The organism is Haliea sp. E1-2-M8, from assembly GCF_030649675.1.
GTDB lineage: Bacteria > Pseudomonadota > Gammaproteobacteria > Pseudomonadales > Halieaceae > Haliea.
In genome coordinates this window covers 1-115,343 of the sequence record NZ_JAUTDR010000012.1, presented here as the reverse complement: position 1 = coordinate 115,343, position 115,343 = coordinate 1, and the positions used below count along the sequence as shown (strand labels likewise).

Below are 115,343 nucleotides of genomic sequence, written 5' to 3'. Positions count from 1 at the left end.
CGAGTGCTGACAAAATGGACCTGACCCCTTTTAAAGTGGACCTGACCCTTTATTTTTCGCGGCGCAGCACTCCGACGCTAAGCCCCTCGATGGCAAAGGCCTGCTCGCGCAGATCCACGCGGATCGGTTCGTAGTCCGCGTTTTCCGGCAACAACTCGACAATGTGCTTGCTATTGCCGCGCCGGAACCGCTTGACCGTGACTTCGTCTTCGATCCGCGCCACCACGATGTCATTGTTGCGCGCCACTTCGGTGCGGTGCACGGCCAGCAGATCGCCGTCAAGAATGCCGACATCCTGCATGCTGTCGCCGTGGACCCGGAGGAAGTAGTCCGCCGCGGGCTTGAAAAAATCCGCGGGCAGGGCGCAGTAGTCCTCGATGTGTTCAGCCGCCAGCAGCGGACTGCCGGCGGCGACCCGGCCGATAATGGGAATACCGGGGTTGTCCGGCAGGCGGATGCCGCGGGAGGCACCGGCGATGATTTCGATGGCACCCTTGCGGGCCAGGGCCTTCAGGTGCTCTTCCGCGGCATTCGCGGACTTGAACCCCAGCTGGTTGGCGATATCCGCCCGGGTCGGGGGATAGCCGGTCTGGTCGATGTGCTGGCGGATGATATCCAGTACCTGTTGTTGCCGCTGCGTAAGTTTTTCCATAACCAGCCCATCTGTGTATTTATACAGTGACTGGGATTATATACAGTAAAACGCTGCGACCACAAGAGAGCGCGGGGGCATGTCACCCGCGGTAACATGCCATCAATAGTCCTCCACCCCGTACATGGCTTCCGGCTCAATCATGCTGAGGGGACTGTTCCAGTCCTCGGGGTGAAACGGCAGGTCGGGGTCGATGCCGTCATCGTCGACGAATTCGAAGGGCGAGCGCCAGTCCTCGGGCGCCGCCGCTCGTTCCAGCGGCATCATCCGCCACACATCCAGGTCGTACTCGGCCACCTCGCCATCCTGGTACTGGGTTTCGATGGTCAGGCTGGCCTCGTCCCAGGCGACGACTTCAAACAGGGTGTTCGTCTCCAGGTCCTTGTACCATCCGCCAACCACGGGGCTCAACATTTTCATTTCCCCTCTCCCCTCGTTAGATTTAGCTTTCAACATACCATCCCAGCCAAGGCTGTCCATTATGTGATAACGGTCTAAAAAACCCTCTGGAAATAGCAGTTTATTGGCGGTAGATTTTTTCCGCGCCAGATCAGTTGCTTGCGCCATTCTTGCAAAACTGACCTGATGTCTGCCCGACGCTGTTATACTTGAACCGCAACGCTCGGCCGTTTCCCAAATAATAAAATTGTCTAAATACACCTGTTCTGGAGTCGCAGCAATGAGCAGCATCGGTATCATCGGTGGCACCGGCCTCGAGCAACTGCAGGGTCTGGACCTGATCCGCGAGCACAGCGCCGACACGGCATTCGGCGCCCCGTCGCGCCCGGTGCAGGAAGGGCGGCTCGGCGGCCAGACTCTGTTCTTCCTACATCGCCACGGCAGTCCCCGGGCGATTCCGCCGCATCGAATCAACTATCGCGCCAATATCAGTGCCCTGCATGCCCTGGGCGTGCGCCGGCTGGTCGCGATCAACGCGGTGGGGGGCATCAGCCCGGACATGCAGCCGGGGCGCCTGGTGATCCCGGACCAGCTGGTCGACTACACCTGGGGCCGGGAGCACACCTTCGACGACGGCGGCAGCGGCAGCCTGCTGCACATCGATTTCACCGAGCCCTACGACCGCCCTTTGCGGCTGGCGCTGGTGGAGGCGGCGGAAGCGGCGGGCATTGCCCATGAACCCTTTGGCATCCATGGCGTGACCCAGGGCCCGCGGCTGGAGACTGCCGCCGAGGTGCGGCGCCTGGCGGGAGACGGTTGCGACGTGGTGGGGATGACCGGCATGCCCGAGGCCGCCCTGGCCCGGGAACTGGGCATGGCCTATGCCTGTGTCTGCATGGTGGTAAACCCGGCCGCCGGTCTCGGCGACCTGCCCCTGACGCTGGACATGATGCGTCGGATCCTGGAGCGTGAGGCGGGGGTGGTCAGAACCCTGCTGGAGACTCTGCTGGTGGCTCTGGCCGCTCCAGCAGCGGCAGAATAGCCGCGTCGTAGTCCGCTGCCTGCAGTGCTTCCGCGTCCAGCGGTGTCAGTTTGATCACCAGCCCCAGCAGGGGATGATCGATATAGTGCACCTCGTTGGAGCGCATGCGTCGCTGTTGCTGTAGCGGCACCGCGTGGCGCCAGGGGTAGGCGGGCGCCGTGTCCTCAGCCAATTCTTCCGCCTGGTCCCAGGCCGGGTCATAGACCGCGCCAAAGTCCAGCACCTCCTCCAGCTCGGGCGTCAGCAGTGGCGCTGCCACCAGTTCCAGCGACGCCGGCCCCAGCGGGGGCGCCGGCATGCGCCAGCTGCCCGGCAGGTAGCTGCCGTCGGTGTTCAGCCAGAGATCGGTCTCCAGATGCAGGAAGCGCGACAGGTACAGGGTGATGGTGCCCTGCAGGGGCGGAAAGCTGGCGCTGTCACCCGAGCGGTCCAGCACCAGGGGCAGTGCGTCGCGCTGATTGGCCACCGGCTGCCACCAGACTTCGTGGAACAGAACACGGTAGGGGCCGTTGCGCTCCATGTAGGCGGCTTTGCCGCGGAACTCGCGGGCGCTGGCGGGCAACTGCACGAACGGCGTCGGCAGGCGCGGGGGCGCTTCTGCCAGGGACTCGGTTGCTGTCTCTTGCTCGATGCCTGCGCCACCCTCGGCCGCAGCGGAAGGTTGCGTGGGGTCGACCGCGGCCGGCGCAGGCATGGGCGCGGACTCTGCCGTGCTGGCATCCGTCGTCGGCGGCGAAGCCGCGGGCTGCCACTGCGGCTGCAGGTGAATGCGTTGCAGCCCGCGCGGATCCACCTCGCTGTAGGCGGCGCGCTCGGTGCGGTCCAGGTTGGCCTGCAGGCGCTGTGGATCGAGCAGGAAGCGCAGCCGCTCGGGGTAGGCCAGTGCCGGCAGCGGGTCCCAGCGCTCTGCGCCCCTGGCGTCGGGGTCGGTGTGGGCGACCACGAGCAGCTCCACCTGAAACCAGCGCTGCTCCTCCTGGGCGTGCAGCGGCAGCAGGGGCAGGGCGGCGAGCAGGGCCGTGAGCAGGGAGCGGGCGGGGATTCGGATCATCAGGCGGCATCTTCCGTGGCGTCGGCGGCAAAAGTGTCCAGCAACTGGTCGGCAAACTGCTGGCGCTGTTCCGGTTCTTCCAGGCTGCGCTTGAAGCGCAGGCGCATGGACCCCGCCAGCTGATAGCCCTTGGGATCGGCTTGCACCAGCTTGACCAGGCTCAGCGGGTTGACCCGCGTGGATTCCCGGAAATCGATGTTACCACCGCCGGGGCCAACCTCAATGCCGGCGATACCCAGGGCGTCCGCGCGAATTCGCAGGCGCGCCACCTGCACCAGGTTTTTAACCTGCTGCGGCAGCAACCCGAAGCGGTCGATCATTTCCACCTGGATGGCACGCAGTGCCTGTTCGTCCGCCGCCGCGCCGATGCGCTTGTAGAGGATCAGGCGGGTGTTGATGTCCGGCAGGTAGTCTTCCGGAATCAGCGCCGGCTGGTGCAGGTTGACCTCGGTGCCGCTGTCCAGAGGCGTATCGCTGTCTGGAATCTCGCCCCGGCGCAGGGCCGCCACGGCCCGCTCCAGCATGCGCATGTACAGGGCGAAGCCCACGCTCTGGATCTGCCCGCTCTGCTCATCCCCCAGCAATTCCCCGGCACCGCGGATTTCCAGGTCGTGGGTGGCGAGCAGGTAGCCGGCACCGAGGTCCCCGGCGGCCTCGATCGCTTCCAGGCGCTTTTCTGCATCCGGCGTGATCACCGAGCGGGGCGGGCACAGCAGGTAGGCGTAGGCCTGGTGGTGGGAGCGCCCGACCCGGCCCCGCAGCTGGTGCAGCTGGGCCAGGCCAAACTTGTCCGCGCGCTCGATGATGATGGTATTGGCGTTGGGAATATCGATGCCGGTCTCGATGATGGTGGTGCACAGCAGGATGTGGTGGCGCTGGTGATAGAACGAGGACATCACCTGTTCCAGCTGGGTTTCGCGCATCTGGCCGTGGGCCACGGCAATCGACAGGTCCGGCAGCAGTTCGCGCAACTTGCGCGCGGTCTCCTCGATGGTGCGCACCTCGTTGTGCAGGTAGTACACCTGGCCACCGCGCAGGGTTTCCCGCAGCACCGCCTCGCGAATCAGGGCGATGTTGTGTTCACGCACAAAGGTCTTGATCGACAGCCGCCGCGCCGGCGGGGTGGCGATTACCGAAAGGTCGCGCATTCCCCCCAGGGCCATGTTCAGGGTGCGGGGGATGGGCGTGGCGGTCAGAGTGAGGATGTCCACCTCCGCGCGCAGGGCCTTGATCGCCTCTTTCTGCTTGACCCCGAAGCGGTGCTCTTCGTCGATAATCAGCAGGCCCAGGTCCTTGAACCGAAAGTCCTTCGACAACAGCTTGTGGGTGCCCACCAGGATGTCGATCTCGCCGCTGGCGACCCGGGCGGTGACCGCCTCCATCTCCTTGCCGGACTTGAACCGGGACACCACCTCCACCGTCAGCGGCCAGTCGGCAAAGCGGTCGGCGAAGGAATTGTGATGCTGGCGCGCCAGCAGGGTGGTGGGCACCAGTACCGCCACCTGCTTGCCATTGCGCGCGGCAATGAAGGCCGCGCGCATCGCCACCTCGGTCTTGCCGAACCCCACATCGCCGCAGATCAGGCGGTCCATGACCCGGGGGCTGGTCATGTCGGTAATCACCGCCTCGATGGCGGCGGCCTGGTCGGCGGTCTCCTCGAAGGGGAAGCTGGCGGCGAACTGTTCATACTCCATGGCCGGCAGCTCGAAGCAGTAACCCTGGCGGGCCTCGCGCCGGGCGTAGACCTCGAGTAGCTGGGCGGCGACGTCGCTGGCCTTTTCCGTCGCCTTGCGCCGGGCCTTCTCCCACTGGTCGGAGCCGAGCTTGTGCAGCGGCGCCAGCTCCGGGTCACTGCCGGCGTAGCGGCTGACCAGGTGCAGGGAGGCTACCGGCACATAGAGCTTGCTGCCCTGGGCATATTCCAGCGCCAGGAATTCGTTGTCGGCTCCGTCCACCTGCAGGGTCTGCAGGCCCAGGTAGCGGCCCACGCCGTGCTCCAGGTGCACCACCGGCACACCTTCGCGCAATTCATTGATGTCGCGGAACACATTCTGGGCGCTGGTCTCGTCGGCCTTGCTGCGGCGCCGGCGCTGGGCAACCCGGTTGCCGAACAGCTGTGACTCGCAGACCAGGGCCGGCGCGTCGGGGCCGAAATACATGCCGCGGTCAATCGGCGCGGTGGTGATGGCGAAGTCCAGGCCGGAGGCGAGAAAATCGGCCCAGTTGGCCACTTCCGGCGGCGCCAGCTGGTGCGCGGCCAGGGTCTCCAGCAGCACCTCCCGCCGCCCGGCGGACTCGGCGCAGAGCAGCACCGAGCCGTGGTGGCGGTCGAGGAACTGCTGCAGGCGGTCGGCGGGGGTGTGCCTGGACCCCTCCGGCGCCAGGTCCGGCAGGGTCTGGGAGGGGCTGGCCACGTGTACCGGGGCCTCCGGGTTGCGGCGCAGCTCCAGTACCGGGCAGGCGCCCAGCAATTGGTACAGCTCCTCCACCGGGGTAAAGCAGCGCGCCGGGGGCAACAGCGGGCGGCGCGGATCGACGCCGTATTCGCTGTAGCGGTGGCTGGCGTCTTCCCAGAAGCGCTGGGCGGCCTGGTAGTGATCGCCGATGGCAATCACCGGCGTGCCCTGGGGCAGGTAGTCGAAGAGGGTGGCGCAGTGCTCGAAAAACAGGGGCAGGTAGTATTCGCAGCCGCCCGGAGAGCGGCCGGCGCTGACCTCGTGGTAAACCGGGCAGGCATCGTGGTCGACGATATCGAAGGCCTCGTACCAGTTCATGCGGAACTGGTTGATGGCGGCAGGGTTAAGCGGGTATTCCCGGGCCGGCAGCAGGTTGATGGCCGACACTTTTTCGATGGTGCGCTGGGTTTCCGGGCTGAAGGTGCGCAGGCTGTCGACCTCGTCGTCCAGCAGGTCGACCCGGAACGGCAGCTCGCTGCCCATGGGGAAGATGTCCAGCAGGGAGCCGCGCAGGGCGAACTCGCCGTGCTCGTAGACGGTGTCGACGTTGTGGTAGCCGTTGCGTTCAAGGTTGCGACGGAAACTCTCCCGGTCGAGAGTCTGGCCCGGCTCCAGCACCAGGCTGGAGCCGGCGATGTAGGAGGAGGGCGCGAGCCGGTGCATCAGCGTGGGTACCGGCACAATGAGGATCCCCGCCGCCAGGCTGGGCAGCCGGTAGAGGGTCTGCAAGCGCTCGGAAACGATGTCCTGGTGGGGCGAGAAATGGTCGTAGGGCAGGGTCTCCCAGTCCGGGAAGGCGAGGATGTCGATGTCGGCGCCGAGGAAAAAGGGCAGCTCCCGCTCCAGCGCCAGGGCGGAGCTGGTATCCGCGGTCACCACCAGCAGCAACTCCCCGGGCCGCGCCAGTTCGGCGATACAGCGGGCTTCGGCGCAGCCGTGGAACGGACCCATCGCGGTGCGACTGCCCGGTTTGGCGGGCCAGGGGGTGCTTGCAAGCAGGGGTTTGAACATGGATGACCGCAGGTTGGCGAAAACAGGGCGCCTATTGTAAAGCCCGGGGTGAAAAGTGCCACAGTGCCTTGCCCTCGGCAGGCCGGAACGGGATAATACGCGCCCGTTGGAACCCCGGATTACCCCACAGACAGGTGGCAGACGAGTGAACGAACGCAAGCGAGAGCGCCCCGACGACTATTTCAGGGATTGGAAGGAGCGCGAAGCGCTGGCGGAGGGCATGATTCCGCTGGTAGGCGAACTCTCCCGGCGCAAGAACGTCAAGTGCTACATCTACGGCAAACCGCTGGTCAACCAGGCGGTGACCCAGATCATGAAGGACCACCGCTACGTGCGCCAGGTGGAGGAGAACGAACTGTCCGAGTTCGAAACCTTCCCGGTGATCAAGGCGCTGTCGGAACTGAACCTCGGCCCCGCCCATATAGATATCGGCCGCCTCGCTGTCGAGTACTACGACAAGGGCGATGGCGTCGGCATGAGCGTCGAGGAATACGTCCGTCAGCAGGTGGCGGACCTGATCGGCGCCAACACCAGGCCCGTGGCCGGCCCGGTGGATGTGGTTCTCTACGGCTTCGGGCGGATCGGTCGCCTCATGGCCAGGATCCTGATCGACAAGACCGACGGTGGCGACTCCCTGCGCCTGCGCGCCGTCGTGGTGCGCAAGGGCAAGGCCCCGGACGACCTGGTCAAGCGCGCCAGCCTGCTGCGCCGGGATTCCGTGCACGGGGCCTTCGACGGCACCATCCGGGTCGACGAGGAGCGCCAGTCTTTTGTCGCCAACGGCAATGAAGTCAAGGTGATCTACGCCGACTCCCCGGACAGCATCGACTACACTGCCTACGGCATCAACAACGCTATCGTCATCGACAATACCGGGGCCTGGCGCGATGAAGCCGGCCTCTCACAGCACCTGAAGTCCAAAGGGGTGAGCAAGGTCATCCTCACGGCGCCGGGCAAGGGCGAAATGAAAAACGTGGTGGCCGGCATCAACCACGGGGTGATCGAGGACAGCGACCAGATCGTGTCCGCCGCCTCCTGCACCACCAACGCCATTGTGCCGCCGCTGAAAGCCATGGATGACAGGTTCGGTATCATCAGCGGTCACGTGGAAACCGTGCATGCCTACACCAATGACCAGAACCTGACGGATAACTACCACCACGCCGACCGCCGCGGCCGCAGCGCACCCCTGAACATGGTGATCACCGAGACCGGCGCGGCGAAGGCAGTGGCGAAGGTCCTGCCGCAGCTGGAAGGCAAGCTGACCGGCAACGCGATTCGGGTGCCGATACCCAACGTGTCCATGGCGATTCTCAACCTGACCCTGGGGCAGGCCACCACCAAGGACGAGGTGAACGAGTACATGCGCCATATTGCGCTGCACTCCGAAATGCGCAAGCAGATTGACTACTCCAACTCGCCCGAGGTGGTCTCCAGCGATTTCGTGGGCTCTCGCCACGCCTGCATCTTTGATGCCCAGGCCACCATCGTCAACGGCACCCAGGCAGTTCTGTACCTGTGGTACGACAATGAGTTTGGCTACAGCTGCCAGGTTTTCCGGATTCTCGAGCAGATGGCGGGGATCAACTACGCACGCTATCCCAAGAAGTCGAAGTAACAGGGGGACGCTGTAAAAATTGTTCAAAATCAATTGGCTGTTGCCCTGCGCTGTGGCCTTTAGGCGGTGGATCCGGCTATAATGCCGCGCCGCTCTCCGACACGGCCACGGCCGTCACAATCTTACTTTTGAACCTGTAGGCAGATCGTATGATCAAGATCAAGCGGGGCATGGACATCCCCATCCAGGGCGCTCCCAGGCAAGCCATTGAAGACGCCACCGCGGCTCGCGCCGTGGCGTTGCTGGGGCCCGACTACGTGGGCATGAAGCCGACCATGGAAGTCGCCGAGGGTGACCGGGTCAAGGCTGGCCAACTGCTCTTCACCGACAAGAAAACCGAGGGTGTCCGCTACACTGCCCCCGCGGGCGGCGTGGTCGCGGCCATCAACCGCGGTGCCCGCCGCGCCCTGCAGTCCGTGGTGATTGAAGTCGAGGGCGACGCCTCGGAGAGCTTTCCCTCCTGGAGCCTGGAGGAGGCCCGGGCACTGGAGTCCCAGGCAATCCGCGACCACCTCAATCTCACCGGCGAGTGGACCGCGCTGCGCACGCGCCCCTTCAGCCGGGTGCCGGCACTGGATGCCGAGGCTGCGGCCATCTTTATTACTGCGATGGATACCCATCCGCTGGCGCCGGAGCCCACGGTCATCATTGCCGAGGAGCCCGAAGCCTTCGCCCTGGGCCAGGATCTGCTGGCGCGCCTGACCGCCGGCAAGGTCTACCTCTGTGCCGCCCCGGGCGCCGATCTCCCGCGCGGGCAGGCGGCCAATATCGAACTGGCCGAGTTTGCCGGGCCCCACCCCGCGGGCCTGGCCGGCACCCACATCCACTTTATCCTCGGTGGCGTCAGCGCCAGCAAGGTGGCGTGGACCATCGGCTACCAGGACGTCATCGCCTTTGGGCGCCTGTTCCTGGACGGCCAGATCCATGCCACGCGGGTGATCTCCCTGGCCGGGCCGCAGGTCGAGAATCCGCGCCTGCTGCGCACCCGCCTGGGCGCGGATCTGCAGGCGCTCTGCGCAGGCGAGTTGAAAGAAGGTGAAAACCGGGTGATTTCCGGTTCCGTCCTCGGCGGCCGCCGGGTGCAGGCGCCGACCGCCTATCTGGGCCGCTACCACAACCAGGTCACCGCCCTGCTGGAGGGGCGCGATCGCGCCTTTCTGGGCTGGCTCTCCCCGGGCACCGAAAAGCACTCCAGCCTCGGCGTCTACCTGAGCAGCCTGTTTGGCCTCAAGCCGCTGGCGATGACGACTACCACCAACGGCAGCCCGCGCGCCATGGTGCCGGTGGGAACCTACGAGACCGTGGTGCCGCAGGACTACCTGCCCACCCATCTGCTGCGGGCGCTGATCGTTGGCGACTCTGAAACCGCAGAAGCCCTGGGCTGCCTCGACCTGGACGAGGAAGACCTGGCGCTGTGCACCTATGTCTGTCCCGGCAAGTACGAGTACGGTCCCATTTTGCGGGACAACCTGACACGCATTGAGAAGGAGGGTTAGACCGTGGGACTGCGCAAGATCCTGGACGGTGTCGAACACCATTTCGAAGAGGGCGGCCGCTACAAGAAGTGGTACCCGCTGTACGAGGCGGTGGACACCATTTTTTACTCGCCCGCGTCGGTAACCCGCAGCACCGCGCACGTGCGCGACGGTATCGACCTCAAGCGCATCATGATCACGGTGTGGTTTGCGGCCTTCCCGGCGATGTTCTACGGCATGTACAACCTGGGCTTCCAGGCCAACGACATCCTCGCTGCCACTGGCGGCCAGGTCGAGGGCTGGCGCGGCAGCCTGATTGGCGCCCTCGGTGGCTACGACCCGACCAGCCTGTGGGACTGCTTCTTCTTCGGCGCCCTCTACTTCCTGCCCATCTACTTCGTCACCTTCGTGGTGGGCGGCTTCTGGGAAGTGCTGTTCGCGATGAAGCGCGGCCACGAGGTCAACGAGGGCTTCTTCGTCACCTCGATCCTGTTTGCCCTGATCTGCCCCCCGGACGTGCCCCTGTGGCAGGTGGCGCTGGGCATCAGCTTCGGCGTGGTCATCGGCAAGGAAGTGTTCGGCGGCACCGGCAAGAACTTCCTCAACCCGGCCCTGACCGGCCGTGCGTTCCTCTACTTTGCCTACCCGGCGCAGATGTCCGGTGACGCGGTGTGGACCGCGGTGGATGGCTATACCGGCGCCACCCCGCTGTCCGTAGTCGCCTCCGACGGCATGGCGGTCCTGGAGCAGCAGATCAGCTGGATGCAGGCCTTTACCGGCTCCATTCCCGGCTCCATTGGCGAGACCTCCACCCTGGCGATCCTGCTCGGCGGCGCGGTGCTGCTGGTGACCCGCATCGCCTCCTGGCGCATCGTGGCGGGTGTGTTCCTGGGCATGGCGGCGCTGTCGACCCTGTTCAACATTATCGGCTCCGAAACCAACCCGATGTTCAACATGCCGTTCTACTGGCATCTGGTGCTGGGCGGTTTTGCCTTCGGCATGATGTTCATGGCCACCGACCCGGTCTCCGCGGCCTACACCAATGCCGGCAAGTTTGCCTATGGCATTCTGATCGGCCTGATGTGCGTGTTGATCCGCGTGGCCAACCCGGCTTTCCCCGAGGGCATCATGCTGGCGATTCTGTTTGCGAACCTGTTCGCCCCGCTTATGGACCACTTCGTGATCCAGTCCAACATCAAACGGAGGCTTGCCCGTGTCCAAGAATGACAGTATCGGCAAAACCCTGCTGGTCGCCTTCGCCCTCTGCATTGTCTGCTCCGTGGTGGTATCCACCGCGGCGGTAATGTTGAAGCCGGCCCAGGAAGCCAACAAGACCCTGGATCGCAAGCGCAATATTCTCGCCGCGGCGGGGATGCTGGAGGAGGGCGCGTCCATCGAGGCGCAGTTCGCCCAGATCCAGACCCGTGTGGTGGACCTGCGCAGCGGCCGCTTCACCGATGCGGTCGACCCGGCCAGCTACGAACCGGTGAAGGCGGCCAAGGACCCGTCCCGCTCCATGAACCTGAGCCAGCAGGAAGATATCGCCGGTATCGGCCGGCGCGAGGACTACGCCCTCGTGTACCTGGTGGAGTCTGCGAGTGGGGACTGGGACAAGGTTATCCTGCCGGTGCGCGGATACGGGCTGTGGTCCACCCTGTACGGCTTTATCGCCCTGGAGTCGGACGCCAACACCGTGGCCGGGCTGGGTTTCTATGAGCACGGCGAGACCCCGGGACTCGGCGGCGAAGTGGACAACCCGCGCTGGAAGTCCCAGTGGCCCGGCAAGCAGGTCTACCGCGACGGCGAAGTCGAGATCGCTCTGGCCAAGGGTAGCGTCAATGCCGACAGCCCCGATTCGCGCTGGCGTGTGGACGGCCTCTCCGGGGCCACCCTGACCTCGCGCGGCGTAACCCAACTGGTGCAGTTCTGGCTCGGCGAACAGGGCTACGAGCCGTTTCTCAACAACCTGAAAGCCGGGGAGGCCTGACATGATGACCATGAAAGAAACGCTAGTGACCCCGATCTTCAGGGACAATCCGATTGCCCTGCAGATCCTCGGTATCTGTTCCGCCCTGGCGGTCACCTCATCTCTGCAGGTGACCATGGTCATGTGCATTGCCCTGACCTCGGTGGTGGCTTTCTCCAGCCTGTTCATTTCCGCGATCCGGAGCCAGATCCCCAGCAGTATCCGCATCATCGTGCAGATGACCATCATCGCCTCGCTGGTGATCGTGGTGGATCAGGTGTTGAAGGCAGTGGCCTATGACATCAGCAAGCAGTTGTCTGTCTTCGTCGGCCTGATCATCACCAACTGCATCGTGATGGGTCGCGCCGAGGCCTACGCCATGAAGAACCCGCCGCTACCCAGCTTTGTCGACGGCCTCGGCAACGGGCTCGGCTACAGCGTGGTACTGCTGGCGGTGGCGTTTTTCCGTGAGCTGTTCGGCTCCGGCAAGCTGTTCGGCATCGAAATACTGCCGCTGGTGACCGAGGGCGGCTGGTACAACCCCAACGGCCTGTTGCTGCTGCCCCCCAGCGCCTTCTTCCTGATCGGCGCGTTTATCTGGATCCTGCGCAGCGTTGACAAGAAACAGGTCGAGGAACCGGACTTCCGCATTGCCAAGCACACGACAGCCGAGGAGGGCGCGTGATGGAACAGTACCTGAGCCTTTTCATTCGCGCGGTGTTTATCGAGAACATGGCGCTGGCCTTCTTCCTGGGCATGTGTACCTTCCTGGCGATCTCCAAGAAAGTGGAGGCGGCAATCGGCCTCGGCATCGCGGTCATCGTGGTCCTGACCATCACCGTGCCAGTGAACAACCTGATCTACAACTACCTGCTGGCGGACGGCGCCCTGGCCTGGGCCGGGTTGCCGGATGTGGACCTGAGCTTCCTCGGGCTGCTGTCCTACATCGGCGTAATCGCAGCGATTGTCCAGATTATGGAGATGTTTCTCGACAAGTATGTCCCGGTTCTCTACAACGCGCTGGGGGTGTTCCTGCCCCTGATCACGGTAAACTGCGCCATTCTCGGCGGCGTCCTGTTCATGGTGGAACGCGACTACACCTTCGGTGAAAGCGTTGTGTTTGGTTCCGGCGCAGGTGTCGGCTGGGCGCTGGCGATCGTGGCCCTGGCGGGTATTCGTGAAAAACTCAAGTACAGTGATGTGCCCGACGGATTGCAGGGGCTGGGCATAACCTTTATCACTGTGGGCCTGATGTCGCTGGGCTTTATGTCCTTCGGCGGTATGAACCTTTAGGCGGAACTGTTGTTATGAATCTGACCATTGTACTTGGCGTCACCATGTTCACCGCGATCGTGCTCGCCCTGGTGGCCGTTATCCTCAGTGCGCGCTCGCGCCTGGTCAGCAGCGGCGAGGTGTCGATCGAGATCAACGGCGAAAAAACCCTCCATGTGTCGGCCGGCGGCAAGTTGCTGCAGACCCTGTCCGATAATGGCCTGTTCCTGCCCTCCGCCTGCGGCGGCGGCGGCACCTGTGCCCAGTGCAAGTGCATTATCAACGAGGGCGGCGGCGCCATGCTGCCCACCGAAGAGAATCACTTTACCCGCCGCGATGCCAAGGAGGGCTGGCGCCTGAGCTGCCAGGCCGCGGTCAAGCAGGACATGAAGATCGAAGTCCCGGAAGAAGTGTTCGGGGTCAAGCAGTGGGAGTGCACGGTTGACAGCAACCCCAACGTCGCCACCTTCATCAAGGAGCTGACCCTGCGCCTGCCGGAAGGCGAGAACGTGGACTTCCGCGCCGGTGGCTATGTACAGCTGGAGTGCCCGCCACACCATGTCAAGTTCAAGGACTTCGACATCGACGAGGAATACCGGGCCGACTGGGAGCGTTTCGGCTTCTTCAAGCTGGAGTCGGTGGTCAAGGAGACCACCATTCGCGCCTACTCCATGGCCAACTACCCGGAAGAGCGCGGTGTGGTCAAGTTCAATATCCGCATCGCCACGCCGCCTCCGGGCAGCGAGGGGATTCCGCCCGGCATCATGTCCTCCTGGGTGTTCAATTTGAAGCCCGGTGACAAGGTCAAGGTATACGGTCCCTTCGGCGAATTCTTCGCCAAGGACACCGATGCGGAGATGATCTTTATCGGCGGCGGTGCCGGCATGGCGCCGATGCGTTCGCATCTCTTTGACCAGCTCAAGCGCCTCAACAGCAAGCGCAAGATCACGTTCTGGTACGGCGCGCGTTCGCTGAAGGAAATGTTCTACGTTGAGGACTACGACAGCCTCGCGGCGGAGAACGACAACTTCGAGTGGCACGTGGCCCTGTCGGACCCCCAGCCCGAAGACAACTGGGACGGCTTGACCGGCTTTATCCATACCGTGTTGTTCGAGCAGTACCTGAAGGACCACCCGGCACCGGAGGACTGCGAGTACTACATGTGCGGCCCGCCAATGATGAACGCCGCGGTGATCCGCATGCTCACCGATCTGGGCGTGGAGCCGGAAAACATCCTGCTGGACGACTTCGGCGGCTGATGGCGGCCCTGTCCCCCAGCCAAAGCCACTCTTCGGGGTGGCTTTTTTGTAGGGCGGCCCTCGCGGTACTGGCGCTGGCCGGATTGCTGCTGGGGGGCTGCCAGCGCCAGCCCCTGCCGGTGGAGCTGTCCGGGGCAACGATGGGCACCACCTGGCATGTGACCTACCTGCCGGTGGCGGGCGGGCTCGAACCCGCCGAAGTGCAGGCCGAGCTGGAAGACCTGCTGGTTGCGGTCAACGACAGCATGTCGACCTGGCAGCCGGATTCCGAAATCAGCCGCTTCAACCGTTCCGCGCCGGGTGATTGGGTCCCCGTGTCCGCGCCTTTTGCCGAGGTCGTGGCGGCGGCGCTGGCGCTTGGTGATCTGTCCGGGGGTGCCTACGACGTCACCGTCGGCCCGCTGGTGGAACTGTGGGGTTTCGGCCCGGCGCGGCCGCGCATGGACCTGCCCAGCGCCGCCGCCATCCGCGAGCGCCGGGAGCAGGTCGGGCAGCAGTTTCTTGAACTGGACGCTGCCCGGGGCCGCCTGCGGCGCCTGCGGGAGGTGGAGCTGGATCTCTCATCCATTGCCAAGGGCTACGCGGTGGATGTTCTGGCGGAAGCACTGGCGGCGCAACAAATTGCCGATTTTCTGGTCGAAGTAGGTGGCGAGATGCGCGTGGCCGGCCTGAGCCCGAGGGGCGATGCCTGGCGGGTGGCGATTGAGCGCCCGCAACCCGGTGCGCGCTCGGTAGCCCTGGGCATCGCCCTGACCGATGCGGCGGTGGCCACCTCCGGCGACTACCGCAACTATTTCGAGGTCGACGGCCGCCGCTACTCGCACAGCATCGACCCGCGCACCGGCCGGCCGGTGCAGCACGACCTGGTGTCGGTCACGGTAATCGCGGCCGACTGCATGCGCGCCGACGCCTGGGCCACGGCACTGACCGTGCTCGGTGCCGAAGAAGCCCTGGCGCTGGCCGAGGCCCAGGGGCTGGCGGTATATTTGCTGCGTCGCGACGGTGAGCGTATCGTGCCCGTATATTCAAGCGCCTTCGAGCCCTGGCTGGAAGCGTCGAACCAGACTCACTAGCGGCCGTTTGCCGCCGCAAGGAAAACAGCTATGACCACATTCATTCTCACCGCCGTATTCATCGGCATCTTCATGGCCATCATGGCCGTTGGGGTCATGCTGGGTCGCGGCCCGATCAAGGGCTCCTGTGGCGGCATGGGTGCCCTGGGTTTCGACACCGCCTGTGACATCTGCGGTGGTAACCCGACGCTTTGCGAGGAAGAAAACCGCGACGGCAAGCGTGTCCCTGCCGACACCGACCAGTTCTACTCCGCCGACCGCTAGTATCCGGCGCGGCAGGTTTCGCCTGGCAATCATCCCCTGAACGCGCGCTATGTACTGTTTGTCGGCTTGCGCTATAGCTTCAGCCGCAAACGCAACCGCTTTGCCAGCGTCATCGCCCTGGTATCCATGCTGGGCATGGTATTGGGTGTTGCCAGCCTGATTACGGTGCTCGCCATCATGAACGGTTTTGCCGGGGAACTGCGCGGGCGCATCCTCTCGCTGGTGCCCCACGGCTACGTGGAGCCTGCGGACAACGGACATCTGGCTGACTGGCAGGCGCTGGCAAGCACCCTTGAAGCCCGGCCCCAGATCCTCGCCCTGGCCCCATACATCAGCGACAAGGTCATTCTTGCCGGCCCCGCGCAACTGCGCGGGGCGGTCCTCACCGCGATCGATCCGGCGCTGGAGGCAGGCGTATCCGGAGTAGGGGCGGCCATGATCCACGGCAGCCTGGCGGATCTGGAGGCCGAGCCCTTCAGCGTGGTGCTGGGGATCAGCCTGGCCCGGGTGCTGGGGGTGGGGCCGGGCGACAGCGTCGAGGTCACCATTCCCCGCCTCACGGTCACCCCCCTGGGCACTTTTCCGCGCAGCAAGCGCCTGCGGGTCGCCGGCCTGTTCCAGATCAACGCCCAGCCCGACGGTTACCAGGCCTACGTGTCGCTGCGGACCGGCCAGCGCCTGTTTGCTGCCGGCAGCGGCGTCGATGGTCTGCAGGTGCGCACCGCGGACTTGATGACTGCCCCGCGCCAGTTGGCGGAGCTGGCGCCGGCCCTGCCACCGGAGCTGGTGGTGCGCGACTGGAGCCAGACCCAGGGCAGCCTGTTCCGGGCGGTGAAAATGGAAAAGATCATGGTCGGCCTGCTGCTGCTGAGCGTGGTCGCGGTCGCCGCCTTCAACATAGTCTCCTCCCTGGTCATGTCAGTGGCGGAAAAGCGCGGCGATATCGCCGTGCTGCGGACCATGGGCGCCCGCGCCGGCGGCATCATGGGCATCTTTGTCGCCCACGGGCTGGGCCTGGCCGCCGCCGGTATCGGCAGCGGGACCCTGCTGGGCGTGTTGCTGGCGAGCAATATCGCCGCGGTGACCGCCCGCCTGGAGAGCTGGCTGGGGGTGAAGCTGTTCGACCCCGCGGTGTACTTCATCAGCGAACTGCCGGCAGAGCTGCTGTGGCAGGATGTTCTCTGGGTGATCGCCGCCGCCCTGGTGCTGAGCCTCGCCGCGACCCTGTATCCGGCCTGGCGCGCCGCCCGTATCGCTCCCGCTGAGGTCTTGCGTTATGAATGATTCCGCCGTGCTCCGCGCCGACAGCCTGGGCCGGGTGTACCGCGACGGCAATCGCGAAGTCCAGGTGCTGGACGGCTTGCAACTGGTCCTGCAGGCAGGGGAAAAGGTGGCCATCGTCGGCGCTTCCGGCTCCGGCAAGTCCACCTTGCTCAACCTGCTCGGCGGCCTCGACGAGCCCAGCTCCGGGCGGGTGCTGATGCGCGGGCAGGATCTCGCCGACCTGGGCGAAAGTGCCCTGTGTCGCTGGCGCAACCGCCACCTGGGCTTTGTCTACCAGTTCCATCACCTGTTGCCCGAGTTCGATGCCCGGGAAAACGTGGCCATGCCCCTGCTGATCGGCGGCGCCCGCCGGCGCGAGGCCTGGCAGCAAGCGGAGGCCATGCTCGCCGGCGTCGGCATGGGCCACCGCCTGCAGCATCGCCCCGGTGAGCTGTCCGGCGGCGAGCGCCAGCGGGTCGCCATCGCCAGGGCCCTGGTGACCGCCCCGGACTGCGTGCTGATGGACGAGCCCACCGGCAATCTGGACCCGGAGTCGGCGGCGCAGGTGCTGGCCCTGATCGACTCCCTCAGCGCCGGCAGCACCGCTTTTGTGGTGGTCACCCACGACCCGGTCATCGCCGGGCGCATGGACCGCACCCTGGAACTGTTGCAGGGCACCCTGGTGGAGCGCGCCCGTGAGCCGGCTTGAGCTGCTGCGAATAGCGCTGCGCTACAGCTTTGCCTTCGGCCGCGGCTACCTGTCCACCTTTCTGTCCTCACTCTCTACCCTTGGGCTGGTGTTGGCGATCGGCCTGCTGATTGCAGTGCTCTCGGTGATGAACGGCTTCGACAAGGAAATGCGCGAGCGGATCCTGGCGCTGGTGCCCCATATTACCGTCTACGGTCAGCAGCCGTTACAGGACTGGGCAACACTCTCGGCGAATCTGCAGTTGCATCCGGAGATTGTCTCGGCGGTGCCGTTTGTCGAGTTTGACGCCCTGTTCCTGCGCGGCAGCGCGATCGAGACCGCTATCGGCATGGGCCTGGAGCCGGGCGCCGGACAGGGCCTGCTGGCCGCGCTGCCGGCGCCCCTACAGGCGCAGTTTGCCGCCGGGGAAGACGGACTGCTACTGGGCAGCGGGCTGGCGGAGCGGCTGGGGGCCCGGGTCGGCGACACCCTCACCCTGATTGTGCCAAAGGTCGGTGGCGGCGGCCCGGCGGCCACCCGCTTTGCCAGCGTCACCCTGGCCGGTGTGCTGGCCACCGGCACCGAGCTGGATGAGTCGGCGGCGGTAGTACACCTGGCGCGGGCGGCGGAACTGGCGGGGCTGGATGGCGGCGTCAGTGGCCTGCAGTTGCAGACCCGGGACCTGTTCGAGGTCAACCGCCTCGGCTGGGAGCTGCTGGGCGAGCTGCCCACGGGTTACTACACCACTAACTGGATGCTGACCCACGGCAATCTGTACGCCGCGATCCAGCTCTCACGCGATCTGGTCAGCATCCTGCTGTTCTCGATCATCGCGGTCGCCGCCTTCAATGTGGTGTCATCGCTGGTGCTGGTGGTCTTCGACAAGCAGGGGGATATCGCAATCCTGCGCACGCTGGGGGCATCGGGTGGCGATATCACCTGGATCTTCATTTTGCAGGGCGCCATGATCGGCGTGGTGGGAGTGGTACTGGGTGCCCTCTGCGGCGTGCTGCTGAGCCTCGGCATTCCGCCCCTGGTGGCGGGCCTGGAACAGCTGCTGGGGCTGCATTTCCTCAGCACCGATGTCTACCCGGTGTCCTTCCTGCCGGTGGATATCCTGCTTGCGGATATTGCTCTGGTCAGCGCCGTCGCCTTCGCCATGTGCGTGCTCGCGGCGCTCTATCCTGCGCGGCGCGCAGCGCGCCTCGCGCCGGCCCTTATTCTTCACCAGGAGCGGGTGTAGCGTCCGTTTGCTGCACTCGGCGGCGCAACAGGCCGTGCCGGGCGCGGTGCTGTTTACGCCGCCGCCACTGCCGGGACACGTGCCAGCGCCAGAACAGGTTCACCGCGGTGTAGCCCAGCGAACCGAACAGCAAGCCGCAGAGCAGGCTGCCCAGCAGTAGCGGTTGCCACAGCATGCCGATGCGGGCGCTGATCCAGGCTACGGTCATCTCGAACTCCGCCACCTGCACCGGCACGTCGATCAGCAGGGCGCCAACCCGGTAGGACAGGTAGAAAATCGCCGGCATGGTCACCGGGTTGGTAATCCACACCAGGGCCACGGACAGGGGCAGGTTGCAGCGCAGCAGCACCGCGAGGATGGCCGCCGCCAACATTTGCCCGGGAATCGGCAGGAAGGCGACAAAAATGCCGACAAAGAATGCCATCGACGCCGAATAGCGATTGATATGCCATAGATTGGTCTGATAGATCCAGTCGCCCAGAACGTGCAGGGCTTCGATCTTGCGGATCCTGGTCGGCGTCGGCAGCCATTGTTTCAGGGTTTTTCTGGGCATGAAAACTCTGGTCGGAATGGACGTGTAAAGGATTTCTGCACTGTGCTTGACTGTAGCGGACGTCGGGCCGGGCGCCTGGCGATCGGCCGCAGGGTGCCATTATGCCGACAAAGACAGCGCAGGACTATCCATGAGACCCGCGCTCGGCGGTTTCGTTGCCAGCGTGATAGCGGTCGGCCAGGCCCCGTTTCTGCCGCCACTGTGGGTGGGCACACTGCTCTGCCTGGCGGGTGTGCTGATGCTGCTGTGGTTGCGCGGCCACTGGCGCACCCTGGCAGCCTGCGTGATCGGGGCGGGGCTGGCGGTGAGTTACGGTCAGACCCTGCTCGAACGGCGCCTGCCCGATGTCTGCGAACGGGTAGCGATGCAGGTGACCGGCACCGTCGCCAGCCTGCCCCGGCTCACCCTGTTGCCGGACGGGCGCCGCCGGCAGCGCTTTGAATTCGAGAGCGACCCGCTGCCCCTTGCCCACTGCCGCGGCCCGCGCAGGCTGCTGTTGAGTGCGCCCGGCGAGCCCGCGCTGGCGCCGGGGGAGCGCTGGCAGTTTGCGGTGCTGCTGCGTCGGCCCTGGGGCCTCGCCAATCCCGGGTCTTTCAACATGCAGGCCTGGTTCGCGCAGACGGGCATTGATGCGGTGGGCAGTGTGCGCAGTCGAGTTCCGGCCCTGCGTTTGGCGGAGGCGGGGGCCAGTGCATCGCACCAGCGCTACCGGCAATGGCTGAGCGGGCAAATCCTGGCGGCGCTGGGGGAGGGCGCCCCCAGCGCTATCCTGCGGGCCGTCGTGGTAGCCGATCGCAGCGGCCTGGACCATGCGCTGTGGACCCTGTTTCGCCAGTACGGGATCAGCCACCTGCTGGTGATCTCCGGGTTGCACGTGGGCATGGTAGCCGCCTGCGGTTTTTTGCTCGGGGGCCTGCTGGCCCGGGTTCTGACCCTGGCGGGTGTGCATCGCGGCAGCGCACTCGGCGGCCCCCTGTGCGCGCTGCTACTGGCGACTGTCTATACCGCCCTGGCCGGTTTCAGCCTCGCCACCACGAGGGCCTGGCTGATGCTGCTCTGCTTCCTGCTGGCGGTCCTCTGCGGCCGGCCGGGGCTGTCCTGGAACAACCTCCTGCTGGCGGCCGCGGTGCTATTGGCAGTGAATCCCCTGACCGCGCTGGGGGCGGGCTTCTGGCTGTCCTTCGGCTCCGTCGCCTGCCTGCTCTGGCTTGCCCTGTGGCGGCCCCGGGCGGGCGCTGCCGGGCGTTGGCTGGGCACACACGGCTATATGTGCCTGGCCATGTTGCCGCTGTCTGGCTGGTGGTTCGGGGGTGCCAGCCAGGTGGCGGCCCTGGCCAACGCCGCCCTGGTGCCGTTGATGGCGCTGGCCGTCGTGCCATTGGCCTTGCTCGGCGTCGTACTGGCCACTTTCAGCAGCAGCCTTGCCGGCAGCATCTGGATGCTGGCCGCCTGGCCGCTGCAGCAATTGCTGCCCCTGGGTCAGGCCTGGGCGCAGAACCACCCCGGGTGGCTTTATGCCACGCTGACCCCGACACTCCCGGCCGTGGCCCTGGCCCTTGTCGCCCTGGCGCTGGCGGTGGTGCCCCTGCGCGGTTTGCTGAAACTGCTGCTGTTGCCGCCCCTGCTGTTGCCCCTGCTGCTGCCGCTGCACGGTCATCGCACAGCCCATGCCGATGCGCTGCAGGTGATTGCACTCGATGTGGGGCAGGGCACCGCAGTACTCGTCTATGATCGCAGTCACGCCCTGCTGTATGACACTGGCGGCGGCATGCCCGGCGGGCCCGACCTGGCGGACTCGGTGATCCTGCCCCTGCTGCGCAGCCGCGGCATCAGTCGCCTAGATACCCTGGTTGTCAGCCACGGCGACCACGATCACAGCGCCGGCCTGGACACCCTGCGCAGACGGCTGCCCCTCGGAGCGCTGCTGGTGGGCGCGGATATGGCGGCAGCGCCGGGAGTGACCGCATGCCGCGCCGGGCTCGCCTGGCGCTGGCCCGGGGGCATCCGCTTCCAGGTTCTGGCACCGGCAGCCGGAGAGTCCGTATCCAGCAACAACGGTTCCTGTGTCCTGCGCCTGGAGGCACACGGCCAGCGCTTGCTGCTGCCCGGTGACATCGGCGCCGATCGCGAGCGGGAGCTGGTGCGCTACTGGCGTGAGAGCCTGGCCAGCGACTGGGCGCTGGCGCCACACCACGGCAGCAACACCTCGTCCTCCAGTGCCTGGCTGAAACAGGTGGATCCGGCAATGGTGCTGTACACCCACGGCCGCGCCAACCACTACGGGCATCCCGCGACAGCGGTCAGGCAACGCCATGCACAGCAGGGCATCGCCACCTACAGCACCGCGCTGGAGGGGGCGTTGGAGTGGACCCTGCGGCCGGGGCGGGCACCGCAACTGATGGCCCAGCGCAGCCGCTTCCCACGCTACTGGGAACAGTAGATGCCCTGTGCGTATAATGCCCCCCTCTACACGACTACGGACTTTGCTTGTGCTGGAACTGGTAACTGCGGGCGGCTGGCTGATGGTGCTGATCGTACTCTGCTCGATTGTGGCCCTGGCCATCTGTATCGAGCGGCTGTATACGCTCAACCCGAGGAAAATCTCGCCACCGCATCTGTTGGCCACGGTCTGGAAGCAGCTCAAGGCGGGGGAACTCGACGGCAACCGCTTGCGCAACCTGCGCCAGTCCTCGCCGCTGGGGAAAATCCTGGCCGCCGGGCTGGTCAATGCCAGCCACGGCCGCGAGGTCATGAAGGAGAGCATCCAGGACGCCGCCAGCCACGTGGTGCACGAACTGGAACGCTATCTCAATACGCTGGGCACCATCGCCGCGATCGCGCCTTTGCTGGGTCTGTTGGGTACCGTGGTCGGCATGATCAAGGTCTTTGCCCAGATCATGGCCCAGGGCACCGGCAATGCCAGCGCCCTCGCCGGGGGTATTTCCGAGGCCCTGATCACCACGGCCGCGGGCCTGGCGGTCGCCATCCCGGCACTGGTCATGCACCGTTATTTCAGCGGTCGCATTGACGCCATCGTGGTCGGGCTGGAGCAGGAAACCATCAAGCTGATGGACGCCCTGCACAATGAAGAACGCCGGGACGAGCAGAGTTGAAGTTCCGCCGCCAGCGCCAGGGCGAGGTTGGCGTCAACCTGACCCCGCTGATCGATGTGGTGTTCCTGCTGCTGATCTTCTTCATGGTGTCGACGACCTTCACCCGTGAGACCCAGCTCACCCTGGACCTGCCCGAGGCCAGCGGTGCGGCCCGGGACGCACCGGAACAGCAGGTGGAAGTACTGGTGGATGAGCAGGGCCACTACCGGGTCAACGGCCAGCCACTGGTCGACAACCGCGTGCGCACGATCCAGTCGGCGATCTACAAGGTCTCCGCCGGCGACACCACTCTGCCACTGGTTATCGCGGCAGACGCCCAGGCCAGCCACCAGGATGTGGTCCGGGCCATGGACGCGGCCGGGCAGATGGGCTTTGTGCACCTGAGCATCAGCACCCGGCAACCGGCCGAGGCTGCACCCGGTGACTGAGGCGCGCGCCCGCGACAGCGACTGGCATCTGTACCGGCGTCTACTGCGCTATGTAATCCCCTACTGGTACCTGTTTGCCCTGAGCATCGGCGGCTATGTGCTGTACTCGCTGGGCAATGTACTGCTGGCGGATCTGATGCAGTTCCTGCTGGACTCCCTCAACGGGGCCGGGCAGGCGGCCGAAAACGGCCTGGTGGCCGGCGCCGCCTACGCCCTGCTGGACCCCGGCGACATGACACCACTGGAGTTCGCCCGTATCGGCGTACCGGTGGCGATGGTGCTGCTCGCGTTTACCCGCTCCATGGGCTATTTCGCCGGCAACTACTTCATGAACCATGTGGCCCGCAACCTGGTGCACGAGCTGCGTCGGGATCTGTTCAACAAGATGTTGCTGGCACCCAGCAGTTACTATGACCACCACAGCCAGGGTGTGCTCATTTCCAAGATCACCTTCAATGTGGAGCAGGTGACCGGCGCTGCCACCAAGGCACTCAGGGTCGTGGTGGGGGAGGGCCTGACCGTCATCGGCCTGCTGAGCTACCTGTTCTACCTGAACTGGCGCCTGAGCCTGATCTTCATGCTGGTAGCGCCCTGTATCGCGCTGGTGGTGTCGGTGGTGGGCAAGCATTTCCGGCGCTACAGCCGGCGCATCCAGGACTCCATGGGCGACGTTACCCAGGTGTCCAACGAGAGCATTGGCGGCTACAAGGAAGTGCGCCTGTTCGGGGGCCAGCAGCAGCAGGGTGACCGTTTCGAACTCGCCAGCGCCTACAACCGCAACCAGAGCCTGAAACTGGCCCTGGTCGATGCCCTGAGCACCCCGGTAATCCAGACCATGCTCGCAGTAGCCCTGGGCGCCATGGTGTGGTTTGCCTTGAGCCCCGACATCCTCAGCGGCTTCAGTGCCGGCTCTCTGGTCGCGTTCCTGACCGCGGCGGGGCTGCTGGGCAAGCCCATCCGCCAGGTCAGCAGCGTCCAGAGCGTGATCCAGCGCGGCCTGGCGGCGGCAGAAGATATCTTTGCCCAGCTCGACCTGGAAAACGAACCCGACACCGGCACCCACACGGTGCAGCGGGCGCGTGGTGATATTGCCTTCGAGCAGCTCAGCTTCGTCTACCCCGGCACCGACCTGGAGGTGCTGCAGGATATCAGCTTCAGCATCAAGGCCGGCGAGGCCGTCGCCCTGGTGGGGCGCTCGGGCAGCGGCAAGAGCACCCTGATCCAGTTGCTGGCACGTTTCTACCCGGTGCAGCGGGGCCGCATCACCCTGGACGGGGTGCCGATCGCCGACTACCGGCTGGGCAACCTGCGGCGCCAGCTGGCGATGGTGTCCCAGGACGTCACCCTGTTCAACGACACCGTGTTCAACAATATCGCCTACGGCGACCTTGCCGGCGCCAGCCGCGAGGCGGTCACTGCCGCCTGCGAATCCGCGCACGCGATGGAATTCATCGACAAGCTGCCGGCCGGGCTGGATACGGAACTCGGTGACGATGGTTCCGGCCTGAGTGGCGGCCAGCGCCAGCGCCTCGCCATTGCGCGGGCAATTCTCAAGGATGCCCCGGTGCTGATCCTCGACGAGGCCACCTCGTCGCTGGACAATGAATCCGAGCACCGTATCCAGCGTGCGCTGGAGACCATCATGCAGAATCGCACTTCCATTGTGATTGCCCACCGCTTGTCCACCGTGGAACGCGCCGACCGCATTGTAGTCATGGATGAGGGGCGGATCATTGCCAGCGGCAGCCACACCGAGTTGCTGGCAGAGGACGGGCTTTACGCCCAGCTTTACCGCCAGGAATTCAGTGACTGACCGGAGCACCGAGCCGGCACTGGTCCGGGCCTGGTATGCGGGGGCCGCCTGGCTGTGGCTGCTGCGGCCCCTGGAACTGCTCTACCGGCTGCTGATCGCGCTGCGCCGGTGGTCCTTCCGCACTGGCATCCGCGCCGTGTATCGGGCGCCGGTGCCGATCGTGGTAGTGGGTAACATTACCGTCGGCGGCACCGGCAAGACCCCGGTAGTCATTGCCCTGGTCGAGGCGCTGCAGGCAAGGGGTCTGCACCCGGGAGTCGTCAGCCGCGGCTACGGCGCCGGGGCCGGCGCCGTCTTTCCGCATCGTGTCGGCGCCGACAGCGGCGCGGCCGACTGCGGCGACGAACCGCTGTTGATTTACCAGCGCACCGGCGCACCCTGTGTGGTCGCGCCCGACCGGCCCGCCGCGGTGCGGGCCCTGCTGGCGCAGGAGCCGGTCGACCTGGTGCTCTGCGATGACGGCCTGCAGCACTATGCCCTGGCCCGGGATTTCGAGATTGCGCTGCTGGATGCCCAGCGCATGCTGGGCAACGGTTTCTGCCTGCCCGCCGGACCGCTGCGGGAGCCGGCGGGGCGTTTGCGCGAGGTGGACTGGGTGCTCTACCGCAGCGGCAGCGCAGCGGACAGTGCCGCAACCTATGCCAGCGACGGCCTGCAGCCGCTGCTGCCCAACGGAGACGGGGCCCCACCGGTACCCGGCGACGCTGTGCACGCGGTTGCCGGTATCGGCCAGCCGGCGCAGTTCTTCGCCAGCCTCGAGGCCATGGGGTACCGGGTTACGGGCCACAGTTTTGCCGACCACCACCTGTTCGTTCCCGGCGACCTGGCCGGTTTCGGCGACCGGCCGGTTATCATGACCGAGAAAGACGCGGTAAAATGCAGCGCATTCGCAGGCCGGAACGGCGCGGGGACAAACCTGTGGTATCTCAAGATCAGCGCCCGCTTGCCTGCGGCCCTGTTGGATCGCGTAGCCGCTCTGGCCCAGCCCGGCCCCTGACCCCGGAATTTGTATGCCATTCTCTGTCGTTATTCCCGCCCGCTATGCCTCCACCCGTCTGCCGGGCAAGCCCCTGCTTGAGGTCGGCGGCCGGAGCATGATCGAGCGGGTCTGGCGACGGGCCCGGCAGAGTGGCGCCGAGCGGGTGCTGGTCGCCACCGACGATGCGCGCATTCGGGATGCGGCAGAACAATTCGGCGCCGAGGTCTGCATGACCGACCCCGCGCACCCGTCCGGCACCGACCGCTTGCAGGAAGTGGCCCGGACACTGGAGCTTGCGGACGACGCGATCCTGGTTAATGTGCAGGGCGATGAGCCCCTGATTCCCGCACTGGTAATCAACCAGGTGGCAACCAACCTGGCGGCCAACCCCGACTGCGGCGTGGCGACCCTGTGCGTGCCCATCCGCGACAGCCGCGAGTTGCACAATCCCAATGCGGTCAAGGTGGTGTTCGATGCGCGGGGCAGGGCCCTGTATTTCAGCCGGGCCGCCATACCCTGGCCCCGGGACAGCTTCGCCGCAGACCCCGAGGCAATGCCCGCGGGTGACCACTGGTACCGCCATATCGGCATCTATGCCTACCGGGTCAGCTTCCTGCATCGCCATGTGAGCTGGGCTCCGGCACCGCTGGAACGGCTGGAGCAGCTCGAGCAATTGCGCGCGCTGTACCACGGTGTCGCGATCCACGTAGCGCCCGCCGCCGTGCCGGTGCCCGCGGGGGTCGACACCGCCGCTGATCTGGCGGCGGTCAATGCCCTGTTGGTGGAGATGCCCCATGAATGATGGCCTCACCAGGGTCCTGTTTGTCTGCCTCGGCAATATTTGCCGCTCACCCACCGCGGACGCCGTGTTCCGCCAGCGGGTGCAGGAGCGGGGCCTGGCCGCGCGCATCCGGGTGGATTCCTGCGGCACTGCCGAGTGGCATGTGGGCAAGCCGCCGGACCCGCGCAGTGTGGCGGCGGCGCGGGAGCGCGGTTACGATCTCAGCCCGCTGCGGGCGCGGCAACTGTGTTGGGAGGATTATTTCGAATTCGACTATCTGCTGGCGATGGATGCAAGCAACCTCGACGTCCTGCGCCGGGAGGCGCCGCTGGATTATGCGGGGCACATCGGGTTGTTGCTGGACTTTGCGCCGGAGGCCCCGGAGCGGGAAGTTCCGGACCCGTACTATGGTGACGGCGGCGGTTTCGTCCGGGTGCTGGAACTGGTGGAGGCTGCCAGCGAGGGGTTGCTGGCGGAGATCGCGCACCGTGACCGGAGTTGAAACCGCAATCCAGCCGCGCAATACCCTGCGGCTGAAGGCCACCGCCAGCGCCCTGCGCTGTGTCACCAGCGTGGCCGAACTGGAACAGGCCCTGCTCTGGGCCCGCAGCCGCAAGCTCAGCGTGCTGCCACTGGGCGAGGGCAGCAACGTGGTACTGCTGCCGCGCATTGATGCCCTGGTCCTGCAGATCCAGCTAACGGGCCGCGAGCTGCTGCAACAGGATGGGGCAGAGGTGCTGTTGCGGGTGGCGGCGGGGGAAAACTGGCACGCGCTGGTTGCCTGGACCCTGGCCCAGGGCTATTGCGGGCTGGAAAACCTGGCCCTGATTCCCGGCACCGTGGGCGCGGCGCCGGTGCAGAACATCGGCGCCTATGGCCGCGAACTGGCCCCCTTTGTCGCCGCCGTCCACGCCCTGCGCTGCGCCGATGCCAGCCCGCTCCTGCTGACCCGGGCGGACTGCCGCTTTGCTTACCGCGACAGTGTGTTCAAGCGGGAACTGCGCGACCAGGTGGTGATCACCCATGTGGACCTGCGGCTGCCGCTGAATGCAGCTACGGAATCCGCTTATCCGGGCCTGCGCGAGGCCCTTGCGCAACGGGGCGAGACAGATTCCCCGACGCCGCAGGCGGTGTTCGACGCGGTGGTGGCCCTGCGCAGAGCGAAGCTGCCGGACCCGGCACGGGAGCCCAATGTCGGCAGCTTTTTCAAGAACCCGGTGCTGCCCCGGACACAGGCCGAGGCGCTGTGCTGCGAATACCCTGAACTGCCGCTCTATCCCGCCGGGCCCGCGCACCGCAAACTCCCGGCCGCCTGGCTGATCGAACGCGCAGGGTGGAAGGGCAGCCGCCGCGGCGCGGTCGGCGTGCACCCGGGCCACGCCCTGGTGCTGGTCAACTACGGCGCCGATAGCGGTAGCGAAGTGCTGCGCCTGGCCACCGAGATCCAGGCTTCCGTGCAGGCCCGGTTCGGCGTGGCGCTGGAGCTGGAGCCGCGGGTCTACGGAGAACCGGCGTGAACGACTTCGACTTTGAGAGTTTTCTCAAGCAGCTTACCACCCGCCCGGGCGTGTACCAGATGTACGACGCCGAGGGCACACTGCTCTATGTCGGCAAGGCCCGCAACCTGCGCGTCCGGGTCAGCAGCTACTTCCGTGCCAGCGGGCTGACCACCAAGACCATGGCCCTGGTGGCCAGAATCGCCGACATTCAGGTCACCGTCACCTCCACCGAAGTGGACGCGCTGCTGCTGGAACACAACCTGATCAAGAGCCACCGGCCGCCCTACAATATCCTGCTGCGGGACGACAAATCCTTTCCCTATATTTTCCTGTCCACCGAGGACGAGTTTCCGCGCCTGAGCCTGCACCGGGGCACAAAGCGGCGCAAGGGAACCTACTTCGGCCCCTATCCCAGCGCGTCGGCGGTGCGCGAGTCCCTGCATTTTCTGCAGAAAGTGTTCCGCGTGCGCCAGTGCGAGGACAGTTTTTTCCGCAACCGCTCCCGGCCCTGCCTGCAGCACCAGATTGACCGCTGCACCGGGCCCTGCGTCGGGCTGGTGTCAGCTGAAGAGTATGCGGAGCAGGTGCAGCACACCGCCCTGTTCCTGGGCGGCAAGTCCCAGGAGTTGATGGTGCGACTGGCGGACGATATGGAGCAGGCCGCGGCCTCCCTGGAGTTTGAGCGGGCGGCGGTGTATCGCGACCAGCTGAGCCAGCTCCAGCACGTCCAGGCCAGCCAGGGGATCGAAGGTACCAGCGGCGAGCTGGATATCCTGGCGGCCACGGTCGAGGGCGGCCGCGCCTGCGTCCAGGTGCTGTTTGTGCGCAACGCCCAGGTGCTGGGCAGCAAGACCTATTACCCACCCCTGAAGCTGGACGAGAGCAGCGCCGAGGTGCTGGCGGCCTTCCTGCCCCAGTTTTACCTGGCTGCGCTGCGGCCCATTCCGGGGGAAATCATCGTCAACGAATTGCCCGAGGGCAGCGACAGCCTGGCCCAGGCCCTGACCGCTCAGGCCGGACGCAAGGTTGCCATTCGCGCCCGGGTGCGGGATGCCCGGGCGCGCTGGCTGCAGTTGGCACAGCAGACCGCGGAAACCAACCTGCGCTCGCATTTGGCGGGGCGGCAGTCCACCCTGGAACGCCTGCAGGCGCTGCAGGCCGTGCTCGGCTTGCCGCAACTCCCCGAGCGCATGGAGTGCTTTGACATCAGCCACAGTTCCGGCGAAGCCACCGTCGCCTCCTGCGTGGTGTTCGACCAGAATGGCCCGCGCAAGTCCGATTACCGCCGCTTCAACATCGAGGGTGTCACCGCCGGCGATGACTACGCGGCCATGCAACAGGCCCTGGAACGGCGCTACAAGCGCCTGCAGGCGGGGGAGGGCAGCCTGCCGGACATTCTCTTTATCGACGGCGGCAAGGGCCAGGTCGCGCAGGCCATGGGCGTGTTGGCGGAACTGCAACTACCGGCGATCGAGGTGGTCGGCGTCGCCAAGGGCGTCACCCGCAAGGCCGGCTTTGAAACCCTGGTCCGCGGCGACAGCGGTGTCGAGCAACGGCTGCGCGGCGACAACCCGGCCCTGCACCTGATCCAGGCCATTCGCGACGAGGCACACCGCTTCGCCATCACCGGCCACCGCGCCCGCCGGGACAAGGCCCGCACCCAGTCCAGCCTGGAGGGGATCCCCGGCGTGGGGGCGAAGCGGCGGCGGGAGCTGCTGCGCCACTTCGGCAGCGCCGCGGGGGTCAGCAATGCCAATGTCGCCGAGTTGAAAAAAATCAGCGGGATCAGTGCAACCCTGGCGCAACAGATATACGATCACCTGCATGGCAGTGGTCCCCTGGAAGAGTAGCCCCGGATTTGAGCATGAATATTCCCAACGCGCTGACCATCATGCGCATTCTTCTGATCCCGGTGCTGGTGGTCGTGTTCTACATGCCGTTTCAGCACCACCTGCTGGTCGCAGCGGGCATATTTACCGTGGCGGCGGTCACCGACTGGCTGGACGGCTATCTCGCCCGGCGCCTGGGCCAGATGACCAAGTTTGGCGCCTTCCTCGACCCCGTGGCCGACAAGCTGATGGTGGCGGTCGCCCTGGTCCTGTTGGTGGAGCGCCACGATACCATGTTCCTTACCCTCGCCGCGTGCGTCATCATCGGCCGCGAAATCGTGGTTTCCGCTCTGCGGGAGTGGATGGCCGAACTCGGCCAACGCACCTCCGTGGCCGTGTCCTATATCGGCAAGGTCAAGACTGCATTCCAGATGGTCGCCATCATCGGCCTGCTGGCCATCGATCCGGTGCGCGACGAAAGCTGGCTGCTGGCCCTGTGCTACCTGATGCTCTACGCCGCCGCCGTACTCACCCTCTGGTCCATGATTATCTACCTGCGCGCCGCGGCGGAAGTGATGAAAACCCAGGAGACAGACCGTTCTCCTTGACAGCGGCCGCACAACTCATAGAATAGGCGCCCTCACGCAGCCAGCGCTGCTGGGCATGCGAGAATTNGCGCCGCGGCGGAAGTGATGAAAACCCAGGAGACAGACCGTTCTCCTTGACAGCGGCCGCACAACTCATAGAATAGGCGCCCTCACGCAGCCAGCGCTGCTGGGCATGCGAGAATTGCGGGAATAGCTCAGTTGGTAGAGCGCAACCTTGCCAAGGTTGAGGTCGCCGGTTCGAACCCGGTTTCCCGCTCCATTCCAAAAAGTTCCAAAGGCTCGGTGGCAGAGTGGTTATGCAGCGGATTGCAAATCCGTCAACGCCGGTTCGATTCCGACCCGAGCCTCCATCTTCAAAGTAACCACCCCGGCAAGGCTCAGCGCTGTCAACGCCGGCCGGGACGCCGGACCGTCGATTCCGACCCGAGGTTCCATGTTTCCCCTCAATATCCGGAACTTGGGTGCAAAGCCTTTTCCAGTAACCGCAGCGCGCGTAATTTGCGCGCAATGGTCTACCCTTAGGGGTAATCGCGGGTACGGGGTGCTGAAACACGCACATCCTGCACCAACTGGCTGCATACGTAATTCTTGCTTCCTATGGCATATATCGCTCCTGGCAGTCTGTTGATCCTCATCGTGATGTTCGATGTTATCAAGACGACACTCACCACCAAGGGTGAAGGGTTCCTGTCCGCTATCGTTTCTGGCGGCTTCAGGAATCTCGCGAGCTTGTCGCTACGTGCAGGCGGTAGAGTGTCGGAGATTATGGGCGCTGTTTCAGTACTGGCAATCGGGTCTACTTGGCTCGCCGGCCTCTGGGCAGGATGGGTCCTGGTCTTCCTGGGGCTTCCCAACGCCATCGAACATTCCACGCATGCAACTACTGTTGGAATATATGACTATGTTTATTTCGTCGGGTTTACCCTGTCCACCCTGGGGGTTGGGGACTTTACTCCGAATGGCACTTTAGCCCAAATGGCCACCACCTTGTCCTCCTTTAATGGCTTGCTGGTAATCACGCTTATAGTGACCTACGCCGTTTCAGTGGTCAGCGGGGTGGTTGCACGACGAGTGCTGGCCTACAAAATTTATCTGGCTGGCGGAGATGAAGGTGATTTCCAAACAAGATTTGAAAGCGTCGATGACTTTGTTGCCTGGATAAAGGATATCAGGAATGATTTGATTTTCTGCACCGAGCAACGTCTTGCCTACCCGGTCCTGGATAACTTCCTCAGTAAAGAAAAAAGTCACTCTCTCGCTGTTCAGCTGACCAAGCTCGGCCTGGCTTCTCAAGCAACCAAACAAAGCGATGGCGTTAGCGAACCCTCCAGGAGAGAGTTGGACGAATTATTCTCGGTGCTCTATCGATACACGTCTCTTACGGGCATCACTGATAATGACTTGCTGGTCAGGCTCAGGAAACTCAGCGACCGCGAAGGTTGGTCGGAAATCAATCTGTAAAGTGAACAGCAGACCAAGCGCATTGTGTTTTCACCGTAACCGTCCAGTCGACAAGCACCAATGTCGGGTTTCTTTACACTCGCCGCGACTCGGCACCCCTTGGTGCATCTTCGTGAAACGTAATAGTCTGTTTTAATTGGTCTATATTTTTTTGGCCTGATAATTGCTGAATTTTGCCAGGTGTTAAAACAATGCATGCGCGCCACAGTTTCCGACAACTTCACCGTCGACAGGAGATTCCCATGAAAAGAATATTTCGTTTGCTGGCAGTGTTGGTCTTGGTCTCCGGCGCTGGAGCGGCACAGGCGGGGCTCATCAACTACAACTTCAATTGGACGGGCAACGGTGGCTACACCATGCTTGGCAGTTTCACTTTTGATTCGGCAGATGCGGCTGACGGTGCCATTCGCGACGGCGAGGTCGCAAGTCTGTTTTTCGAGGGTTTTTTAAGTGATGTGTCGATCGGCTCCAACGCAACCGCACCCAGCTTGCCTGGTTTCAACTTCAACTTCGACACGGTGGCGGAACAGTTCTTCAGTGGCGGAAATGCCTTCGGTGACCTCGGGCAGAGGTGGAATGCCGGAGGTGCAGGCTTGGGGTTCATATCAGGTATAGGGTCCCGGTTAACCATAGACAGCGCTAATGCCGGCGGCACACTAAATGCCAGCGCGCTCGTCGCCACGCGCGCAACCGCAAACGTTCCGGTACCGGCGACCATGTCCCTGCTGGCTCTGGGTTTGGTTGCCCTTGGCTACAGTCGTCGCAAGCGGAAGTAGGCGTGGTGCTGCTCTGCTCAACCCGCTGAGCCACTTGTCCCGGCAGTTCATATCGTCATGAAGCACAACGGCTCTTTCAGGAGCCGCATTCAGGGCACTCCCTGCCACTGACTGTCGCTGTATAATTCCAGCGGACGATAAGCTGCCTTGTAGGCCATTTTCTCGCAGTCGCGAATCCAGTAGCCCAGGTACAAATAGTCGAGGCCCAGTTCCCGGGCCCTCTCGATCTGCCAGAGTATGGCGTAGCTGCCAAGGCTGCGGCGCTCTTCGGCGGGTTCAAAGAAGGTATAGATTGCCGACAGGCCATCGATCAGGACATCCACCACCGCGATTGCCAGCAGCTGCTCGCCGGCGAAAAAACGGTAGTAGCGGGTGCAATCCCAGGCGTTGTTGAGAAAGGAGTGGTACTGCTCCCGGTCCGGCGGATACATGTCGCCATCGGCGTGGCGCTGCTCGATGTAGCGGTAGTAGAGGTCATAGGCCGGCTCGTCGTATATGTCGTCACAGCGCACCACACGCAGGTCGGTATTGCGTGCCCAGGTCCGGCGCTGGGCGCGGTTGGGGGCAAACTGGCTGACTGGAAGACGAGCCGGGATACAGGCGTTACAGCGCCCGCAGTGGGGCCGGTAGATATGGTTGCCGCTGCGGCGGAAACCCATGTGCGACAAGCGACTGTAGAGCAGTTGGTCCACCTCCTGGCGAGGGTCAATAAACAGGGTGGTGGCTTCCTGGTCTTTCAGGTAGCTGCAGGTGTGGGGGTAGGTGGTATACACCTTCAGGTCCCGCAGGGATGAGGTCACGGTAGCAGGTCTCCGCAGTAGGCTGGCAGGGCCCAGATCGCCGGATCAACAGTCTCATCCACAGTTTGGGCAAGCTCCGCTTCAAAGTCCAGCCTGCTGATGTTGCGTGCCCCCATTGTGTTCATGTGCGCACTTTCCACCTGGCAGTCGATGAGCCGGAAGCCGCCCCGGCGCAGGATATCCACCAGGGCCACAAGTGCCACCCGGGAGGCACTGGGCACGCGGGAAAACATTGATTCGCCGAAGAACGCCCGCCCGACAGCCACGCCGTACATGCCCCCCACCAGCCTGCCGTCCTGGTCCAGCACCTCAACTGAGTGCGCAATACCGCGTCGATGCAGGGCCTGATAAGCCAGCAGCATGTCCTCGCCAATCCAGGTCCCGTCGCTGCCCCTGCGGGAGCCGGCACAAGCCGCGATTACCGCGGCAAAGCGACGGTCCACCGCCAGCCCGAGCTGGTTGCGGCGCAGAGTCTTGCGCAGGGAGCGGGCGACATGGAGTTCGTCCAGGTAGAGGACGGAGCGGGGGTCCGGAGTCCACCACAGCAACGGCTGTGGGTCCTCGTACCAGGGAAAGATACCGCGCCGGTAGGCTGCCAGCAGTCGCTCGGGCGAGAGCCCGCCACCGGCCGCCAGCAGGCCGTTGGGGTAATCCAGGGCCAGGGAGGTGGGCGGGAAATCCTGCCCCGGGGCCAGGCGGACAATCCCTGCCACGGGGTCAAGCCAGGTTGTCGAGATACTTTTCCGCGTCCAGCGCCGCCATGCAGCCGAAGCCCGCCGAGGTAATGGCCTGGCGGTAGACATGGTCGCCCACATCACCGGCGGCAAATACCCCGGCCACGCTGGTCGCGGTGGCATTGCCTTCGGTCCCGCTGTGGATGGTGATATAGCCGCCTTGCATCGCCAGCTGGCCCTGGAACATATCGGTGTTGGGCTTGTGGCCAATGGCGATAAATACGCCGGAGAGGTCAATCTCGGTGGCCTCGCCACCGGCAGTGGGCTTGACCCGCATGCCGTTGACGCCGCTGGCATCTCCCAGAACTTCATCGAGCGTATGGTTCCAGAGAATACGCACCTTGCCTTCCTGCTCGCGCTTGAACAGCCGATCCTGCAGCACCTTTTCCGCCCGCAGGCTGTCGCGGCGATGCACCAGTACCACCTCGGAGGCAATATTGGCGAGGTAGAGCGTTTCCTCAACCGCGGTGTTGCCACCGCCGATTACCGCTACCTTCTGGTTGCGATAGAAGAAGCCGTCGCAGGTGGCGCAGGCGCTGACGCCCTTGCCCATGAAGGCTTCTTCGCTGGGCAGGCCCAGGTACTGGGCCGAGGCACCGGTGGCGATGATCAGGGCATCACAGCTGTAGCGGTTGCTGCCGGTCAGCTGGAAGGGGCGCACCGACAGATCAACCGTGTCGATGTGGTCGAACACCACTGCGGTTTCGAAGCGCTCGACATGGGCCTGCATCTGTTGCATCAATTCGGGCCCCTGCAGCTCTGCATGGCCGCCGGGCCAGTTTTCCACCTCGGTGGTCGTGGTGAGCTGCCCGCCCTGCTGCATCCCTGTGATCACCACCGGCTTCAGATTGGCCCGCGCAGCGTAAACGGCGGCAGTATAGCCCGCGGGGCCGGAGCCCAGAATGATCAGGGGGTGGTGCTGGACATCGCTCATAGTGGTCATTTCCCGGTTGCTGGTGTTAAATGGGGCGCTTGCGTCGGCCCGACTGGCCGCTGGCCCCGGGACTTGATGGGGGCAAGCTATGGTAATGTAAAGCCCGCCTCCCGGCAAAGGCGAGTCCATTTCTAAATATCCTTTATAAGCTTTTGAATATAATCATAAAATAGGTCACAATTGCCGAAGTAATCTGGGCGGCAGTGGCTTTTCGCCACCGCGTACAAGGGGATAGCAAGGCGTGCCGGAAAAAACCCGCAACGACACCGTACTGGGCCCGCGACTGCGCGAAGGGGCGTTTATCGCCGTCACTGCGGTCTGCCTGTATCTGTTGCTGGCACTGACGACCTACAGTCCCCAGGATCCGGGCTGGTCTGCGACCGGTATCGGCAACCGCATCGCCAACGCGGGCGGTCCCACCGGCGCCTGGGTTGCGGACGTCGCCTTCTCGCTGGTGGGTTACGCCGCCTACCTGTTCCCGCTGCTGCTGGCCTACCGCGCCTTCATCATCCTGCGCGAGCGCCACAGCAACAAAGCCTTTGACTGGGTCACCTTCAGCATCCGCGCCCTGGGTCTGGTGCTGGTGATGATTGCCGGCACAGCGCTGGCGGCGATGAACGATGGCGGTAACTCGGGCCTGCCCCAGGGTGCCGGCGGCATCCTCGGCCAGGCCATCGGCGATGCCTTCACCGCCGCCTTCAGCGGCATCGGCAGTCGTCTGATCCTGCTCGCCGTGTTCCTGTTCGGCATGACCATTTTCACCGACTTGAGCTGGGTGAAGTTGAGTGAGCGCATCGGGCGCTGGTGCCTGGGCAGCTACGCTCGTCTGCAGCGCTGGTCCATCGCCACCCTCGACAGAATCCGCGACCGCCGCGAGCGCGAGAAAGCGCTGGAGGCGCGCAAGGCGGTTATCGACGAGCACGTGGAGCGCGGCAGGCAGCGCAAACCCCCGAAAATAAAACCCTTCACGCCCAAGGTGGAAAAGAGCGAGCGGGTTGAAAAGGAAAAACAGCAGGTGCTGTTCGACGCCCCGATAACCGGTGAGCTGCCCCCGCTGGGCCTGCTGGATGCCCAGGTCAAGGATCCGGACAAGGGCTTTTCCGAGGAGGCGCTCGCGGGCATGTCGCGGTTGCTGGAACTGAAGCTGGCGGATTTCAGCATCAGCGCCGAAGTGGTAGCGGTGTATCCCGGTCCGGTGATCACCCGCTTCGAGATCCAGCCCGCAGCCGGCGTCAAGGTGTCACGGATTTCCAACCTGGCCAAGGATCTGGCGCGCTCGCTGGCGGTGATCAGCGTGCGTGTGGTCGAGGTCATTCCCGGCAAGTCGGTGGTCGGCATTGAAATCCCCAACGAAGACCGGGAGATCGTCAATTTCAGGGAGGTGCTCTCATCTCGCGCTTTCGACCACTCCAAGTCGCCCCTGACCCTGGCTCTGGGCCACGACATATCGGGCGAGCCGGTGGTCGCAGACCTGGCCAAGATGCCGCACCTGCTGGTGGCCGGCACCACCGGCTCCGGCAAATCCGTGGGCGTCAACGCCATGTTGCTGAGCCTGCTGTACAAGTCCACTCCCGCGGAAGTGCGGCTGATGATGGTGGACCCGAAGATGCTGGAACTGTCGGTATACGACGGTATTCCGCACCTGCTGACCCCGGTCATCACCGACATGAAGGACGCTGCCAACGGCCTGCGCTGGTGCGTGGCGGAAATGGAGCGCCGCTACAAACTGATGGCCCACCTCGGTGTACGCAACCTGGCAGGCTACAACCGCAAGATCGCCGACGCCATCAAGGAGGGGAAGCCGCTGGTGGATCCGACCTGGAAGCCGGACCCCCTGTTTGCGGTAACTGACGAGGAACAGCTGCCGCCGTCACTGGAACACCTGCCGGCGATTGTCGTGGTGATTGATGAATTCGCCGACATGATGATGATTGTCGGCAAGAAGGTGGAAGAGCTGATTGCGCGCATCGCGCAGAAGGCGCGGGCGGCAGGGATCCACCTGATTCTGGCCACCCAGCGGCCGTCGGTCGACGTAATCACGGGCCTGATCAAGGCCAACATACCCACCCGCATCGCCTTTCAGGTGTCCTCCAAGATCGACTCCCGCACCATCCTCGACCAGGGCGGCGCGGAACAATTGCTGGGCCACGGCGACATGCTCTACCTGCCGCCGGGCTCGGGCCTGCCGACCAGGGTCCACGGCGCTTTCTGCTCGGACGAGGAAGTACACCGGGTGGTCGCGGACTGGAAACGGCGCGGGCAACCGAAATATATCGATGGCCTGCTCGACGAGGGCAGCAATACGCCGGTCACCGCCGGGGAACTCCAGGCCGGTAATGGTGACGAAGATTCCGAGAGTGACGCCCTCTACGACGAAGCGGTGCACTACGTGACCCAGAGCCGGCGCGCCTCCATTTCCTCGGTACAACGCAAGTTGCGCATCGGCTATAACCGTGCGGCGCGTCTGATCGAGGCCATGGAGCAGGCCGGTGTGGTGAGCGAAATGAGCAGCAATGGCCAGCGCGAAGTTCTGGCGCCGTCCCCGCCCGAGTGAGAGCGTCAAACGCCATCAACGTCCCTGCACACAGGAAGACCGCCGTGCCCCAAATCCTGAACCGCCTCCGCCTGAACGCCAGCCTGCTGGCCGCCATGCTGCTCAGCCTGCTGTTGGCACCCGCCCTGCGGGCCGAACCGGTCGACGACCTGCTGCAGGCGCTGCAGGGCATTGAGCGCCTGCAAGGTGACTTCCATCAGCGCCAGTATGCCCGCGATGGCAAGGTGACCGCCGAGTCCGAGGGCCGGTTCAAGCTGTTGCGGCCCGGCTACTTCGCCTGGGAAATCAGCAGCCCGGACAGTCAGCTTATTGTCGCCAATCCCCAGTATCTGTGGCATCACGACCGCGACCTGGAAACCGTGACCCGGCGCCCTCTGGCAGGCAGCGAAGCCATGACCCCGCTACAGGTGCTGGGGGGTGACGGCGAGGCCCTGCGCCGGGACTATGCGGTCAGCCGTGACGCCGACGGCCGCTTCGTGCTGCAGCCGCACAATCCGGATGCGGGTTTCCTGCAGTTGGCCCTGACCATTGCGGGCGCGGAAATCCGCGCCATGGAAGTGCTGGACAACCTCAACCAGCAGGTGGTAATCGAGTTCAGTGCCCTGGACACGACCAGCCCGCTGGGACCGATGGATTTTGACTTCAGCCCGCCGCCGGATGCGGACCTGCTCTACAGTGAAGAATAACGTAGGAGCCCGCTGGCCCAGGCCACCTTCTCTGTCCGCTGCGCGGCCATTCACCTTGTCCGCGGGCGATCGCGCCCGCAGTTCGTGAGCACCGACCTGTTCAGCGACGCGCCCGACGCGGGTTATCAGCCCCTGGCAGCGCGCCTGCGGCCAGCCTCGCTGGAGGAATTCGCCGGTCAGGCCCACCTGCTGGGGTCCGGGAAACCGCTGCGCCAGGCCATCGAGCGGCAGCAGTTGCACTCGATGATTTTCTGGGGGCCACCCGGTGTCGGCAAGACCACGCTGGCGCGGATTGTCGCCGCCGGCGCCAACGCCCAGTTCCTGCAGCTTTCGGCAGTGCTGTCCGGGGTCAAGGAAATCCGCGAGGCCATCGCCCAGGCTCGGCAACACCGGGCGGCAGGCCGCAATACGGTGCTGTTTGTGGACGAAGTGCACCGTTTCAATAAATCACAGCAGGATGCTTTCCTGCCCCATGTCGAAGACGGCACGGTCATTTTTGTCGGCGCCACCACGGAAAATCCCTCCTTCGAACTGAACAATGCCCTGTTGTCGCGCTCCCGGGTGTACAAGCTGCGCTCCCTCGATGAAGAAGAGCTGCTGGGGGTGCTGCAGCGCGGGTTGGCGGCGCTGGAACCGGCGGTCACTGCAAGCGAGGACTGTCTGCGCCAGGTTGCGATACAGGCTGATGGTGACGCCCGCCGGGCCCTGAACCTGCTGGAACTGGCGGCTGATCTGGCGGAGGAGGGCGCTGCGGTGCGCGAGATCACCGCGGCGACCCTGGCCGAAGTGCTGCAGGCCTCCCTGCGCCGGTTCGACAAGGGCGGCGATCTCTTTTACGACCAGATCAGCGCCTTGCACAAGGCGGTGCGCGGCTCTTCCCCGGACGCCGCGCTGTACTGGCTGTGCCGGATGCTCGACGGCGGCTGTGACCCGCTGTACCTCGCGCGCAGGGTGGTGCGCATGGCCAGTGAAGATATCGGCAATGCGGACCCGCGGGCTCTGGGCCTGTGCCTGGACGCATGGCAGGTGCAGGAGCGTCTCGGCAGTCCGGAGGGCGAGCTGGCGATTGCCCAGGCCGTGGTCTACCTCGCCTGCGCGCCCAAAAGCAACGCGGTCTACAGCGCGTTCAATGCCGCCATGGCGGATATCAGCGCTCAGGGCAGCGACGAAGTGCCGCTGCACCTGCGCAATGCCCCCACGGCCTTGATGAAGGCCGAGGGCCACGGTGACGACTACCGCTATGCCCACGACGAGGAAGAGGGCTACGCCGCGGGCGAGAACTACTTCCCCGAGGCTATGCGCGACCGCCGCTACTACATGCCGGTAGACCGCGGCCTGGAGCAGAAGATTCGCGCCAAGCTGGATTACCTGCGCCAGCGCGACCGGGACAGCCCGCGCCAGCGCTACCCCTGATCTGCTGCCTTTCAGCGACAAAATCAGTACAATGCGCTCCTTCTGAGCCGCCGCCATGACAAGCCTATGCAATACCTGTTGTTCATTGCCCTCGGTGGCGCCACGGGTTCGGTGTCGCGCTACCTGCTGGCGCAGTGGACCCAGGCCCAGTGGCAGGGCGTTTTTCCGCTGGGGACGTTGCTGGTCAACTTCGCGGGCTCCTTCGGTATCGGCGTGATTTTCGTATTGCTGGAGCGGCAGGTACTGCACCCGGACTGGCGCGGTGTACTGATGGTGGGATTTCTCGGTGCGTTTACCACCTTTTCCACTTTTTCCCTGGAGGCAATTACGCTCTGGGAAACGGGTCATACCGGTCAGGCCCTGGCTTATATGCTGGCCAGTGTGGTGCTCTGCGTGGCCGGCGCCGGCGCCGCCATAACTCTGACCCGAGCGCTGCTGTAGGCGCCGGACACACCGAACAACAGGACAGACACGATGTTGGATATCAAGACTGTGCGCCAGAATCCAGAAGCCGTTGCCGCGCAACTCGCTCGCCGCGGCTTCGATTTTGACGTGGCCGCCTTTCAGACGCTGGACGCTCGCCGCAAGCAGGCGGATATGGACAGCCAGGCGCTGCTGGCGGAACGCAAAAGTGCCTCCAAAAAAATTGGCCAGCTGGTCGGGGAGGGCATGAGCGTCGATGCCGCCAAGGTCCAGGTCAACGAGACGCTGGAAAAAATCGCCGCCCAGCTCGACGACCTGACGGACCAGGCGAAGCGTGTACAGGCTGAACTGGACGAGCTGTTGTCCGGAGTTCCCAACCTGCTGGCGGCGGACGTCCCCGACGGCAAGAGCGAAGAGGACAATGTGGAGCTGGCGCGCTGGTCCGAGCCGCGCCGCTTTGATTTCCCGGTGCAGGATCACGTCGCGCTGGGTGAGGCGCTGCAGCAGCTGGACGCCGAAACCGGGGGCAAGATTACCGGCTCGCGCTTCACCGTCATGTACGGCCCGCTGGCGCGACTGCACCGGGCCCTGATCCAGTTCATGCTCAACCTGCATACTGGCGAGCACGGCTATCGCGAGATCTACGTCCCCTACATCGTCAACCGGGAGTCCCTGCACGGTACCGGCCAGTTACCCAAGTTTGCACAAGACCTGTTCAAGCTGGAAGGGGAGCAGGACTACTACCTGATACCGACCGCAGAGGTGCCGGTCACCAATGTCGCCCGCGACCGTATTTTCGACGATGCGGAGCTGGGTCAACACGGCATCCGCTTTGCCTGCCACAGCCCCTGCTTCCGCAGCGAGGCCGGCAGCTATGGCCGCGACACCCGCGGCATGATCCGCCAGCACCAGTTCGAGAAAGTGGAGCTGGTGCAACTCGTGCGTCCGCAGCAGTCCGACGCCGCCCTGGAGGCACTGACCGGTCACGCCGAGCGGGTACTGCAGTTGCTGGAGCTCCCCTACCGCAAGGTGGCGCTGTGCGCGGGTGACACCGGCTTTTCTGCTCGCCGCACCTACGATCTGGAAGTGTGGCTGCCGGCCCAGGAAACCTATCGGGAGATTTCCTCCTGCAGCAATTTCGGCGACTTCCAGGCGCGCCGCATGCAGGCTCGCTGGCGCAACCCCGCAACCGGCAAACCGGAGCTGCTGCACACCATCAACGGCTCCGGCCTCGCGGTGGGCCGGACTCTGGTAGCCATACTGGAGAACTGCCAGCAGGCGGATGGCTCGGTGGCGGTACCCACGGTACTGGCGCCCTACATGGGCGGCCTGACCACGCTGTAGTATGGAAACCCTGCCGCTGTTCCTCAAGCTCGATGGCGCCCCGGTGCTGCTGGTCGGCGGCGGCGCGATAGGCACCCGCAAGGCGCGGTTGCTGGCGGCAGCCGGGGCAGTGGTCACGGTCGTGGCGCCAGCGATCAGCGCAGAACTGGAAACCCTACTGGGTCTGCCGGAAGGTACGCCGCAGGGGCGCCAGACTCACCGCTGGATCCGGGGCCCCTATAGCGGGCCAGAGCAACTGCAGGGTGCACGCCTGGTAGTGGTTGCCACCCCCAACCGCACACTCAACGCAGTGATTTCTGCCGAAGCCACGGCCGCCGGCATCCTGGTCAACGTAGTGGATTCACCGGAGCTGTGCAGTTTCATTTTTCCCGCTATCGTGGATCGTTCGCCGCTGGTCATCGCGATCGGCAGCAACGGCGGCAGCCCGGTGCTGGCGCGGCAGCTGCGGCGCCGGATAGAAGCCATGGTGCCCGCTGCGTACGGCAGGCTGGCGCAGTTTGCCCGCGAACTTCGCTCGACCGTGGCACAGGCACTGCCGGATGTGGAACACCGGCGCCGGTTCTGGGAGCAGGTCATCGACGGCCCCATCGCCAGCAAGGTACTCAACGGCAGGGAAGGAGAGGCCAGGGCTTCCCTGGAGCAACTGCTGGCCTTGCAGCAGCGCAACCCGAAAAGTCTCAATCAGGGCGAGGTCTACCTGATCGGTGCCGGCCCCGGAGACCCGGACCTGATGACCTTCAAGGCCCTGCGGCTGCTACAGGCAGCGGACGTGGTGCTTTACGATCGCCTGGTCAACCCGGCGATAATCGACCTCGCCCGGCGGGATGCGGAGCGCATCTACGTCGGCAAAAAGCGCTCGGAACACAGCGTGCCACAGCCGGATATCAACCAGCAGCTGCTGGACCTGGCCCGGCAGGGCAGGCGGGTGGCGCGGCTGAAGGGCGGTGACCCGTTCATTTTCGGGCGCGGCGGCGAGGAGATCGAGCTGCTGGCGCGGCACCATATTCCCTTCCAGGTAGTTCCCGGCATCACCGCCGCCAGCGGGGCCGCCTGCTATGCGGGGATTCCGCTCACCCACCGCAATCACGCCCAGTCCGTGCGCTTTGTTGCCGGCTATCTGAAGGACAACCGGCTGCAACACCGCTGGGATGAATTCCAGTCAGCCAGCGAGACCCTGGTGTTCTATATGGGATTGGCGGGACTGGAGGAAATCTGCGCGCAGCTGATCGCTCACGGCCGCGATCCGGGCACCCCGGTTGCGGTGATCGAGCGGGCGACGCTGCCGGAGCAGAGGATCCTGACGGGCAGTCTGGCGACTATCGCTGGCGTGGTGGCCGAATCGAGACCCTCCGCCCACACCCTGATTATTGTCGGCGACGTGGTGCGCCTGCAGGCTGAGCTGGGCTGGTTCGGCCAGGACTGAAGCCTGCACCGAGCCTAGACTGCCTCCGACAGCGCATCGCGCCGGACTACGATACGGTTCTGGCGCCCCAGCAGATCCAGCAGCAGAGCCGCTCGCTCATCGCCCCTGGCGGCCTCAAACACCGCGTTTAGCCCCGCAAAGGGCCCCTCCAGGATCTGGACCCGATCTCCCGGTTGTTGCGGCCAGGCCTCGGCACTTCTGGCGCCCAGCTCGGGGTTTTGCTGCGTCTGCAGATAGCCGACAACAGTGTCTGGAACGGGCGCGAGTTGCTGGCCAAAGCGTACCAGGCTGCAGACACCGGGGGTGTTGCGAATGCTGGCCGTACTCTGTTCCCCCAGGGCAACGTTGATAAAAATATAGCGTGGAAACAGCGGTCCCGTGACCACGCGCCAGCCAGACGCGCCGCGCTTGCGCTCGCGAATGCGGGGGGCAAAGGTCTCGAAGCCCTGGTCGCAGAGATTGCGGGCAGCCTTGTCCTCTTCCCGCGGCTTGCTGTGCACTACCAGCCAGGTCACGCGTTCACCATGACGCTGCGGCGGCTATGCAGCACAAACGCGCAGTGGCAGGCAAAAATTCCCAGGTAGAGGTACATCGAAACGAACTCCGGTAGCTGCATAAGTGCGAGCCCCAGCACAGCCAGCGCAGCTGCGTAGCTTAGCACTATGTAGCGGGTGGCCGCGGTACCTGCACCCATGTCCTGCAGCAGGTGGTGGAGGTGGCGCCGGTCCGGGCGCATGGGATGATGGCCCTCACATACCCGCAGCAACATTGTGGCCAGCATATCCATGAGCGGAACGGCGACCAGCCAAAGGGAGGTCACTGGCGGAATCAGCCGGTCAGCGCCCTGACTCAGGTAGACCAGCAAGCCGCATACGGTAAAGCCGAGCAGGTTGCTGCCACTGTCGCCGAGGAACATCTTGGGAAACCAGCGGCTGTCGGGGCCGAGGTTGAACAGCAAAAACACGAGCAGCGGCAGTATCAGGGCCATGAGGGTGGGATATACCGGGTGCCCGGCATTGCCGGCGAGCAACGCCAGCGCCGCCACAGGCAACAGGCCCAGGGCGGCGGCCAGCCCATCGATGCCGTCTATCATGTTGTAGGCGTTGGCCATCCCGGCGAATGCCAGCGCGGTCAGGGGCAGGGCGAGAGCGGCCAGACCGATGGGGCCAAACCCGAGCAGGTCACCCACCTGCCGGAGGACAAATTTGGCCGAAACGACCATCAGGCAGCCACAGACAAACTGCACCAGCAGGCGCTTGCTGGCCGACAGTTCGCGCCAGTCGTCCCACAGGCCGGCGACAAAAACGACGCCTATCAGGCCCAACTCCAAAACACCGAAAGGTGGCAGGTCGTAGAGGAGGTTTGCGGTGACCAGAGAGGCGAACAGGACCAGCCCACCCGCCAGGGGCACGTGCCCGTCGTGTTGCTTGCGCTGGTTTGGCTTGTCGACCAGGCCGGCCCTGCGGGCGACCAGAATCGCCAGCCACGCGAATACGAAAGACAATGCAGCTACAGTTGCCTGCGGATTAGCCCCTATGTATGCTAACATGCTTAACGAATTCCCCAGTGGCCAGGCTGTCACCCCTGATCTTTGCTGTCCGCGGGAGCGAGATAGGTCCCGGGCAGCTCTTTTATTTGACAGGGCGCGTAGCCCCATCCGTAACCTGAGGTTACGATAACAGACTTCCAGGCCGGCACCACAACATGGTGTGCTTGCATGCCCGGAGTGATGCTGCTAACCTCCGCGCACAGTCCTAACTTGTTGATTTTCAAGTCAGGAACCATGCGATCAGGAGGCACGACATGAAAGGATACTTTCTTCCAACCATCGCCGCGGCGGGTATGATTCTAGCGGCCGGATCTGCGATGGCGGCTGACAGCCTGGCGACGATCTCCAACATCCAGAGCCCGGTAATGGTCAATCAGGGGGATGCGTATGTGCCCGCCCGAGAGGGGATGACCCTGGGTAACGGCGACCAACTGCTGGTGATGCAGGGCGGTGCCGCGCTGGTCAATTACGCGTCGGGTTGTGAGCTGAAGCTCGGTGGCAACGAAATTCTGCGCATTGCTGCAACGGACGCCTGTAGCGCGCCCTCCGTAGCCGCCACCAATGCCCAGGTCGCTCCGCCGCCCTCGTCTCCCGGTGCGGGTGGCGGCTCCGGCGCTGGCAGCGCTGGCATCGATCTGGGCCTGGTAGCGACCCTGGCCGCGGTCAGCTATGCAACCTACGAGATCGCCGATGACGAAGACCTCCCACCCATCAGTCGATAGATCATCTTCGATGTAAAAAAACCCGGCACCTGCCGGGTTTTTTTATGCCTGTGACAAGCTGTTGACAGTCGGGCTCAGGTCTTGCGCCAGACCAGCAGGCGATTGTTTGCCGGCATCGCATGGTCGGCATCAAGCATAAAGTCTGCAAGGGCTCCCAGGTCCAGCAGGTCCTCGATGTCCTTGATACCCATGTGCGGCGCGCGACTGCGAAGCTGCTCATCAAACACCCGATTGCTGTCGCTGGTGAAATTGCCCGCGTAGTTGAATGGGCCGTACAGGCAAAACGGGGCGCCAAAAGGCAGGGCGGCGGCGAGCCCGAGAAACATCGCCTGCACCTCGGGCCAGCCCATGATGTGTGCTGTATTGGCAGAGAAGGCGGCGTCGGCGGCCGCGAGCGGCCAGTCATTCGCCGCGACATCCAGCGCCAGCGGCGGCAGGATATTCGCCAGCCCGGCCTCTCGCAACCGTTCCTCGCAACCATCCAGGGCCGACGGGTGGTCCGTGGGTTGCCACTGCAAATGCGGCAACCGTGCTGCCAGAAATTCGGCATGTTGCCCCGTACCGCTGCCAATTTCCAGCACCAGTCCGGGTTCGACAAATACCTCCCGCACACATTCAAGTATGGATTGCTTGTTGTTCTCACACGCCTGGGAATAGGGTTTCATCGGTCACCTGTAATGAAATCCGTGTGCAGCTTGGCGGCACAGGTTAGCACAGTGCGCAGCTGATTCCTCAGCCTGGCGGGTTACGCCGGAGCGAGCACAGCCCAAGCGTGACCCCCACTGCGGCGCCCGCGGCATCCGCGACCAGATCCCAGTTGTCGGCGCCACGCCCGGGGATGTTTCCCTGCAACCATTCAGTACACCCCCCCAAAGCCAGCAGGCCTAGATAGAGCGGTATTGCCTGGATGTTCCTGCTCACCCAGCCGAGCACGACGAAGTAGCCACTGATTGCAAACATGCCGGCATGGACCAGTTTATCCTGATTGGAATAGCTGGCAGCGCTGGCACCGTCGCGCCATGGCCACCACCCGGCCAGCATGGCCAGATGCTCCCCTGACAGCAACAGCGCAAGCAGGGTGGCAAGCAGTGTAAAAACCGAGATTATCCGGTACCGGAGGCGTGGCAATGGCTGGCAATCCTACAACGGGGGCCGGTCGAACAGGGGGAATCCAGGCAACTCGTCCGACAGGACAGGAAAAATGGATTGGCGGGCAGGCATCAGTTCATCGGCATAGCTGCGGTAGACGGCTGCCCGCAGTGCGCCAGCCGTGCTGAAGCCAGTCGCGGCAGCCAATTCATCGAGAACTGTCCGTACCCGGCTGGTGGGAATGCCGTGGTCAGCCGCTATCTGGTGCAGGGAATTGCCACTGACGAAGTCCTCGAACAACTGCATGGTCTGCAGTGTCCAGTGCGCCCCGAGCGAATCCGTGATAATCCCCTCTTGATCGGCCCGCACCAGGCTGCGGTTGAAGGGGTCCTCAATATTGGCCAGGTAAACGATATAGCCAACGCTGAGCTTGACCACATTCAGAATGGCCCGGAACATTCGCCCTCTGGGCGTCAACAGCCAGATCCAGGCCGTGGCGTTGCCGTAAAGGCGGGCAGCGTCTTCCAGCAGACCGCCCACGGGGTCCTTAGACATGGGTTTGGCCCGGCGCCAGCCCGGGGGCAGGACGCTGGCCATGTCCTGCCGCTGGGCCAGCTCAGACAAGGTTTTGCCCAGGGCTTGCTCATGAGTCACGCCATTCAGGCGCAGGGCTGCAGGCGACATGGACACAATGCACAGATCGTCGTCCAGCCGCGTGACCGGCATCAGTTCGCCCAGCCCCTCTACCCAGTCCATGGTTGCCTCTGCGCTATTGGGAGTGTCTACTATTCTTGTCTTGTTCCGCCCTTGGGCTGTGCTGAGCAAACCGCTGTTCCCTCAGGAGGAGGGCGTCCACCAGAACGTTGCCCGCTTCGGTGAGCAGGACGTCCGGACGCTCGTCATCGGAATCCGCGGCCTCCTCATCGATCTCCTCCTCGTCCTCAAGGAGGTCCTCTTCCAGGGAGGTGCGTAGATCTTGCCCGAGCGCGGCGCGCCGGCGATTCTCAATTGCCAGCGCCTTGCGTTCCTGCTCTTCTCGCATGGCGACCCGAGCCTCTTCATTCAGGGGCAGGGTTTTTATCGCGCGGGCCTCCTCAGCCAGTCCGACCTGGGCCTCAAGGAACACAAACTCGGGATTCTGGACACTGCGGCTGCGGAACAACCGGGTTATTTCCGGGATGACCGACGCCATGTCATCGTAGCGGCGGTGCCGTACGGGGTTGATCTGGTCCCAGCTCAGGGCGTGGTCCAGCGCGCTCTCGCCGATCTCATCCGGATCGAACAGGGAGGGGAACAGCACATCCGGTACCACGCCGCGATGCTGGGTGCTGTCGCCGGAGATACGGTAGAACTTGGACTCGGTCAGTTTCAGCTGGCCCTCGGTCAGGGGCACCATGGTCTGCACGGTGCCCTTGCCAAAGGAGCGGTCGCCGACAATGATCCCGCGCTGATAGTCCTGGATAGCGCCGGCAAAGATCTCCGAGGCCGATGCGCTGAGACGATTGATCAGAACCACCAGCGGGCCATCGTAGTAGGGGCTGCGCGCCCGTTTGCCATCGCGCCAGACCCGGCGTGAGGAATGGCGGATCTGTACTGTCGGCCCGTATTCGATAAACAGGCCGGTCAGTTCGTTGGCCTCCTGCAAGGAGCCGCCGCCATTGTGACGCAGGTCCACGACGATGCCGTCCACTCCCTCTTCCTGCAGCTCGTCCAGCAACTTGCGCACGTCGCGAGTTGTGCTCTTGTACTCCTCGTCGCCGCGACGCATGGCATCGAAGTCGATGTAAAAGGCCGGAATATCGATGACGCCGATTTTCATCACTTCATCACCGGCGGGAATCTCGAGGATCTCCTTCTGCGCCGATTGCTCCTCCAGCTTGACCTGGTTGCGGACGATGGTGATTTCCTTGCGGATATCCGTGCCAGGAGATTTGGCCGGGATGACCTGCAGGCGCACGATGGAGTCCTTGGGGCCGCGGATCAATTCCACCACCTCGTCCAGGCGCCAGCCGATGACATCCTCGAACTCACCGTCTGCGCCCTGGGCGACCGCGGTTATCCTGTCGGAGGGGCGCAGCTCCCCCTGTTTGTCTGCGGGGCCTGCGGCTACCAGTCGTGCCACCTTGGTGTATTCATCCTCGATCTGCAGAACTGCGCCGATACCCTCCAGGGACAGGCTCATGTTGATATTGAAATTCTCGGAGCGGCGCGGTGACAGGTAGTTGGTGTGGGGATCGTAGAGCTCGGTCAGGGCATTGGCGTAAATCTGGAACACGTCCTGATCGTTGTACTGTTTTACCCGCTTGAGTTGATTGTTGTAGCGCTTGGCCAGAGTGGGCACGATCTCGTCCGCCTCTTTGTCCGCCAGCCGCAGGCTCAGCACCTGGTTCTTGAGATGCCGGCGCCAGCGGTCGTCGAGCTCGGCATCGTCCGCCGCCCAGGGCCGGGTCTCGCCATCGAGAAGGTACTGCTCGTCAGTGGTAAAATCCATCGCCGCGAGGGTCGTCTCAAGATTGTCCACGATGTTCGAGAGCCGCGCCTCAAGGCGTTTCTGGAAGCGGTTGAAGATGGCGAAGCCCGTCTCCAGATTGCCCGCGTGGAGGTCTTCGTCCATGCTGCGCCGGTAGCGCTCGAATTCCGCCAGGTCGGTGGCGGTAAAGAACATCCTGCCGCCGTCGAGGCTGTCAATGTAATTGTCCAGATGCATGGACGAGAGGTGATCGTCGTAGCGCAGCTTGGCGTAATGGCGTTGCTCCAACTGCTCGATCAGCTCGACTATGGTTTCCCGCTGGTTGTCGGTAAAGGTGATAGCGCTGAAAGCGGGGAGCGGGGCGGTGGCCAGCACCAGCGCAAGAGCAACAGTAATGAAGGTTGCGGGAAGCCAGCCACGACGGCTACCTGGGTTTACAAGGGCTATGATCAATGAATTCACCTCCGCTATCATCACTTGGTAGTGTAACGCGCTGTCGTCGCTGCTCCAATAAATGATCGCATCGACCGCGCAACCCATTCTGACTGCCCCGGGCGGAATACGTTCCCGCCAGCAGGGCTCGAGGTTGGTGTAATATGGTCCTTTACCTGCCGGAAAGTCACTGTTGACGCCATGATCCCCGTCGAACTCACCAACTCCCTTATTTTCTGGGGCGCCGTACTGGCACTGCTGTGCGTCGTGGCGAGCGGACTGTCGCGGAGAGTCGGTGCCCCGGTACTGCTGATTTTCCTGGTGCTGGGCATGCTGGCCGGGGAGGAGGGCGTGGGTGGCATTCGCTTCAACGATTTCAGCCAGGCCTTCCTGTTCGGCAGCCTGGCGCTGGCCATCATCATCTTCGACGGCGGCCAGGGAGCGCGCAAGGACACTTTTCGGGTCAGTCTCGGGCCCGCCCTGTCCCTGGCCACCGTGGGGGTGGTCGTCACCGCGGGCATCACCGGTCTCGCCGCAAAACTTGTGCTGGACCTGTCCTGGCTCGAGGCCATGCTGATCGGCGCCATTGTCGGTTCCACCGACGCCGCGGCGGTGTTTGGCCTGCTGCGGTCGGCTGGGCTGCGACTCAAGGAACGTACCAGTGCCACCCTGGAAATCGAGTCCGGCAGCAACGACCCGATGGCCATATTCCTGACCATCACCCTGGTGGAACTGCTGGTGCTTCGCGCCGACAACCCCGGTCTCGAAATTCTCGGAGCATTCGCCGAGCAGATGGGCCTGGGCCTCGCGATCGGTTTTGCCGGCGGCTATATGCTGGTGCTGTTGCTCAAGCGCATGGTACTGCCGGTATCCATGTATCCATTGCTGGCATTGGCGGGCGGCATAAGCGTCTTCGGTATTGCCAACCTGTGGGGTGGTAGCGGCTTTCTGGCTATCTACCTGGTGGGCATTCTGGTCGGCAACGCGTCCTTGCCCCACGCCAAGGATATCCGGCGTTTTCATGACGGCATCGCCTGGCTGGCGCAGATAGGCATGTTCTTGATGCTGGGCCTGCTGATCACCCCCAGCAGCCTGATCCCCCTGGTGCTGCCTGCGCTGGGCGTCGCCCTGGCCCTGATTCTGGTGGCACGGCCGGTGGCTGTGCTGCTGGCCCTGCTGCCGTTCCACTTCCCGTGGCGGGAGCAGGTTTTTATCAGCTGGTGCGGTCTGCGTGGGGCCGTACCCATCATCCTGGCCCTGTTCCCCTCGCTGGCAGGGCTGGAACTGGCGGACACCTTCTTTGAACTGGCCTTTTTCGTGGTCCTGGTATCGCTGGTGGTGCAGGGTTGGACTATCGCCCCCATTGCCCGCTGGCTGCGCATCGAGGTGCCGCCGGTACTGGAGGAACCGGAACACCTGGTGCTGAAAATACCGGACGACCAGGAAAAGGAATTGCTGGTCTACCGGGCAGTGAACGGCAGCCCCGCCATCGGCACAGCGGTAACGCGCCTGCCCCTGTCCGGGGGCGCCCAGCTGGTGGGGCTGGTGCGGCACGGAGTGTTGCTGGAGGAGTGGCAGCAGCAGACCATACAGGACGAGGATCATGTCATGGTGTTGGGTACCGACGGCGGCACCCCGGCCCTGGCGCGCCTGTTCACACCGGCGGCCAGCCGCAGCGACCGCGAGCGCGAGGTTGCGGACTTCTTTGGCAGCTTCGTGCTCAAACCCGATGCGCGTCTGGCAGACCTCTCACAGATGTACGGCTTCGAAGTGCCGGCGCCGCTGCGAGCCCTGACCGTGGCCGAATTCATCAATCGCCAGTTCCATCAGAAACCGGTTGTCGGTGATCGGGTGGTCCTGGGGCATGTGCAGTTCGTGGTCAAGAAACTGGACGGTGACCGCATTGCAACCGTGGGTCTGAAACTGGGCTGAAGCAACTCAAAAGCCTTTCAGTACTGGCAGCCTTTCATGGCGTAACTTACTGAAATTATTGCTATGCAATGTCTTGCAATATCCCCAAAACCGCAGATCGCCTGCCAACAGCAGCGAAATATCAGTCGGCCAGAGCCGCATCCCGCACAAACAACATATCCATGACGATCTCGGGGTGCCAGGCTTTGAGCACGGCTTCGCTGTGATGGCGGATGGCATCGAGATCCGCTATCGACTGGATTTTGAAGCCCTCGCTGACGACAATGTGAACCAGTAAATAGGTGTTGCGACCCCGTTTGGTAATCCGGACTTCAACCCGGTCATACGCAACCTTGGCCAGGGTGGCCAACAGCTGCTGTTCGATATCGTCAGCCAGAGAACCCGGCGGCGGCATCCACAGGATTTCCCGCATGCTGTCACGGAGAATGCCCAACGGCACCGGCAGGGCGACGATGACAATGGCAATCAACAGCAGCGGGTCGACCACCGGGGCATAGCGTGCCCAGGGGGAGCCCTCCAGCCACCAGGCCAGCAAAAAGCCTATAAATACCGCTGCGCTGAGCAGGCCGTCGACCAGCCAGGTGCGGGATTCGACCGCCACCAGATCCGAGCGGGTCTGGCGCCCGGCGCGGGCCATCAGCCAGGCCACCAGCAGGCAGCCCAGGGTGGCGGCCGCACCGTAGACCGTGGCCAGGCCATATGCCGCAGGGTTGCCGCCGACCATAAGCCGCTTGACCGCCTCGATGCAGGCCCAGGTGCACGCCACCAGGATAAACAGCGACTTGAACAGGTTCAGGGCCGGTTCCATGGAGGTGTAGCCAAAATGAAAGCGGTCGTCATCCGGGCGTTCAGCCAGGCGCGCCACCTTGAGCGTCAGCAGCGCGACGCAGAATGCGATCAGCGAGTAGATGCCGTCGAACAGGATCGCATCCGAGCGCGTGAGCAGCGCAAAGGTCAGCGCCAGGACGACAAACCCAACAGATCCAAACAGCGCCCATCGCAGGGCGCGCTGCTCGCTGTGAACGTGAAGTTTGTGGCTCATGGCGGGTCTCGCAACTCCAGGGTTGAAGGAAGAGGGATGTCAGCATCATGACCTCGAGCGGGGCGCCCGGCAAGGCCGCCATTGGCTGGACGGCGGGCAAGCCTGTGCATAACTGTGTGCCCAAATGTCCTATTTAACATAATATATATTATGCGCATATGTGGATTCTTTGCGGGCGGGTGCTGGCTGGACTAATCTTAGGACGATTGATGCTGGTCAATGCGGAGAGCACCCCTCGGCGCTACCCTGAAGCACCGAATTGCCGGAGAACATCCATGCGGGCCAGGCGCAGCAACGACAGCAGAGCAGCACCCCCACAGGACCCTGCCTCTGACAGCGGGCGTCAGAGCAGCGGGAGCGCGCGGCGCTGGCAGATCTGGGCCCAGCAGGCCGCCGCGGGACAACGCCCGTGTTTTGCCAGTGAACTGCGTTTTACCTGCAGGGAGCCGGATTGCCCCTGGCGCGATGAATGCCAACACCTGCGGGCGGAATGGCACCGCTAGGGTGAGTTTTCATTTCCCGGAGCGCTTTGTCAGCGCGCTGACGCGCGACACTCTGGCGCTGGTCCTCGCCGGCGGTCGCGGCTCCCGGCTGGGCGGCCTGACCACTGAACGCGCCAAACCCGCGGTACCCTTCGGCGGCAACATGCGCATCATCGACTTTGCCCTGTCCAACTGTGTCAACTCCGGCGTGCGCAGGATCGGGGTGCTCACCCAGTACAAGGCCCACTCCCTGATCCGCCACCTGAGCCTGGGCTGGGGCTTCATGCGCGGCGAGCTCGGCGAGTTTGTCGAACTGCTGCCGGCACAGCAGCGCACCGATGGCGGCTGGTACATCGGTACTGCCAACGCGGTGTACCAGAACATCGACATTATCCGCGCCCATGACCCGCGCTTTGTGCTAATTCTCGGTGGCGACCACATCTACAAGATGGACTACGGTGGCCTCCTTGCCACCCACGTGGAACAGCAGGCCGACGTTACCGTCGCCTGCATGGAGGTGCCGCTGGCGGATGCCTGTGCCTTTGGCATCATGGAGATCGAACCCGACGGTCGAGTGTGCGGGTTCGAGGAGAAACCGGCAGCGCCCAGCGGGATGCCGGAACAGCCCGACTTCGCCCTGGCGTCCATGGGTATCTATGTATTTACCGCCGACTATCTGCTCGATCGTCTGCGCCAGGACAGCCTCAACCCGGCGTCTGAGCACGATTTCGGCAAAGACATCCTGCCACTTGCGGTACAGCAGGACCGGGTCTTCGCCGCCCCCTTTCGGGACCCCAAGACCGGCGCCCGGGCCTACTGGCGGGACGTGGGGACACTGGACAGCTACTGGGCTGCCAACATGGAACTGATTGGCGTGGTGCCGGAACTGGACCTGTTCGACACCCAGTGGCCGATTCGCACCCACCAGGTCCAGGCGCCGCCGGCAAAGTTTGTGTTTGACGACGAGGGTCGCCGCGGGATGGCGGTGGACTCCATGGTCTGCAACGGCTGTATCGTATCCGGCGCCCTGGTGCGCCACTCGGTATTGTTCTCCAGGGTCCGGGTGGAGGAATCTTCCAGGGTGACAGATTCAGTGCTGCTGCCGGAGGTGGTAGTCGGCCCCGACTGCCACATCCACAAGGCCGTCATCGAGACCGGTTGCAGACTGGCGGCGGGGACCGTCATCGGAGTTGACCCGGAACAGGACCGGCAGCGCTTCGAGGTTTCTCCAGCCGGGGTAACCCTGGTGACTCCGGAAATGCTGCAACAAAACCTGGATTACATTCGCTAGCGACGCCTCCCCCGCTCCTCCGCAGCCAGGCAAACCGTGCCGGGTGTTGTGTAAAACTCCCTGATACCAGCTATGATGCGTGCTGCAGCCACCTCTACTCCAGCCCCAAGGACAATCTATGAAGATCGGTATTCTGTCACGCAACCGCAGGCTCTATTCCACCCGCCGTCTGATGGAAGCGGCAACCACGCGGGGGCACGATGTCAAGGTTATCGATGTGCTCAAGTGCTACATGAATATCACCGCCAACGATCCCACGGTGACCTACCAGCACTCGGCGGAACGGGTAGAGGCCCTGGACTTCGAGGCGGTCATTCCACGGATCGGCGCCAGCATCACCTCCTACGGCTGCGCGGTACTGCGCCAGTTCGAAGTGGGCCAGGTCTACTCGCTGAATGAATCCATTGCCATTACCCGCTCCCGGGACAAACTGCGCGCCCACCAGCTGCTGGCCCGGCGCGGTATCGGGCAGCCGGTCACCAGTTATGCCCACTCCGCCAGGGCCACGGACAAGCTGATTGAATCTGTCGGCGGCGCGCCGCTGATTCTCAAGTTGACCGAAAGCACCCACGGCAATGGCGTGCTGCTGGCGGAGACCAAGAAAGCCGCGGAGGCCCTGATCAACGCTTTCCGCGGTATCGGCTCCGACTTCCTGGTGCAGGAATTCATCAAGGAGGCCGGCGGCTCTGACATCCGCTGCTTCGTGGTGGGCGAAAAAGTGATTGCCGCCATGCAGCGCAAGGCGGTGAAAGGCGAGTACCGCTCCAACCTGCACCGGGGTGGCACCGCGGAGGTGATCAAGCTGACTCCCGAGGAACGGCGGCTGGCACTCCGGGCGGCGCGAGTCATGGGGCTGGATCTGGCAGGGGTGGATATCCTGCGCTCGGCTCACGGCCCCCTGGTTATCGAGGTGAACTCGTCTCCGGGCCTGGAGGGCATCGAGAAGGCCACGGGCATCGACATCGCCAGCAAGATCATCGAATACATCGAGAAGGACTCCCAGACCGGGCCCAACAAGCCTACCGGCAAAGGTTGATGCCGCACGCCACGCTCAGGGCTCCTGTTCGCTGCCGGGTTGATACTTGGGCAGGCGCAGGTCAAACAGGATGGCCGCGCCCCGCAGGGCAAAGGCAGCGGCCACTGCCAGTGGCAGTGCTATCTGCTGCCCCCAGTGCTGCGCGCTAAACACCACATAGCTGATCGCACCCAGTGCCGCCGCGGTCACGTAGATGTCCGGCTCCAGCAGCACCGGCGGCCGGCCCAGCAGGCCGTCCCGGATTAACGAGCCGAACGTGGCGGTCATCATGCCCATGCCGATGGCAACCAGCAGCGGAGCGTCCCAGGCCAGGGCTTTCTGGGTGCCCAGCACACTGAACAGAGCCAACCCCAGAGCGTCGGCCCAGAGCAGGACGGTGCGCAGGGATTCGAAAAAGTGCGCCAGGAACCAGGTGGCGACACTGGCGCCGATACAGACCCACAGATAGGCGGTATTGCCGATCCAGAATACCTCCCCGGTCTGCAATAACAGGTCGCGCACAGTACCGCCGCCGATGCCGGTGATGGTGCCAAACAGCACGAAGCCCAGGACATCCAGACGTTTTTCCGCCGCCGCCAGAGCGCCACTGATGGCGAATACCGCAATTCCCAACAGATCCAGGGTGTAGATGATGGTGACGGTGCTCATACCGGTTCCTTGTCGCGTTCCGGCTACTAGTGTCCGGGGTGGGCCCGATAGAAGACCATAGCAGTCACGGACTCAGCTGTGCGGGCCGCGATTGTGCTGCCAGAGCTTCAGCAGTCCACGCTCGACCGCCCCTTCCGCGGCCATGCCCAGCTTTTCCTGCCAGACTTTTTTCTGCACGTATTTGACCTCGAACACGTCGCGCTCCCGCAGCTGCTCCTGGACAAAGGCATCACTGGTCTGCAGGGCATCCACCAGGCCGATATCGACGGCGTCGCGGCCGTACCAGATTTCGCCGGTGGCGACCTTGTCGATGTCCAGCGCGGGCCGGTTCTCGGCGACGAAGGCCTTGAACAGGCCGTGGGTGGTTTCCAGGTCCTCGATGAATTTTTCCCGCCCCTTGTCGGTGTTCTCGCCGAACAGGGTCAGGGTGCGCTTGTACTCACCGGCCGTGAGCAGCTCGAAATCGATATCGTGCTTCTGCAACAGGCGGTGGAAGTTGGGGAGCTGGGCCAGCACCCCGATGGACCCCAGTACCGCAAAGGGCGCCGCGATAATGTTCTGGGCGACACAGGCCATCATGTAGCCACCGCTGGCCGCCACCTTGTCGACGGCCACGGTCAAGCGGGCGCCGGCGTCGGTTATGCGCTTGAGCTGGCTGGCTGCCAGGCCGTAGCCGTGGACCAGGCCGCCGGGGCTTTCCAGTCGCAGCAGGATCTCGTCGCCCGCTTCCAGCTGTGGCAAGACCGCGGAGATTTCCTGCCGCAGATGTTCCGTGGCGCTGGCCTTGATGTCGCCATCAAAATCCAATATAAACAGGCGGTTTCGACCGGTTTCTGAAGCCGTTTCTCGATTTTTGAGGCGTTTTTTCGCCGCCCTGGCGGTCGCCTTTTCGGCTTTGTGACGGGCCTTGAGTTCGGCCTTGTGCACCTCTGGTTCCGCCAGGGCCGCGCGCATGACGTCGCCGACCTCCTGCTGGCGGTCGTTGAGCTTGCAGATCTCGATATGCCCCTTGCGCTCCGCCTTGTGGCGGTGGCTGAGGGCGACCATACCGGCTGCCACCAGCAGGATGGCGGCAATAACCGTGACGGTTCGGGCCAAAAACAGCCCATACTCATAGACGTATTCCAAGTGGTTACTCCCGTGTCAGTTCGCTGACGTAGTGGCGGATGAGTTGCCCCGCAATCGAGGTCGGCGGTGGCACCTCGGGCAGGTCGCGGTAATGATACCAGCCGGCATCGGCGATCTCCCCGGGCTCGCAGACGATATCGCCACCGGCGTACTCCGCGAAGAAGCCCAGCATCAACTGGCTGGGGAACGGCCAGGACTGGGAACCGAAATAGCGCAGCCTGTGGACCTCCACCCCGACCTCCTCCCGCACCTCACGGTGCAGGGTGTCCTCGGCGCTCTCGCCGGCTTCGATAAACCCGGCCAGGGTGCTGTACATTTTGCCCGGAAAGTTTACGTTGCGGGCCAGCAGCAGTTCCTCGCCGCGAGTGATCAGGACGATGACGCAGGGGTTGATGCGCGGGTAGTTGACCGTGCCGCAGGGCGCGCAGCGCATGGCGCGCTCCACCATGTCGACCGCCATGGCACTGCCGCAGCGGCCACAAAACTGGTGATCGCGTTCCCAGGCAAGCAGCTGGGAGGCCCGGCCTGCGAGGGCAAACAGGCCATCGTCGACGCGGCCCAGCAGCTGGTACAGATTGCCGCGGGCAAAGCGCATCGGATCCGGTTCGATGCCGGCATCGATCTCCACCGCGAAGCAGGGACGGCCGTGCCAGTACCCGAGGAATTGCTCGCGCAGCACCAGCCAGCCCATGGATTGCAATTCCGCCCGCTGCAACAGCGGGTCCCGCGCAGTCATGTCGGTGACCACCTGGCCGCGCTGGAACACCAGGTGCAGGGCATCCTCCGCGGCGGCCGGCGGCCGGTTGTCGGGCTGGAAGCTCATGTCCGCACCACCTCCCGCCACAACACCGTGCCGCCACTGGCCCGGGCGATGGCTTCCAGCTGCGCTTCGTGCGCCGCCAGATCCTCTGCGCTGGCCCTGGGCACGGCCAGCGCAGGACGCTGGGCCGACAGGCGCCTGATACCCTCGCTGTGGCTGCTGCCGTCGCCCTCCCCCGGGCCGTGGTCCGCAAGCTGAAAGGCGGTCTGGCCTCCGGTCATCGCCAGGTATACATCCGCCAGGATCTCGGCATCCAGCAGAGCGCCGTGCAGGTCGCGCTGGGAGTTGTCCACGGTGTAGCGGTTGCAGAGTGCGTCCAGGTTATTGCGCTGACCGGGGTGCCTTGCCCTGGCCATGACCAGGGTGTCGGTCACCGAACACACGGATTCCAGCCCCGGATGGCGCTCGTCAAGGCGCTTGAGCTCCGCATCCAGGAAGCCGATGTCAAAGGGGGCGTTGTGAATGACCAGCTCGGCGCCCTGTACAAACTCCAGGAACTCCGCGGCTACCTGTGCAAACAGCGGTTTGTCGGCAAGGAACTCGCTGGTGATGCCGTGAACTTCAATCGCACCCTGGTCGATATCCCGCTGCGGATTGATATAGCGATGAAAGTGGTTGCCGGTCAGGCGCCGGTTGACCAGCTCGACGCAGCCGATTTCAATGATCCGGTGGCCCTGGTTGACTTCCAGGCCGGTGGTTTCCGTGTCCAGTACTATCAGTCTCACATGCGTTCCTCGTCGCTTCCGTCAGCGGGCCCGGAGTCCGTCGATACCCCTGTTGGCCAGCTGGTCGGCAATCTCGTTCTCCCGGTGCCCGCTATGCCCCTTGACCCAGTGCCAGCTGATCCGGTGGCGCTGACTCTGCTCGTCCAGCGCCTGCCACAGATCGATATTTTTCACCGGCTGGCGGGAAGCCGTCTTCCAACCCTTTTGCTTCCAGTTGGCCAACCATTTGGTAATCCCGTCACGCACATACACGGAATCGGTAGTCAGGGTGACCTCACAGGGCTCTTTCAGGGCGCGCAGGGACTCGATCGCCGCCTGCAACTCCATCCGGTTGTTGGTGGTGTGGGACTCGCCGCCAAAGAGTTCGCGCTCGCGTCCGTTGCAGCGCAGCAGCGCTCCCCAGCCGCCCGGCCCGGGATTGCCGCGGCAGGCGCCATCGGTGAATATCTCGACCTGCTTCACGCGGCGTGGTCACCCTGGCGTGGCGTCGCCGCCGGATTCGGCACTGCCAAACCGATCAGACGAGCGCTGCGGCTGGCGCGCTGCACGGGGCGGGTGGTACCGCCGACCTGCTTGATGGCGTGGATCAGGTAGACATCGCCCAGCGGCAAGCGGTGCCGTTCGCTCCAGAGATTGGCAGCGGCGGCGTAGTGGCCGACACGGGACTCCCCCAATACCGGCAGCGGGTACAGATAGCGCGCGGACTCCGCTTCGCAGCCGAGCAACCGCAGCCAGTCCAGCAGGCGGGAACAGCCCACCGGGCGGTGGCCCTGCCACAGGGCATTGCCCCCCAATCCGCGCAGGTGGTGGATGGTGCCCAGCAGGCCCCAGGGGTTGAAACCAATCAACAGCAACTGGCCGTTGGGCGTCAGAACCCGCTGCAGCTCGCGCAACACCTGGTGTGGCTGGGTGGTGAAATCCAGACAGTGGTGGGCAATCACCACGTCGACGCTGTCACTCTCCAGGGGCAGCTCATCGTGCTCGGCCACGACCGTCACTGCATGCCCCGCCCGCGGCGCGGTGTAGGCCCGGTGCCGGATCCGGCTGTTGCCAAACAGGGGTTGCTGTCGGGTATAACCTACCTGCACCAGGTGATAACCGAAGGCTGTCTCCAGCATGGGCTCGAGAGCCGTCTGCACCGACGCGTGCAGGTTGTGCCCCACCGCGGTCGCATACCAGGATTCCAGTTCGCTCAAAATATCGCTACACTCGCGCATTGTCTCCAGCCGCCGGGTACCGGCGCGCTAATTGCCCAAACGGGCATGTTACTGCATTTCAGGGGGTTTGGAACGTCACCATGCTGGTAATCGAACCGCTAGCCGCCTTCAGCGACAATTATATCTGGCTCCTGCGCGACAGCGGCAGCCGGCGCTGCTTTGTGGTCGATCCGGGTGACGCCGCGCCCGTCCTGGCGATACTCGAACGGGACCAGCTTGAACTTGCGGGCGTGCTGATCACCCACCACCACTTCGACCATGTCGGTGGGCTGGAAGAACTGATCGCCCACAGCGACCCGGTGGTCTACGGTCCGCGCAATCCCGCCATAACCGGCATCTCCAGGCCACTGCAGGCCGGCGCCAGCATCGAGGTGCTGGGGCTTGAGTTCTCCGTCATCGCTGTGCCCGGGCATACGCTGGACCATATCGCCTACTATCACGCAGGCAGCAGTGGCCAACCGCCCCTGCTGTTCTGCGGCGACACCCTGTTTGCCGGTGGCTGTGGCCGCATGTTCGAGGGCACGGCCCCGGTCATGTATGCGTCGCTGGCCTCCCTGGCCGCCCTGCCCGGCGCCACCCGGGTGTACTGCGCCCACGAATATACCCAGGCCAACCTGCGCTTCGCCCGGGCAGTAGAGCCCGACAACAGCGATCTCGCCCGACGCGCGGCAGAGGTTGCCGCTGCGCGGGAACGCGGCGAACCGACTGTGCCCTCGGAACTCGCCGTCGAGCTGACTACCAACCCCTTCCTCCGCTGCGAGGAGCCGGCGCTGGTGGCCGCACTCCGACGGCAGGGTAAATGGCAGGGCGAGAAGCCGGAAGAGGTGTTTGCTGCCCTTCGCACCTGGAAGGATTCATTTTGAGTTTTCCAATTAAAAACATAAAGTTATACTCGATTTTTGTAGTGGTTTCGAGCTTTCTGTCGGTATCTGGCTGTCAGCTTGTGCCGGCCGATTCAGAAACCGTCGGGGCTCGCCAGGAGACCGCGCCCAGCAAGGTGCAGCGAACCGCGGTCACAGAACCCCCTCCGCCGTTGCTCCGGCGCGCCCCAGTGCCGGAGCAGGTTGACCCCAACGATCTGTGGGCGCGTCTTCGCGGCGGCATGCAATGGGAAATACCGGACAACCGCCAGGTGCGTGACGCCCGGGCCTACTACCTGGCACAGGACCGCTACTTCGAGGCGGTCACCGAGCGCGGGGCGCTCTATCTGCACTACATCGTGGAGGAAATAGAGCGCCGCAACATGCCCATGGAGCTGGCCCTGCTGCCACTGGTGGAGAGCACCCTCAACCCCTTCGCGCTCTCCTCCCAGCAGGCAATGGGCCTGTGGCAGATCATGCCCGCGACGGGCCGCACCCTGGGCCTCAGCAGCGACTGGTGGTACGACGGCCGGCGCGACCTGCGCGAATCCACAGCCGCCGCGCTGGACTACCTGCAGTACCTGCACGACAGCCTCGAGGGTGACTGGCTGCTCGCCATTGCCGCCTACAACGGCGGCGTCGGCCGTGTCGGCCGTGCAGTTCTGGGCAACAGTGCCCGCGGTCGCCGCACCGATTTCTGGTCCCTGCCACTGCCTGCGGAAACCCGCAAATATGTCCCCCGCCTGCTGGCCCTGAGCAGTCTTGTCGGGGAACCAGATGCCTGGGAGCTGGCACTGCCGCCACTGGCCAATGCGCCCGCCTTCGTGCCCGTACCGACGGGCGGCCAGATTGAACTGGCACGGGCGGCGGAACTGGCCGAGGTCGACCTGCCGGTCCTGCAGGCACTCAACCCCGGCCACCTGCGCTGGGCCACCTCCCCCGGCGCCACCGAACTGCTGCTGCCACCGGAAAGAGCAGACCTGTTCCGGCAGCGTCTTGCCACACTCAGCCCGGAACAGCGTGTCAGCTGGCAACACTACCGGGTCAAACGCGGTGATACACTGTCACGGATAGCCCAGACGTTCGATAGCCGGGTCGATCTGCTGCGCAAGGCCAACAAAATTCAGGGCAGCCTGATCCGTGAGGGGTCGACCCTGCTCATTCCCCAGGGAGCGTATGCCCGTGGCGCGCTGGCCCAACGCGGCGGTCCGGCACAGATCGAAACGCGTGACTACAAGGTTCGCCGCGGAGACTCCCTGTATCGCATCGCCCGGCGGTTCAAGGTCAAGGTCACGGATCTCATTGCCTGGAATGCGCTCAATCCGCAGGCAACCATCTACCCCGGCCAGCAGCTGACCATGTATGTCCGCGGCGGCTGATCCCGGCCCCGAGACCCTTTTCAACACCCCGTTCGGAACGTTCCAGCTACGACGCTACCCCATGCGCAAACAGGAGTTGTTGCGAGCCTGGTGCGGCGCCGACATGCTGCTGCTGGAAACCCTTGCCGGCGCGTCGCTGCAGGAGCCCGTGCTTGTCGTCAACGATGACTACGGCGCCCTGAGCCTGCCCCTGGCCGCCGCCGGTACCGCCTGCACGCTGTGGACAGATTCCGCCCTGGCGGCACAGGCGCTGGCAGACAACGCCTGTGCGAACAAGACCCCGGCGCCGGCGCTGGTGTGGAGTACCGACCCGCCCCCTGCGGGCACTGCACTGGTGCTGCTGCGTATCCCGAAGCAGAAAGCCCTGCTGGAGTACCAGCTGGCACAGCTTGCGCCGTTGCTGCCTGCCGGTGCGACAGTGTTGGCCGCGGGTATGGACAAGCACCTGCCGACCGGCCTGGACAACCTGTTCAACCGCTACATTGGTCCCTGCGAACGGTTGCGGGGGCGTTACAAGGCCCACCTGTGGCGGGCACGGCGCAGTGAGCAGGCGCCCCCCGCCATGCCCGGCGATCTCAGCAGCTACTACTGCGAGCCGCTGGGTGCCACGCTGCGCTCACTGCCCAATGTCTTCAGCCGCCAGACGCTGGACCTCGGCACCCGCTTCCTGCTCGAACAGTTATCCGAGCTGCAGCCGGTAGCCCGGGCAGTAGACCTCGCCTGCGGCAACGGCGTTATCGGCCTGGTTGCGCTGCAGCGCAGCCTGGCCCGGGAACTGTGGTTTTGCGATGAGTCCGCCCAGGCCATCGCCTCGGCCCGGCTCAACCTCGAGAAAGTGCTCCCGCAGCAGGTAACCATGGCACACTTCCACCACGGCGACGGCCTGCGGGACTGGGCTGCGCCCGCGCCCGACCTGGTTTTGTGCAACCCGCCCTTCCACCTCCAACACACGGTGGACGACTATGCCGGGAGGCGTTTGCTCAGCCAGGCGGCGGCTGTGTTGGCTCCCGGGGGGCAGCTGTGCCTGGTGGCAAATCGCCATCTCGACTACCGCGCCACGCTGGCGCACGGCTTCCGCCAACAGCGCATCCTGGCGCAGAACCGCAAGTTCCGCATTTATCTGGCCAGCCGTTAGGGGTATGACTTGTTGACCGACAGCAGGCTGTTTACGGCACGCGTGTAACCGAGCCTGCAGGCAGTGGTCCAGAGCTTGTTAGAGTAGGTGGATAACACTCATGAACCGCAGCGGAGCCCAGGCCGTGAAATTTGTTCTTTCCACCTCTTTCAGCACTGTCGCCCATCTCACGCAACTAGCCCCGGTCGCCGATCAATATGGCTGGGACGCAATGTCATTCTCCGATCATGTGGTGCATCCGGAACAGATCAGCGAGCCCTACCCCTACACCGAAGATGGCAGCCGGCGCTGGGCCGCCTTCACTGACTGGCCCGACCCCTGGGTTGTAATCGGCGCCCTGGCCACCATCACCCAGCGCCTGCGCTTCACCAACAACATTTTCGTGTTGCCCATGCGCAATCCCTTTCTGGTCGCCAAGGCCATCAGCACCGCGGCCATTGTCTCGGGCAACCGGGTCACGCCCGCTTTCGGCGTCGGCTGGTCGGCGGATGAGTTTGCGCTGATGCAGCAGGATTTTCGCACCCGGGGCAAACGCACCGACGAAATGCTGGAGATCATGCGCCTGCTGTGGACTGGCGAGATGGTGGAGTATCGCGGCGAGTTCTATCAATTCGAGCGGCTGGAGATGAACCCCGCGCCCAGCGAGCGCATCCCGTTCTGGATCGGCGGTATTTCCGACCCGGCCATGCGCCGGGCCGCACGGCTGGCCGATGGCTGGGTCACCGACCTGCAGCCCTCCAGTGAAATCATCCACAGCATTGAGCGCATTCGCCAGTGGCGCCGGGACTGTGGCCGGGAACAGGAGCCGTTCGAAGTAATGGCGACTCCCAACGATGCCTGGGATGCGGCTGGTTACAAGCGGCTGGAAGATGCCGGTGTCACCCACATTCTGACCATGCCCTGGGCCTTCTACCACGGTGAAACCGAAGACGTGAACCTGAAAATCGACGGCGTGAAGCGCTACGCCGACGAGGTGATCGCGCCGCTCACCTAGGTGCCCCTTCATCAAGCCAGTGAACCTTTGCCTGGGCCGCCAGCGCGTCCCAGACCCCAGCCAGCAGGGCATCTGCCGACGGCGCCCGGACGCCGCTGTCGGTAGCAGGGTCCGGCGCCAGCACCGCGCTCAGGGTCAACGTGCGGATGGCCCGGGTCGCACCGACATAGAGCAGGCGCGCATTCTCCACCCGGGACTTGTGGCGACGGATACGCAGCAGTGTGTTGTAGACGCCGGGGCTATCGCGCTCGCTGTGGTCATCGGTCGCCAGCAGGAAGCGCCGCGCGCCATCGGCATCGGTGTAGTCGTCCCACAACAGCGCCGGGCGCTCGTCCGCCCGCGGCCTGCCCGCCAGCCCCGGCAGGAACACGTGGTCGAACTCCAGCCCCTTGGCCCGGTGCAAAGTCATTACCTGGACCCGGGCCGAGGTGTCTCCGGAGCGCGCATAGAGGCCTGCGAGGCGGCGTTGCAGCGAGGGCAGGTCCAGGCCCCTGCCCTCGCTGTCGGCCTGTTCCAGCAGCTGCAGGAAGCGCTCGGCGTTGTGCAAATCGGTCTCGGAACCCGCGCAGGCCGGCCCGCCCAACTGCTCCCACAGCAGTTCCAGCCAGACCCGCAGCCCGCGCCGGTCGCGGCGACGAAAGGCCTCTGCCAGCGCCGCCGCCACCGGAACCAGGCGTTCGCGCCCGGCGGGGCTCAACTGCGCCCGCATGGCGGGATCCTGCAGCGTGCTGGCCAGTGGCTGCCGCGACGCTGCGGCGCCATACTGCGCTACCCGCAGCAAATCCGCCGGCTCCAGCGCGCACCAGGGCGCCCGCAGCAGGGCCATCCAGGCAACGCGGTCCGCCGGGTTGGCCAGCGCGCGGCACAGGGTGAACAGATCCGCAACCACCGGATTGCGGGCGAGGCTGTCGATGTCCTGGGCGTTGTAGCTGATCCCTGCCGCACGCAATGCTGCCAGCACCGGCTGCAGTTGGCCGCGGCTGCGCGCCAGCACGGCCACGGTGGTGTCGGCAGCGTCGTCCAGGGCCGCCGCGATGCGATCGGCCAGCAGCGCCGCCTCACGCAGCGCGCCCGGCGCCGGCTCGTCGGCAAACACCTCCAGCGCCACCGCCGGTTCTGTGCCGGCGGCGCGGGTGGCTACGGCCGGGGTAAACCGGACCTCGCCCCGGGCGATGTCATCCACAGCGGGAAACGCCTGCTGAAACACGGCGTTGACCCAGTCAACGATGCCCGCCCGGGAGCGGAAGTTGCTCGCCAGCATCAGGTACTCGGGCACCACGCCGTTGAAGCCCTCGTCCCTGGCCCGCAGAAACAGGCCCACGTTGGCATCGCGGAAGCCGTAGATCGACTGCATGCCGTCCCCCACCAGGAGCAGGGTCCGGGGCCGCTCCGGCTGCAGGGCATTGTGTTCCCCCCAGCCGCGTGTGAGCCGCTGCAGCAGGCGATACTGGTTGATGGCGGTGTCCTGAAACTCATCGACCAGCAGGTGCTCAATCCGATAGTCCAGACGCAGGGCAAGATCTGTGGGCGCCTCGTCCTCACCGAGGGCCTGCAGGGCATAGAGAGCGATCTGGGTGTGGTCCACCTGGCCGCGCTGCTGAAATACCAGCAATAGCTGCGCCGCCAGCACGGGCAGCACATGGAACAGATGCAGCAGCAGCTGCCAGCCATTGTCCTCGGGGTCCGCCGCGGGCAGAACCGCGAGGTCTCGCAGGTCCCGGCGCAGCGTCTCCTGCCCCGCAAGACCGGCCAGCAACGCCTGCATGCGTTCTTTCCAGTCCCGGGCCGCCCCCTTTCCCGCCGGGACGCCGGCCGCCGGGACGCCGGCCGCCGGGACGCCGGCCCCAGGAAACCCCTGGCGCTTGTCGACCCGGCTGCGCCATTGCCCGTCCGCTTTCAGCAACAGCGTGGCGACACCCCGCCAGGCGGTCAGCGACTCCCCGCCGGCTGCCGACAGGTCGCCGGGAGCCGGCTGGCCCAGCTGGACCGCCGCGTACTCGCGCAGAGCCTTGAGTTCCCCCGCCACCGGCGCCAGTGCAGCAGCCAGTCGTCGCAGCCGGTCCCTGACCAGGTGATCGAGAGTCTCGCGCAACACCGCCTCTGCCCAGGCCGGATCGTGCCGCAGGCTGACATAGTCCTGCCACTGCTCCCGGCGCGCCAGCAGTGCCGACAACAGCTCCTGCAGGCGCGCCCAGTCGTTGCCAAAGTGCAGCAACAGCGCCTCGAGGTCGGGGACGACCGGGTGCCCTTCCTCCAGCAGCCGGAACAGGCCGATGACAGCCTCGGCATAGAGCTCGCGGGCATCGTCCACCGCACTGGCCTGGCCGCCAAAGCGGCTCAGCACCGGCATTTGTCGGGTCAGTGCGTGGCAGAAACCATCGATGGTGCGAATATTGAAACGGGCCGTATCGCGCAGCAGTTGCCAGCCCAGCTGAGTGCCGTGGACGAGTGCCGCCTGCGCCAGCTCCCGGGTGCGCTGTTCGTGGCTGCCGGTAACCGGCTCCCCGGCAGCGGCGGCCTCCAGGGCGGCGACCACCCGGTCGCGCATTTCCGCCGCCGCCTTGCGGGTAAAGGTGATCGCCAACACCTGTTCAGGCAGTGACACTCGCGACAGCAGTGCCAGATAGCGCTGGATCAGCAGCTCGGTCTTGCCGGAACCCGCGGGTGCGCTGACACAGAAGCTGCCGGCGGTATCCAGCGCGCGCTCGCGCTGCCAGGCGTCGCTGACCGTCATGTGCCGGCCGACTCAATACGGCACAGGGCCTGCATCCCGCAGTGGCGGCAGCTGGCGGCGGATTTTGGCTCCACCGCCGCCTCCCCGCCGACAAAGGCCGCGGCCAGCGCGGTCAGCGACTGGCGCCAGTGCGCCACCACTTCCTCCCAGTCGGCACAGGGCTCCTGGCCGCGGGTGCGGGCCCCGATGTCGGTATGAATTCCGGGGCCGGATTCAACCCGCGCCAGGCCGGTGAACTGGCAGCGCCGCTCCCGCACCGTGGCAAAAGCTGCGCCTGCCGGCGTGGGATCGGCGGCGAGTGCATACAACGGCAACTGCGGCTTCGCCGGCCGCTCCCCGAACCAGTCACCCACCCCGGACTGGCCGGACTTGTAGTCAATCAGCAGCGTTGAACCATCCTCCAGCGCGTCGATACGGTCTATCCGCAGCGACAGCGCCAGACCTTCCAGTTGCAGACTGTCCGCGGATTCAAGCGCCAGCACCCGGAATGGCGGCCGCGACCGCTCCAGTTGCAACCACTCCGCCAGCAGCCGCTGCAGGCGCAACCCCTCCAGCCGCAGACAGGCGCGCCCCGCCGCCCGCTGCCGGGTCGCGGGCAGTGCCTCCAGCGCCGCAGCCGCGGCCCGCTGCAGGCACTCCAGTTCCGCCGCCGGGGCCAACTGCGCGAGCGCAGCCTGATCGCCGAGCTCCCCCCAGAGATGAAACAGGGCGCTGTGCAACAACTCGCCGCGGTCCGCGGCAGACAGGCCCGACTGCGGCTCAGGCAGCACCTGCAGATGCAGCCGACGCCGGGCAAAGGCACGAAACGGGCACAGGGACTGGTCTTCGAGGATGGCGCTGCCGCCGCGCAGGAGGGCGGCTTCAGCCGGGGACACGGTTGGCGCCGCCGCGCTCTGGTCCGGCGCCTGCAAGGGAGCCCCCAGCTGGTCCAGCCAGGCGGTTTTCAGCGGCGCCGCGGGCAGGTCGGGTGCCGCCGCAAAATCCCGCAGCAGTGGGCTGGGCAGTTCGGGAACGCCATCGCGCTGGGCACTGTAGCTGGCATGCAGCACAGTGGTAGCGTGCCGATAGCGGTCCATCAAGGCCTCGGTAAAGGCCCACTCCCGTTCCGCGCTGGCGTGAGGCATGCCGCGTTCGCGCTGCAGCTGCAGGGGAATGAAGGGGTGCGGGCGTGCCGGGGCGGGCCACTGGCTGGCCTGCATGCCGCACAGCCAGAGCCGGTCGAACTGCAGGCCCGCCGCTTCCAGCGGACCCAACACCTGCACCGTGCTGTCTTCGGTCTGGGGCTGGAAACCTGCTTCCCCCGCCAGCCGCCGCAACAGCTGCAGGGCTTCCGCAAACCGCAGGGACGGCGTCACCAGGTCGAAACCCGCATAGTCCTGCAGCAGCCGTTGCCACTGTTCCAACTGCTGGTATTCCAGCGAATCCGGCGCCGCCCCGGGCCAGCCCCACAGCGCCAACAGGCGCTCAAAGCGACCAACCCAGACCGAGGGCGGCTTGCGGCCGCCGGTCAGGGCCGGCGTCGCGCTCGCTTGCAGCGCTTGCGCCAGAGCGGGACTGGCGCCCCCGCCAGCGGCCAGCTCCCGCTCCAGCTGTGACAGCGTCAGGCGCTCCAGCCGGGTCTCGAAACAGCGAGTCAGCAGCGTTGTGGCGCCCGCTGCCGCGAGACCCGGCCCGAGAAAGCGCGACTGCAGGAGCAGGGCCAGAGCGGGCGGACCGATACCCTCCACCGGCAGCGCCAGCAACTGCAACGCGTCGCGTACGAGGGGAACTTCGGCCAGGGGCTGACCTGCGGAAAAGTTGACCGGCAGACTCTGGTAGCGCCGATCCAGGCAGGCAAATTCGCGGCGCAGGAGATAGTCCAGCGTGGCCCGTTCTCCCGCACTGTCGGGCACCACAATCCCCAGCCGCAGTGCCGGCTCGCTGGCCACCAGTTGCGCGGCCCAGCGTGCCACCCCGGCGAGTTCACTGCGGCTGTCATCACAGCGCAGCACTTCACATTGTGTCGCGGCAGACGCTGCCGATTCCAGCTTCTGCAGATCGGCGCCCAGGCGCTGCAGACAGCGTTCATACAGGGGCGGCAGGGAGTCGAAGGCGAGCATGGCCAGCGGGGTGCGCGGCTCTTCCGGGGCCAGCGCCGCCAACCCGCGGATGGCATCCACCAGAGTGGTCAGACCGTCGCAGTCCAGGCGGGCGTTGAACGCGTCTGCCCAGCGCAAAAACGTGCCACAGTCCTCATCCAGCAGGAACAGCTGGCGCACGGGGGCCGCCCGCAGGTCGACCTCCCAGCGCAGCAGCGTGTCCCGGGCCCGGGCTGCCAGCCGCGCCGCAGCCCCGGGCTGCAGGAGGTCATGGCGCCCGGCCTGGGCCTGGTCCGCGGCGATGACCTGGCGCCACAGTTCATGGGCCTGGGCCGGGCTCAGCATGAGCCCTGCGGGCAATCGGCCCGCGGCTACGGCCTGCTGCCAGCGGGCCAGCAGCCAGGGTTCCAGGGCGGACACCCGGGGTACTGTTGGCTCGCCAGCCGCGGGATCTGCGACGTGCTCCCACTCCGAGAGGATCCGCCGGGCAAGGCGCTGGGTAGGTGTCAACAGGGTGTAGCCGGCGGCGATCAGGGGTTGCAGCGGGTCGATATCGTACAGTCGGGGCAAGCGCTTCTCCGGACGGTGGCGGCGGGCGGTTCCTACCCAAAGCCGCATCGCTGCTATAGAATGTCGCGCCTCGACAGGTGCTCCGGCGCCAGCTGGGGATACTCTATCAGGTAACGATCAATGAGCAATATGGAAGTCTATAACATCAACGTCGCGTCCCAGGACGTGCTGGTGACGCCGGCGCAGTTGAAACAGGCGCTGCCCCTGAGCGCCGCGGCGCACGACATGGTCAGTGACAGCCGCGCAGTGATCCAGAACATCCTTGATCGCAAGGATCACCGCATCTTCGTGGTGGTCGGCCCCTGCTCCATCCACGACATCGACGCCGCCATGGACTACGCCCGGCGTCTGCAGGCACTGGCAGAGGAGCTGGCGGACACCCTGTATATCGTGATGCGGGTCTACTTCGAGAAACCGCGCACCACCGTGGGCTGGAAGGGCCTGGTCAACGACCCCCGTCTGGACGACTCCTTCAAGATTGAGGAGGGCCTGCACATCGGCCGCCGGCTGTTGCTGGACATCCTGGAACTGGGTCTACCCACCGCCACGGAGGCGCTGGACCCGATCTCACCCCAGTATCTGCAGGACCTGATCAGCTGGTCCGCCATTGGCGCGCGGACCACGGAATCCCAGACCCACCGGGAGATGGCCAGCGGCCTGTCCTCGGCGGTGGGTTTCAAAAACGGTACCGATGGCGGCCTGACCGTTGCCAGCAATGCCCTCAACTCGGTGGCCAAGCCGCACCGTTTCCTGGGTATCAACGGCCAGGGCGAGGTTTCGGTGATCACCACCCGCGGCAACCGCTACGGCCACATTGTCCTGCGCGGCGGCAGTAATGGCCCCAACTACGACTCGGTGCATATCCGCTTGTGTGAAGAGGCGCTGGCCAAGGCCGCCGTGCCCCAGAGCATCATGGTTGACTGCAGCCACGCCAATTCCAGCAAGCAGCCGGAACTGCAGCCACTGGTGGTGGAAAACGTGGGCAACCAGATTCTGGAGGGCAACCGTTCAATCATCGGCCTGATGATCGAGAGCAATATCAACGCCGGCAACCAGTCGATCCCGGAGAATCTGGCCGATCTGCAGTACGGCGTTTCCATCACCGACGGCTGTATTGGCTGGGAGGAAACCGAGGCCTGCCTGCGGGCACTGCGCGAGAGCCTGAAGGATGCGCTGCCGCAACGCCTGGGCGCAGGCTGAAACGGCGTCAGCTCAGCGCGCCAGGACTGAGGGCGCTCAGTAATAAGCCTGGCTGCGATCCGTGTGGTCGGTGCTGTCGCGCACGCCCTTGAGCTCAGGTAACTGCTCCAGCAGGGTTTTTTCCACCCCGCCCTTCAGGGTCTGGTCAACCATGCCGCAGCCCTGGCAGCCACCGCCAAACTTGAGAATGGCGAAGGGATCCTCAGTGATTTCCACCAGGCTGACTTCGCCGCCGTGGGCGGCCAGGGAGGGATTCACCTCGTTGTACAGAATGTAGTTGATGCGATCTTCCAGGGGGCTGTTCTCATCCACCCGGGGCAGTTTGGCGTTGGGCGCCTTGATGGTCAGCTGGCCACCCATGCGATCCTTGGCATAGTCCACCAGGGCATCCTCAAGGAACGGCAGGCTGCGGGCGTCAAACCAGGCGTCGAGTTCGCCGAAGGTCTGCTTCTCATCCCCTTCCTGGATATCGCCCTCACGACAGTAGGCGATACAGGTCTCTGCCTTGGGTGTGCCCGGCTGGTTGATAAAGACGCGAACGCCCAGAGCGTCCTCCTGCTTGGTCAGCAGTTCGGCGAGATAACCCTGTGCCGATTCCGTGATGGTGACCATGAACCTCTTCCATTCCGAGTAAATTGGTCAGGTATTCTAGCAAACTTCTCCGGGAGAGTGCGAGATCTGATTGCGGCGCAGCCAAAGCCGCGGCTAATCTGTTAGAATTGTTGGCTTTTTACAGGAACTACCCATGGATCTGGACAGTCTCACAAACCACCCTCTGGCCCTCGCTCTGCGGCAGCGCATCCTGATCCTGGACGGCGCCATGGGGACCATGATCCAGGCCGAGGGGCTGCAGGAAGCCGACTACCGCGGGGACCGCTTTGGCGCCCACCCGGCGGATCTCAAGGGCAACAACGACCTGCTGTCCCTGACCCGCCCCGATATCATCGCCCGCATCCACCGCCGCTATCTGGAGGCGGGCGCCGACATTATCGGCACCAACACCTTCAACAGCACCGCAGTTGCCCAGGGCGATTACGACCTGTCCGAACTGGCCGCGGAACTCAACCTGGCGGGCGCCCGCATCGCGCGGGAGGTGGCCGATGAGCTCACCGCGCGGGAGCCGGAGAAGCCGCGCTATGTGGCCGGCACCCTCGGCCCCACCCCGCGCACCGCGTCCATTTCCCCGGACGTGAATGACCCCGGCGCCCGCAATGTTTACTTCGCGGAATTGCAGGAGGATTACGCAGCCGCCACCCGCGCCCTGATCGAGGGCGGAGTAGACCTGATCCTGATCGAAACCGTTTTCGACACCCTGAACGCCAAGGCGGCGATCTTTGCCGTGCAGTCGGTATTCGAAGAACTGGGCACCGAGTTGCCGCTGATGATTTCCGTGACTTTCCCGGACACCAGCGGCCGGGTACTGTCGGGCCAGAGTCCCGAGGCTTTCTGGAACGCCGTGGCCCACGCCAGGCCTCTGATCGTGGGCAGCAACTGCGGCCGCCGCTTCAAGGAGATCCGGCCGTTCCTGGAAGAACTGGCTACGGTCGCCGAGTGCTACTTCAGCGCCCACCTCAACGCCGGCCTGCCCAACGCTTTCGGCGACTACGATGAAACCCCCGAGGACATGTATGAAGACTTCCGCGGTTTCGCCGAACGCGGCTTCCTGAATCTTGCGGGCGGTTGCTGCGGCACCACGCCCCACCACATCGAGGCCATCGCCCGGGCGGTGCGTGACATTGCCCCGCGCCCCCTGCCCCAGCGCCCGCCGGCCTGCCGGCTCAGCGGGCTGGAGCCCTTCAACATCGGCGCCGACAGCCTGTTTGTGAACGTCGGCGAGCGCTGCAACGTCACTGGCTCCGCCCGTTTCAAGCGCCTGGTCCTGGACGGCAACTACGAGGCTGCCCTGGACGTGGCCCGGGTCCAGGTAGAGGACGGCGCCCAGATCATCGACATCAACATGGACGAGGGCATGCTGGACGCCGAGGAAGCCATGGTGACCTTCCTCAACCTGGTGGCCTCGGAACCGGATATCTGCCGGGTACCGATCATGGTGGATTCCTCGCGCTGGTCGGTGATTGAGGCCGGTCTGCGCTGCATCCAGGGCAAGCCGGTGGTGAACTCCATCAGCCTCAAGGCCGGGGAAGCCGAATTCATTGAGCAGGCGACCCTGTGCAAGCGCTACGGCGCGGCGGTAGTGGTCATGGCCTTCGACGAGGACGGCCAGGCCGACAACCTGGAGCGGCGCAAGGCCATCTGCCGGCGTTCCTGGGAGCTGCTGGTGAACACGGTGGGCTTCAATCCCAATGACATCATTTTCGACCCGAACATTTTTGCGGTCGCCACCGGCATCGACGAGCACAACAATTACGCCGTGGAGTTTATCGAGGCCACGCGCTGGATCCGCGAGCAACTGCCCGGTGCCCTGATCTCCGGCGGCGTCTCCAATGTGTCGTTTTCCTTCCGCGGTAACAACGTTGTGCGCGAGGCGATTCACTCGGTGTTCCTCTACCACGCCATCCGCGCCGGCATGAACATGGGCATCGTCAACGCCGGCCAGCTCGCGGTCTACGACCAACTGCCGGGGGAACTGCGCGACGCAGTCGAGGACGTCATCCTCAACCGCCGCAACGACGGCACCGAACGGCTGTTGGAGCTGGCGGAGACCTACCGCGACAGCGGCACCGGCACCGCCCGGGTGGAAGATCTCAGCTGGCGCGAAAAGCCCGTGGGCAAGCGCATGGAGCACGCCCTGGTCAAAGGCATCAACAGCTTCATCCTGGAGGATGCCGAGGAAGCCCGGCAGCTGTTCGCACACCCGATTGAAGTGATTGAAGGCCCGCTGATGGACGGGATGAACGTGGTCGGTGACCTGTTCGGCGAGGGCAAGATGTTCCTGCCCCAGGTGGTCAAGAGCGCGCGGGTCATGAAGCAGGCGGTGGCCTACCTGCAGCCCTACATCGAAGAGGAAAAAACCGACAGCACCCGGACCAACGGCAAGATCCTGCTGGCCACGGTCAAGGGCGACGTCCACGATATCGGCAAGAACATTGTCGGGGTGGTGCTGCAGTGCAACAACTTCGAGGTGATCGACCTCGGGGTCATGGTTCACTGCGAAAAAATCCTCAGCGTCGCGCGCGAGGAAAAGGTCGACATCATCGGCCTGTCCGGCCTGATCACGCCCTCCCTGGACGAGATGGTGCACGTGGCCAGCGAGATGCAGCGGCAGGACTTCCAGGTTCCCCTGATGATCGGCGGCGCCACCACCTCCAAGGCGCACACCGCGGTGAAGATCGAGCCGCGCTACCAGAATGATCTGGTGGTCTATGTGCCGGATGCCTCCCGCAGCGTGTCGGTGGCAACCGCTCTGATGGGCCTGGGCAAACCGAAGTTTGTCGCCGAGCGGCGCAGTGAATACACCGCGGTGCGCGAGCGGGTCGCGAACCGCCAGCCGCGTACCCGGCAGCTGCCCTACCCGGAGGCCGTTGCCCACGCGCCGGCACTGGAGTGGGAAAGCTACACGCCACCCCGGCCGAGCTTTATCGGTACCCGGGTGGTGGATGATTTTCCGCTGGAAAAGCTGGTGGATATCATCGACTGGACGCCGTTTTTTATCTCCTGGGAACTGGCGGGAAAGTACCCGAAAATTCTCGAGGACGAGGTGGTGGGCGAGCAGGCCCGGGAGCTGTTCGCCGACGCCCAGGCCATGTTGCAGAAGATCATTGCAGAGAAACTGATCACCGCTCGCGCCACTCTCGGCTTCTGGCCCGCGGTGCGCAATGGCAGTGACGACATTGACCTGTTCGCGGACGAATCCCGCAGCGAAGTCATCGCCACCCTGCACCATCTCCGGCAGCAGATGGAAAAACCCAGTGGTGAACCCAACTTCTGCCTGGCGGACTACATAGCCCCGGCGGATGCCGCGCCCGATTACCTTGGCGCATTCTGTGTCACCACCGGCCACGGCGTCGATGAACTGTCGGGCCGTTTTCTGGCCGAGCACGACGACTACAACAGCATTCTGGTAAAGGCCCTGGCCGATCGCCTGGCCGAGGCGTTCGCCGAGTACCTGCACCGTTGGGTGCGCACTGAACTGTGGGGCTATGCGCCGGATGAACAGCTGGGTGTCGAGGAGCTGGTGCGGGAGAAATACCGCGGTATACGTCCCGCCCCGGGCTACCCTGCCTGCCCCGACCACACCGAGAAAGCCACCCTGTTCGAGCTGCTGCAGGCGCCCGACACCTGTGGTGTTACGCTTTCGGAAAGCTTCGCCATGTCACCGGCATCATCGGTCAGCGGTTTCTATTTCTCGCACCCCGAGGCGCGCTATTTTGCGGTGGGCAAGATCGGCCGCGACCAGGTGGCTGATGTGTCCCGGCGCAAGGGCATGAGCATTGCCGAAGTGGAACGCTGGCTGGCACCGGTACTGGACTACTGAGTCCCGGCAACGCCGCCGCAACTTATTATCTGGAGCAGAATGATGTCTGAACACCCCGAAACAGAACGCGCTCCGCCAGCGGAGCAAGAGCAGAATCCGGAATCTTCGCAACACCGCATGCGACCCTGGCATGTCATCAGCAGCGTGTTTGCGGCGGGGCTGGGTGTGCAGAGCAGTCGCAATAGGGAACGGGATTTCAAGCAGGGCAAGGCCGGCGTCTTTATTGCCGCCGGCCTGATCTTTACTTTGCTGTTTATCGCAGCGGTGGTGCTTATCGTCCAGGTGGTGTTGAAAAGCGCGTCCTAGCACCCCTTCAAGACGCGTTTTAGCCGGGCATTGCACCCAGCCAGAGATAGAGAGTGACAACCACAATGGTGATAATGGCGGTGGCGGCAATGGCGTCGGCCATGCCGTCGTCTTTATTGGTTGAACCGGACATGCGGGGCTCCTCGTCTGGGGGTGAATCCGGCCTCGGGCCGGCGTATCTGGTCGCCGGATTATATCAGGAAATTCCGGATTGGCAGCCTGTCTCGCCATACTGCGCGGGTTCTAAACTTATAAAAAATCAGCATAAATCGTCTCCGGGGTTTTCTGGTAAGGTAGCGCCTCCGCCAAAGCCGCCCCTGCTATTAGGACCTCTCGATGTACCTTTACGACCAGTATGACCAGCGCATCGTCGATGAGCGCGTGGCCCAGTTTCGCGACCAGACCCGTCGCTTCCTGGCCGGCGAACTGACTGCAGCCGAGTTCCTGCCACTGCGCCTGCAGAATGGCCTCTACGTGCAACGCCTGGCGCCCATGCTGCGCATCGCCGTGCCCTATGGCCTGCTGTCCAGTGCCCAGTTACGCAAGCTGGCTCACATCACCCGGCATTACGACAAGGGCTATGCCCACGTCAGCACACGCCAGAATATCCAGCTGAACTGGCCGCAACTGGAGGAAGTGCCGGAGATCCTGGCTGAACTCGCCGGTGTCCAGATGCACGCGATCCAGACCAGTGGCAACTGTATTCGCAACACCACCACTGACCAGTTTGCAGGCGTTGCCGCGGACGAACGTGAAGACCCGCGCCCCTGGTGTGAAATCATCCGCCAGTGGTCCACGCTGCACCCCGAATTCGCCTTTTTGCCGCGCAAGTTCAAGATAGCGGTGTGCGCCAGCGAGCAGGATCGCGCCGCCATCCACGCCCACGATATCGGGGTTGAGCTGCTGGCCAACGCCGCCGGTGAATACGGCTTCAAGGTACTTGCCGGCGGCGGTCTCGGCCGCACCCCGGTGATCGGCTCCGTGATCAGCGAATGGCTGGAAAAGCGTCACCTGCTCACCTACCTGGAGGCGATCCTGCGGGTCTACAACCAGTACGGCCGCCGCGACAACAAATACAAGGCGCGGATCAAGATTCTGGTCAAGGCCATGGGTGTCGAGGCCTTCCGGGAAGCAGTGGAGCGCGAATGGGCGCTGGTGAAAGACGGCCCCAGCACCCTCACGGACGAGGAGATAGCGCGGGCCAAATCCTTCTTCACCGAGCCGCCCTATGTCCAACTGGACGCGGGCGCATCTGCCGCGGCACTGCAGGCTCGCTGCACTGCAGACCCCATCTTTGGCAACTGGGTCGCGCGCAACACACTCGCCCACCGCGTCCCCGGTTACCGCGCGGTGACCATCTCGCTGAAGGCAACCGGGAACGCCCCCGGTGATGTCACCGACAGCCAACTGGAACTGCTGGCGGACCTGGCGGACAGCTTCTCCTTCGGCGAACTGCGCACCACCCACCAGCAGAACATGGTACTGGCTGATGTCGAAGCCAGCGCTCTCTACACCCTGTGGCAACAGCTACAGGGTGCAGGTCTGGCGACGCCGAACATCGGCTACATCACCGACGTCATCTGCTGCCCCGGCGGCGACTACTGTTCCCTGGCCAACGCCAAGTCCATTCCGGTTGCCGAGGCGATCCAGGCCCGGTTCGAGGATCTGGACTACCTCTACGACCTCGGCCCGCTCGAACTCAATATCAGCGGCTGCATGAACGCCTGCGGCCACCACCACATCGGCCACATCGGCATCCTGGGGGTGGACAAGAAAGGGGCCGAGTTCTACCAGGTCAGCCTTGGTGGCAGCCAGTCCAAGGAGGCTGCCATCGGCAAGATCCTGGGGCCCTCATTCAGCCAGGAAGACATTCCGGACGTGGTCGAGAACATTCTCGACACCTTTGTCAGCTTGCGCCAGGAAGAGGAAACTTTCCTGCAAACCTATAACCGGGTGGGTATCGAACCCTTCAAGGAGCGGGTCTATGCCAAAACTCATTAAGCAGGGCGAGATTACCAGCGACGCCTGGCTGCCGCCCGCAGCCGACGCCGCCACAGCACCGGAATTTCACCTGCCCACGCTGGGCCAGTGGCAGGACCTCGCCGACAAAACCGGCTCCGCGGTGCAAATTGAACCCGGTGACGGTATCGCCGAACTGCTGCCGGCACTGGATGCGATTGGGCTGGTAGCGGTGCATTTCCCGCTGTTTACCGACGGGCGCGGGTTTTCCTATGGCCGGGAACTGCGCCAGCGCGGTTATCGGGGTGAGCTGCGAGCCGTGGGTACGTTCCTGCCGGACCAGCTGCACTACCTGCGTCGCTGCGGTTTTGACGCGTTCCAGTTCAGCGATGAGTCCCGGCTGGAAGAGGGTCTGCGGCAGTTGGATATCTTCTCCGAGCACTACCAGGGTGCGATCGACGAGCCGCAGCCGCTGTTCCGGCGGCGGCACTGAGGCGGGGTACCACTCCGATCACGCACAAAAAAGCCGGCTTTTTTGTAGTGGCCAGAGCGTTGCTTCAGAGCGCGGCTTCCAGTTCCGGCAGGGCATTGAACAGGTCCGCCACCAGGCCGTAGTCTGCCACCTGAAAGATCGGGGCATCCTCGTCCTTGTTGATGGCGACAATGACCTTGGAGTCCTTCATCCCCGCCAGGTGCTGGATCGCGCCGGAGATACCGACGGCGATATACAGATCCGGAGCCACAATCTTGCCGGTCTGGCCAACCTGCATGTCGTTGGGAACAAAGCCGGCATCCACCGCCGCGCGCGAGGCGCCAATGGCCGCCCCCAACTTGTCCGCGATCCCTTCCAGCAGTTTGAAGTTGTCCCCGTTCTGCATGCCGCGGCCACCGGAAATCACCACCGGTGCAGCGGTCAGCTCGGGGCGATCGGACACCGCCACTTCCTCGCCGACAAACTCGGATATGCCCGCATCATGCTCGGAGGACAAGGCTTCAATGGTTGCGGAACCACCCTCTGCGGCAACGGCGTCAAAGGCGGTCGTGCGCACGGTGATAACTTTCTTGGCATCGGTGGTCTGCACCGTGGCAATGACGTTGCCGGCATAGATCGGACGCTTGAAGGTGTCGGCGGATTCAACGGAGATGATGTCGGAAATCTGGGCGACGTCCAGTAATGCGGCGACCCGCGGCAGGGTGTTCTTGCCGTTGGTGGTCGAGGGCGCAATGATGTTGTCGTAATTCGCTGCCACTTCGGCAATCAGCAGACTTATATTTTCCGCCAGCTGGTGCTCGTAGGCAGCATTGTCCGCCAGCAGCACCTTGCCCACGCCCGGCACGGCCGCGGCCTGGTCGGCAACGGCGCTGCAGTCGGCGCCAGCCACCAGGATATCGATATCGGCACCCATGGCTTCGGCGGCCGCTACCGCATTGAGGGTGGCGGGTTTGAGGCTGCTGTTGTCGTGTTCTGCAATAACCAATGTGCTCATGAGATTACCTTCGCCTCGTTCTTCAGTTTGTCGACCAGCTGGGCGACGTCCTCGACCTTGATCCCGGCCTTGCGCTCAGGTGGTGGCTCGACCTTGAGCTGGGTCAGATGTTTGGTGACTTCGACACCCAGATCGGCGGGCGTAAATACGTCCAGCTGCTTCTTCTTGGCCTTCATGATGTTGGGCAGCGAGGCGTAGCGTGGCTCGTTCAGGCGCAGGTCGGTGGTGACGATCGCCGGCAGCGTCAGGCTGATGGTCTGGAGCCCACCATCCACTTCACGTATCACATTAATTTTCTCGCCTTCCACCTTGATTTCAGAGGCAAAAGTTCCCTGGGGCATCTTGGTCAGTGCACCCAGCATCTGGCCGGTCTGGTTGTTGTCACCGTCGATGGATTGCTTGCCCAGGATGACCAGCTGGGGCTGCTCCTTCTCGACCACGCCCTTCAATAGCTTGGCCACGACCAGGGGCTCTACGCCCCCTTCCGTTTCCACGTGAATGCCGCGGTCGGCGCCCAGCGCCAGGGCGGTGCGGATTTGCTCCTGGCAGGGCTTCTCCCCAACCGATACCGCAATCACTTCCGTGGCAACGCCGGCTTCCTTCAGGCGGACGGCTTCCTCGACGGCGATTTCACAGAATGGGTTGATGGCCATTTTGACATTGTTCAGATCAACATCACTGCCATCGCCCTTGGCACGGACCTTGACGTTATAGTCAACGACGCGCTTTACGGCAACAAGAACCTTCATAGGATTTCCAACGCTAGTTTCGGGTGGGTTACAGGGGGCCAGGCCGCGAGTGGCGGGCCACCGGTTTGAGTTCGGGCGGGTATGTTGCCGCCAAAGCCACGACAGGTCAAGAGGCCGGGGCGCGCAGCCAGGGTGACAGCAAAATAAACCGTAGCGGACACAATCTGGATACCGGGCACCCACCGCGTTTATGGTCTTTAACCTTTAAAAATTATATACTTGCACCGGTTTTATCAGACTGAAATTCAATATCTTGTCTGCCCCCGCAACCAGAGGATGCTGCCGTGGAACGTGAATCAATGGAATTTGACGTCGTGATTGTTGGCGCCGGGCCCGCGGGCCTGTCTGCTGCCTGTCGCATCATGCAACTGGCCCAGGAGCAGGAGCGCGAAGTCACCGTTTGCGTCGTGGAAAAAGGTTCCGAGGTCGGCGCGCATATCCTGTCCGGAGCGGTGCTGGAGCCCCGCGCCCTGGCGGAGCTGTTCCCCGACTGGAAGGACATGGGAGCACCGCTGCCCACTGCGGTCACGGAAGACCGCTTCTTTTTCTATACCAGCGCCCAAAAAGCCATCAAACTGCCCAACTTCATGATTCCCAAGCCCACCCACAATGAGGGCAATTATATTGTGTCCATGGGCAACGTCTGCCGCTGGCTCGCGGAGCAGGCAGAAAACCTGGGGGTGGAAGTCTACCCCGGCTTTGCCGCCGCAGAAGTGTTGTTCCATGCCGATGGCGGGGTCAAGGGTATCGCTACCGGTGACATGGGCATTGCTGCCGATGGGGAAAAGAAAGCCAGCTACACCCCGGGGATGGAGTTGCACGCGAAATATACTCTCTTCGCCGAGGGCTGCCGCGGCCACCTCGGCAAGCAACTGATTCGCCAATTCAGCCTGGATCAGGACAAGGATCCCCAGCACTACGGCATCGGCATCAAGGAGATCTGGGAAATTCCCGCCGACCAGCATCGGGAAGGCCTGGTGGTTCACGGCCTCGGCTGGCCGCTACAGGAAAACGGCGCCAGCGGCGGCGCCTTCCTCTATCACGCCGAAAACAACCAGGTGTACCTGGGCCTGATCACCGACCTCAACTACTCCAATCCGCACCTGAATCCGTTCGCGGAATTCCAGCGCTGGAAGCACCATCCGGAAACCCTCAAGTACCTGGAGGGAGGCTCGCGCATCGGCTACGGCGCCCGCGCAATTTCCAAGGGCGGCTTCAACTCCCTGCCGAAGATGCACTTCCCCGGCGGTCTGCTCATTGGCTGTGACGCGGGCACGCTCAACGCCGTCAAAATCAAGGGCAACCACACCGCCATGAAGAGCGGCATGCTGGCAGCAGAGGCCGTGGTGGAGGCGCTTGCCGAGGGGGAATCTGCGCCAGCAGACCTCGCGTCCTTTGCCGACAAGGTGCAGAACTCCTGGCTGCATGAAGAGCTTTACACCACGCGCAACTTCAGTGGATTCATGCACAAGTTTGGCTTCCTGGTCGGATCGGCCATGGTGTGGATCGACCAGAACATTTTTGGCGGCAAGCTCCCCTTCACCCTTAACGACGCAGTGCCGGATTACGCCACCCTGAAACTGGCCAGTGCGAGCAATAAGCCGGCCTACCCGAAGCCGGACAACAAGATCAGCTTCGACCGCCTGTCTTCGGTATTCCTGTCGAATACCAACCACGAGGAAGACCAGCCCTGCCACTTGACCCTGATTGATCCGGACGTGCCGCTGGAAAAGAATTTGCCGCAGTACGATGAGCCGGCCCAGCGCTACTGCCCGGCGGGCGTGTATGAAATCGTGGAAGACGCCAAGGGGCAGCGGTTCCAGATCAACGCCCAGAACTGTGTGCACTGCAAGACCTGTGACATCAAGGACCCGGCGCAGAATATTGTCTGGGTTACCCCGGAAGGCTTTGGCGGGCCGAATTACCCGAACATGTAAGCCGCTCGCGCCCGCTGCAGTTTACTGCAGCGGGAACCACTTCCCTGCGCTCGCCACCTGCAGGCGCCCTTCCCTCTCCTCTGCGCTCTCTACCAGGCGATACCAGGCAGCCCTGGACAACAGGGCGCTGAGTCCGTGAGGTAGTGAGATAGCGGCGACATCGCCGACGGCGGGCTCAAGGAACAGGGGGTGATCCCCATCAATCGGTACTTCACGGCCGGTGTTCAGACGCGCTACCAGCAGCGGCCCACCTGCATCCTCACGCTGATTGATCTCGGTGACAATCAGTGGGTGCAGTTCAACCTTCACCCGCCATTTTTCACCGGGGGTGACCAGGTAGTAGTCTCCGTCCTCCTCGCGTCGCAGAATACTTGCAAACAGCCGGACAATGGCCTCGCGGGCGATAATCCGGCCCTCGTGGTACCAGCTGCCGTCCGCTGCAATGCGGATATCGATATCCCCGGACAGCGGTGGATGCCAGCGCTCCAGGGGAGGATTATCGAAATTGCGGGCCTTGCGGGCCTGCTGTGTAATAGTGTCCAGTGAGTCAGCCATGGTCCTTGCCTCGGGTTCGGAAAGACGACGCCGGGTTCTGGCCGGTTAAGGAATCACCCTGACGTTGATCACGCCATCCAGCGCACGCATGGAAGCCAGGCTGGACTCGGCCGGGCAAATATCCATATCGATCAGGTTGTAGGCGATGTCGTCGCGACTCTTGTTCAGCATGTCGACAACGTTGATATTCAGCTCCGCCAGAATGGACAGCACGCTGCCGAGAATTCGCGGCACGTTGGTGTTGGTCACTGCCAGCCGACAGCCTCCCGCACGTTCCAGCTGCAGCGTGGGGAAATTCACCGCGTTGCGGATATTGCCGTTCTCGAGAAAATCCCGCAGCTGGTCTGCGGCCATGATCGCGCAGTTGTCCTCGGCCTCGTCCGTGCTGGCGCCGATATGCGGCATCAGCACCACATCCTTGCGCCCGATCAGAGCCGGGCTGGGGAAGTCGGCGATGTACTTGCGCAACTGGCCGCGCCCCAGGGCCGCCCGCAACGCTTCCTCGTCGACGATTTCCTGACGGGCAAAATTCAGCAGACAGGCGTGAGCGGGCATCGCCGCCAGCAGTTCCGCGTTGACCAGGCCGCGAGTGGACTCCAGCGCCGGCAGATGCAGGGTGACGTAGTCGCTGCGGGTGAATACCGCCGACAGCGTATCCGCCTTGCGTACCTGGCTGGAAAGGCGCCAGGCAGCGTCCACTGACAGCGCCGGGTCATAGCCGATCACGTCCATGCCCAGGGTCAGGGCCATGTCCGCCACCAGGGAGCCGATAGCGCCGAGGCCGACGATGCCCAGAGTCTTGCCGCGCAGTTCATTGCCCTTGAAATGCTTCTTGTTGGCTTCCAGGGTCTGGTGCAGTTCCGCGGCGTCACTGATGCCGGCGAGCCCGTCAACGTAGGCCAGGCCTTCCACGACGCCGCGGGAGCCCAGCAGCAGGCCGGCCGCAACCAGTTCCTTGACCGCGTTGGCGTTGGCGCCCGGGGAGTTGAATACGGGTACGCCCCGGCGAGTGCACTCCGCCACCGGGATATTGTTGACGCCGGCGCCGGCGCGGGCAATCGCCAGCACCGAATCGGCAATGTCATCCGCCTGCAGCTTGTGGCTGCGCAACAGGATGGCATCCGGGTGGGTAAACTCGCTGGCGATCTCGTAGCCATCGCGGGGCAGGCGCTCCAGCCCCTTCACCGAAATCTGGTTGAGCGTGAGAATGCGTCTGGCCATGGTGTTTATCGGCGTCCTGTCAGTTGGCATCAGAGAACGGAAATGTCAGCGTCGGAGCGCAGAGCCTGCTCGTGCTCGACCTGCAACATCGCACCGAACTCGCTACCGATCCGTTGCCGCAGACTGCGCTGCTGTTCGGGCGGGAGCGTGGCCAGTTCGCCGGCCTCGACGCGCACCAGCTCCAGCACCCGGGCGTCGCCCGATGCCTCGACAACATAATCCGCGACCGGGCCTGATGCCGGTGCCGGCATGCTGAACGCGCGTTGCAGGACCGGCCCCGGCACTGTCCGGCTGTCGCGGCGGGCGCCAAGTTCAACCTGCCATTCATAGCCTTCCCGCACCGCCAGTGCCTCAAGCGACTCCTCGCCCGCCGCGAGCGACTCAACTGCCGCTTCGGCTGTGCGTTCGAGCGCCTCCTGTGCCCGCTCCCGGGTCAGCGCCGCTACGATCTCTTCCTGCACCGCTGCGAGAGGTTGCAGCTCAGGCTTGTTGTGCCGATGCAGGTGCACCGCCACAAAGCGGTCGCCGCCCAGCTCGACCACCTCACTGTTGTGGCCCAGTTCGAGAACATCCTCGGAGAACGCGGCGCGCAGAATCCCGGGCGCTGCCAGCGGGCCACTCTGCTGGTCGCGGGTAACCGGCTCGCTGCGCTTCACTTCCAGACCGAGTTCCTCGGCCGGGCGCGACAGATCGCCCGCGGTGAAGGCGAGATCGCGCAATTGTTCGACCGCCAGCAGCAGCGCAACCCGGGCCTCCCGGTCCTGCAGACGCGACTCCAGTTCCGGACGCAGTTCCGCCAGGCTTGGCGGATCGGCCTCGCGGCGCTCGGTCACCAGCAGAATGTGTGTGCCGGCTTCCGTCTCCACAGGCTCGGAGATCACATTGACATCAAGCTCGGCGATGGCTGCTTCCATTTCCTCTGGAAAAGCGTCGCCGGCACTGAATCCGAGATCACCGCCGTTGCTCGCCGAACCGATGTCGTCGGAGCGTTCTGCGGCCACCGCCGCAAATTCCTCGCCGGCGGCCAATGCCGCCTGCACGGCATCGATACGATTCGCAAAGTCTGCCGCGGATTCGTCACTGCCCTGTTGCAACAGGATGTGCGCGACGCGATTCTCGGTCTGGTACTGGTAGCCGTCGACCTGAATCCGGTACTCTTCCTCAATGTCACGCTCCGCTACCGGCTTGCGGAAGTCCTCGAGGGTCAACTCCACATAATTCAGCACGACTGACTCGGGAGTCATGAAACGTTCTTCGTTGGCCCGGTACCAGGCCTCGATCTCGGCGGCATCGGGCGCCGACTCGGCCAGAAATGGTTCCAGCGGAATGGTCAGGTAGCGAATGTCGCGCTGCTCGGCCAGGATGCGGGCGTTCAGCGCCAGCTCTGCGGAGGTGGCGAAATCGCTGCCGGCCAACCCCGCGCGCAGCTGATTCAGGACCAGGTCATCCTTGAGCGCCCGCTTGAAGGTGCCCGGGGTGTAGCCAGCAGACGCCAGCAGGCTCTTGTACATCTCCGGTGAGAACTCGCCGTCGACCTGGAATTGCTCCATGCCGCCGATAACAGCCCCCAGCTCCGCCTCGGATACGGTCAAGCCCATGCTGCGGGCGGACTGCATCAACAGCTTGCGGTTGATAATGCCCTCCAGCGCCCGAGCGCTCAGACGCTGCTCGTCCAGCAACGCCGGATCCAGGTCGTCGCCCATCATTGCCATCAGCTGCCTGCGCTGGGTATCCACCGCCTGTTGCAACTCGATGGGGCTGACCGTCTCGCCGTTGACTTCCGCAACGCTGCTGCCACCACCACCGACCAGAATGGATTCAATGCCGAAAAGGGCGAAGGAAAGGACGATGAGGCCGATGACAACCTTGGCCGCGGTTCCCTGGGTGCTCTTGCGAATATCCTGAAGCATGGGTTATTTTTTCCACTGTGTATCAACAAAAAAGCGCACCCTTGAGTGCGCCTTTCCCTGGACAGTTACTGCAGCATAGGTGAAGCTCTGGCGCTGTGGACAACCCGGCGCGCGGGGCTTCCCCGCCTGATACTGCGACTCAGGCGTTGACTGCATCCTTGAGCGCCTTGCCTGCCTTGAAGCCGGGCACATTGGACGCCTTGATCTGGATGCTTTGCCCGGTCTGCGGATTGCGCCCCTCGCGCGCTGCACGGTGCTTGACAGCAAAGGTGCCAAAGCCTACCAGTGTGACCTGGTCACCCTTGCTGAGCGCTTCAGTGATGCTGTCGACAATAGCGTCGAGGGCGCGCCCGGCGGAAGCCTTGGGCAGGTCGGCAGCAGCGGCGATGGCATCGATAAGTTCGGTCTTGTTCACAAGTATCCCCTTGGAGTGTTATCTGACAAAATGTCAAGAGTTGTACCCGCAGCAAAGCGCGGTCAAATTCATGGTGCTGTGGAACCCACCAGAAAGCGATTCCAGCTATTCTCTCGTGCGCCCCTGGACGCCGAAACCGGGAGGATTACCACTGGATTCAGTGGGCTCGACTGTATACCAGAGCCGAACTCACGGTCAACCGAAACCCCTGTTTCAGTGTGTATTTATCCGGTTTTTCTCGCCCGGGCCGGCGTCCTGACCGGTGCCCGGCGCCGGTGCCAGGTACTCTTCGTCAGTCAGCGGTTCCGGCATTTGCTCAAGCGCAATCGCCAGCACTTCATCAATCCACTTCACCGGCCGAATCTGCAGATGCTGTTTGATATTGTCGGGCACTTCCTTCAGATCGCGTTCATTCTCTTTCGGAATGATGACCGTTTTGATCCCGCCCCGGCGCGCCGCCAGCAGCTTTTCCTTCAGGCCGCCGATGGGCAGCACCTCACCGCGCAGGGTAATCTCCCCGGTCATCGCCACATCGGCGCGTACCGCAATGCCGGTGCAGACCGACACCAGCGCGGTGCACATGGCCACCCCGGCGCTCGGCCCATCCTTGGGTGTCGCCCCCTCGGGAACGTGAATGTGGACATCATGTTTTTCATGCCACGATGCCGGAATACCCAGCATCTGCGAGCGACTGCGGATCACTGTGGTAGCCGCCTGAATCGATTCCTGCATCACATCGCCCAGGGAGCCGGTCTTGACGTAGCGACCCTTGCCCGCCACCGACGCCGCCTCGATAGTCAGCAATTCCCCGCCGACCGAGGTCCAGGCGAGCCCCGTAACCTGGCCGACCTTGTTCTCGTCTTCGGCAATTCCGTAGTTGAACTTGCGCACACCCAGCAGGTCCGGGAGCATTTCAGGTGTCACTTCGGTATCGCTGTCGGCCTCATTGAGGGCAAAGCGCTTGACCATTTTGCGACAGATCTTGGCGATCTCACGCTCCAGGGAGCGGACGCCGGCTTCCCTGGTGTAATAGCGGATAATGTCGATCACCGTGCCTTCGGCAATGCTGACCTCGTCCTTCGCCAGACCGTTCTGCTTCAGCTGCTTGGGAATCAGGTAGCGCTCGGCAATGTTGACCTTTTCGTCCTCGGTATAGCCGGGAATACGGATCACTTCCATCCGATCCAGCAGAGGGCCGGGAATATTCATGGTATTGGAGGTACAGACAAACATGACATCCGAGAGGTCGTAATCCACCTCCAGATAGTGGTCGTTGAACGCGTGGTTCTGTTCCGGATCCAACACTTCCAGCATGGCGGATGCGGGATCCCCGCGGTGGTCCATGCCCATCTTGTCAATTTCATCGAGCAGGAACAGCGGATTGCGAACGCCCGCCTTGGACATTTTCTGCAGTAACTTGCCGGGCATCGAACCGATGTAGGTACGGCGGTGGCCGCGAATCTCGGCCTCGTCGCGGACCCCACCCAGTGCCATGCGCACAAACTTGCGATTGGTCGCGCGGGCCAGCGATTCACCCAGCGAGGTCTTGCCGACGCCGGGAGGGCCCACCAGGCACAGCACCGGCCCCTTGACCTTGCGCACCCGTTTTTGCACTGCCAGGTACTCGAGGATGCGCTCCTTGACCTCCTCGAGCCCGTAGTGATCTTCGTCGAGAATGGTAGAGGCGCGCTTGAGATCGTGCTTGACTTTGCTGCGCTTGGCCCAGGGCACGCTGACCATCCAGTCGATATAGCTGCGCACCACGGAGGCCTCGGCAGACATCGGGGACATCATCTTGAGTTTGTTCAACTCACCCAGCGCCTTGGTTCTGGCCTCGTCGGGCATCCGCGCATCCTCGATGCGGGCCTGCAGGTCATCCAGTTCGCTGGGAGCCTCATCGAGGTCCCCCAGTTCCTTCTGGATCGCCTTCATCTGTTCATTGAGGTAGTACTCGCGCTGGCTCTTCTCCATCTGCTTCTTGACCCGGCCGCGGATGCGCTTCTCGACCTGGAACAGGTCGATCTCCGCCTCCATCAGCCCCATCAGATGCTCCAGCCGCACCCGCACCTGGGCTATCTCCAGAATTTTCTGCTTTTCCTGCAGATCCACGCTCATGTGGGCGGCGATGGTGTCCGCCAGCCGGCCCGGCTCGTCGATGCCGGAGAGGGAAGTCAGCACCTCGGCGGGCACCTTCTTGCTCAGGTTGACGTACTTTTCAAACTGGGAAACGGTGGAGCGCAACAGCCCCTCGGCCTCCGCGTCCGGAATTTCGTCGGCCTCGATTTCGCGCACACCGGCGACCGTGAAGCGGCCTTCGTCATCGACGTTGTCGATCACCGCCCGGTAGCTGCCTTCAACCAACACCTTGATGGTACCGTCAGGGAGCTTGAGCAATTGCAGGATGTTGGAAACCGTGCCCACCTGGTAAATGTCGTCTACGCCGGGGTTGTCGTCCGCGGCATTGCGCTGGGCTACCAGCAGCACCTGCTTGCCACCGGCCATGGCGTCTTCCAACGCCTCGACGGATTTTTCCCGGCCGACAAACAGCGGCAGCACCATGTGTGGATAGACCACAACATCACGCAGGGGCAGGAGGGGAAGATCGATAACAGAGGATGAACCCATAGAAATCTCCGGGTTGTAAATGGTCACGCCTGACCCTTAAGTGGGGGCGATCCCACAAATCACAAGCCGCGCTGTGTCGACGGCTGAGCGCCGCCGCCAGGCAAACCCCGCTTACTCGTCCTTGGAGGCGGTCCGGGGGGCGGGCTCGTGGTTCTGATAGACCAGCAGGGGCTCGGAATCGCCGCGGATCACGGACTCATCGATGACCACCTTGCTCACGTCACTGCGGGAGGGAATGTTGTACATGGAATCCAGCAGCACGCCCTCGAGAATGGAACGCAGGCCCCGGGCACCGGTCTTGCGGTCCATGGCACGCTCCGCGACCGCGCGCAGCCCATCCTCGCGGAAGTCCACTTCCACCCCTTCCATCTCGAACAGCTTGCTGTACTGCTTGGTCAGGGAGTTGCGCGGCTCGGTGAGGATTTGTACCAGAGCAGGCACATCCAGCTCTTCCAGAGTCGCAATCACCGGCAGCCGGCCGACAAACTCGGGGATCAAACCGTACTGCACCAGGTCCTCGGGCTCGAGATCAAACAACAACTCACCGACATTGCGACGCTCATCCTTGCTCTTGACCTCGGCGTTGAAGCCGATCCCACCCTTTTCGGAGCGGTTGCGGATAACCTTGTCGAGGCCGGCAAAGGCGCCGCCGCAAATGAACAGGATGTTGGAGGTGTCGACCTGCAGGAACTCCTGCTGCGGATGCTTGCGCCCGCCCTGCGGGGGAACCGAGGCAACCGTGCCTTCGATCAGCTTCAGCAGCGCCTGCTGTACACCCTCCCCGGATACATCCCGGGTGATCGAAGGGTTGTCTGACTTGCGGGATATCTTGTCGATCTCGTCGATGTAGACGATGCCAACCTGAGCCTTTTCGACGTCATAGTCGCATTTCTGCAACAGCTTCTGGATGATGTTCTCGACATCTTCCCCGACGTAGCCCGCTTCGGTGAGCGTGGTGGCATCGGCAATCGTAAACGGCACATCCAGCAAGCGGGCCAGGGTTTCAGCCAACAGGGTCTTGCCGCTGCCGGTGGGCCCCACCAGCAGGATATTGCTCTTGCCGAGTTCGACATCGTCGCCGCGAGTGCTGGACTGGCCATGGCGCAGACGCTTGTAGTGGTTGTACACGGCAACAGAAAGTACCTTTTTGGCACGTTGCTGGCCAATCACATACTCGTCGAGGATAGCCTTGATCTCGTGCGGAGTTGGCAGATTGTCGCGCTTGGCTTCACTGCTGCTTTCCTGCACTTCCTCGCGGATGATGTCATTGCACAGATCCACACACTCATCACAAATGAACACCGACGGGCCGGCGATCAATTTGCGCACTTCATGCTGGCTCTTGCCGCAAAATGAGCAATACAGCAGCTTGCCGCCGTCGTCGCCTGATTTTGAGGTGTCTTTAGTCATGCTCTGCCCTGTGTTCTATGTGCTGTGCTGTTTCACCTTCATCAAAGATGATGTTTTTTCCCACCATTTGCAAGCCCCGCGGGACCGCGGTGGGGACGCGGGCCAGTTACTTCGCAGCTGCGGTGCGGCGATTGATTACCTCGTCGACCAGACCGTACTCTTTGCTCTGTTCGGCATTCAGGAAGCGGTCACGCTCGGTATCGCGCTCGATCGTCTCCAGGCTCTGACCCGTGTGTTCCGCCATCAGTTCATTCAGACGTCGACGAATGATCAGAATTTCCCGGGCATGGATCTCGATATCCGAGGCCTGGCCTTGCGCACCGCCGCTGGGCTGGTGAATCATGGTGCGGGCGTTGGGCAGGATAAAACGCTTGCCCTTGGCGCCGCCCCCAAGCAGAAACGCACCCATGGAAGCAGCCTGGCCGATGCACATGGTGCTCACATCGGGCTTGATGAACTGCATGGTGTCGTAGATCGACATCCCCGCGGTTACCGAGCCGCCCGGTGAGTTGATGTAAAGGTGGATGTCCTTGTCCGGGTTCTCGGACTCGAGAAACAGAAGCTGGGCCACAATCAGGTTGGCCATGTGGTCCTCAACTGTCCCCACCACGAAAATCACGCGCTCCTTGAGCAGGCGGGAATAGATATCGTAGGAGCGCTCCCCGCGGGCAGTCTGCTCCACAACCATCGGAATCAAGCCGAGATTGCTGATGGTGTTGCTGTTGCGGCCGTCTGGCAGGTTTGACATGGTCGAATGTTCCTTGGCTATCAATCCGGTGGGCACCACCCGCGGTGGCGCCCGGTGTTGGCTCAGCCCTGCTTCTGTTGCGCCTGGGCAATGGCTTCCTGGTAGGTACAGGCTTGTTCCGTTACGTTGGCGTCCTCCAGCAGTTTTTCCACCACGCTGTCTTCCAGCACCTTGGACTCCACCGACGCGAGCTGCTCGGGATCGCCATAGTACCAGTTAACGACCTCTTCCGAGTCCTGGTAAGTGGCCGCCAGCTCCTCGATGGTTGCACGCACCCTGGCCGGGTCCGCCTTGAGGCCGTGCTTGCTGATCATTTCGGAGAGGATCAGGCCCAGCTTGACCCGACGCTCGGCGTTTTCCCGGAACATGTCATCGGGCAGGATCGACTTGAGATCCAGGCCCTCGGGCGCGGCACCGCCGAACTGCTGGAACATCTGCCCGCGCAGCGCGTCGATTTCCTGGGCTACCAGGGACCGGGGAACCTCCAGGGCCTTGTGGGCTTCGACAACCGCATCCATCACCTGTTGCTTGACCTTGTTGTTTACGGCATTTTTGAGCTCGCGGCTCATGTTTTCCGCCACTTCCTTGCGAAATTGTTCCTCGCCGCCCTCTTCCACGCCGTACAGCTTGAACAGTTCCTCGTCCAGCGGCGCAGGAGTCAGGGCCTGGATGTTGTTGACCTTGACCGCAAACTCTACCGCAGCTCCGCGCAGGTCCTCGTTGTTATAGTCCTCGGGGAAAGTCAGCTGGAGAGTCTTTTCTTCCCCCGGCTGCATACCGACGATGCCATCTTCGAAGCCCGGGATCATGCGCCCTGAGCCCAGTTCCAGGTCGGCGCCCTCAGCGCTGCCGCCCTCAAAGGGTTCGCCATCACGGGTACCGGTGTAATCGATATTCACGCGGTCACCGGTGGCAGCGGCGCGTTCCACTTCATCCCAGCTACCCTGCTGCTTGCGGAACACATCAATGATCGTGTCGACATCAGCATCGGTCACTTCTGCTGCCGGGCGGGTCACATCAAAACCAGACATGGCGACCACTTCCACTTCCGGGAAGACTTCAAACGTGGCCACATACTCCAGATCCCTGCCGGGCTCCAGATTGCGCGGCTCGATGCTGGGCTGGCCCGCCGGGCGCAGCTTTTCCTGCACCACCGCCTCCTGGAAGGAACGGCTCATGACTTCGCCCAGCACTTCCTGGCGGACACCGGCACCGAAGCGCTGGCGCATGACCTTCATCGGCACCTTGCCGGGACGAAAGCCGGGCAAGCGCACGTTCTGGGCCGCTTTCTGCAGCCGGGAATCGACCTCGCTGTCAACGCGCGCGGCGGGAACGCCTACGGTAAGACGTCGCTCCAGCCCTGAAGTCGTTTCAATAGACACCTGCATGCTTATTCCTCACAATCCAATCGGTAGGGGACGCCTCAGCGCCCGGTCATCAGGGGCGACCTCGCTCGAGCAAGGTCGCGGTAATTTGGTGCGGAAGGAGAGACTCGAACTCTCACGCCTTGCGGCACTGGAACCTAAATCCAGCGCGTATACCAATTTCGCCACTTCCGCATGTCGGGGGAACCACCATTGCGCGCGGTCGGCGTGCTGGAGACATCCTGCAAACACGCCGTAACTTTTTGATTCTTCAGGGGTAAACGCCCCACCTGAGCGCAATTTGGAGCTCTCACAAGGGCGCAGATTCTGCCACAAAGCCAGCCTCTGCACAACCGCGCAGACACCGCGCAGACACCGCGCAGGCATTCCCGGCAGCGGCGAGCAACGGAAGTCAATCGGTAAGGCAGGCCGGGTCAAAGGCATCCTCGCCGCGCAGCCAGCGCACGACCTCCGCTGCGGCGGGCCCCGGCAGTGCGAGATAGCGAGCTTCCAGCTGCTTGCGCTGCGCCTCCGGCATATCGAGCCCGTGGTCGCGAAAAATGCCGCTATCTTGCTGCAGCTGTTGCCAGGTCGCCGCGCCGAGGATTTCGCTGAGCAGACTGTCGGCAGCCTCGCTCTTTCCCGGATACAGCCGCGCCAGACCCAGCAACGCCGGCAGCGAGCACCAACCCTGGATCATCGGGTTGCAGAAATGCCCGTGCAGGGCGCCGGATGTGCACGCTTCACGCTGTGAGAGGGGCTCGAGGTAAAGGTGACGGCTGCGCACGGCGCCATCGTTAACCGGATAGTTGTCCCACAAAACCAGCGGCCGGCCCAGGGCCTCCCGGGCCTGCTCCACGTCCTGCGCCAAAATGGCCCGGGAACATACTTCGTTGCCTGTCCACAGCAGGTCGACGTCCACCGGCAGGAGGCGCCCGAGATCAGCCCAGTAGGAGGCCGGGCGCCGGCCGAAATGCCGCTCCAGCACCGGATCAAAAGAGTAGTAGGTCGGACATACCATTACCCGGCTGGCGGTGGTCCAGCGCCCTATATCGGCGACAATCTCCGCCTGGCGTCCGGCGAGGTCGGCCCGATCACCGGGCATGTCGTCAAACAGAACCGCAAGCAGCGGCGCCTCGAGCTCGTTGAGTCGCTCGATCTTGCCCTGCAGCTGGCGCCGCTCGACCGCACCGTAACTCGCGTAAAGCAGGAAAGGTGATAATCCGACGCCGAAATAAAGCCCTGCAGCAGCGTAATATCGAGCCAGCTCACGGAGTTGTCGCCACTCGGTTGCGGGCCAGTCACACTGCCACTGCTTGCGCAAAAACGGGTCAGCCTTGGGCGCGTAAAGATAGCTGTTGAGGCCAAGCTGGCGCAGGATTTGGGCATACTCCAGCCGCAATTGCTGGCTCCAGGGGCGCCCGTAGAAACCTTCCACCACCCCTGTGAGAAACTCAGGGGCCATGGCTTTCAGCGCGCTTATTACTGTTGGAGACCTGAATCAAGTTATTTATTCCGAATCAGCCTAACAATCCGCCCATGAAATGTGGAAAATTACCACTGATCTACGATACTTAAAGCGTGGTCGCTTTTATCCCCTGAATCAATGGAGCGGCCACAGGAGCACCCCTTTGCTCTTTAAGGGAAGCAATTCCTTTGTGTTTTACTCCTAATGGTCTTCTTGGGTCCCTTTCGGGACCCATTTTTTTGCTGCACTTACATGGTGTGGGTCGGACGGTCGGAGCTCAGGGAACCGGCCAGATGGTTTTCGATCTTGCTGTTGGCGACCGCGTCCTGTTCGCTGAATTGCACGCCGATACCCGCGGTGCGATTCCCCTGGGCCCCTCGCGGCGTGACCCAGACCACCCTGCCCGATATCGGAATCTTTTCCGGCTCGTCCATCAGGGTCAGCAGCATGAAGACTTCATCGCCGACGCGGTAGCTTTTGTTGGTGGGCACAAACAGGCCGCCGTGATTCAGAAAGGGCATATAGGCGGAATACAACACCGCCTTGTCCTTGATGGTCAGCGACAGAATGCCGTTGCGACTGCCTGCAGCTGTATCGCTCATGTTTGCATCTCCCCGATCAGAGTGGCCATAGTAGCATTGGTCCGCAGCTCGCCAAAGCAGCCGCGCAGACCTATCAGGGCGTTTTCCAGAACCAGTTGGGGATTCGGATTGGAGCCCGCGGCAATGGCGCCGCGCAGACCTTGCAGACGGTCCAGCAGTCGAAACTGGGCGCGGCAGGACGGCAATGCATCAGCGCCCTGCAGGCGCAATTGTTGCTGCACGAAGCCTGCAATCTCTTCCAGCGCCAGAGCCGGCTCGAGCTGACTGAAGAGCGTGACAACCTGCGCCACGACTGGCTCGCCGGCAGCCAGCGAGCGCAGGCCTGCGCGGCGCGCTTGCAGACTGTCCACACCCGACTCCCGATACAGCCGCTCCGCCCGCAGCGGCATCCCCGCCGCCAGCTGCAACAATTCAACGCTCGCGGCCCGTGTCCCGGTGAGGTGATCCAGCCAGGGCAGGCACTCTTCCGCGGGGGGCAGGGGCATTTTCAACAGCTGACAGCGCGAGCGGACCGTCGCGGGCACACCCTGTAAGCGTTGGCAGACCAGGATGATATGCGTGTCTCCCGCGGGCTCCTCCAGGCACTTGAGCAGGGCATTGGCGGCGTTTGTGGTCATGGTTTCTGCCGGCGCCAGCACCAGCACTTTGCGGCTGCCGAAACCTGCGGTGCGGAAGGCGAAGGCCACAGCTTCCCGGACCTGTTCAATCTTGATGACTTTGCTTTTGCCTTCCGGCTGCAGCCAGCGAAAATCTCCGTGGCTGCCAGACTGGCTAAACCGGCAGCCCGGGCAGTCGCCACAGTTATGTCCGGCCGCTGGCCGGTGACACAGCAGCAGGCGTGCCAGCGCCAGCGCCAGGCGCGCCTTGCCGATATCCGCGGGGCCGGCCAACAGCAGGGCATGGGGCAATTGCCCCGCTGTCAGCTGCTCCTGCAGCCGGTTCCAGGCCCCGCTCTGCCACGGCAGGGGTGCACTGACCGGTGGCAACTCCAGCAGATTCACGAGCGCACCTGGTGACGCGGGCGCCAGCATGCATAGAGCTCCTCGCAGATCTCCCGCAGGCGAGCCTGCACCTCCGGCAGGGGTTGGCTGGCATCGACCAGGTGGTAGCGGCCGCTGCTTTCCCGCGCCAATTGCAGGTAGGTGTCACGCACCCGCTGGAAAAAGGCCAGCTGCTCCTGCTCGAAGCGGTCCAGCTCTCCCCTGCCCCGCACCCGCTCCAGGCCAGTCTCCACGGGTGCATCAAGCAACAGGGTATAGTCCGGGCGCAATTCTCCCTGCACCAGGGTTTCCAGGGTTCGTACCGCCGACGCCGGCAACCCCCGGCCACCACACTGGTAGGCATAGCTGGCGTCAGTGAAGCGATCACAAATAACCCACTGGCCCGCGGCCAGCGCGGGCAGAATCACTTGCTGCACGTGCTGGGCGCGCGCCGCAAACAGCAGTAAAAGTTCCGCCATTGGCGCGACAGCCTCGTCGCGCACCCGCAACAACACGTTGCGAACCTCTTCACCCAGGCGGGTACCGCCGGGCTCCCGGGTGACCACCAGCTCTACCCCGTGGCTCTCGAGAAAGTCCGCAATACAGGCGATATTCGTGGACTTGCCGGCGCCCTCGCCTCCTTCCACAGTGATAAACAAGCCGCGCCCTGTTTGCATGCCCTACTGCGTCTCCGGTGTCGAGCGATAGTCATCCCGCCGCTGCAGCTGGTATTTACGCACAGCCTGCTCATGGCCTTCAAGGGTGGCATTGAATTCATGGCTGCCGTCGCCGCGGGCAACGAAAAACAGGGCATCGCCCGCAGCAGGCTGCAGCGCGGCGCGAATAGCGGCCCTGCCCGGCAGGGCGATCGGGGTCGGCGGCAACCCATCGTGGCGATAGGTATTGAACAGATTGTCCGCATCGCGCAAATGCGTGCGTCGCAGATTGCCGTCGAAGGATTCGCCGAGGCCGTAGATAATGGTGGGGTCGGTCTGCAGGCGCATCCCCAGTCCCAGACGCCGTACAAACACGCCGGCGATCTCCTCGCGCTCTTCCGGCACACCGGTCTCGCGCTCAATGATGGAGGCCATGATCAGGGCTTCGTAGGGCGTGGCATAGGGCAGATCCGGCGCCCGCCGTTCCCATTCGCTGGCCAGGGTCTGCAGCAGGGCCTGATGGGCGCGCTGCAGGATATCGAAATCAGTGGCACCGCGGTCATAGCGGTAGGATTCCGGCAAAAACAGCCCCTCCGGAGACTCGTGCGGCGCCACCAGCTGCAGCAGACGGAGATCATCCGCCCCTGCAAGCACAGAATCCAGCGCCGGTTCCTCAGCCAGGATGGCCAGGGCCCGGCTGAGGACAATACCTTCCGGCAGGGTCACCTGATACTGAATTACCCGGCCACTGACCATGAGGTCCAGCAGCGAGCGGGCATCCAGTCCGGGCGCGAGCTGATATTCACCCTGCCGAATGCGGGCATCCAGGCCGTGGTAGCGTGCCCAGGCAACCAGCAATTCGGGGTGTGGCAGAACGCCCTGCTCTCGCAGGCGGCTGGCAACGCTGCGCAGGCTATCGCCGGGCTCCACCGTCAGCACCATACCATTCTCAGGCAGATTCAGCGGAGCCTGCCAGCGTTGTACCGCTTCGCGTGCGACCAGCGCCAACAGGACCGTCGCCACCAGAACGATAAGCGCCAGTTTGCGCACTACGCGGCACCCTCCTGCAAATATTCCACGTAGGCTGCATGCAGGCTGCGGGTGACCGGGTGCCGGGACCAGCGGCGGTCGCGGAACGCAGCCACCGGGCGCAGGCCGACAACCGTATTGCAGTAAAACAGTTCGTCCGCCCCCAGTAGCTGTGACAGTTCCAGGCGCGACTCCGTCACCGGCAGTCCGCAGGCTGCCGCGAGCCGTTCCAGAATCAGGCGACGCCGGGTGCCGGCAATACCCGCTTCGTTGAGCACCGGCGTCAACAGGCGCTTGCCAGCAACCAGGAACAGATTGCCCGCAGACACGGAAAGAGGCGCGCCGGACTGGTCCAGCATGAGTACTTCATCGCAGCGCCGTGGATCGCAGTCGGCCGCGGCAAGCACCTGCTCCAGGCGGTTGAGGTGCTTGAGGCCCGCCAGCAGCGGCTGGCGCCCCCAGCGCACAGCGGTTTCACCCAGCCGCGCCGGCGCGGGTAGCTGCGCGGGATCATCGAGGAGTGTCGACACACTGATGATTACCCGTGGCTGACAATCGGCGGGAGGTGCGTAGCCGCGGGGTCCGGCACCGCGACTGACGGCGAGGCGCAGCACCCGGAAGGGGGTCGCTCCGGGAGCCGTCGCTCCGGGAGCCGTCGCTCCGGGAGCCGCCGCAGCCTGCGCCAGATAGTCACGCACCGAGTCCAGGCAATCGGGGAAGCGCAGGCGCTGCAGGCCGGCCTGCAGGCGCTGCAAATGATATTCCAGCAACAGGGGCTGCTCGCCCCGCAGCAACAGGGTCTCGAACAGGCCGTCGCCATAGGCAAAAGCACGGTCGGGGAGAGGCAGCGCGTCAGTGGAGACGCCGTCAATCCAGATATTGGTTTCGCCTGTCACCCGCTCGGCGTCAGCCAGGCTGACTGAACAACAACGAACCGTTGGTGCCACCAAAGCCGAACGAGTTCGACAGAGCGTGCCGTATCCGCCGCTCCTGTGCGGTATGCGGTACATAGTTGAGGACGCAGCCCTCATCCGGATTGTCGAGGTTGATAGTCGGCGGGGCGACCTGATCGCGCAGCGACAGGATAGTGAAAATTGCCTCCACCGCACCGGCGGCGCCCAGCAGGTGCCCGATCATGGACTTGGTCGAGCTGACCGCCACCCCGCCGGCGGCAGTGCCGAGCACAGCCTCTACGGCACGGCTTTCCGCCAGGTCGCCGGCATTGGTGGAAGTGCCGTGGGCATTGATGTAGTCGATCTGGTCAACGGGCACGCCGGCGTCGCGAATGGCATTGCGCATTGCAGCGGCCGCACCGCGACCATCTTCCGGCGGCAGGGTCATGTGGTAGGCGTCGCCACTCATCCCGAAACCGCTGATTTCCGCATAGATGTGAGCGCCGCGGGCCTTTGCCGACTCGTACTCTTCGATCACCAGAACGCCGGCGCCGTCACCGAGCACAAACCCGTCGCGATCGCGATCCCAGGGGCGCGAGGCTGCGGCGGGGTCATCGTTGCGGGTGGACAGCGCGCGGGCGGCCGCGAACCCGGCGAGCCCGACCGGAGTGGTCGCCATTTCCGCGCCGCCCACCAGCATCGCATCCGCATCGCCCAGGGCAATCAGGCGCGCGCCGAGGCCAATGTTGTGGGTACCGGACGTGCAGGCGGTTACCACAGCGAGGTTGGGGCCCCGCAGATTGAAGCGCACAGACAAATTGCCGGAGATCATGTTGATGATGGAGCCGGGGACGAAGAAGGGAGAAACCTTGCGCGGCCCGGAATTGGACACAATCTCGGAATTCTTCTCGATCTGGCCGATGCCGCCGATGCCGGAGCCGATGGAACAGCCAATCCGGTCCGCGTTCGCCTCGGTGACTTCGAGGCCGGAATCGAGCATGGCCTGGATACCTGCGGCCATGCCGAACTGCACAAAGATGTCCATCTTGCGGGCATCCTTGTCACTGAAATAGGGCGTGGAATCGAAGCCCCGCACACTGGCGCTGAACCGTGTGCTATAGGCAGATACATCGAAATCGACAATGGGCGCGGCGCCGCTCTGGCCCGCGAGAATATTCTCCCAGGTTTCCGCGACACTCAGACCCACGGGGCTGACCATGCCGAGGCCTGTGACTACAACGCGTCTGCCGATCACCGCACACTCTCCCCGGTTGAATCAGGAACTGGAAGCATAAATAAGAAAAGCCGCTCTATCGAAATGTAGAAACGGCTTTACGGTCTACCGAGAGTTAGCTCAGGCGAGATTTTCCTTGATGTAGTCGATCGCCAGCTTCACGGTGGTGATCTTTTCGGCTTCTTCGTCGGGAATTTCCGTCTCGAACTCTTCTTCGAGAGCCATTACCAGTTCAACGGTATCGAGGGAATCGGCGCCCAGATCTTCAACAAAAGAGGCCTCCGTCTGCACTTCTTCTTCTTTAACGCCAAGCTGCTCTGCGACAATCTTCTTAACGCGTTCTTCGATGCTGCTCATTGTATTGGTAACTCCTGAAAATTTAATTCTGAATGAAACTTGGTCACCCGGCCTGAGACGGCATTTTACTCTGTTTTTCCGCCGAGTAATAAGTTTTTTTTGGGCCGAACAAACCGGCTCTGAAACTCCGCCGCAGGCACAAGCTTCAGGCCATGTTCATGCCGCCGTTGATGTGAATCGTCTCACCGGTAATGTAGCCTGCCACTTCACTGCACAAAAAGCCAACCAGCGCGCCAATTTCCTCTGCCTCGCCGAGCCGGCCGAGGGGGATCTGGCCCAGCATCAGCTCGCGCTGCTCTGCGCTCAGAGTGCGGGTCATGTCGGTATCGATAAAGCCCGGCGCGACGCAATTGACCGTCACCGCCCGGGAGCCCAGTTCACGCGCCAGGGCGCGGGAAAAGCCTTCCGCTCCCGCCTTGCTGGCCGCGTAGTTACTCTGGCCGGCATTCCCCATGGCACCGACGACCGAAGTAATGTTGACGATCCGGCCCCAGCGCGCCTTGGTCATACCGCGCAGGCAGGCCTTGCTGACCCGGTAGAGAGCACTCAGGTTGGTGTCGATGACTGCCTGCCATTCCTCCGCTTTCATCCGCAGCAAAATGTTGTCGCGGGTGATGCCGGCATTGTTGACCAGCACCAGCGGCGCGCCAAACTCCGCGGTAATACCTTTCACAACATCATCAACCGCCACCTGATCGGCGACGTCCAAAGACATGCCACATCCGCGATAACCGGCTGCCCGGAGATACTCGCTGATCGCCTCGGCCCCTTTCTCCGTGGTGGCAGTGCCGACGACGGTATAGCCGTCGCCGGCAAGCTGCTCGGCGATGGCACGACCGATCCCGCGGCTGGCACCGGTAACCAGCGCCACTCTGCTGTCACTGTTCATACTGGTATTCCCCCTTGCTCGTTGACTGACATTCAGACGGTTGCAAGTACTGCGAGCGCGTCCTGCAAGCTCGTCGGATCTTCCAGAGAATAGCTGCTGAGCTCCCCGTTGATACGCTTGTTGAGGCCGCTCAAGACCTTGCCGGGGCCGCACTCCACCACCTGGCGGATGCCATTCGCGGCCATGTACTGGATGCACTGCGTCCATTGCACCGGGCTGTATATCTGCTCCACCAGCAGGCCGCGAATACGCTCGGGATCCGATTCCGGCAGCGCGTGAACATTGTGCACCACTGGTATCGCCGGTGCGGTAATGGGCACCGCTGCCAGGGCCGACGCCAGCTTGTCGCCGGCAGGTCGCATCAAGACCGTATGGAACGGCGCGCTGACCGGCAGCGGCAGGGCGCGCTTGGCACCCGCAGCCTTGAGCGCGATGCCGGCCCGCTCTACCGCCGCGGTGTGACCGGCAATAACCACCTGTCCGGGAGAGTTGAAATTCACCGCCGCAACCTCTCCGGCGCCTTCCGCGGCAATGTCAGCGCAAATACGATTGATGCTGTCGTCATCGAGGCCGATGATCGCCGCCATCGCACCTTCGCCCACCGGCACCGCGGTCTGCATGAACTCACCGCGCTGGCGTACCAGGCGCACCGCATCGGCAAAGCCCAGGGATCCGGCACAGACCAGCGCCGAGAATTCGCCGAGGCTGTGCCCTGCCAGCAATGCCGGCGCGGCGCCGCCCGCGGCCTGCCAGGCGCGCCACAGGGCTACGCTGGCTGTCAGCAGCACCGGCTGGGTAGTCGCGGTCAAGTTCAGGGATTCCTGTGGGCCCGCCTGCACCAGGGCCCACAGGTCGGCCCCCAGCGCCTCGCCGGCCTCGGCAAAAGTATCGCGAACAGCGGAGAACTCGGCGTGCGCAGCGGCGAGCATGCCGACTTTCTGCGAACCCTGGCCCGGAAAGACAAAAGCGGTGTGGCTGGTGGTCATGGCAGGGAGATTCTCCTTGGCGAGCGGCGGGCCGGTTCAGGTGCTGAGGAACCGGCCTGCGGGCAGTGTAGAACATGGCGGACCAAGCGGCGCAGAAACGCGAAACGGGAGCCTGGGCTCCCGTTTGCGGTGACAAGTGCAGTCGGCACGAATACTGCTAAGTGCCTGCCGCGCCGGGAAAATCGGCGCCGGCCTTACTCGTCGTTACCGGTGCTGACGACTTTCTTGCCACGGTAGAAGCCGTCGGCAGTCACGTGGTGACGACGGTGGGTTTCACCGGAGGTCTGGTCCACGCTGAGGGTCGGGCCGGTCAGCGAGTCGTGTGAACGACGCATGCCGCGGCGTGAACGTGATTTTTTGTCCTTCTGAACGGCCATGTCTTACTCCTGATGGGTATCGCCGGGCTTTAACTGCGCCAGCACGTCAAACGGGTTGGACTTTTCCGGGAGCTCGTCTGCTTCGGGCTCCGCGGCCATGTCCGCCAAAACTGTGTTGCAATCCACCTGCTCGTGGTAGCTGAAGGGCGGCAGCGCCAGTATCAGCTCGTCCTCGACCAGTTCCCGCAGCGAACACTCCTCCTCAGTCACAATGACCGGCTCGAGCCAGGCTGGCAACAGCCGGGCCTGCTCGTCCGTCCAGACCACCGCCAGGGTACTGTCTGTGTGCAACTGTAGCGGCATGGGCTGCAGGCACCGCTGGCAGGTTACTGTCACCGTACTGTCGGTGACGACCTGCACCAGGTACCTGCCCTCCTCGTCCCGGGAAAACGTCAAGACCGCCTCGATTATGCCCTCGTCTGCAGCCAGCAGATCCCGAAAACGGGGCAATTCCAGCGGTTTCGACGTACCCGTGACAATCGCACCACGCGAAGCTGCCTTGCGGAGATCCAGCGTGCCGGGGAGGGGGTCGGTCAACATAGGCGCGCATCATAGGGGCGGTTTCCCCCTTTGTCAAAAAAATCTTTACAATACAACCAGTTCAGGGCGACAGCCCGCTACCCCCGGAAATCGCTCATGGATCTGATCCTCGCCTCCACCTCACCCTATCGCCGGGCCCTGCTCCAGCGGCTGCAAACGCCGTTCCAGTGCATTGCCCCGGACGCGGCGGAAACTCCGCTGCCCGGGGAGGCAGGCGAGGCCCTCGCCACCCGGCTGGCGCTGGCAAAAGCCCGTTCCGTCGCCAGGGACCACCCTGCCAGCCTGGTCATCGGCAGCGATCAGGTCGCCTCACTGGCAGGGCGCCTGTTAGGCAAACCCGGCAACCTCGACACCGCCAGACAGCAACTGCTGGCCAGCGCAGGCAGGGCGGTAGAGTTCTTCACCGGGGTGGCACTGTGCTGCGAGGAAACCGGCTTCGAGGCGGTGCTGGTAGCGCCGTTCACGGTACACTTCCGCGCCCTGGACCGCGCGGTCATCGACAATTACCTGGCCCGGGAGCAGCCGTTTGACTGTGCGGGCAGCTTCAAATGCGAGGGGCTGGGGATCGCCCTGTTTGAGCGCCTGGTTGGCGACGACCCCACCAGCCTGGAAGGCCTGCCACTCATCGGCCTCACCAGCCTGCTGCAGCGGGCGGGTTACCCGGTGCTTGCCTGAGCCAACAGCTCCGGCAGCTCACAAAGATCCAGCAGACGGTCGATAACCGCACGCGGTTGATGCTGCGCCAGCTGTTCTGGCGAGTGCACGCCGAAGCTGACCCCGACCGCCGCCATGTTGAGCTGTCGCGCCATGGCCAGATCGTACTCCGAGTCACCCACCATCAGCGCCAGTTCCGAGGTCTTGCCCCGCTCCGCCAGAATCTGCCGCAGCATCAGCGGGTCCGGCTTGGAGCGCGTCTCGTCGGCGCAGCGAGTGCTGTCAAAATATTTTTCCAGACCCAGGCCGAGCAGAACCCGGTCCAGGCCGCGACGGCTTTTCCCCGTCGCCACAGCGAGTTCGAAGCCGGAGTCGCGCAGCCGCTCCAGGGTTGCGAGTGCGCCCTCGTGCAGGCGCGCGGGCCCCTGGTCCCGGGCGATATAACAGCGCGAGTACGCCTCCCGCATCCTGTCCCACGCTGCCGGCGGCTGCCCGGGGAACAGAATGGGCATGGCATTCGGCAGGCTGAGGCCAATGATGTGGCGCACCGCGGCCGCCTCGGGGATCGGCAGCCGACAGTCGTACGCCGCCTCCTGCATGGCGGCCACAATCTGCTCCACGGAGTCGCAGAGCGTTCCGTCCCAGTCAAATATAATAATCATAATCAGTTACTTGCGCATACTTTTTAATATTTCTTCGAGCTCCGGATCCAGCGCCGCATCAAGTTGCAGACGGGGCTGATCCGGCAGCGTGAAAGACAGGGACCGGGCGTGCAGAAACAGCCTCCTGACCCCGAGCCTGTGCGCCAACGCCGCGGTGGCATCATCCATATACTTGTCATCACCGAGAATCGGATGACCCGCGAACTGGGCGTGGACCCGGATCTGGTGAGTCCGGCCGGTGTGCGGGCGCGCCTCCACCAATGTGGCCTCCGGGAACTGCTCCAATACGACAAACCCGGTGACCGAGGCCTTGCCCTCCTTCGCCACCTTGACCATGCGTTCACCGGACTGGACGATATTTTTCTGCAGCGGTGCCTCAACCATACGCCGCTCCCTGGGCCAGCGCCCCGCCACCAGGGCCAGGTAGCGCTTGTCCACGCCCTCCCCGCGCAGCTGCCGGTGCAACTCACGGAGAATCGCAGGCTTGCGGGCGACCAGGATCAAGCCGGAGGTATCCCGGTCCAGGCGGTGCACCAATTCCAGATACCGATCCTGGGGACGCAGTTGGCGCAGGCACTCGATCAGGCCGAAGTTCAGCCCACTGCCACCGTGGACCGCCAGGCCCGAGGGTTTGTTGACCACCAGCAGCCCCGCGTCCTCATAGATAATACGGGACTGGATCTGGCCCGCCCAGAACCCCGGAATCACCGGTGCTGCCCCCGGCTCCGGCTGGTGCAGGGGCGGCACTCGCAGCACATCGCCCTCCACCAGGCGGTAGTCCGCCTTGACCCGGCCCTTGTTGATGCGAAACTCGCCCTTGCGCAAACCGCGGTAGATGCGGGTCCTGGGCACACCCTTGAGCACCTTCAGCAGGTAATTGTCCAGCCGCTGACCGGCGCTGTCGGCCTCTATCAGCAGTTGACGGACACCGCTTGTCACCTGCCTGGAGCTGGATTCACTCATCGTTTTTTTGCAAATCACTTGATAATTGAAGCACTTGGGGTTTCAGGATATACTCCGGCCCGTGTAGCCGGGCTCGGGGCACTGTTTTTGCCTCCGACGCACGACGCAATCATTCCGCTGACAGCAGGGCCTGCCGAAGTAGTCGCAAGGCTCCGGCGGATAGATGATAACCGCACTTGCTAGTGCAGGCACACAACGGATGTCGGCGCGCGCCAACCCGCCGGGCACTGCCCCCGGGCCTTCACAGGCGATTTCGCGACGATACATTATGAACCGCGCAGCAGCTATGCCGGGTCACAGAATCAGTTTAGCTTCAGGCAACGCGGTCGTATTCGTCAGGTGATGCGACCCTAACAAAAAGGCCAGGCCCGCGCCAGCGCGGGCGACTTTTCCGGCGTTGCCTGGCGGCGATCCTCAACAGGACCGCCGCCGCAATACAAATCATCTGAGCGTACTGAGTAGAACCACTGGCGCAATGCCACCTGGCCTCAACGGCCGGCAGCAGTAGTGACCAGGCCCGTCTACACGGTTATGTCCGGCGAATATGCCGGCTGTATGGCTGATTCCCCGCCCCGCCAGGCCTGCGCGCACCAGGTAAATGGCAAACATGAAAAAAATGCTTATCAATGCAACCCAGCCCGAAGAGCTGCGCGTTGCCCTCGTTGACGGCCAGCGTCTGTACGACCTCGACATCGAAAACCGCACCCGTCTGCAAAAGAAATCCAACATTTACAAAGGCAAAATCACCCGTGTCGAGCCCAGCCTCGAAGCCGCTTTCGTCGACTTTGGCGCCGAGCGCCACGGCTTCCTGCCGCTGAAGGAGATCGCCCGCGAGTACTTCTACAAGGATCCGGGCAGTGTCGAGGGCCGTCTCAAAATCAAGGAAGTGGTCAAGGAAGGCACCGAGATTATCGTTCAGGTCGACAAAGAGGAGCGCGGCAACAAGGGCGCGGCCCTGACCACCTTCATCAGCATGGCCGGCCGCTACATGGTCCTGATGCCCAACAACCCCAAGGCCGGCGGCATTTCCCGGCGCATTGAGGGTGACGACCGCAGCGAGCTGCGCGAAGCGCTGAGCGGCCTGGAAATCCCCAACGGCATGGGCGTTATCATCCGCACTGCCGGCGTTGGCCGCACCACCGAAGAACTGCAGTGGGACCTGAACTACCTGCTCCAGCTGTGGGAATCCATCACCACCGCCAATGAGGAAGTCAAAGCCCCCGCCCTGCTGTTCCAGGAAAGCAACGTCATCATCCGCGCCGTGCGGGACTACCTGCGCGACGATATCGACCAGGTCCTGATTGACTCCGACGACGCCTTCGCCGAAGCGTCAGAGTTCGTCAGCATGGTGATGCCCAAGTACAAGAACCGCATCAAGCGCTACGAAGACTCCATCCCCCTCTTCAACCGCTTCCAGATAGAAAGCCAGATCGAAACCGCCTTCCAGCGCGAGGTGCGCCTGCCCTCAGGCGGCTCCATCGTGATCGACCCCACCGAAGCCCTGGTCTCCATCGATATCAACTCGGCCCGCGCCACCAAGGGAACCGACATCGAGGACACCGCCCTGCAGACCAACCTGGAGGCCGCGGACGAGATCGCACGCCAACTGCGTCTGCGTGACATGGGCGGCCTGGTCGTGATCGACTTCATCGACATGCTCGCAGCGAAAAACCAGCGCAGTGTGGAAAATCGCATGCGCGACGCCCTGGAACTGGATCGGGCCCGGGTTCAGGTCGGTCGCATCTCCCGCTTTGGCCTGCTGGAGATGTCGCGCCAACGGTTGCGCCCCTCCCTGGGCGAAACCAGCGCCATCATCTGCCCGCGTTGCACCGGCCAGGGTTCCATCCGGGACACCAAGTCGCTGGCCCTGTCCATCCTCCGCCTTATGGAAGAGGAAGCCATCAAGGACCGCAGCGCCGAGGTCCGCGGTATCGTCCCGGTGGACGTAGCCGCTTACCTGCTAAACGAGAAGCGCGCCGCCCTGTCCGAGATCGAGCTGGTGACCCGGGCCCGACTCCTGGTCATTCCCAATCCCAACCTGGAAACGCCGCACTTTGAAGTCTCGCGCCTGCGCGATGACGAAGTGAGCGAAGACCGCGCAGTCAGCTACAAGATCGACATCGCCGTGCCGGATGCCGACCTGATCAGCGACAGCCAATCCGCCAACATCCCGACCCAGCAGGCGGCAGTACAGCGCCTGGCGCCGCAGATGCCGGCACCGGAACCGGCCCCGGCACCTGCACCCGAGGCAACAGCGGTCCCCGCAGAGCGGAACCCACGCAATCGTGGCGACAGGGGTGGCAGGGCCAGAGCCAGGGCAGCAGAGCCAACGGCCGCCGCAGCGCCGATCAAAACCGGCATGGTGTCACGCCTGATGGGCATGTTGTTCGGCGAGCCGGCCAAGGTCGATGAACCTGCCGCCAAGCCGCGCAAGCCCGCTGCACCAGAGCAGGACGCCGATGCAGAGAAAAAGGCAGAAAGCCGCAGTGGCAGCGGCCGCAAGCGCAGTCGCGGCGGCCGTCGGCGCAGCAGTGGTGGCGAACGCGGCGAACGCAACGAACGCAGCAGCGAGCAGCAACGGGACGAGCAGCCGAAAAACGAGAAGCCGGAAAAAGTTGTTGCGAAGAACGAGCCGCGCCAACAGCAGGACGACTCCTCCGAAGAGCAGGCCTCAGCACCCAAGCCGCGCAGGCGTGGCGGCAAGGGCCGTCGTCGCCCCGACGGCGAAAAGCGCCCGGAAGCCGTCGAGCAGCCACTGGATATGGACACTGATGCCAGCGATGACGACAGTCTGGAAATTTTTGCCCAGCTGCAGGAAGAAAACGCTGACAAGCCGCGCAAGCGCCCCAGTGACATGAAACGCGGCGAGCCCCGTCGCCGTCGTCGCCCGCGCGCCCAGGCGGAAAATGGTGTGGTGGCCGATGGTGCCGTTGCAGAGAGCGGCGCTGCGGCGGCAGACAGCGACGACAGCAGCGCGGAACAGGCGATCGATCCGAGCCAGACTCGCGCCGAGGCCAATGCACCGGTGACTGCGGCTGAGGTCAAAAATGACACAGTCGCAGAGGCCCCCGCAGACACCGCCAGGCAGGATATGGTGGACGAAGGTGAAGCCGAACAGGCCAAACCTGCAGTAGCTGCCACGGCGGAACTGGAAGCGGAAACCGCGGACCCTGTGGATCAGGCGGCGCCTGAGGCCGCAGAAACCGAAGTGGCCCAGGCTGCAACAGCAGAACCAGAGCCGGAAGTGTCAGCAGTCCCCGCTGCTGAAGCACTTCCGAGCGCTACCCCTGCTGCCGCCCCCGCGCCTGCTGCTGCCAGCAAACCCGCGGGCATCACGGCCGATGGCCGTGCCGCCAACGACCCCAGGGTAGCGCCGCGGCCTGTAGCACAGGTCGAGATCGCCACCGTCCATCCCACCCTGTTCCGGGAAGAACAGTATCCCCCGGTTCAGAGCGGCGGCCAGAATGCTCCGCGCGCCAGCAACGATCCGCGCGGACCGCGGTCCGGCGCTGACATGAGGGAGGCAGCGGAAGGTTGATCGAGGCCTGAAAAGTCCGCGCACTGGGGTCCAGACTCTTGTGCGCGTGCATGGGCACTGTATAATCGCGCACTCCCGCGCAAAGCGGGAAAACAATCCGGTGGGCTGGCTGAGTGGTCGAAAGCGGCGGTCTTGAAAACCGTTGAGGGGCAACCCTCCCGGGGTTCGAATCCCTGGCCCACCGCCAATCAAATACAAGGGGCTCCCGCAAGGGTGCCCCTTTTTATTTGTTTCCACGTGAGCCAGGACCTGGTTCGAACCCCCGTTCGACAAAACGCGACCTCAGGAGCGTTTTGCAACGAGGCGCCCAGCGCCGAAGCCCCGAAGGGGTCACAACAGCCCTGAGGCTGTTGTGAAGTGGTTGAATGGATGTGACCAACCCAGTTAAGGATAATACCCTGAAACTGGAGATGGGATATGACCACAAGAAAGCAGTACTCGAAGGAGTTCAAGCTAGATGCTATCAGCCTGGTGCTGGAGCAGGGTTATTCACGAGCTGAGGCGGCGCGTAGCCTCGAGATCAATGCCAACATGTTGGGCCGTTGGCTCAGAGAGCACGAGGCACCGGAGGGGCAGGCGTTCCGGGGCAATGGCAAGCTGACAGCGGAACAGACCGAGATTCGCCGGTTACGGGAGGAGAATCGCCGACTGAAGATGGAGAAAGAAATCTTAAAAAAGGCGACGGTCTTCTTTGCCAAGGAAACGCGGTGAAATACGCGTTCATCACCCAGCACAAGAAGGCCTGGCCGGTTGACGTGATGTGTCGACTTCTGGGTGTGAGCCGAAATGCCTACTACCGGCATAGCCAGCGTCAGCGAGACAGACTGCCGGATCCCGAGCACGAGGCGATGATTGCAGCAGTAAAGGAAATCGCCAAAGGTAGCGGTGACAGCTATGGGTCCCGGCGGATGAAGCGCGCCCTGAACGCCCTGGGCCATCCCATAGGCCGACGCCGGGCCCGGTCGCTGATGCGCGAGGCTGGCGTCAATGCCCGGTACCGGAAGAAGTACAAGGTAACAACAAATAGCGACCACCAGCAGCCGGTGTTCGACAATGTGTTGGCCCGCGAATTCACCGCTGCGGGACCTGATCAGGCGTACGTGACTGACATCACTTACATCTGGACCCGGGAAGGCTGGTTGTACCTGACTGTGTTCATCGACCTATTCAGCCGTCGGGTGGTGGGTTGGAGCATGGATTCGCGGATGAAGGCCAGGCTGGTGACGGATGCCCTACGCATGGCGCTCTGGCAACGGCGACCGGAGGCGGGTTTGATAGTGCATTCAGACCGCGGCTCTCAGTACGCCAGCAAAGCCTACCGGCGTTTGCTAACGGCTAATGGCTTCATTGGCAGCATGAGCCGCAAGGGAGACTGCTGGGACAATGCGGTCGCGGAGAGCTTCTTCGCGAGCTTGAAGAAAGAACGCGTGCAGTGGCGGCACTACCAGACCCGCGCTGAGGCACAACAGGACATTCTCGATTACATCGTGATGTTCTATAACAGTCGGCGGCTGCATTCTACGCTGGACTACGCAAGTCCGAATGATTATGAATCAGCCATTGTTGAAATGAAGAAAGCAGCTTAACTGGGTTGTCACAAATTGGTTGACCACTCCATTGTGATTCATCCCTGGCCCACCGGAGACACCTCTTCAGGCGATGAATTGAATAACAACCAGGCACTGTGTTCTTACCGAGCGGACTACCGGCCAAACACAACATTGGCAGAATTCTTACACGCGGGGGGATTGGCAGTCAGCCCGGGCCCCAGAGCGAATCGCAGTGTTGGCCTGTTTTCTTCTCCAGTACCACTTTTCCAGGGAAATAATGATAAATCCTGCCAGTGCCACGGCGCCTGACTGGAACCAGTCGACGCCATCCATTGGACTGGAATGAAACAGGCGATTGAGTGGTTCAAGGTAGACAAATGCAAATTGCAAACCGAGCGTCGAACCGATGCCTACGTAGACCCAGCTGTTGCTGAACGGCCCGATGCGCCAGAGCGGCTGAGTGAGTGACCTGCAGTTAAGCAAGTACAGCATCTGAAACAGGATAATGGTGGTAACAGCCAGTGTCTGCGCTTCAGCCCGCGCCAGCTCGGTCGGAACGCCGGCCAGCAGGTCAGCATGGTATTCACGCAGGAAGAGCGCGATTGCCCCCAGCGTCATCAATACGCCCACGAGAACGGTTCGGAACACCAGGAAAGGGCTGAGCAAGGGTTCATTCGGTGGTCGGGGTGCGCGATCCATCAGCCCCGGCTCCCTGGCCTCGAAGGCCAGCGGCAACGCCAGGGCGATGGCCACCACCAGGTTCACCCAGAGAATTTGTACGGGCTCTATCGGCATCAGCAAATGGCCGTCGGTGACGGGAAAAAACAGCACTGCGACGAGAATGATCAGCGCCTGACCGAGACTGGTGGGCAGAACGAACGCGAGCGACTTGGCGAGATTGTCATAGACGCGACGCCCCTCCTCAACCGCCGCACTGATGGAGGCGAAGTTGTCGTCGGCGAGTACCATGTCCGCGGCTTCGCGGGCCACAGCGGTGCCATTTATACCCATGGCAACGCCGATTTCTGCACGTTTCAGGGCGGGGGCGTCATTTACCCCGTCTCCGGTCATGGCCACAACCTGGCCATCCGCTTGCAGAGCCTTTACCAGGCGCAACTTGTGTTCCGGCGCGACCCTGGCGAACACGTTGGTGGTACGAACAAGGCTGATCAGCTCATCATCAGAACTATCGTGAATCTGCTGCCCCGTTACCACCCCTGCTTCGGCGTCAGCGGAGGCAAACAGGCCGATCTCCCGGCCAATGGCGCCCGCGGTTGCGGCGTGATCTCCGGTGACCATCTTGACTACTATCCCGGCCCGTTGGCAGGCTCTGACGGACTCAATGGCTTCCTCTCTGGGCGGGTCGGTCATGCCGGCAATACCCAGAAAACACAGATCTCGCTGCTCGATGGCTACCTGCAGATCTGAATTGCCGGGCTTGAGTGTGCCCCTGGCCAGTGCCAGCACCCGCATTCCGCGCGCGGCCAGGGTGTGGGCAGCTTCGTGAACCAGATCTGCGGAAACAAGCTGCCCGTCGGCGAAGTGCGTACACATCCTGGCAATCACTTCCGGGGCGCCCTTGAGGTAAACGACCGGGTTGCCGCTGTCGCCGTCATGGAGGGTTGCCATGAACTGACGCTCTGAGCTGAAGGGAATCTCCCCCCTGCGGGGAAAGGTCTCCTGTAACACTGATTCCTCCAAGCCTGCCTTGAGTGCCGCAATTGCCAAGGCCCCTTCGGTGGGGTCGCCGACGATACTCCAGTGGCCGTCGGTGCAAACCAGATTTGAATCGTTGCAGAGTGCGCCTGCGACGAGCAGCTCGCGGACATCGTCCGGCAGGGGATCAAGATCCTGACCTGCCACTCGCAACTGTCCCTCCGGGGTATAGCCGATCCCTGTCACCTCGATCTCAAGGGTGGGTGTCCACAGGGCCTCGACCGTCATTTCGTTGCGGGTGAGGGTGCCAGTCTTGTCAGTGCAGATGACCGTGGTACTGCCCAGGGTTTCCACAGCGGGCAGATGACGGATGATCACCCTGCGTCGGGCCATGCGCTGCACGCCGATTGCCGAGGCGATGGTAATAACCGCCGGCAGCCCCTCCGGGATGGCCGCCACCGCCAGGGTGATCGCTGCCAGCGCGCTGTCCAGCAACGAGTTCTCGCGCCACATACCCACCAGGAAAATCAGCCCTGCCACGGACGTTATGGCCACGGTGATAGCCCGTGCAAGCCTGGCGATTCGCCGTGTCAGCGGCGTTTCCAGTTCAACCGTCTCACTCAGAAGCCGGGAGATCTGACCTAGCTCACTGCTGGCGCCGGTGGCCACCACGATGCCATCCGCAGTGCCCGCGGTAACCAGGGTTCCGCCGAAGGCCATGGAGAGGCGATCACCAACTATTGCATTGCTTTCAGTCGGCGCCTCCTGCTTGCCCACGGGCACCGATTCCCCTGTGAGAACTGCCTCGTCGAGCTGAAGCCCGTTGACTTCAAACAGGCGCACATCGGCGGCAACCTTGTCGCCCGGTTGCAAAAGGATCACGTCGCCCGGCACGATATCGCCGGAAGGGACCAGGATTGACTCACCTTCCCGAAGCACCGTGGCGTTTTGGGACACCATGACGCTCAATGCTTCAATGGCTTTGCTGGCGCGCATCTCCTGCACGAACCCGATAATGGTGTTGAGCAACACCACTGCGGACACGACAAGACTGTCCGCAACCTTACCCATCACAAAGGCCAGAAGTGCCGCGACTATCAGTACATAGACGATGGGGTCGGCCAACTGGTGTAGTAGTATCCTGTACCAGGGTCGGCTGGTGGTCCGGGGGATGAGGTTTGGGCCGGATTCTTGCAGTCGCCTTGCCGCCTCAACGGCGGACAAGCCCGCAGAGGTGGCATGCAGCACGCCAAACACCTCCTCCACCGGCAGGGCATGCCAGGATCTGTCAGAGTCAGTCATCGAAAATCCTCCGGGACTGCGTGGCGCAAGACCCTGCCGCGCCACTGGATCGGCTGCATCCACGCACTGTCCAGTTACGTGCGTCACTCTATAACTTTGGCGCTTCCGGGGGAATTCCGGAAGCTCGCACGGGTTATGACCGGCATCATGGCCATGATACCGGCTACCGCGCTGTTTTCCGGAAATCCAGTAGGCCCTTGAAAAGAACCCCTGCATCGACTATATAAATTCAGACCATCCTGTGGGGTGCAATTGAACTATCCATCGTCGATGCAACCTTCCGGCCGAGCCGGGTTGGTGGGCCGATCAAGCTCCCCTTCCCGCCCACAGTCTTCGCGCGGATACCTGAGCAGCAGGCATGTAACAATGGAACCTGCGTAATGTCTGGACCGCACAGCCCGCTTGCAGATATGATTTCGCCTGATGCCTTCCCGATGCATGGAACCCCTTTTGGGACCTTGAACCTGCAACACGATGTACCCGTGCTTTTTCTGAATGCGGGTAGGCAGCCCGATGATTGAACCGCTTCTCACTCTGCTACTCGGCCTTCTGGTCATCTTGGCAATCATCGCTGTAAACGCCTACTTCGTTGCGCAGGAATTCGCCTACATGGCGGTCGACCGCACGAGGCTCGCCGCGTTGGCCGCAACGGGTGACGCATCGGCAAAGCGCGCGCTCGCCGTAACGGAGCGCACCAGCTTTATGCTCTCGGGGGCCCAATTGGGCATTACCGTTACCGGCCTGATGGTGGGTTATGTCGCTGAGCCACTTGTCGGCGAGTCGATGGGGGTTCTGCTCCAGGGAACGGGTATGTCCGTTGCGACGGGCATAACGGTTGGCACAGTAATGGCGCTGGTCGTCGCTACGCTTGTTCAGATGATTCTCGGCGAGCTCTACCCCAAAAATCTCGCCATCGCCAATCCTGAACCGCTCTCCCTTGGGCTCGCCCGTTCCACCTTGCTCTATATGTCAGTTTTTGGCTGGCTCATCAGTTTTTTCGACAAGTCCGCCAACCTTTTGCTGCGCATGTTGCGAATCGAACCGGTGCACGATCTCGACGTCAGTGCGTCCGCGGACGATCTTCCGCACATCATTGCCAACTCGCGTGACAGCGGCGACCTGCCGCTTGAACTCTCGCTGATGATGGATCGTATTCTCGATTTTCCGCAGCGCGACATCGAGCACGCGATGGTGCCGCGATCACAGGTCGACTGGGTGGACCCTGAGACAACGCTCGAGGAATTGCGTGGTCTCATGGCACGCGCTCACACCCGCTACCCCGTAATCGATGACGACGACGCCCCGGTGGGCGTTGTGCACCTCGCGGACGTACTCGCGCACCTCGCTTCCGGAGACGCGGATCAGACTGTCGCCTCGGTGATGAGGCCCCCCATGGTGTTACCCACGCTGATGCGACTACCGGACGCCCTCGCCCAATTGGTGCAGTCGACGAACCACCTCGCCTGCATCATTGATGAATACGGTGGTTTCGCCGGCGTGCTTACCATTGAGGATCTTGCCATGGAAATCGTAGGCGAGATAACTGACGAGCACGATGATGAAATCAGCGAGGCCGTTGTACCTGAAGGCGAGGACACCTGGATCATGGAGGGCGATGTGCATCTTGACGAGGTTGAGCGGGCCATCGGCCATCGTCTGCCGCGCGGCGATGTCGAGACCATGGCCGGCATGCTCATCGCGGAGCTCGGAGCGCTGCCGGCGGAGGGTGACATTGTAAACGTTGATCTGCCTGTCGAAGCTGCCGAACTGGCTTCCGAGGACCCAATGCGCCGCCGGCTCGTTGTTGCTGTCCTGCGCATTGAGCGGCACGTTCCAACCGAAGTCCGTGTGCGGCTGGTTGATGTGCCAGTGCCCGAGGAAGACCGATGAACGATCCGTTGACTGTCACGCTGGTGACCATCACGCTCATCGCCCTGAGCGGCTTCTTTGTCATCATTGAATTCGCTTTGCTCGGTGCTCGCCGTCACCGCCTGGAGGAATTGGCGGAGAACAGCCCTTCTGCTCGAGCCGCGCTGCGCGGTATGAATGATTTGACCTTGATGCTTGCCGGAGCTCAGTTGGGCATCACCTTCTGTACCTTCGCCCTCGGTGCGGTGACGAAGCCTGCGGTCGATTACTGGCTTGGCCCCATATTGCTGGCGTGGGGCTTACCGGATTGGGCTGCCGGCGGAGCGGCGTTCGGACTTGCGCTCTTCGTTGTTACCTTCCTGCACCTGGTTGTCGGCGAGATGGCGCCAAAATCCTGGGCTATCGCGCACCCGGAAAAGTCCGCTCTGGCAATTGGTATCATTTCCAGGGGGTACATCTGGCCTCTGCGCTCGCTGCTCAGTTGGGTGAATCGGATCGCCAACCGGCTGGTGAAGGCTTCGGGGGTAGAGCCCGTTGAGAGCGCCGCCGTTGGCGGGCAGGACATCAACACCATCCGGCAGCTCGTTGAACACTCGGGTAAGGTCGGCACGCTCAAACCCCAGATGCAGCAGCAGCTCTCGGGCTTGATCGATCTGGGCTCGCTGCCCCTGGAATCCTTGATTACCGAGGGTGAAACGCCGGTGCACGTTGTGCGGGGCGCAACAGTAGCAGATATTCGCGTCGCCGCAATCCAGTCGGGCCACCTGCGTATCCTGGTACTCGGCGCCAATGGCATCAAGCCCGCAGTGGTTCACGTACGCGATACCCTGCTGGAGCCAGCTGATCGGCCCGCCCATGAGATAGCGCGGAAAGTTTTTGTACTCGACGCCAAAATTCCGGTCTACGAGGCGCTCGCCCGCATGCGAAAATCCAGCGTGCAACTTGCGGTAGTCATGAGCGAAGGTCGCATGAGTGGCGTTGTCACACTTGCCGACATTCTGAAACGCGTGCTGCCGGCGGCCACCGTTCCGTAACGTCCATTCCCCAGCTACTCGAGGACACTGTGCAGGTCATGCCATGAGCTCCCTGACCCATCCCCACTATTCTATATAACTCAATGGGTCGGCATGGATCGAAGCACTGCCCAGTCCGCCTTCTCCCTGTTCCTCACTGACCGCAGTCTCACTAGTGACCAGATCCGTTTTGTAAAGCTGATCATTCACCAGCTGACAGCGCGGGGAGTGATGGGCCCAGAAGCCCTGTACGAACCCCCATTCAGCAACCTCCACGACGGCGGCCCAGACGGGCTGTTCGTGGGGCAGGACAACTTAATCGAAGGAATCTTTCAGAAACTGGAGGAGGTTCATCTGGGACTACGGACCGAAAACGGCTAATCGGGAAAGGTCGTTTCGACGAGCCCCAGGCAGCCGGTACAGAACAGGGGGAATTTTTTGGGCTCTCTGCCCGGATAGCCCCTTTCTTCCAGCGCCTCGCATCACCAGCGTTAGCGTACTTTCGGCCAAAAACGGGCAACTCATGTGCTATAGAAACCAGCCAAATCTATTTGCTGCTAATACCTTGTTTCCCCACCCTGTTTCCCC

The 115,343-nt window shown here is 63.5% G+C and carries 102 protein-coding genes and 4 tRNA genes (1 of these 106 running past the window's edge); 55 read left to right on the top strand and 51 right to left on the bottom strand.

Annotated features, from left to right (window positions below):
- Positions 1–10: the end of a DUF6586 family protein gene (locus tag Q6D67_RS11935; protein WP_304705837.1), read on the top strand. Its footprint begins 455 nt before the window's first position; the window shows 10 of its 465 coding nt (coding positions 456–465); its start codon lies off the left edge, out of view; its stop codon occupies positions 8–10.
- Positions 11–49: 39 nt separating this feature from the next.
- Here the strand turns inward: Q6D67_RS11935 and lexA are convergent, their stop codons facing one another.
- The gene (gene lexA, locus Q6D67_RS11930) at positions 50–652 is read right to left on the bottom strand and encodes a transcriptional repressor LexA (protein WP_304705836.1); all 603 of its coding nucleotides are present in this window, start codon (positions 650–652) and stop codon (positions 50–52) included.
- Positions 653–754: 102 nt separating this feature from the next.
- Complete coding sequence (locus Q6D67_RS11925; RefSeq protein WP_304705835.1) at positions 755–1,072, bottom strand: DUF6763 family protein; 318 nt, start codon at positions 1,070–1,072, stop codon at positions 755–757.
- Positions 1,073–1,331: 259 nt separating this feature from the next.
- Here Q6D67_RS11925 and Q6D67_RS11920 point away from each other — a divergent pair, with 259 nt between their 5' ends.
- Entirely contained in the window at positions 1,332–2,093 is a 762-nt protein-coding gene (locus Q6D67_RS11920; RefSeq protein WP_304705834.1) for an S-methyl-5'-thioinosine phosphorylase, read from the top strand.
- On the opposite strand, the gene Q6D67_RS11915 is transcribed toward Q6D67_RS11920, so the two are convergent.
- A complete protein-coding gene (locus tag Q6D67_RS11915) occupies positions 2,035–3,144 on the bottom strand; it encodes a CsiV family protein (RefSeq protein WP_304705833.1) in 1,110 nt (369 codons plus the stop codon). The genes Q6D67_RS11920 and Q6D67_RS11915 overlap by 59 nt on opposite strands.
- On the bottom strand, positions 3,144–6,611 hold the full coding sequence (mfd, locus tag Q6D67_RS11910; RefSeq protein ID WP_304705832.1) for a transcription-repair coupling factor: 3,468 nt from the start codon (positions 6,609–6,611) through the stop codon (positions 3,144–3,146). Before mfd ends, Q6D67_RS11915 begins: the two co-directional genes overlap by 1 nt.
- 145 nt (positions 6,612–6,756) lie before the next feature.
- On the opposite strand from mfd, the gene Q6D67_RS11905 reads away from it, so the two are divergent.
- From Q6D67_RS11905 to Q6D67_RS11850, 12 genes are all read left to right on the top strand, one after another.
- The gene (locus Q6D67_RS11905; RefSeq protein ID WP_304705831.1) at positions 6,757–8,229 is read left to right on the top strand and encodes a glyceraldehyde-3-phosphate dehydrogenase; all 1,473 of its coding nucleotides are present in this window, start codon (positions 6,757–6,759) and stop codon (positions 8,227–8,229) included.
- Between the two features lie 149 nt (positions 8,230–8,378).
- Positions 8,379–9,725, top strand: a complete 1,347-nt coding sequence (locus Q6D67_RS11900; RefSeq protein WP_304705830.1) for a Na(+)-translocating NADH-quinone reductase subunit A — start codon at positions 8,379–8,381, stop codon at positions 9,723–9,725.
- A 3-nt stretch (positions 9,726–9,728) separates the two neighbouring features.
- Positions 9,729–10,931 carry an NADH:ubiquinone reductase (Na(+)-transporting) subunit B gene (locus Q6D67_RS11895; protein WP_304705829.1) on the top strand — a complete coding sequence of 401 codons (1,203 nt, stop codon included), beginning with the start codon at positions 9,729–9,731 and terminating at the stop codon, positions 10,929–10,931.
- Positions 10,918–11,691, top strand: coding sequence for a Na(+)-translocating NADH-quinone reductase subunit C (locus Q6D67_RS11890; RefSeq protein WP_304705828.1), 774 nt, complete (start codon positions 10,918–10,920; stop codon positions 11,689–11,691). The genes Q6D67_RS11895 and Q6D67_RS11890 overlap by 14 nt, the downstream gene beginning before the upstream one ends.
- 1 nt (position 11,692) lies before the next feature.
- The gene (locus tag Q6D67_RS11885) at positions 11,693–12,355 is read left to right on the top strand and encodes an NADH:ubiquinone reductase (Na(+)-transporting) subunit D (protein WP_304705827.1); all 663 of its coding nucleotides are present in this window, start codon (positions 11,693–11,695) and stop codon (positions 12,353–12,355) included.
- Positions 12,355–12,963: an NADH:ubiquinone reductase (Na(+)-transporting) subunit E gene (gene nqrE, locus Q6D67_RS11880; RefSeq protein ID WP_304705826.1), complete on the top strand. Its 609-nt coding sequence runs from the start codon at positions 12,355–12,357 to the stop codon at positions 12,961–12,963. Before Q6D67_RS11885 ends, nqrE begins: the two co-directional genes overlap by 1 nt.
- Before the next feature lie 14 nt (positions 12,964–12,977).
- Entirely contained in the window at positions 12,978–14,201 is a 1,224-nt protein-coding gene (nqrF, locus tag Q6D67_RS11875) for an NADH:ubiquinone reductase (Na(+)-transporting) subunit F (RefSeq protein ID WP_304705825.1), read from the top strand.
- The gene (locus tag Q6D67_RS11870) at positions 14,201–15,274 is read left to right on the top strand and encodes an FAD:protein FMN transferase (protein WP_304705824.1); all 1,074 of its coding nucleotides are present in this window, start codon (positions 14,201–14,203) and stop codon (positions 15,272–15,274) included. Before nqrF ends, Q6D67_RS11870 begins: the two co-directional genes overlap by 1 nt.
- Before the next feature lie 30 nt (positions 15,275–15,304).
- A complete protein-coding gene (nqrM, locus tag Q6D67_RS11865) occupies positions 15,305–15,538 on the top strand; it encodes a (Na+)-NQR maturation NqrM (protein WP_304705823.1) in 234 nt (77 codons plus the stop codon).
- A gap of 66 nt (positions 15,539–15,604) precedes the next feature.
- Positions 15,605–16,822, top strand: a complete 1,218-nt coding sequence (locus Q6D67_RS11860) for a lipoprotein-releasing ABC transporter permease subunit (RefSeq protein WP_304705822.1) — start codon at positions 15,605–15,607, stop codon at positions 16,820–16,822.
- On the top strand, positions 16,815–17,510 hold the full coding sequence (locus Q6D67_RS11855; protein WP_304705821.1) for an ABC transporter ATP-binding protein: 696 nt from the start codon (positions 16,815–16,817) through the stop codon (positions 17,508–17,510). The genes Q6D67_RS11860 and Q6D67_RS11855 overlap by 8 nt, the downstream gene beginning before the upstream one ends.
- The gene (locus Q6D67_RS11850) at positions 17,497–18,732 is read left to right on the top strand and encodes a lipoprotein-releasing ABC transporter permease subunit (protein WP_304705820.1); all 1,236 of its coding nucleotides are present in this window, start codon (positions 17,497–17,499) and stop codon (positions 18,730–18,732) included. The genes Q6D67_RS11855 and Q6D67_RS11850 overlap by 14 nt, the downstream gene beginning before the upstream one ends.
- On the opposite strand, the gene Q6D67_RS11845 is transcribed toward Q6D67_RS11850, so the two are convergent.
- Positions 18,707–19,285: a DUF2062 domain-containing protein gene (locus Q6D67_RS11845; protein ID WP_304705819.1), complete on the bottom strand. Its 579-nt coding sequence runs from the start codon at positions 19,283–19,285 to the stop codon at positions 18,707–18,709. The two genes, Q6D67_RS11850 and Q6D67_RS11845, sit on opposite strands and share 26 nt — an antisense overlap.
- Before the next feature lie 130 nt (positions 19,286–19,415).
- Here Q6D67_RS11845 and Q6D67_RS11840 point away from each other — a divergent pair, with 130 nt between their 5' ends.
- The 14 genes from Q6D67_RS11840 to Q6D67_RS11775 all read left to right on the top strand — a co-directional run bounded on the left by Q6D67_RS11840 (position 19,416) and on the right by Q6D67_RS11775 (position 32,572).
- Positions 19,416–21,725, top strand: coding sequence for a DNA internalization-related competence protein ComEC/Rec2 (locus Q6D67_RS11840; protein ID WP_304705818.1), 2,310 nt, complete (start codon positions 19,416–19,418; stop codon positions 21,723–21,725).
- A 49-nt stretch (positions 21,726–21,774) separates the two neighbouring features.
- Positions 21,775–22,398, top strand: a complete 624-nt coding sequence (locus Q6D67_RS11835) for a MotA/TolQ/ExbB proton channel family protein (RefSeq protein ID WP_304705817.1) — start codon at positions 21,775–21,777, stop codon at positions 22,396–22,398.
- Positions 22,395–22,826: a biopolymer transporter ExbD gene (locus Q6D67_RS11830; RefSeq protein WP_304705816.1), complete on the top strand. Its 432-nt coding sequence runs from the start codon at positions 22,395–22,397 to the stop codon at positions 22,824–22,826. Before Q6D67_RS11835 ends, Q6D67_RS11830 begins: the two co-directional genes overlap by 4 nt.
- Positions 22,819–24,639 (top strand): lipid A export permease/ATP-binding protein MsbA, encoded by a 1,821-nt coding sequence (gene msbA / locus Q6D67_RS11825; RefSeq protein WP_304705815.1) that lies wholly within the window; start codon positions 22,819–22,821, stop codon positions 24,637–24,639. Before Q6D67_RS11830 ends, msbA begins: the two co-directional genes overlap by 8 nt.
- On the top strand, positions 24,632–25,636 hold the full coding sequence (gene lpxK, locus Q6D67_RS11820) for a tetraacyldisaccharide 4'-kinase (protein ID WP_304705814.1): 1,005 nt from the start codon (positions 24,632–24,634) through the stop codon (positions 25,634–25,636). Before msbA ends, lpxK begins: the two co-directional genes overlap by 8 nt.
- A gap of 13 nt (positions 25,637–25,649) precedes the next feature.
- Positions 25,650–26,420: a 3-deoxy-manno-octulosonate cytidylyltransferase gene (kdsB, locus tag Q6D67_RS11815; RefSeq protein WP_304705813.1), complete on the top strand. Its 771-nt coding sequence runs from the start codon at positions 25,650–25,652 to the stop codon at positions 26,418–26,420.
- Complete coding sequence (locus Q6D67_RS11810) at positions 26,413–26,901, top strand: low molecular weight protein-tyrosine-phosphatase (RefSeq protein WP_304705812.1); 489 nt, start codon at positions 26,413–26,415, stop codon at positions 26,899–26,901. Before kdsB ends, Q6D67_RS11810 begins: the two co-directional genes overlap by 8 nt.
- Positions 26,888–27,916 carry a UDP-N-acetylmuramate dehydrogenase gene (gene murB, locus Q6D67_RS11805; RefSeq protein ID WP_304705811.1) on the top strand — a complete coding sequence of 343 codons (1,029 nt, stop codon included), beginning with the start codon at positions 26,888–26,890 and terminating at the stop codon, positions 27,914–27,916. Before Q6D67_RS11810 ends, murB begins: the two co-directional genes overlap by 14 nt.
- Positions 27,913–29,748, top strand: a complete 1,836-nt coding sequence (gene uvrC / locus Q6D67_RS11800; RefSeq protein ID WP_304705810.1) for an excinuclease ABC subunit UvrC — start codon at positions 27,913–27,915, stop codon at positions 29,746–29,748. Before murB ends, uvrC begins: the two co-directional genes overlap by 4 nt.
- A gap of 14 nt (positions 29,749–29,762) precedes the next feature.
- Positions 29,763–30,335, top strand: coding sequence for a CDP-diacylglycerol--glycerol-3-phosphate 3-phosphatidyltransferase (pgsA, locus tag Q6D67_RS11795; protein ID WP_304705809.1), 573 nt, complete (start codon positions 29,763–29,765; stop codon positions 30,333–30,335).
- A 183-nt stretch (positions 30,336–30,518) separates the two neighbouring features.
- Positions 30,519–30,594: transfer RNA gene (locus tag Q6D67_RS11790), tRNA-Gly, on the top strand.
- Between the two features lie 17 nt (positions 30,595–30,611).
- Positions 30,612–30,685, top strand: a tRNA-Cys gene (locus Q6D67_RS11785).
- A gap of 274 nt (positions 30,686–30,959) precedes the next feature.
- A complete protein-coding gene (locus Q6D67_RS11780) occupies positions 30,960–31,796 on the top strand; it encodes an ion channel (RefSeq protein WP_304705808.1) in 837 nt (278 codons plus the stop codon).
- A gap of 242 nt (positions 31,797–32,038) precedes the next feature.
- Positions 32,039–32,572 (top strand): PEP-CTERM sorting domain-containing protein, encoded by a 534-nt coding sequence (locus tag Q6D67_RS11775; RefSeq protein ID WP_304705807.1) that lies wholly within the window; start codon positions 32,039–32,041, stop codon positions 32,570–32,572.
- 89 nt (positions 32,573–32,661) lie between these two features.
- Here the strand turns inward: Q6D67_RS11775 and Q6D67_RS11770 are convergent, their stop codons facing one another.
- The 3 genes from Q6D67_RS11770 to trxB are packed head-to-tail and all read right to left on the bottom strand — an operon-like array spanning position 32,662 to position 35,040.
- Positions 32,662–33,372: an arginyltransferase gene (locus tag Q6D67_RS11770; protein ID WP_304705806.1), complete on the bottom strand. Its 711-nt coding sequence runs from the start codon at positions 33,370–33,372 to the stop codon at positions 32,662–32,664.
- On the bottom strand, positions 33,369–34,085 hold the full coding sequence (gene aat / locus Q6D67_RS11765; protein WP_304705805.1) for a leucyl/phenylalanyl-tRNA--protein transferase: 717 nt from the start codon (positions 34,083–34,085) through the stop codon (positions 33,369–33,371). Before aat ends, Q6D67_RS11770 begins: the two co-directional genes overlap by 4 nt.
- A gap of 4 nt (positions 34,086–34,089) precedes the next feature.
- On the bottom strand, positions 34,090–35,040 hold the full coding sequence (gene trxB, locus Q6D67_RS11760; RefSeq protein ID WP_304705897.1) for a thioredoxin-disulfide reductase: 951 nt from the start codon (positions 35,038–35,040) through the stop codon (positions 34,090–34,092).
- A 241-nt stretch (positions 35,041–35,281) separates the two neighbouring features.
- On the opposite strand from trxB, the gene Q6D67_RS11755 reads away from it, so the two are divergent.
- From Q6D67_RS11755 to cysG, 6 genes are all read left to right on the top strand, one after another.
- On the top strand, positions 35,282–37,594 hold the full coding sequence (locus Q6D67_RS11755) for a DNA translocase FtsK (RefSeq protein WP_304705804.1): 2,313 nt from the start codon (positions 35,282–35,284) through the stop codon (positions 37,592–37,594).
- A gap of 44 nt (positions 37,595–37,638) precedes the next feature.
- Positions 37,639–38,280 carry an outer membrane lipoprotein chaperone LolA gene (gene lolA / locus Q6D67_RS11750; RefSeq protein ID WP_304705803.1) on the top strand — a complete coding sequence of 214 codons (642 nt, stop codon included), beginning with the start codon at positions 37,639–37,641 and terminating at the stop codon, positions 38,278–38,280.
- Between the two features lie 84 nt (positions 38,281–38,364).
- Entirely contained in the window at positions 38,365–39,693 is a 1,329-nt protein-coding gene (locus tag Q6D67_RS11745) for a replication-associated recombination protein A (protein WP_304705802.1), read from the top strand.
- 66 nt (positions 39,694–39,759) lie between these two features.
- Complete coding sequence (gene crcB / locus Q6D67_RS11740) at positions 39,760–40,134, top strand: fluoride efflux transporter CrcB (RefSeq protein ID WP_304705801.1); 375 nt, start codon at positions 39,760–39,762, stop codon at positions 40,132–40,134.
- 33 nt (positions 40,135–40,167) lie between these two features.
- Positions 40,168–41,460 (top strand): serine--tRNA ligase, encoded by a 1,293-nt coding sequence (serS, locus tag Q6D67_RS11735; protein ID WP_304705800.1) that lies wholly within the window; start codon positions 40,168–40,170, stop codon positions 41,458–41,460.
- A 1-nt stretch (position 41,461) separates the two neighbouring features.
- Complete coding sequence (gene cysG, locus Q6D67_RS11730; protein WP_304705799.1) at positions 41,462–42,883, top strand: siroheme synthase CysG; 1,422 nt, start codon at positions 41,462–41,464, stop codon at positions 42,881–42,883.
- A gap of 14 nt (positions 42,884–42,897) precedes the next feature.
- Here cysG and Q6D67_RS11725 read toward each other — a convergent pair whose 3' ends face one another.
- Both Q6D67_RS11725 and Q6D67_RS11720 read right to left on the bottom strand, forming a co-directional pair.
- A complete protein-coding gene (locus Q6D67_RS11725) occupies positions 42,898–43,398 on the bottom strand; it encodes a transcription termination/antitermination NusG family protein (RefSeq protein WP_304705798.1) in 501 nt (166 codons plus the stop codon).
- Positions 43,395–44,387: a hypothetical protein gene (locus Q6D67_RS11720; RefSeq protein WP_304705797.1), complete on the bottom strand. Its 993-nt coding sequence runs from the start codon at positions 44,385–44,387 to the stop codon at positions 43,395–43,397. The genes Q6D67_RS11725 and Q6D67_RS11720 overlap by 4 nt, the downstream gene beginning before the upstream one ends.
- 299 nt (positions 44,388–44,686) lie before the next feature.
- Between Q6D67_RS11720 and Q6D67_RS11715 the strand changes: the two genes are divergently transcribed.
- Complete coding sequence (locus Q6D67_RS11715; RefSeq protein ID WP_304705796.1) at positions 44,687–45,154, top strand: hypothetical protein; 468 nt, start codon at positions 44,687–44,689, stop codon at positions 45,152–45,154.
- A gap of 74 nt (positions 45,155–45,228) precedes the next feature.
- Here Q6D67_RS11715 and Q6D67_RS11710 read toward each other — a convergent pair whose 3' ends face one another.
- The 4 genes from Q6D67_RS11710 to Q6D67_RS11695 all read right to left on the bottom strand — a co-directional run bounded on the left by Q6D67_RS11710 (position 45,229) and on the right by Q6D67_RS11695 (position 49,166).
- On the bottom strand, positions 45,229–45,819 hold the full coding sequence (locus Q6D67_RS11710) for a DUF938 domain-containing protein (protein WP_304705795.1): 591 nt from the start codon (positions 45,817–45,819) through the stop codon (positions 45,229–45,231).
- A gap of 67 nt (positions 45,820–45,886) precedes the next feature.
- Positions 45,887–46,282, bottom strand: a complete 396-nt coding sequence (locus Q6D67_RS11705; RefSeq protein ID WP_304705794.1) for a VanZ family protein — start codon at positions 46,280–46,282, stop codon at positions 45,887–45,889.
- A 12-nt stretch (positions 46,283–46,294) separates the two neighbouring features.
- Entirely contained in the window at positions 46,295–46,999 is a 705-nt protein-coding gene (locus Q6D67_RS11700; RefSeq protein WP_304705793.1) for a PAS domain-containing protein, read from the bottom strand.
- A gap of 13 nt (positions 47,000–47,012) precedes the next feature.
- A complete protein-coding gene (locus Q6D67_RS11695) occupies positions 47,013–49,166 on the bottom strand; it encodes a carboxy terminal-processing peptidase (RefSeq protein WP_370551955.1) in 2,154 nt (717 codons plus the stop codon).
- A 180-nt stretch (positions 49,167–49,346) separates the two neighbouring features.
- Here Q6D67_RS11695 and Q6D67_RS11690 point away from each other — a divergent pair, with 180 nt between their 5' ends.
- Positions 49,347–51,077: a potassium/proton antiporter gene (locus Q6D67_RS11690; RefSeq protein WP_304705792.1), complete on the top strand. Its 1,731-nt coding sequence runs from the start codon at positions 49,347–49,349 to the stop codon at positions 51,075–51,077.
- A 121-nt stretch (positions 51,078–51,198) separates the two neighbouring features.
- On the opposite strand, the gene Q6D67_RS11685 is transcribed toward Q6D67_RS11690, so the two are convergent.
- Complete coding sequence (locus Q6D67_RS11685; RefSeq protein ID WP_304705791.1) at positions 51,199–52,119, bottom strand: cation diffusion facilitator family transporter; 921 nt, start codon at positions 52,117–52,119, stop codon at positions 51,199–51,201.
- 504 nt (positions 52,120–52,623) lie between these two features.
- Here Q6D67_RS11685 and glgC point away from each other — a divergent pair.
- Both glgC and rimK read left to right on the top strand, forming a co-directional pair.
- On the top strand, positions 52,624–53,892 hold the full coding sequence (glgC, locus tag Q6D67_RS11680; RefSeq protein WP_304705790.1) for a glucose-1-phosphate adenylyltransferase: 1,269 nt from the start codon (positions 52,624–52,626) through the stop codon (positions 53,890–53,892).
- Positions 53,893–54,010: 118 nt separating this feature from the next.
- Positions 54,011–54,928 carry a 30S ribosomal protein S6--L-glutamate ligase gene (gene rimK / locus Q6D67_RS11675; protein ID WP_304705789.1) on the top strand — a complete coding sequence of 306 codons (918 nt, stop codon included), beginning with the start codon at positions 54,011–54,013 and terminating at the stop codon, positions 54,926–54,928.
- 15 nt (positions 54,929–54,943) lie between these two features.
- Here the strand turns inward: rimK and Q6D67_RS11670 are convergent, their stop codons facing one another.
- From Q6D67_RS11670 to Q6D67_RS11645, 6 genes are all read right to left on the bottom strand, one after another.
- The gene (locus tag Q6D67_RS11670; protein ID WP_304705788.1) at positions 54,944–55,576 is read right to left on the bottom strand and encodes a trimeric intracellular cation channel family protein; all 633 of its coding nucleotides are present in this window, start codon (positions 55,574–55,576) and stop codon (positions 54,944–54,946) included.
- 72 nt (positions 55,577–55,648) lie between these two features.
- Positions 55,649–56,704 carry a protease SohB gene (sohB, locus tag Q6D67_RS11665; RefSeq protein ID WP_304705787.1) on the bottom strand — a complete coding sequence of 352 codons (1,056 nt, stop codon included), beginning with the start codon at positions 56,702–56,704 and terminating at the stop codon, positions 55,649–55,651.
- Positions 56,705–56,708: 4 nt separating this feature from the next.
- Positions 56,709–57,527, bottom strand: a complete 819-nt coding sequence (gene nudC / locus Q6D67_RS11660) for an NAD(+) diphosphatase (protein WP_304705786.1) — start codon at positions 57,525–57,527, stop codon at positions 56,709–56,711.
- Positions 57,524–58,249, bottom strand: a complete 726-nt coding sequence (gene dnaQ, locus Q6D67_RS11655) for a DNA polymerase III subunit epsilon (RefSeq protein WP_304705785.1) — start codon at positions 58,247–58,249, stop codon at positions 57,524–57,526. Before dnaQ ends, nudC begins: the two co-directional genes overlap by 4 nt.
- 21 nt (positions 58,250–58,270) lie before the next feature.
- On the bottom strand, positions 58,271–58,711 hold the full coding sequence (rnhA, locus tag Q6D67_RS11650; protein ID WP_304705784.1) for a ribonuclease HI: 441 nt from the start codon (positions 58,709–58,711) through the stop codon (positions 58,271–58,273).
- Entirely contained in the window at positions 58,708–59,445 is a 738-nt protein-coding gene (locus Q6D67_RS11645; protein ID WP_304705783.1) for a class I SAM-dependent methyltransferase, read from the bottom strand. Before Q6D67_RS11645 ends, rnhA begins: the two co-directional genes overlap by 4 nt.
- A gap of 101 nt (positions 59,446–59,546) precedes the next feature.
- Here Q6D67_RS11645 and gloB point away from each other — a divergent pair, with 101 nt between their 5' ends.
- From gloB to Q6D67_RS11625, 4 genes are all read left to right on the top strand, one after another.
- Positions 59,547–60,329, top strand: a complete 783-nt coding sequence (gloB, locus tag Q6D67_RS11640; RefSeq protein WP_304705782.1) for a hydroxyacylglutathione hydrolase — start codon at positions 59,547–59,549, stop codon at positions 60,327–60,329.
- A 188-nt stretch (positions 60,330–60,517) separates the two neighbouring features.
- Positions 60,518–61,705 carry a LysM peptidoglycan-binding domain-containing protein gene (locus tag Q6D67_RS11635; protein WP_304705781.1) on the top strand — a complete coding sequence of 396 codons (1,188 nt, stop codon included), beginning with the start codon at positions 60,518–60,520 and terminating at the stop codon, positions 61,703–61,705.
- Positions 61,689–62,840 (top strand): class I SAM-dependent methyltransferase, encoded by a 1,152-nt coding sequence (locus Q6D67_RS11630; RefSeq protein ID WP_304705780.1) that lies wholly within the window; start codon positions 61,689–61,691, stop codon positions 62,838–62,840. The genes Q6D67_RS11635 and Q6D67_RS11630 overlap by 17 nt, the downstream gene beginning before the upstream one ends.
- A gap of 124 nt (positions 62,841–62,964) precedes the next feature.
- Entirely contained in the window at positions 62,965–63,834 is an 870-nt protein-coding gene (locus tag Q6D67_RS11625) for an LLM class F420-dependent oxidoreductase (RefSeq protein ID WP_304705779.1), read from the top strand.
- On the opposite strand, the gene Q6D67_RS11620 is transcribed toward Q6D67_RS11625, so the two are convergent.
- Both Q6D67_RS11620 and Q6D67_RS11615 read right to left on the bottom strand, forming a co-directional pair.
- Positions 63,827–66,568 (bottom strand): exodeoxyribonuclease V subunit beta, encoded by a 2,742-nt coding sequence (locus Q6D67_RS11620; RefSeq protein WP_304705778.1) that lies wholly within the window; start codon positions 66,566–66,568, stop codon positions 63,827–63,829. The two genes, Q6D67_RS11625 and Q6D67_RS11620, sit on opposite strands and share 8 nt — an antisense overlap.
- Positions 66,565–69,216: a PD-(D/E)XK nuclease family protein gene (locus tag Q6D67_RS11615; RefSeq protein WP_304705777.1), complete on the bottom strand. Its 2,652-nt coding sequence runs from the start codon at positions 69,214–69,216 to the stop codon at positions 66,565–66,567. Before Q6D67_RS11615 ends, Q6D67_RS11620 begins: the two co-directional genes overlap by 4 nt.
- Before the next feature lie 120 nt (positions 69,217–69,336).
- On the opposite strand from Q6D67_RS11615, the gene Q6D67_RS11610 reads away from it, so the two are divergent.
- Positions 69,337–70,416, top strand: coding sequence for a 3-deoxy-7-phosphoheptulonate synthase (locus Q6D67_RS11610; RefSeq protein WP_304705776.1), 1,080 nt, complete (start codon positions 69,337–69,339; stop codon positions 70,414–70,416).
- 36 nt (positions 70,417–70,452) lie between these two features.
- On the opposite strand, the gene nfuA is transcribed toward Q6D67_RS11610, so the two are convergent.
- Positions 70,453–71,028 carry a Fe-S biogenesis protein NfuA gene (nfuA, locus tag Q6D67_RS11605; protein WP_304705775.1) on the bottom strand — a complete coding sequence of 192 codons (576 nt, stop codon included), beginning with the start codon at positions 71,026–71,028 and terminating at the stop codon, positions 70,453–70,455.
- 133 nt (positions 71,029–71,161) lie between these two features.
- Between nfuA and metH the strand changes: the two genes are divergently transcribed.
- Together metH and Q6D67_RS11595 are read left to right on the top strand one after the other, a co-directional pair.
- The gene (metH, locus tag Q6D67_RS11600) at positions 71,162–74,851 is read left to right on the top strand and encodes a methionine synthase (RefSeq protein ID WP_304705774.1); all 3,690 of its coding nucleotides are present in this window, start codon (positions 71,162–71,164) and stop codon (positions 74,849–74,851) included.
- A gap of 42 nt (positions 74,852–74,893) precedes the next feature.
- Complete coding sequence (locus Q6D67_RS11595) at positions 74,894–75,157, top strand: DUF2970 domain-containing protein (RefSeq protein WP_370551954.1); 264 nt, start codon at positions 74,894–74,896, stop codon at positions 75,155–75,157.
- Positions 75,158–75,176: 19 nt separating this feature from the next.
- Here Q6D67_RS11595 and Q6D67_RS11590 read toward each other — a convergent pair whose 3' ends face one another.
- Entirely contained in the window at positions 75,177–75,290 is a 114-nt protein-coding gene (locus tag Q6D67_RS11590) for a methionine synthase (protein ID WP_304705773.1), read from the bottom strand.
- Between the two features lie 203 nt (positions 75,291–75,493).
- Between Q6D67_RS11590 and Q6D67_RS11585 the strand changes: the two genes are divergently transcribed.
- Together Q6D67_RS11585 and Q6D67_RS11580 are read left to right on the top strand one after the other, a co-directional pair.
- Positions 75,494–77,158: a nitrite/sulfite reductase gene (locus Q6D67_RS11585; RefSeq protein ID WP_304705772.1), complete on the top strand. Its 1,665-nt coding sequence runs from the start codon at positions 75,494–75,496 to the stop codon at positions 77,156–77,158.
- Positions 77,142–77,609: a DUF934 domain-containing protein gene (locus tag Q6D67_RS11580; protein WP_304705771.1), complete on the top strand. Its 468-nt coding sequence runs from the start codon at positions 77,142–77,144 to the stop codon at positions 77,607–77,609. The genes Q6D67_RS11585 and Q6D67_RS11580 overlap by 17 nt, the downstream gene beginning before the upstream one ends.
- Positions 77,610–77,673: 64 nt before the next feature.
- On the opposite strand, the gene Q6D67_RS11575 is transcribed toward Q6D67_RS11580, so the two are convergent.
- Both Q6D67_RS11575 and Q6D67_RS11570 read right to left on the bottom strand, forming a co-directional pair.
- Positions 77,674–78,603, bottom strand: coding sequence for an electron transfer flavoprotein subunit alpha/FixB family protein (locus tag Q6D67_RS11575; protein WP_304705770.1), 930 nt, complete (start codon positions 78,601–78,603; stop codon positions 77,674–77,676).
- Positions 78,600–79,352, bottom strand: a complete 753-nt coding sequence (locus Q6D67_RS11570; RefSeq protein ID WP_304705769.1) for an electron transfer flavoprotein subunit beta/FixA family protein — start codon at positions 79,350–79,352, stop codon at positions 78,600–78,602. The genes Q6D67_RS11575 and Q6D67_RS11570 overlap by 4 nt, the downstream gene beginning before the upstream one ends.
- Before the next feature lie 284 nt (positions 79,353–79,636).
- On the opposite strand from Q6D67_RS11570, the gene Q6D67_RS11565 reads away from it, so the two are divergent.
- Complete coding sequence (locus Q6D67_RS11565) at positions 79,637–81,289, top strand: electron transfer flavoprotein-ubiquinone oxidoreductase (RefSeq protein WP_304705768.1); 1,653 nt, start codon at positions 79,637–79,639, stop codon at positions 81,287–81,289.
- A 21-nt stretch (positions 81,290–81,310) separates the two neighbouring features.
- Here Q6D67_RS11565 and Q6D67_RS11560 read toward each other — a convergent pair whose 3' ends face one another.
- The 21 genes from Q6D67_RS11560 to Q6D67_RS11460 all read right to left on the bottom strand — a co-directional run bounded on the left by Q6D67_RS11560 (position 81,311) and on the right by Q6D67_RS11460 (position 101,548).
- Positions 81,311–81,844 carry a DUF1285 domain-containing protein gene (locus tag Q6D67_RS11560; protein ID WP_304705767.1) on the bottom strand — a complete coding sequence of 178 codons (534 nt, stop codon included), beginning with the start codon at positions 81,842–81,844 and terminating at the stop codon, positions 81,311–81,313.
- A 45-nt stretch (positions 81,845–81,889) separates the two neighbouring features.
- Positions 81,890–83,065: a phosphoglycerate dehydrogenase gene (locus tag Q6D67_RS11555; protein ID WP_304705766.1), complete on the bottom strand. Its 1,176-nt coding sequence runs from the start codon at positions 83,063–83,065 to the stop codon at positions 81,890–81,892.
- Between the two features lie 29 nt (positions 83,066–83,094).
- Entirely contained in the window at positions 83,095–84,975 is a 1,881-nt protein-coding gene (locus Q6D67_RS11550; RefSeq protein WP_304705765.1) for a SurA N-terminal domain-containing protein, read from the bottom strand.
- A 139-nt stretch (positions 84,976–85,114) separates the two neighbouring features.
- A complete protein-coding gene (locus tag Q6D67_RS11545; protein ID WP_304705764.1) occupies positions 85,115–85,390 on the bottom strand; it encodes an HU family DNA-binding protein in 276 nt (91 codons plus the stop codon).
- 213 nt (positions 85,391–85,603) lie between these two features.
- A complete protein-coding gene (gene lon, locus Q6D67_RS11540; RefSeq protein WP_304705763.1) occupies positions 85,604–88,015 on the bottom strand; it encodes an endopeptidase La in 2,412 nt (803 codons plus the stop codon).
- Between the two features lie 111 nt (positions 88,016–88,126).
- On the bottom strand, positions 88,127–89,425 hold the full coding sequence (gene clpX / locus Q6D67_RS11535) for an ATP-dependent Clp protease ATP-binding subunit ClpX (protein WP_304705762.1): 1,299 nt from the start codon (positions 89,423–89,425) through the stop codon (positions 88,127–88,129).
- A 106-nt stretch (positions 89,426–89,531) separates the two neighbouring features.
- Positions 89,532–90,173 (bottom strand): ATP-dependent Clp endopeptidase proteolytic subunit ClpP, encoded by a 642-nt coding sequence (clpP, locus tag Q6D67_RS11530; protein WP_304705761.1) that lies wholly within the window; start codon positions 90,171–90,173, stop codon positions 89,532–89,534.
- Positions 90,174–90,235: 62 nt separating this feature from the next.
- Positions 90,236–91,561, bottom strand: a complete 1,326-nt coding sequence (gene tig, locus Q6D67_RS11525) for a trigger factor (protein WP_304705760.1) — start codon at positions 91,559–91,561, stop codon at positions 90,236–90,238.
- Between the two features lie 86 nt (positions 91,562–91,647).
- Positions 91,648–91,732 (bottom strand) — tRNA-Leu (locus tag Q6D67_RS11520).
- A gap of 217 nt (positions 91,733–91,949) precedes the next feature.
- Entirely contained in the window at positions 91,950–93,002 is a 1,053-nt protein-coding gene (locus Q6D67_RS11515; protein WP_304705759.1) for a beta-N-acetylglucosaminidase domain-containing protein, read from the bottom strand.
- A 251-nt stretch (positions 93,003–93,253) separates the two neighbouring features.
- Entirely contained in the window at positions 93,254–93,607 is a 354-nt protein-coding gene (locus Q6D67_RS11510) for a PilZ domain-containing protein (RefSeq protein WP_304705758.1), read from the bottom strand.
- A complete protein-coding gene (holB, locus tag Q6D67_RS11505; protein WP_304705757.1) occupies positions 93,604–94,608 on the bottom strand; it encodes a DNA polymerase III subunit delta' in 1,005 nt (334 codons plus the stop codon). The genes Q6D67_RS11510 and holB overlap by 4 nt, the downstream gene beginning before the upstream one ends.
- A complete protein-coding gene (tmk, locus tag Q6D67_RS11500; RefSeq protein WP_304705756.1) occupies positions 94,605–95,264 on the bottom strand; it encodes a dTMP kinase in 660 nt (219 codons plus the stop codon). Before tmk ends, holB begins: the two co-directional genes overlap by 4 nt.
- A gap of 3 nt (positions 95,265–95,267) precedes the next feature.
- Positions 95,268–96,293 (bottom strand): endolytic transglycosylase MltG, encoded by a 1,026-nt coding sequence (gene mltG, locus Q6D67_RS11495; protein WP_304705755.1) that lies wholly within the window; start codon positions 96,291–96,293, stop codon positions 95,268–95,270.
- Complete coding sequence (pabC, locus tag Q6D67_RS11490; RefSeq protein WP_304705754.1) at positions 96,293–97,168, bottom strand: aminodeoxychorismate lyase; 876 nt, start codon at positions 97,166–97,168, stop codon at positions 96,293–96,295. The genes mltG and pabC overlap by 1 nt, the downstream gene beginning before the upstream one ends.
- A 10-nt stretch (positions 97,169–97,178) precedes the next feature.
- Positions 97,179–98,420 (bottom strand): beta-ketoacyl-ACP synthase II, encoded by a 1,242-nt coding sequence (fabF, locus tag Q6D67_RS11485; protein ID WP_304705753.1) that lies wholly within the window; start codon positions 98,418–98,420, stop codon positions 97,179–97,181.
- A gap of 99 nt (positions 98,421–98,519) precedes the next feature.
- Complete coding sequence (gene acpP, locus Q6D67_RS11480) at positions 98,520–98,756, bottom strand: acyl carrier protein (protein WP_027951009.1); 237 nt, start codon at positions 98,754–98,756, stop codon at positions 98,520–98,522.
- A gap of 145 nt (positions 98,757–98,901) precedes the next feature.
- Complete coding sequence (fabG, locus tag Q6D67_RS11475; RefSeq protein ID WP_304705752.1) at positions 98,902–99,645, bottom strand: 3-oxoacyl-ACP reductase FabG; 744 nt, start codon at positions 99,643–99,645, stop codon at positions 98,902–98,904.
- A 32-nt stretch (positions 99,646–99,677) separates the two neighbouring features.
- On the bottom strand, positions 99,678–100,631 hold the full coding sequence (fabD, locus tag Q6D67_RS11470; RefSeq protein WP_304705751.1) for an ACP S-malonyltransferase: 954 nt from the start codon (positions 100,629–100,631) through the stop codon (positions 99,678–99,680).
- Positions 100,632–100,825: 194 nt separating this feature from the next.
- The gene (rpmF, locus tag Q6D67_RS11465) at positions 100,826–101,008 is read right to left on the bottom strand and encodes a 50S ribosomal protein L32 (protein WP_304705750.1); all 183 of its coding nucleotides are present in this window, start codon (positions 101,006–101,008) and stop codon (positions 100,826–100,828) included.
- 3 nt (positions 101,009–101,011) lie between these two features.
- Positions 101,012–101,548 (bottom strand): YceD family protein, encoded by a 537-nt coding sequence (locus tag Q6D67_RS11460; RefSeq protein ID WP_304705749.1) that lies wholly within the window; start codon positions 101,546–101,548, stop codon positions 101,012–101,014.
- Between the two features lie 96 nt (positions 101,549–101,644).
- Between Q6D67_RS11460 and Q6D67_RS11455 the strand changes: the two genes are divergently transcribed.
- Complete coding sequence (locus Q6D67_RS11455) at positions 101,645–102,223, top strand: nucleoside triphosphate pyrophosphatase (protein ID WP_304705748.1); 579 nt, start codon at positions 101,645–101,647, stop codon at positions 102,221–102,223.
- Here the strand turns inward: Q6D67_RS11455 and Q6D67_RS11450 are convergent.
- Both Q6D67_RS11450 and rluC read right to left on the bottom strand, forming a co-directional pair.
- Complete coding sequence (locus Q6D67_RS11450) at positions 102,205–102,864, bottom strand: HAD-IA family hydrolase (RefSeq protein WP_304705747.1); 660 nt, start codon at positions 102,862–102,864, stop codon at positions 102,205–102,207. The two genes, Q6D67_RS11455 and Q6D67_RS11450, sit on opposite strands and share 19 nt — an antisense overlap.
- A gap of 6 nt (positions 102,865–102,870) precedes the next feature.
- A complete protein-coding gene (gene rluC / locus Q6D67_RS11445; protein WP_304705746.1) occupies positions 102,871–103,827 on the bottom strand; it encodes a 23S rRNA pseudouridine(955/2504/2580) synthase RluC in 957 nt (318 codons plus the stop codon).
- 607 nt (positions 103,828–104,434) lie between these two features.
- Here rluC and rne point away from each other — a divergent pair.
- The 3 genes from rne (at position 104,435) to Q6D67_RS11430 (ending at position 108,951) form a co-directional block, all read left to right on the top strand.
- Positions 104,435–107,365: a ribonuclease E gene (rne, locus tag Q6D67_RS11440; protein WP_304705745.1), complete on the top strand. Its 2,931-nt coding sequence runs from the start codon at positions 104,435–104,437 to the stop codon at positions 107,363–107,365.
- 99 nt (positions 107,366–107,464) lie between these two features.
- Positions 107,465–107,552: transfer RNA gene (locus Q6D67_RS11435), tRNA-Ser, on the top strand.
- 230 nt (positions 107,553–107,782) lie between these two features.
- Positions 107,783–108,951, top strand: a protein-coding gene (locus Q6D67_RS11430) for an IS3 family transposase (protein WP_304705744.1) whose coding sequence is annotated in 2 segments (ribosomal slippage) — positions 107,783–108,032 and positions 108,032–108,951 — 1,170 coding nt in all. Because the reading frame shifts where the segments join, the coding sequence is not laid out codon by codon here.
- 147 nt (positions 108,952–109,098) lie between these two features.
- Here the strand turns inward: Q6D67_RS11430 and Q6D67_RS11425 are convergent.
- Positions 109,099–111,873, bottom strand: coding sequence for an HAD-IC family P-type ATPase (locus Q6D67_RS11425; protein ID WP_304705743.1), 2,775 nt, complete (start codon positions 111,871–111,873; stop codon positions 109,099–109,101).
- Between the two features lie 513 nt (positions 111,874–112,386).
- On the opposite strand from Q6D67_RS11425, the gene Q6D67_RS11420 reads away from it, so the two are divergent.
- Genes Q6D67_RS11420 through Q6D67_RS11410 form a run of 3 tightly spaced genes read left to right on the top strand, consistent with a single transcriptional unit; the run spans position 112,387 to position 115,136 of the window.
- A complete protein-coding gene (locus Q6D67_RS11420; RefSeq protein ID WP_304705742.1) occupies positions 112,387–113,763 on the top strand; it encodes a hemolysin family protein in 1,377 nt (458 codons plus the stop codon).
- Positions 113,760–114,776 carry a CNNM domain-containing protein gene (locus Q6D67_RS11415; RefSeq protein WP_304705741.1) on the top strand — a complete coding sequence of 339 codons (1,017 nt, stop codon included), beginning with the start codon at positions 113,760–113,762 and terminating at the stop codon, positions 114,774–114,776. Before Q6D67_RS11420 ends, Q6D67_RS11415 begins: the two co-directional genes overlap by 4 nt.
- A gap of 27 nt (positions 114,777–114,803) precedes the next feature.
- A complete protein-coding gene (locus Q6D67_RS11410) occupies positions 114,804–115,136 on the top strand; it encodes a type I restriction-modification enzyme R subunit C-terminal domain-containing protein (RefSeq protein ID WP_370551957.1) in 333 nt (110 codons plus the stop codon).
- Positions 115,137–115,343: the final 207 nt, after the last annotated feature.

Coding starts and splice junctions, on each gene's coding strand:
- lon (WP_304705763.1), bottom strand. CDS start 88,015: ATGGGTTCATCCTCTGTTATCGATCTTCCCCTCCTGCCCCTGCGTGAT.
- rne (WP_304705745.1), top strand. CDS start 104,435: ATGAAAAAAATGCTTATCAATGCAACCCAGCCCGAAGAGCTGCGCGTT.
- nqrE (WP_304705826.1), top strand. CDS start 12,355: ATGGAACAGTACCTGAGCCTTTTCATTCGCGCGGTGTTTATCGAGAAC.
- Q6D67_RS11415 (WP_304705741.1), top strand. CDS start 113,760: ATGAACGATCCGTTGACTGTCACGCTGGTGACCATCACGCTCATCGCC.
- Q6D67_RS11845 (WP_304705819.1), bottom strand. CDS start 19,285: ATGCCCAGAAAAACCCTGAAACAATGGCTGCCGACGCCGACCAGGATC.
- Q6D67_RS11590 (WP_304705773.1), bottom strand. CDS start 75,290: ATGTCCGGTTCAACCAATAAAGACGACGGCATGGCCGACGCCATTGCC.
- kdsB (WP_304705813.1), top strand. CDS start 25,650: ATGCCATTCTCTGTCGTTATTCCCGCCCGCTATGCCTCCACCCGTCTG.
- acpP (WP_027951009.1), bottom strand. CDS start 98,756: ATGAGCAGCATCGAAGAACGCGTTAAGAAGATTGTCGCAGAGCAGCTT.
- crcB (WP_304705801.1), top strand. CDS start 39,760: ATGCAATACCTGTTGTTCATTGCCCTCGGTGGCGCCACGGGTTCGGTG.
- Q6D67_RS11425 (WP_304705743.1), bottom strand. CDS start 111,873: ATGACTGACTCTGACAGATCCTGGCATGCCCTGCCGGTGGAGGAGGTG.
- gloB (WP_304705782.1), top strand. CDS start 59,547: ATGCTGGTAATCGAACCGCTAGCCGCCTTCAGCGACAATTATATCTGG.
- Q6D67_RS11575 (WP_304705770.1), bottom strand. CDS start 78,603: ATGAGCACATTGGTTATTGCAGAACACGACAACAGCAGCCTCAAACCC.
- Q6D67_RS11840 (WP_304705818.1), top strand. CDS start 19,416: ATGAGACCCGCGCTCGGCGGTTTCGTTGCCAGCGTGATAGCGGTCGGC.
- cysG (WP_304705799.1), top strand. CDS start 41,462: ATGGAAACCCTGCCGCTGTTCCTCAAGCTCGATGGCGCCCCGGTGCTG.
- pgsA (WP_304705809.1), top strand. CDS start 29,763: ATGAATATTCCCAACGCGCTGACCATCATGCGCATTCTTCTGATCCCG.
- Q6D67_RS11855 (WP_304705821.1), top strand. CDS start 16,815: ATGAATGATTCCGCCGTGCTCCGCGCCGACAGCCTGGGCCGGGTGTAC.
- nqrM (WP_304705823.1), top strand. CDS start 15,305: ATGACCACATTCATTCTCACCGCCGTATTCATCGGCATCTTCATGGCC.
- lexA (WP_304705836.1), bottom strand. CDS start 652: ATGGAAAAACTTACGCAGCGGCAACAACAGGTACTGGATATCATCCGC.
- nfuA (WP_304705775.1), bottom strand. CDS start 71,028: ATGGTCACCATCACGGAATCGGCACAGGGTTATCTCGCCGAACTGCTG.
- tmk (WP_304705756.1), bottom strand. CDS start 95,264: ATGCAAACAGGGCGCGGCTTGTTTATCACTGTGGAAGGAGGCGAGGGC.
- Q6D67_RS11460 (WP_304705749.1), bottom strand. CDS start 101,548: ATGTTGACCGACCCCCTCCCCGGCACGCTGGATCTCCGCAAGGCAGCT.
- rpmF (WP_304705750.1), bottom strand. CDS start 101,008: ATGGCCGTTCAGAAGGACAAAAAATCACGTTCACGCCGCGGCATGCGT.
- Q6D67_RS11610 (WP_304705776.1), top strand. CDS start 69,337: ATGAGCAATATGGAAGTCTATAACATCAACGTCGCGTCCCAGGACGTG.
- Q6D67_RS11555 (WP_304705766.1), bottom strand. CDS start 83,065: ATGGCCAGACGCATTCTCACGCTCAACCAGATTTCGGTGAAGGGGCTG.
- tig (WP_304705760.1), bottom strand. CDS start 91,561: ATGCAGGTGTCTATTGAAACGACTTCAGGGCTGGAGCGACGTCTTACC.
- mfd (WP_304705832.1), bottom strand. CDS start 6,611: ATGTTCAAACCCCTGCTTGCAAGCACCCCCTGGCCCGCCAAACCGGGC.
- Q6D67_RS11450 (WP_304705747.1), bottom strand. CDS start 102,864: ATGATTATTATATTTGACTGGGACGGAACGCTCTGCGACTCCGTGGAG.
- Q6D67_RS11560 (WP_304705767.1), bottom strand. CDS start 81,844: ATGGCTGACTCACTGGACACTATTACACAGCAGGCCCGCAAGGCCCGC.
- clpX (WP_304705762.1), bottom strand. CDS start 89,425: ATGACTAAAGACACCTCAAAATCAGGCGACGACGGCGGCAAGCTGCTG.
- Q6D67_RS11550 (WP_304705765.1), bottom strand. CDS start 84,975: ATGCTTCAGGATATTCGCAAGAGCACCCAGGGAACCGCGGCCAAGGTT.
- clpP (WP_304705761.1), bottom strand. CDS start 90,173: ATGTCAAACCTGCCAGACGGCCGCAACAGCAACACCATCAGCAATCTC.
- trxB (WP_304705897.1), bottom strand. CDS start 35,040: ATGAGCGATGTCCAGCACCACCCCCTGATCATTCTGGGCTCCGGCCCC.
- Q6D67_RS11810 (WP_304705812.1), top strand. CDS start 26,413: ATGAATGATGGCCTCACCAGGGTCCTGTTTGTCTGCCTCGGCAATATT.
- Q6D67_RS11510 (WP_304705758.1), bottom strand. CDS start 93,607: ATGAGCGATACAGCTGCAGGCAGTCGCAACGGCATTCTGTCGCTGACC.
- rimK (WP_304705789.1), top strand. CDS start 54,011: ATGAAGATCGGTATTCTGTCACGCAACCGCAGGCTCTATTCCACCCGC.
- Q6D67_RS11870 (WP_304705824.1), top strand. CDS start 14,201: ATGGCGGCCCTGTCCCCCAGCCAAAGCCACTCTTCGGGGTGGCTTTTT.
- fabG (WP_304705752.1), bottom strand. CDS start 99,645: ATGAACAGTGACAGCAGAGTGGCGCTGGTTACCGGTGCCAGCCGCGGG.
- Q6D67_RS11515 (WP_304705759.1), bottom strand. CDS start 93,002: ATGGCCCCTGAGTTTCTCACAGGGGTGGTGGAAGGTTTCTACGGGCGC.
- Q6D67_RS11595 (WP_370551954.1), top strand. CDS start 74,894: ATGTCTGAACACCCCGAAACAGAACGCGCTCCGCCAGCGGAGCAAGAG.
- metH (WP_304705774.1), top strand. CDS start 71,162: ATGGATCTGGACAGTCTCACAAACCACCCTCTGGCCCTCGCTCTGCGG.
- Q6D67_RS11900 (WP_304705830.1), top strand. CDS start 8,379: ATGATCAAGATCAAGCGGGGCATGGACATCCCCATCCAGGGCGCTCCC.
- Q6D67_RS11685 (WP_304705791.1), bottom strand. CDS start 52,119: ATGAGCCACAAACTTCACGTTCACAGCGAGCAGCGCGCCCTGCGATGG.
- serS (WP_304705800.1), top strand. CDS start 40,168: ATGTTGGATATCAAGACTGTGCGCCAGAATCCAGAAGCCGTTGCCGCG.
- rluC (WP_304705746.1), bottom strand. CDS start 103,827: ATGAGTGAATCCAGCTCCAGGCAGGTGACAAGCGGTGTCCGTCAACTG.
- Q6D67_RS11925 (WP_304705835.1), bottom strand. CDS start 1,072: ATGAAAATGTTGAGCCCCGTGGTTGGCGGATGGTACAAGGACCTGGAG.
- Q6D67_RS11700 (WP_304705793.1), bottom strand. CDS start 46,999: ATGGACTGGGTAGAGGGGCTGGGCGAACTGATGCCGGTCACGCGGCTG.
- Q6D67_RS11670 (WP_304705788.1), bottom strand. CDS start 55,576: ATGAGCACCGTCACCATCATCTACACCCTGGATCTGTTGGGAATTGCG.
- Q6D67_RS11420 (WP_304705742.1), top strand. CDS start 112,387: ATGATTGAACCGCTTCTCACTCTGCTACTCGGCCTTCTGGTCATCTTG.
- Q6D67_RS11620 (WP_304705778.1), bottom strand. CDS start 66,568: ATGACGGTCAGCGACGCCTGGCAGCGCGAGCGCGCGCTGGATACCGCC.
- Q6D67_RS11455 (WP_304705748.1), top strand. CDS start 101,645: ATGGATCTGATCCTCGCCTCCACCTCACCCTATCGCCGGGCCCTGCTC.
- Q6D67_RS11630 (WP_304705780.1), top strand. CDS start 61,689: ATGTCCGCGGCGGCTGATCCCGGCCCCGAGACCCTTTTCAACACCCCG.
- nudC (WP_304705786.1), bottom strand. CDS start 57,527: ATGAGCTTCCAGCCCGACAACCGGCCGCCGGCCGCCGCGGAGGATGCC.
- Q6D67_RS11585 (WP_304705772.1), top strand. CDS start 75,494: ATGTACCTTTACGACCAGTATGACCAGCGCATCGTCGATGAGCGCGTG.
- fabD (WP_304705751.1), bottom strand. CDS start 100,631: ATGACCACCAGCCACACCGCTTTTGTCTTTCCGGGCCAGGGTTCGCAG.
- Q6D67_RS11570 (WP_304705769.1), bottom strand. CDS start 79,352: ATGAAGGTTCTTGTTGCCGTAAAGCGCGTCGTTGACTATAACGTCAAG.
- nqrF (WP_304705825.1), top strand. CDS start 12,978: ATGAATCTGACCATTGTACTTGGCGTCACCATGTTCACCGCGATCGTG.
- Q6D67_RS11775 (WP_304705807.1), top strand. CDS start 32,039: ATGAAAAGAATATTTCGTTTGCTGGCAGTGTTGGTCTTGGTCTCCGGC.
- Q6D67_RS11710 (WP_304705795.1), bottom strand. CDS start 45,819: ATGAAACCCTATTCCCAGGCGTGTGAGAACAACAAGCAATCCATACTT.
- Q6D67_RS11690 (WP_304705792.1), top strand. CDS start 49,347: ATGATCCCCGTCGAACTCACCAACTCCCTTATTTTCTGGGGCGCCGTA.
- Q6D67_RS11580 (WP_304705771.1), top strand. CDS start 77,142: ATGCCAAAACTCATTAAGCAGGGCGAGATTACCAGCGACGCCTGGCTG.
- Q6D67_RS11920 (WP_304705834.1), top strand. CDS start 1,332: ATGAGCAGCATCGGTATCATCGGTGGCACCGGCCTCGAGCAACTGCAG.
- Q6D67_RS11915 (WP_304705833.1), bottom strand. CDS start 3,144: ATGATCCGAATCCCCGCCCGCTCCCTGCTCACGGCCCTGCTCGCCGCC.
- Q6D67_RS11885 (WP_304705827.1), top strand. CDS start 11,693: ATGATGACCATGAAAGAAACGCTAGTGACCCCGATCTTCAGGGACAAT.
- Q6D67_RS11715 (WP_304705796.1), top strand. CDS start 44,687: ATGAAAGGATACTTTCTTCCAACCATCGCCGCGGCGGGTATGATTCTA.